57 protein-coding genes and 1 tRNA gene (1 of these 58 cut by a window edge) are annotated in these 97,803 nt (G+C 59.2%); 31 read left to right on the plus strand and 27 right to left on the minus strand.

All coding sequences use genetic code 11. The features are described 5' to 3' along the window. A protein-coding gene (locus N3J91_05360) for an immunoglobulin domain-containing protein (protein MCX8155867.1) crosses the window boundary here: on the minus strand, positions 1–8,504 show its 5' portion. 3,280 nt of this gene lie to the left of the window's left edge; 8,504 of the gene's 11,784 nt are visible here — the first part of the coding sequence; the start codon lies at positions 8,502–8,504; its stop codon lies off the left edge, out of view. A gap of 341 nt (positions 8,505–8,845) precedes the next feature. Here N3J91_05360 and N3J91_05365 point away from each other — a divergent pair, with 341 nt between their 5' ends. Beyond that, positions 8,846–9,244, plus strand: coding sequence for a PaaI family thioesterase (locus tag N3J91_05365; protein ID MCX8155868.1), 399 nt, complete (start codon positions 8,846–8,848; stop codon positions 9,242–9,244). A 25-nt stretch (positions 9,245–9,269) separates the two neighbouring features. Here the strand turns inward: N3J91_05365 and N3J91_05370 are convergent, their stop codons facing one another. Then, a complete protein-coding gene (locus tag N3J91_05370) occupies positions 9,270–10,514 on the minus strand; it encodes a hypothetical protein (GenBank protein MCX8155869.1) in 1,245 nt (414 codons plus the stop codon). A 168-nt stretch (positions 10,515–10,682) separates the two neighbouring features. Between N3J91_05370 and dnaE the strand changes: the two genes are divergently transcribed. The 5 genes from dnaE (at position 10,683) to glnD (ending at position 20,909) form a co-directional block, all read left to right on the plus strand. Continuing rightward, positions 10,683–14,330, plus strand: coding sequence for a DNA polymerase III subunit alpha (gene dnaE, locus N3J91_05375; GenBank protein MCX8155870.1), 3,648 nt, complete (start codon positions 10,683–10,685; stop codon positions 14,328–14,330). 293 nt (positions 14,331–14,623) lie between these two features. Continuing rightward, positions 14,624–15,247, plus strand: coding sequence for a TIGR00730 family Rossman fold protein (locus N3J91_05380; GenBank protein ID MCX8155871.1), 624 nt, complete (start codon positions 14,624–14,626; stop codon positions 15,245–15,247). 7 nt (positions 15,248–15,254) lie between these two features. Continuing rightward, the gene (locus N3J91_05385) at positions 15,255–16,586 is read left to right on the plus strand and encodes an insulinase family protein (protein MCX8155872.1); all 1,332 of its coding nucleotides are present in this window, start codon (positions 15,255–15,257) and stop codon (positions 16,584–16,586) included. Next, positions 16,583–18,037 carry an aminodeoxychorismate synthase component I gene (gene pabB / locus N3J91_05390; GenBank protein ID MCX8155873.1) on the plus strand — a complete coding sequence of 485 codons (1,455 nt, stop codon included), beginning with the start codon at positions 16,583–16,585 and terminating at the stop codon, positions 18,035–18,037. Before N3J91_05385 ends, pabB begins: the two co-directional genes overlap by 4 nt. Positions 18,038–18,143: 106 nt before the next feature. Further along, positions 18,144–20,909, plus strand: a complete 2,766-nt coding sequence (gene glnD, locus N3J91_05395; GenBank protein MCX8155874.1) for a [protein-PII] uridylyltransferase — start codon at positions 18,144–18,146, stop codon at positions 20,907–20,909. Positions 20,910–20,996: 87 nt separating this feature from the next. Here glnD and N3J91_05400 read toward each other — a convergent pair whose 3' ends face one another. Beyond that, positions 20,997–22,145 (minus strand): DUF1080 domain-containing protein, encoded by a 1,149-nt coding sequence (locus N3J91_05400; GenBank protein MCX8155875.1) that lies wholly within the window; start codon positions 22,143–22,145, stop codon positions 20,997–20,999. A 274-nt stretch (positions 22,146–22,419) separates the two neighbouring features. Between N3J91_05400 and N3J91_05405 the strand changes: the two genes are divergently transcribed. Beyond that, positions 22,420–23,919, plus strand: coding sequence for a DUF1080 domain-containing protein (locus N3J91_05405; GenBank protein MCX8155876.1), 1,500 nt, complete (start codon positions 22,420–22,422; stop codon positions 23,917–23,919). Next, positions 23,916–26,549 carry a PEP/pyruvate-binding domain-containing protein gene (locus tag N3J91_05410; GenBank protein MCX8155877.1) on the plus strand — a complete coding sequence of 878 codons (2,634 nt, stop codon included), beginning with the start codon at positions 23,916–23,918 and terminating at the stop codon, positions 26,547–26,549. Before N3J91_05405 ends, N3J91_05410 begins: the two co-directional genes overlap by 4 nt. Positions 26,550–26,559: 10 nt before the next feature. Here the strand turns inward: N3J91_05410 and N3J91_05415 are convergent, their stop codons facing one another. Continuing rightward, positions 26,560–27,834, minus strand: a complete 1,275-nt coding sequence (locus tag N3J91_05415) for an alkaline phosphatase family protein (GenBank protein MCX8155878.1) — start codon at positions 27,832–27,834, stop codon at positions 26,560–26,562. A 213-nt stretch (positions 27,835–28,047) separates the two neighbouring features. On the opposite strand from N3J91_05415, the gene N3J91_05420 reads away from it, so the two are divergent. The 5 genes from N3J91_05420 (at position 28,048) to N3J91_05440 (ending at position 39,835) form a co-directional block, all read left to right on the plus strand. Further along, positions 28,048–30,561 (plus strand): glycoside hydrolase family 127 protein, encoded by a 2,514-nt coding sequence (locus tag N3J91_05420; protein MCX8155879.1) that lies wholly within the window; start codon positions 28,048–28,050, stop codon positions 30,559–30,561. Positions 30,562–30,625: 64 nt separating this feature from the next. Then, positions 30,626–33,064, plus strand: a complete 2,439-nt coding sequence (locus tag N3J91_05425) for a glycoside hydrolase family 127 protein (protein ID MCX8155880.1) — start codon at positions 30,626–30,628, stop codon at positions 33,062–33,064. A 35-nt stretch (positions 33,065–33,099) separates the two neighbouring features. Then, a complete protein-coding gene (locus N3J91_05430; GenBank protein ID MCX8155881.1) occupies positions 33,100–37,464 on the plus strand; it encodes a DUF4965 domain-containing protein in 4,365 nt (1,454 codons plus the stop codon). A 111-nt stretch (positions 37,465–37,575) separates the two neighbouring features. Next, entirely contained in the window at positions 37,576–38,742 is a 1,167-nt protein-coding gene (gene galK, locus N3J91_05435) for a galactokinase (protein MCX8155882.1), read from the plus strand. Positions 38,743–38,785: 43 nt separating this feature from the next. Next, on the plus strand, positions 38,786–39,835 hold the full coding sequence (locus N3J91_05440) for a UDP-glucose--hexose-1-phosphate uridylyltransferase (protein MCX8155883.1): 1,050 nt from the start codon (positions 38,786–38,788) through the stop codon (positions 39,833–39,835). Positions 39,836–39,911: 76 nt separating this feature from the next. On the opposite strand, the gene N3J91_05445 is transcribed toward N3J91_05440, so the two are convergent. From N3J91_05445 to ilvE, 8 genes are all read right to left on the minus strand, one after another. Further along, positions 39,912–40,757, minus strand: coding sequence for a sugar phosphate isomerase/epimerase (locus N3J91_05445; protein ID MCX8155884.1), 846 nt, complete (start codon positions 40,755–40,757; stop codon positions 39,912–39,914). A gap of 105 nt (positions 40,758–40,862) precedes the next feature. Then, on the minus strand, positions 40,863–42,389 hold the full coding sequence (locus tag N3J91_05450) for a YifB family Mg chelatase-like AAA ATPase (protein MCX8155885.1): 1,527 nt from the start codon (positions 42,387–42,389) through the stop codon (positions 40,863–40,865). A 31-nt stretch (positions 42,390–42,420) separates the two neighbouring features. Beyond that, positions 42,421–43,323, minus strand: a complete 903-nt coding sequence (locus N3J91_05455) for a TIGR01777 family oxidoreductase (protein ID MCX8155886.1) — start codon at positions 43,321–43,323, stop codon at positions 42,421–42,423. A 19-nt stretch (positions 43,324–43,342) separates the two neighbouring features. Beyond that, positions 43,343–43,801 carry an SsrA-binding protein SmpB gene (gene smpB, locus N3J91_05460; GenBank protein ID MCX8155887.1) on the minus strand — a complete coding sequence of 153 codons (459 nt, stop codon included), beginning with the start codon at positions 43,799–43,801 and terminating at the stop codon, positions 43,343–43,345. Positions 43,802–43,870: 69 nt separating this feature from the next. Next, on the minus strand, positions 43,871–44,152 hold the full coding sequence (locus N3J91_05465; protein MCX8155888.1) for a DNA-directed RNA polymerase subunit omega: 282 nt from the start codon (positions 44,150–44,152) through the stop codon (positions 43,871–43,873). 111 nt (positions 44,153–44,263) lie between these two features. Then, a complete protein-coding gene (locus N3J91_05470) occupies positions 44,264–45,358 on the minus strand; it encodes a protein arginine kinase (GenBank protein ID MCX8155889.1) in 1,095 nt (364 codons plus the stop codon). Continuing rightward, positions 45,355–45,876: a UvrB/UvrC motif-containing protein gene (locus tag N3J91_05475; GenBank protein ID MCX8155890.1), complete on the minus strand. Its 522-nt coding sequence runs from the start codon at positions 45,874–45,876 to the stop codon at positions 45,355–45,357. Before N3J91_05475 ends, N3J91_05470 begins: the two co-directional genes overlap by 4 nt. 20 nt (positions 45,877–45,896) lie before the next feature. Next, positions 45,897–46,763: a branched-chain-amino-acid transaminase gene (gene ilvE / locus N3J91_05480; protein MCX8155891.1), complete on the minus strand. Its 867-nt coding sequence runs from the start codon at positions 46,761–46,763 to the stop codon at positions 45,897–45,899. 141 nt (positions 46,764–46,904) lie between these two features. Between ilvE and N3J91_05485 the strand changes: the two genes are divergently transcribed. The 3 genes from N3J91_05485 (at position 46,905) to N3J91_05495 (ending at position 49,127) form a co-directional block, all read left to right on the plus strand. After that, positions 46,905–46,989, plus strand: a tRNA-Leu gene (locus tag N3J91_05485). Between the two features lie 89 nt (positions 46,990–47,078). After that, positions 47,079–47,819 (plus strand): carboxypeptidase regulatory-like domain-containing protein, encoded by a 741-nt coding sequence (locus tag N3J91_05490; GenBank protein MCX8155892.1) that lies wholly within the window; start codon positions 47,079–47,081, stop codon positions 47,817–47,819. A gap of 162 nt (positions 47,820–47,981) precedes the next feature. Beyond that, positions 47,982–49,127: a phosphodiester glycosidase family protein gene (locus N3J91_05495; protein MCX8155893.1), complete on the plus strand. Its 1,146-nt coding sequence runs from the start codon at positions 47,982–47,984 to the stop codon at positions 49,125–49,127. Between the two features lie 7 nt (positions 49,128–49,134). On the opposite strand, the gene N3J91_05500 is transcribed toward N3J91_05495, so the two are convergent. Then, positions 49,135–50,499, minus strand: a complete 1,365-nt coding sequence (locus tag N3J91_05500) for a UTP--glucose-1-phosphate uridylyltransferase (GenBank protein ID MCX8155894.1) — start codon at positions 50,497–50,499, stop codon at positions 49,135–49,137. 242 nt (positions 50,500–50,741) lie between these two features. On the opposite strand from N3J91_05500, the gene N3J91_05505 reads away from it, so the two are divergent. The 6 genes from N3J91_05505 to N3J91_05530 all read left to right on the plus strand — a co-directional run bounded on the left by N3J91_05505 (position 50,742) and on the right by N3J91_05530 (position 57,144). Further along, positions 50,742–52,232, plus strand: coding sequence for an O-antigen ligase family protein (locus N3J91_05505; GenBank protein ID MCX8155895.1), 1,491 nt, complete (start codon positions 50,742–50,744; stop codon positions 52,230–52,232). Between the two features lie 197 nt (positions 52,233–52,429). Next, on the plus strand, positions 52,430–53,461 hold the full coding sequence (locus N3J91_05510) for a glycosyltransferase family 2 protein (protein MCX8155896.1): 1,032 nt from the start codon (positions 52,430–52,432) through the stop codon (positions 53,459–53,461). Continuing rightward, positions 53,442–54,533: a hypothetical protein gene (locus tag N3J91_05515; protein ID MCX8155897.1), complete on the plus strand. Its 1,092-nt coding sequence runs from the start codon at positions 53,442–53,444 to the stop codon at positions 54,531–54,533. The genes N3J91_05510 and N3J91_05515 overlap by 20 nt, the downstream gene beginning before the upstream one ends. Beyond that, the gene (locus tag N3J91_05520; GenBank protein ID MCX8155898.1) at positions 54,530–55,693 is read left to right on the plus strand and encodes a glycosyltransferase; all 1,164 of its coding nucleotides are present in this window, start codon (positions 54,530–54,532) and stop codon (positions 55,691–55,693) included. Before N3J91_05515 ends, N3J91_05520 begins: the two co-directional genes overlap by 4 nt. 141 nt (positions 55,694–55,834) lie before the next feature. After that, positions 55,835–56,446, plus strand: a complete 612-nt coding sequence (locus N3J91_05525; GenBank protein MCX8155899.1) for a hypothetical protein — start codon at positions 55,835–55,837, stop codon at positions 56,444–56,446. Further along, a complete protein-coding gene (locus N3J91_05530) occupies positions 56,443–57,144 on the plus strand; it encodes a hypothetical protein (GenBank protein MCX8155900.1) in 702 nt (233 codons plus the stop codon). Before N3J91_05525 ends, N3J91_05530 begins: the two co-directional genes overlap by 4 nt. Before the next feature lie 60 nt (positions 57,145–57,204). Here N3J91_05530 and N3J91_05535 read toward each other — a convergent pair whose 3' ends face one another. The 5 genes from N3J91_05535 to N3J91_05555 form a co-directional block, all read right to left on the minus strand. After that, on the minus strand, positions 57,205–58,689 hold the full coding sequence (locus N3J91_05535) for a glutamate synthase subunit beta (protein ID MCX8155901.1): 1,485 nt from the start codon (positions 58,687–58,689) through the stop codon (positions 57,205–57,207). A gap of 58 nt (positions 58,690–58,747) precedes the next feature. Next, on the minus strand, positions 58,748–63,373 hold the full coding sequence (gene gltB, locus N3J91_05540) for a glutamate synthase large subunit (GenBank protein ID MCX8155902.1): 4,626 nt from the start codon (positions 63,371–63,373) through the stop codon (positions 58,748–58,750). A 309-nt stretch (positions 63,374–63,682) separates the two neighbouring features. Beyond that, positions 63,683–67,036, minus strand: a complete 3,354-nt coding sequence (locus tag N3J91_05545; GenBank protein MCX8155903.1) for an ABC transporter permease — start codon at positions 67,034–67,036, stop codon at positions 63,683–63,685. Continuing rightward, positions 67,033–67,713, minus strand: coding sequence for an ABC transporter ATP-binding protein (locus tag N3J91_05550; GenBank protein ID MCX8155904.1), 681 nt, complete (start codon positions 67,711–67,713; stop codon positions 67,033–67,035). Before N3J91_05550 ends, N3J91_05545 begins: the two co-directional genes overlap by 4 nt. 52 nt (positions 67,714–67,765) lie before the next feature. Then, complete coding sequence (locus N3J91_05555; GenBank protein ID MCX8155905.1) at positions 67,766–69,601, minus strand: prolyl oligopeptidase family serine peptidase; 1,836 nt, start codon at positions 69,599–69,601, stop codon at positions 67,766–67,768. A gap of 157 nt (positions 69,602–69,758) precedes the next feature. On the opposite strand from N3J91_05555, the gene N3J91_05560 reads away from it, so the two are divergent. Genes N3J91_05560 through N3J91_05570 form a run of 3 tightly spaced genes read left to right on the plus strand, consistent with a single transcriptional unit; the run spans position 69,759 to position 73,116 of the window. Next, a complete protein-coding gene (locus tag N3J91_05560; GenBank protein MCX8155906.1) occupies positions 69,759–71,696 on the plus strand; it encodes a sodium:solute symporter family protein in 1,938 nt (645 codons plus the stop codon). Between the two features lie 31 nt (positions 71,697–71,727). Then, the gene (locus N3J91_05565; protein ID MCX8155907.1) at positions 71,728–71,952 is read left to right on the plus strand and encodes a hypothetical protein; all 225 of its coding nucleotides are present in this window, start codon (positions 71,728–71,730) and stop codon (positions 71,950–71,952) included. Between the two features lie 39 nt (positions 71,953–71,991). Beyond that, on the plus strand, positions 71,992–73,116 hold the full coding sequence (locus N3J91_05570; GenBank protein ID MCX8155908.1) for a galactose mutarotase: 1,125 nt from the start codon (positions 71,992–71,994) through the stop codon (positions 73,114–73,116). 52 nt (positions 73,117–73,168) lie between these two features. Here the strand turns inward: N3J91_05570 and N3J91_05575 are convergent, their stop codons facing one another. Both N3J91_05575 and N3J91_05580 read right to left on the minus strand, forming a co-directional pair. Further along, a complete protein-coding gene (locus tag N3J91_05575) occupies positions 73,169–74,029 on the minus strand; it encodes a TIM barrel protein (protein MCX8155909.1) in 861 nt (286 codons plus the stop codon). Positions 74,030–74,198: 169 nt separating this feature from the next. After that, on the minus strand, positions 74,199–75,371 hold the full coding sequence (locus N3J91_05580; GenBank protein MCX8155910.1) for a DUF1080 domain-containing protein: 1,173 nt from the start codon (positions 75,369–75,371) through the stop codon (positions 74,199–74,201). Positions 75,372–75,484: 113 nt separating this feature from the next. Here N3J91_05580 and N3J91_05585 point away from each other — a divergent pair, with 113 nt between their 5' ends. Further along, a complete protein-coding gene (locus N3J91_05585) occupies positions 75,485–75,940 on the plus strand; it encodes a hypothetical protein (protein ID MCX8155911.1) in 456 nt (151 codons plus the stop codon). 76 nt (positions 75,941–76,016) lie between these two features. Here the strand turns inward: N3J91_05585 and N3J91_05590 are convergent, their stop codons facing one another. After that, positions 76,017–76,178, minus strand: coding sequence for a hypothetical protein (locus N3J91_05590; GenBank protein ID MCX8155912.1), 162 nt, complete (start codon positions 76,176–76,178; stop codon positions 76,017–76,019). Positions 76,179–76,421: 243 nt separating this feature from the next. Here N3J91_05590 and N3J91_05595 point away from each other — a divergent pair, with 243 nt between their 5' ends. Further along, positions 76,422–79,217, plus strand: coding sequence for a hypothetical protein (locus N3J91_05595; protein ID MCX8155913.1), 2,796 nt, complete (start codon positions 76,422–76,424; stop codon positions 79,215–79,217). Between the two features lie 20 nt (positions 79,218–79,237). Here N3J91_05595 and N3J91_05600 read toward each other — a convergent pair whose 3' ends face one another. Next, positions 79,238–81,610 carry a glycoside hydrolase family 127 protein gene (locus N3J91_05600; protein ID MCX8155914.1) on the minus strand — a complete coding sequence of 791 codons (2,373 nt, stop codon included), beginning with the start codon at positions 81,608–81,610 and terminating at the stop codon, positions 79,238–79,240. A 93-nt stretch (positions 81,611–81,703) separates the two neighbouring features. Next, the gene (locus tag N3J91_05605) at positions 81,704–81,877 is read right to left on the minus strand and encodes a hypothetical protein (protein MCX8155915.1); all 174 of its coding nucleotides are present in this window, start codon (positions 81,875–81,877) and stop codon (positions 81,704–81,706) included. 192 nt (positions 81,878–82,069) lie between these two features. Between N3J91_05605 and N3J91_05610 the strand changes: the two genes are divergently transcribed. The 4 genes from N3J91_05610 to N3J91_05625 all read left to right on the plus strand — a co-directional run bounded on the left by N3J91_05610 (position 82,070) and on the right by N3J91_05625 (position 90,247). Further along, positions 82,070–85,534: a DUF5107 domain-containing protein gene (locus N3J91_05610; protein ID MCX8155916.1), complete on the plus strand. Its 3,465-nt coding sequence runs from the start codon at positions 82,070–82,072 to the stop codon at positions 85,532–85,534. Between the two features lie 52 nt (positions 85,535–85,586). Continuing rightward, positions 85,587–87,140 (plus strand): methionine--tRNA ligase, encoded by a 1,554-nt coding sequence (gene metG / locus N3J91_05615; GenBank protein MCX8155917.1) that lies wholly within the window; start codon positions 85,587–85,589, stop codon positions 87,138–87,140. Positions 87,141–87,311: 171 nt separating this feature from the next. Continuing rightward, the gene (locus N3J91_05620) at positions 87,312–88,772 is read left to right on the plus strand and encodes a serine protease (protein MCX8155918.1); all 1,461 of its coding nucleotides are present in this window, start codon (positions 87,312–87,314) and stop codon (positions 88,770–88,772) included. Then, positions 88,769–90,247, plus strand: a complete 1,479-nt coding sequence (locus N3J91_05625; protein MCX8155919.1) for a hypothetical protein — start codon at positions 88,769–88,771, stop codon at positions 90,245–90,247. The genes N3J91_05620 and N3J91_05625 overlap by 4 nt, the downstream gene beginning before the upstream one ends. 100 nt (positions 90,248–90,347) lie before the next feature. Here the strand turns inward: N3J91_05625 and N3J91_05630 are convergent, their stop codons facing one another. From N3J91_05630 to N3J91_05645, 4 genes are all read right to left on the minus strand, one after another. After that, the gene (locus N3J91_05630; GenBank protein ID MCX8155920.1) at positions 90,348–93,764 is read right to left on the minus strand and encodes an efflux RND transporter permease subunit; all 3,417 of its coding nucleotides are present in this window, start codon (positions 93,762–93,764) and stop codon (positions 90,348–90,350) included. A 16-nt stretch (positions 93,765–93,780) separates the two neighbouring features. Then, on the minus strand, positions 93,781–95,226 hold the full coding sequence (locus N3J91_05635) for an efflux RND transporter periplasmic adaptor subunit (GenBank protein MCX8155921.1): 1,446 nt from the start codon (positions 95,224–95,226) through the stop codon (positions 93,781–93,783). Continuing rightward, positions 95,223–96,686, minus strand: coding sequence for a TolC family protein (locus N3J91_05640; GenBank protein MCX8155922.1), 1,464 nt, complete (start codon positions 96,684–96,686; stop codon positions 95,223–95,225). Before N3J91_05640 ends, N3J91_05635 begins: the two co-directional genes overlap by 4 nt. Positions 96,687–97,214: 528 nt before the next feature. Further along, entirely contained in the window at positions 97,215–97,505 is a 291-nt protein-coding gene (locus tag N3J91_05645; protein ID MCX8155923.1) for a hypothetical protein, read from the minus strand. Between the last annotated feature and the right edge of the window lie 298 nt (positions 97,506–97,803).

Raw genomic sequence — 97,803 nt, forward strand, 5'->3', positions numbered from 1 at the left:
AAGTTATTGGTGAAGGAGCGGAGGCCATCGGCAAAGGTACCCTGACAGCACGGTTGGTTGATAATTTCCACCGCGTTGGCGGGATTGTCGTCCGGGCTGGCCCGGACAATCACCGCATCATCATGGGCCACATAAATCACGTGGGGCCCGCTGACTTGCGGCGTGAAGAAGCCGCGGATGACCGCGCCGTAATTGTTCCACAGCGCATCGGTCAGGTTGTTACCCAGATTCACGAAATTGGTGAAACCGGTAATGTCAGCCGTACGCGCCTGGTACTTCGCATTGTTCGTCAGATCGGTGATGGCCGATCCGGTAATGTTGGTGTACCGCTCGTAGTACACGAAGTTGGTGGTGAAGGTCCACGCCGTCACCGTAGTCACCAAGGCGCCACTCACATTCGGTGTCGCCGCCCGATCGGCAATATTGGCCGCAACCACGGTATAAGTGGCCCCCTCGGTGGGCAGCGGGCTCAGCGTCAGCAAGACGTCACGGTTGTTGGCCATTAACTGGGCACTGACGACCGTTAAGGCGCCGGCGTCATTGGTCACGAGATAATTGGCGGTATTGCCCGCCGAGGCGGCCGACACCGGCTCGCTGAAGCGCAGCCAGAACTCGCGTGTGCCGCGCCAGCCACCCTGCGCCGCCACCAGCGTGGGCGCTTCGAGATCGCGCACCACATTAATGACGGTGGGACTGCTGGTGATGCTGTTGTAGGTCGTCACGACCACCACATCCACCGCCATGCCATTATGCGCGGCAAACGACAGGGTTGGCGTGGTGTAGGTGCGGTTGGTGGCATTGGCCACCGGCACCCCATTGGTGCGCCACTGGATGCTGACCAGCGGGAAGCCATCAATTTGCGGAGCCAGGGTCACCGTCGCCAGTTCATTCGTCGTGATGCTGGCCGGCAAACCGGTGACGCGCGCAAACGAGTTCGGGGTCAGACCGGACAAATTGTCCGGCCCGATTCGGGAAATAACACCGTTGACCGGATCGATATCACCCGGTGCTTTCCAGTTGATGGCCACATAGTCGCCACCGCTGCCTTCACGATGACGCACTTCAATGTAGTAGGCCTTGCCCGCCTGCAAGAAGATGGGCACCGAGATGTTGGCTTGCATGCCGGTAGCCGGATTAATACCGCGACGGCCACCGGCGTTGCTGGTCCAATCCCGCGAGTTTCCATAGCTCGGTTCGTAGCAGATGAGCCGAATATTGGCCGGATTCTCATCCGTGCTCAGGTACAACTCGCCATTGTCGTCGGAGGCAATGTAGAAGGTGTAGTTTCCGGTCCGCTCTGGGATCAGGTAACCCTGGAAGCGGGTGGCATAGTAGTCAATGTTCAGTGTCGGCTTGTCCGGCACCGTCATCAACTCGATGACGGACGGCTGATCGTTAAGCCACACCGTGGTGTTGGTCAGGGCCGACAGCGAGCCCGGATTATTGCTCGAGGTGAAGTTATACTGTTTGCGGACAATATAACCTTGAGGCACCCAGAACTTGTAACTGGTGTTGGCGGGCACTGGGTTGGCCGGACTCACGGTGTCCGTCACGTTGTTCACGATCACATTGTACGCTGCGCCCGGCATAAGTGCCTGGGCCAGTGTCAGCAACACCGTCGTGCCATCGGCCTGCAGCGCCGCCGAGACCACCGGCACGTCGGCCAGACCATCAGTAATCCGGTAGTTGGCCGTGTTGTTGGCGGTGGCGGGAGCCAGAGCTTTGTTGAACATGACGCGTACCTGCTCGCGCGCCATGACTTTCACGCTGGCCCCGATGATTGCCGGCCCCACGGCATCCGGAGCCGAAAGGATGACCGTGCCGATGGCGCTGGCGAAACCGCTGGGCGTGTAACACATGACGCGGAAGCGGTTGGTAGGTTCGCTCACCGGCGGAGTCACATAAGTGTTGGCCAGGGCGTAGGGGATGTTGGTGAACACGCCGGAGCCATACGCCGTTTCCCGCTGCCAGACATATTGGATGGGCAGCCGCGTGTCGATGCCCGCCGCCATGACGGTCAACGTGGCGGATTGTCCCGGAGCCACGGTCACGGTGCCCGGCGGTTGCAGCACATAGACATCCGTCCGATTCTCCGGCGCCACCGGCATGAGGAAGTAGGCGCCGCTGGTACCCGGCTCGGAGCTGTTGTCGCTGGGGACGTAGTAGTTGTTGGGACCGCGAATGATGGCCGTCACGTAATCCCCACCCGTGCCCTCCTGCATCACGGCCTCCACGTAATAACGCTGGCCTGCCGACAAGGCGGCAACGGAGTAACGCGGATTGCCGTTGACAGTGTTGTTGAAGGCCACGTTGGCAGATTCAACCCTGGCCACCACCTGCTTGCCTTCGGCAGCCGGTCCGGTGGGATTGACAAATAAGATGGAGCCATCATCGCTGCGCACATAGAAGGCGTAGTTGCCGGTTTCCGGCGGGACAAACCAGCCAATGACCCGGGCGCCGTAATATTCCAAATTGGCGGGCGCATAATAAAAGATATTGCGCACATCCACCACGTCCGGCTGTTTGTCCACAAACTTCTGGTTAAGGTAGAGACCGCTGGCCGGCGTGCCCGGGGCCACAAAGTCCCACTTCCCAATCTCATCGTACCGCTCCACACGCACAAAGCCCTGAACCAGGAAGTGCGAGGTGAAGTTCGTGGCGACGGTCAGTGAGGGCCCATTGACGCCCGCAGCCCGGATGTCGGTGAGGGTCAAGGGATAAGTGGTGTATTCACTCTGCGGGCCGGTAGCCACGAAGATGGCCCTGCCATCCGTACGCAAACGCCAGCCGTAAACCGGAAGCCCGCCGCCCACCTGGATGGCGTTCGGAGTATATACCGACGCCGGATCCAGCGGACGGTTGAATTCGATAATCGCCCCGTCCATGGTAGCCTCGGAGCGGATCCGCACAATTTGCAGCGGCGTCGGGTCTTCGGCGAAGGCAATCGTTACGCTCGCCTCCGCCCGGCTGAAGGCGTTGCTGATTACATACGTGTAAACGGTGCCGGCGTCGGCGGGAGTAGCGTTAATTTCCAAAGTGTAACCCCGCCCGGAAGCCCCCGGAATGGGTACGCCATTGCGGTACCATTGCATGATGTAAGGTCCGGCGCCCTGGATACCCCGAGCTTTCAAGACCACGCGGCCCGCATAAGTCAATGGCATTGCAGGCGTAATCTCCTGCACGCGCACCGGACCAAGCGGCGCCTCAAACAGCGAGGCGGGGATGAAGGAATCCGACGCGGGGGTGGTAGTGCTGTTGATGGTGTAGGCGATGCCGAAGCCGTCGCCACCCGTGCCTTCCGCATGGATGAATTCGAAGTAGTAACGCTGGCCCGCCACCATGTTAATGCCGCCCAATTGATAGCGGTTGCCAGTGCCGTAGTTGGTGCCCGATGAACCGCTGCTATAGGCAATCAGCACGGCATCAGCCGGATCCCAACTATTAACGGCATTGGTATTCATGAACATCCGCGAACCGTCGTCCGACTTGATCCAGAAGCGGTACAAACCGGAGCTTTGCGGCACGAAATAGCCGCGGACCCGCGCACCATAGTTGTTCAGGGTCGAATCAATGAAGTTCGGGAAGTTAAATACGGGCGCATTGGTGTAATACAGCACGTCCACCGCGCCTCCCAGAACCCGCGGATGATAAATCAGGTCCTGCAAGCGGCCGCCGTAGTTGGGCACGTTCTGCCACATCTCGAACAGGATGGGATTGCTCGCATAATTGGGAGCGGTCACCGAGCGAGTGACCTCTGCCAAGGGGTTATTGGCAGCGTCAGTCATGTTGATGAAGGTCACGTTGTAGTTGGCGCCCGCAATCAGGGCAGCATTCACAGTGAGCACCACCCGAGTGTTGTTGCCATAAGGCTCGGCTTTCAATACCGTCAGGGGGGTGTTCCCTGCGTCCACAACCAAATAACTTGCGATGTTGGTCAATGCGCTCAGGCTCATGCCCTCGGAGAAGGTGACGAGCAGGCTGTTGGTGGATCCCGGGGCCACCACCACCGAGGAAACGGTGGGTGCCGTGCTATCCGTCATGTTCACCACCAGCTCCCGGGAAATCGCCTGCGCGCCCGGCACTTGAACAATGCAACGGTAGCGGGCTCCATGATCGCTCCAATACCGCAACGTGGGCGTGGTGTAGGAGGCGCTGGTGGAAGCCACTCCCGGAATGGTCACAAACGAGCTGCTGCCGGGCTCTGCACGTTGCCAGATGTAGCGAAGCTCTGAAGCCGGCGCCACCGTCGCGGTGGCGGCCACCGTCAGGGCCAGGGTGTTACTGTCAGCTACACTGGCCGAGGCAGCCAGGTCGGTGGTGATGGTCACCGTGGCTCCAGGATAAGTAAATTCGCCAAAGTCACGGAAGCGGCCCGAGGCCTTGCCCATGTACCAGTTGGCATTGTAGTGTACCGTGCCAAACAGGCCCACCCACATCGTCTCCGGCGAACTCTTGGTATAGGAACCGGTCAGCACCGTCCAAGTGACCCCGTTGGTGCTGGCGTAGGGCGTAAAGGTATCGCCCGCACGGCGCAAGCGAATCCAACAGTTCGGGAACGTCACCACCGGCGTGGTGGCGCTGTGAATGGTGGCAGCCCCCTCGGCCGGAGTGGCCCGCCGGCCGGCTTCAAACCGGTTCAGGCCCTGCCACAACAGAGACGTGGCCGGCGGGAACGGATGCACCGTCACCCACGGTGCGGCAGAATACAAGTCGTCGCGGGCCGTCAGACCAAACTTGGCCAGATCAGAGGAATTTTGGGCCTCCATAATCAGTGTCTCAGGGGCGCGAACGATTTCTTCCACCCGCACCACGATATCAAAGTCGCCCTTGCGCGGAATCAGGAAGAAATACCCCTGGTCACTGTTGCCCCACACATCTGCACCGCCGGCAGAGAAATCAATGGCATTGGGGGCTGGAGCCGCTTCAACATTGCCATAAACCAGCGGATAACCAATGTTGGTTCCGAGGTAGTTCCAGTCCCACCCGGTGCCGGCCACCGTGCCCCCGCCCACGTTGCCACTGGCATCCGCAATGTTGGCCGCAGTCACCGAGAAGGTGGTGGAAGGCAGCGCCGTGAGCAAATCCAGTCGTACGGTCCGGTAATCATCCAACAAAGTGGCCTTGCCCACGCTGGCACCGGTCACTGTGTAGTTGGCCGGGTTTTCGGCCGTGGCTTTGGTCACTGTCTCGCTGAAGACCACCGTGGCCAAATGCCGTCCCGCCGCACCGGCCGAAACCAGGGTTGGCCCGGTGGTGTCAGTGCCCTGGACGGTGAGTCGCGCCACACTGCTGGTCACCGAGCCATAAGGGCTGGAGGCCACCACATAATACAACGTCCCATTCATCGCCGCGTTGGCCGGCGGAGTCGTGTAAATAATGTTCGTCGCCCCCGGAATGGCCACACCATTGGCATACCACTGCAGCGAGGGGCTGGCCAGCAAGCTGCCTTCAAGCCCCACCCGGAAAGTGGCCAGCGTGCCGGGCGTCACAGTTTGCGACAGAGGCGCCGAGGAAATCAACGGCAGCGGCCGATAATCCTCGTAAATGGCGAGGTCGTCCAGGTTGTCAGTGCCCGTATCGTTGTTGCCGCGGAAGGAGACAAACACATCCGGATCCCGCGCGATGACAGTGTTCGGTATCAGCATGGGCGCGAAGTAATGGACCATGCGGCCGGGCACCAGGCCATCGGCACCATAATCCCACACATGACCGGTTACACGGATGTTGTAGTTGTCCACGTTTTCAAACCAAACGACCACCCTGTACCAACGGTTGTTCAGCGGTCGGTTGCGATTGACCACGATGCCGTCCACCACGGTGGTGTCGGTTGACTCCTTGTTTTGGAAGCGGAAGTCAGTTTCCGGGCTGCTGTTGGCCACGGTGTCCCAGCGCAGCGTAATCCATTGTTTGTCCGCATCGGCATTTGGCCGGCTCTGCGGCCCCTGCACCAGGCCCAACTGGAGAATGCGCTGCGGGTTGCCGCTGCCGCCCGCCGTCTTGAATTTGACCATCATGGTCACGCCAATGACTTTGCCGGCGCGTGAGAAGTTGAAGCTGCGGTTGGTCAAGGTGGCCGAACCGTCCGCATTGTTCGGGAGATCGAGCGATGGAGAGTTGCTGACACCGCCGGTGTTTACCCAGTTGAAATTGCCCGCATTGGTGTGATAGGTGCTCTTGAAGCCGGCTTCCGTATTGAAGGGATCAAAGAACGTGGGCGCCGGATAATTAACCTGCAGGGTGGCGGCGGAACTGGTGGTGGCGCCCCGGTCGTTCATGGCCACCACGCTGTAGCGTCCCACGTTTTGCATGTTGGCGTTGTTGATCACCAGCGTCGCCGACGTGGCGCCCGGAATATCAATCCCGTTTAATTGCCATTGGAAACTGGCCGGCGGATCGGCATTGACCGCCACGGTGAAGGTGGCGCTGCCGCCGATGATCGTGGTTTGATTGGCCGGTTGCGTGGTGATGATAGGGGCAAATTTCACATCCAGAAATGCCACCGAACTGGTCTGACTGAAGAAGTTGTTGGCCACCACCACCGAGTAGTTGCCTTCATTGGTGATTTGAATGTTATTGAGCGTAAAGGAAACATTGGTGGCCCCGCTCACCAGTTGGCCGTCCTTGTACCACTGGTATGTCAGCAGGTTCCCCGTGGCCGCCACCGTGAACGTATGGCTGCCGCCCACGCCCACCACCGCTCCCTGCGGGGGTGTGGTGATGCTCACCGGCAGCACCACCGTCACATTGGCCACGGTGCTGGTGGCGGCCCCCAAATCGTTTGTGATGATCGCCCGATACTGCCCGGAATCGGCGGCCGTCCAAGACAACCGCGCGAAGGCGTTGGAAGCAGGCGCCTCAGAGGTCACATTTTGCCACGCTGTATCCACCAGTTTCTGCCAGATAAAGGTCAGCGGCGTCTGCCCACGGGCCTGGATGCTGAATCCGCCGAAGCTCGCCTCGGCGAAGTAGTACTGCGCCTGCGGCTGCTGGGTGATTACCGGCACCAGTAACACTGTCACCGTGGCCACCGAACTGGTCACGCTGCCCGCGGCATTGGCCACCACCACGTCATAGGCCCCTCCGTCGCTAATTGCGGTATTGCTCTTTGAATAACTGGCACTGGTGGCCCCGCCAATGTTGGCACCGTCCTTCCGCCATTGGTAGGTCAGCGTCCCCTGCCCCACCGCCACCACCGAAAGATTGAAGGTGCCGCCCTCGGGCACGCTGACACTTTGCGGCTGCACCACAATGGCTGGAGGCGTCAGCACGCTGCGCTCCGGCGACTGGCTGCTCTCGCCCTCAGGCAAATTGCCCGTGACAACGTAGTAGTAAGTGGCGCCATTGGTGATGGTATTGTCGCTGTAGCTCGTGCCCGACACGCTGCCGCTGAGCAACTGATAGGGTCCACCCGAAACCAGCGAGCGATACACCTTGTAGCTCGTCGCTCCTGTCAAGGCCGGCCAGCTCAAATCAACCTGGCCGTTATTATAGGTCGCCGTCAGGTCCGCCACCGCCGCCAAGGGCAAGCCGCTGACTTCCGCCGAGTAGAACCCTTCACCCAGCGCGGAAGCCGCATTGATGATGTAGTAATAAGTGGTGCCATTGACCAGACCCGTGTCCAAAAGCGCCGTTTGCGTGGTGTTGGTGATCAGCGTGTACGGCCCGCCCGCCGTAGTGGCACGTTGGATGTTATAACTGGAGGCACCGCTTACCGGCGCCCAGGAGAGCCGCAGCGCCCCGTCGCGCCGTTGCACCGTTATCGAAGGCGCGGGCAGTGCCTGGGCAATAACGACCCCATAAGACGCCCGGCCGCCATTGTCCGGCCCAAAGGTTTTCACCAGACCCGCAGGCACCGTTTTGACATAGACCGACATGAAATCGTTAAGCGAGCCGTCGTTGTTGTTGTCGTTGGCCACTTCATCCGGCCAGTCCGCCCGCCCGGCGCGGTTGAGGCCGTTCATTACCGCGACCCAGCCATTAGTAACCAGCCATTGCATGTTGTTGGGACCGAAGACTGGCGGGTCGTTTGCGTTCGGAGTGGCTTCGCCCAGACGGTTGTCCACCAACAGATAGACGCGGGACGGCACCGCCAGGTAGATGTCCAGCACCAAGTTGGTGTTATCACGATTGTCATTGCCAATCATGATATATTCCGCCCCCTGCAAATAAGGCAGGGACACCGGCTGGCCCAATCCATTGGTGAACCATTTCCAAGTGTGCGTGCGGTCCACGTAGGCAGGAACACCGTTGTCAAAGAGGGGCACGGTGTATGGGTCTAGAAATTCGCCGGGCACCCCGTTGGTGAAAGTCACCCCGGTCCATTTGGCCGTAACGGTGTCCGTCGGTTCATTATCGCCCCCCGTTTCCACCACATTGGTGATATTGGGGAAGGCCATCAGGGCCAACGTCATGAACACGTACGCGACCATCACGCCAAGGCGGGCGGGCCAGCGGCGGAAGGTCCGGGCCAGTTGACGATACGTGGAGACAGGCTTGGTTTTCATGGTGCTCACTGCTTTGAGGGTTCTAAATGACACCCCACACGCCCCCTGCCCGATAGGGCGGGCTACCAGGCAACCACATAAAACAGCTTGTGGCTGAGGCACGTTTGGATGTCATTGCTGGGTTATAAAATTAGAGAACCGTCCAAAAAATGCAAGCCTGAATGAGAAAAAAATCTAAAAATTTTTATCCCCAAAATTGGTGACGTCCACAGCAAGCAAAGACCTCATGGTCTTGCGCGAATCGGACCTCAAGCACGTTCAACATGTTGAGTTGCCGCCATTTTTTTCATTGTCACCCCCACCTCCCTGGCGTGAAGATGCGGGGGAAATTTCAGCGCCCTATGGAAAAAATCCGCCGCTTTTTCAAGAACGACCGCTTTGCTGCCCGCGCCAACATTGAGCTGGTGTCGCTGGCCCCCGGCTACGCCAAATGCCGGATGCCCCTGCAGGACTACCACCTCAACGGCTATAACACCGTTCATGGAGGGGCCATTTTTACGCTGGCGGATTTCACCTTTGCCGCCGCCAGCAACTCCCACGGCAACATCGCCGTGGCCATCAATGCCTCCATTTCATTTTTGAAGGCCGGCGTCTCCGGCACCCTCTGGGCGGAGGCCCGCGAGCTGGCCCGCAACCCCAAACTGGCCTCCTACACCGTGGAGGTGCGCGATGATGCCGGTGACCTGGTGGCCATCTTTCAAGGGATGGTCTATCGAAAAAGTGAGGTGATCCCCGAGTGACTGCCCCGATTCCCGGCCCATCCGCTTAGCGCGGCGGTTTGTTGGCCTTGGGGGTGGCCTGCAGGGATTGACGCAGGTTGGGGTCCACCATCGCGGCCAGACGCAGGCGCGTCTCATCCAACACACCGAGCTGCGAAGATGCCTGAATTTGATTCCGCAGATGTTCCAAGAGTTGAAGCCGGGCCTGGGCCAGTTGCACGTCTTGGGGGGTAGGATTTTTGGGATCTTGAAAACCCTTCTTTTCCAGATCCCGAATGAGCCGATCCCTGGTTTTATCGGGCAAATCAGAACTCAACGCGGACTGATACCACATTTGATTGGCCTGCTCATTTCTGCCGACGTACTCTGCAGCCAGCCGGCTTAATTCCTCGCGCAGTTTAGCATCGGCCAGGCGGGGATCCTGAAAGAGCTGCTGGGCGACGGGAAGAAAGTCCTGCTTCAACACACTTTGCAGATAATCCAAGGCATCCTTATTGATGCGCCCATCTGGCTGCACCAGGTTGGCCTGGGCCTGTTGCACGTAGGAGTGATCCCCATACATGGCCAGGATTTCCAAGGAGGGGCCAATGTCCCCCTTGGTGTTGGCCGCGGTGGCCAGTTGCGCATTGGCCGCGGCAATGGCGGCTTGTTGGTATTTGCCAGGGGCCATTTTTTCCAGGGTTTTGGCCAGCCGCAGCATTTCCTGCGGGCTGGCGGCCTGGGTCATGACCTGGGCCAGTAATTGTTCGGCTTGTTCACCGCCAATTTCCTGCACCACTTGCAGCAGCTCCTGCCGCAGCCAGCCAGCTTTGCCCCCCCCTGCCTTCCCCTTGCCTTGGGCGTCCAGCTTCATGTCCTCCCCTGCGGCCAGGAATTCCCTGATGGCCTCCAGCGACTGGGGGCCAGCCAGCACCAGTTCGCTCAACAAACGTTGAATGGCCCGCTGGCTATTGGGACCGCCACTTTGTTGCAACTCCCGAATGCGGGCCAGGATTTCCCGGGGGCTGGAAAGGCCGAGGGCGGGGCTGACTGACGGGACAACGGCCGCGCTATCTGCCGCCGCGACACGGGGAGCCCCTGCGGCTCCAGCGTTGTCCCGTTCTCCGGCCGGCCGCCGCCACTTGGAGCTTGCCATCGCCTCCGCCACCGCCGCCGCGCCTTGTTGCTGCCACTGTTGTTCGAGCCGTTGAATTTCCGCCGCGTAATGCCGGTGCCATCGCTGGCCGGAAATGAAGTAACCCAGGACAAATGCCGCTGCGACTGCTCCCTGAAATAGAAGTGTCTTTTTCATAACCAGACTGAGTGCTTTTCAAGGGTCAACAGGCATTACCACCTCATTTTCCACCTCCGTTCCTTGATTGCAATCCCTAAAACCGCATCAACCGGAGAAAGGCAGCCGGCTGCATTTTGCGGATAACAAACACTGGACATTCCCCGGCCACCCCCCAACATGAAAGGCATGTCGCATGCCGACTTCGTGCATCTGCATTTGCATACGGAATACTCCCTCCTGGACGGGGCCTGCCGCGTGGATAAACTGGCCGGTCTCGCCGCGGAGATGGGGTTTCCGGCCCTGGCCATCACCGACCATGGGGTGATGTACGGGGCCATTGATTTTTATCAGGCTGTGAGCAGTAAAGGGGTGAAACCCATCATCGGCTGCGAGGTTTATGTGGCTCCCGGCCATCGCCGGGAGAAAAAGGGCGGCACTAGCGGACGCGATCCCTACCACCACCTGGTGCTCCTGGCCCGGAACAACACCGGCTACCACAACCTGATCAAGCTGGTAACCCGGGCCCATCTCGAAGGCTATTACTACAAGCCCCGCATTGACAAGGAGCTGTTGGAGCAATTTCACGAGGGTCTGGTGGTGCTCTCCGGGTGCCTGAACAGCGAGGTCCCCCAGCTTATTCGCAAGGGCGAACTGGACAAGGCCCGCGCGGTGATAGACTGGTTCAAGCAGCTCTTTGGGCCGGAGCATTATTTTCTCGAACTGCAAAACCACGGCCTGCCGGAGCAGCAAACCGTCAACCGCTATCTCATCCAGTGGGCGCGAGAATTCGGCCTTTCGCTCGTGGCCACCAATGACGTGCATTACTTGAAGAAGGAGCACTCGGAAGCCCACGACTGCCTGCTGTGCATCGGGCTGCAGACCGTGCGCGAAGACACCCGCCGGCTGCGTTATCAACCGGGGCAGTTTTATCTCCGCTCCGCCCAAGAAATGCACGCCTTGTTCGCGGAAATCCCGGAAGCTGTTACCAACACGCTGGCGGTGGCCGAGCGCTGCGATCTGCAAATCAAGTTTGGGGTGCTGAACTACCCTGTTTTTCAACCGCCCGCCAACATCACCCGCGAAACCTACCTGCGCCAGCAAATCCTCCAGGGACTGCAACGCCGCTACACCCTGCGCGCGGTTCTGGAAGGAGAGGTGATTCGACCGGTCGCCATCGAAGATCCTTTCCGGCTGCCCACCTGGCCCGGGGTGGACGGTTTGTGGGACGATCCGGAGGCCAATCTCCGCCATCCCCTGGTCGCCGAGGCCGTTCGGGTCGTGATGGATCGCCTGGCCCTGGAATTGATGGTGATCGAAAAAACCAATTTCGTCAGTTACTTCCTTATCGTGGGCGATTTTGTGCAGTATGGCCGCAGCCGGGGGGTGTCATGCGTGGCCCGCGGTTCGGCAGCCGGTTCGCTGGTGACCTATCTGCTGGAAATCTCCAACGTGGATCCCATCCGGTATGGGCTGCTGTTCGAGCGGTTTCTCAACCCGGAGCGCGTTAACCCCCCCGATATTGACATAGATTTTGCCGATGACCGGCGCGAACTGGTCATCAACTATGTGCGCGAAAAATACGGCAAGGAATGCGTGGCCCAGATCATCACTTTCGGCACCCTCGGCGCCAAATCCGTCATCCGCGATGTGGGGCGCGTGCTGGGCTGGAGTTATGGCGAATGTGACCGCCTGGCCAAAATGGTGCCCAATGACCCCAAGATGACCCTGGAGAAAGCGCTGAAGGAATCTCCAGACTTCCGCAAGGAATACGAGGAGAACCCCAAAACCCAGGAGCTCCTCAACATTGCCTTTGTGCTGGAGGATTTGACCCGCAACGCCTCCGTGCATGCAGCGGGGGTGGTCATTGGTCCTGAACCGCTGGAAAACCTGCTTCCACTCAAAGAAGACGAACACGGAGCCATTGTCACCCAATATGCCATGGGGCCGGTGGGCGACCTGGGCTTGTTGAAAATGGATTTCCTGGGGCTGAAAACGCTCACTGTCATCCGCAACACCTGCCAGATGGTGGAACAGACAAGAGGCATCAAAATCCAGATTGACCGCCTGCCACTGAACGACCAGCCCACCTACGATCTTCTCAACCGGGGTTTGACGGTGGGCGTATTCCAACTGGAATCAGGGGGGATGCGCGATTTGTGCCGGAAATTCCAAATCAGTTCCATTGAGCACATCACGGCCTTGGTGGCTTTGTACCGCCCCGGCCCCATGACGCTGATCGATGATTTTGTGGAGCGCCGGCATGGCCGCCGGGAGATTGTTTACGAGCACCCCCTCCTGGAGCCGATCACCCGGGAAACCTATGGGGTGTTGATTTATCAGGAGCAGGTCATGCAGGCCGCGCAGGTCCTGGCCGGCTATTCCCTGGGTGGCGCCGATCTGTTGCGCCGGGCCATGGGCAAGAAAAAGCCCGAGGAAATGGCCAAACAACGGGAGGTTTTTGTCAAAGGTTGCTGGGAAAAAAATCAAATCCCGGCAGACAAAGCCAATGCCATTTTCGATTTGCTCGATAAGTTTGCCGGCTATGGATTCAACAAATCCCACGCGGCTGCCTACGCCATCGTCGCCTATCAAACGGCGTATCTGAAGGCCAACTACACCGTGGAGTTCCTGGCCGCCATGATGACCAACGACATGAGCGACACGGATAAAGTCGCCATTCTCATCAATGAGGCCCGGGAATTCGGCATTCAGGTGTTGCCTCCTGACGTCAATCGGAGCCAGATGCATTTCAGCCCCGATCAAAACGGCCAGGCAATTCGCTTCGGCCTGGCCGCCATCAAGGGCATCGGGGAAGTGGCCGTCAGCGCCATCATTGAAGCCCGCCAGGCTGGCGGCCCCTTCCATTCCCTGGCAGACCTGACCGCCCGCGTGGAGAACCGAAGCGTCAACCGCAAAGTGCTCGAGGCGCTCATCAAGGCGGGCGCCTGTGATGGTTTCGGCCAGCCACGCAAGGCCATGTACGAGCAGATTGACGCCGTGCTGGCGCGTGCTGCCAGCATGCACGCCGACCGCCAGGCCGGCCAAGACAACCTCTTTGATGTCTTTCAGGAAACGCCGTCTTCACCCAAAGCCCCCGCTGCGGCGGAAAGACCTGCCGAGGACTGGCCCTTACATGAGCGGCTGCAATACGAGAAGGAGTTGTTGGGGTTCTACGTGACCGGGCATCCTCTGCAGCCTTTTGAACGCACCTTGGTCCGTTACTCCACCCACAACACTCAATCGGCAAAAACCATGGCTAGTGGCTCCATGGTTCGCATGGGGGGATTGGTGACGGCGGCGCAAAAGGGCATCTCCAAGAAAAACAACCGTCCCTACCTCATGGCCACCTTGGAGGACATGGACGGCATAGCGAAAATCCTGCTGACAGGAGAGGCCTTCGAGCAGTTTCAGGCCCTGGTCATTCCCAATGCTCCCTTGCTGGTCACCGGGGAGGTGCGTAACGACGAAGACGTGCCGAAGCTGTTTCCTGCCGAAATCATTCCTCTCGAAGAAGCTCCCCAACGGCTTACCAAGCAGGTGCAGATTCGGATCCCAAGAAGCGCCTTAACAGAAGAAAATTTGCAGCACGTCTTTGACATTGTTCAACGGCACCGTGGCCGCTGTCCCCTCTTTCTGGCGGTGATCCAGGAGGATGGTGCCGTGTTGTTCATCGAGGCGCATGAGACTTTTGCCGTCGCACCCAGTATCCAACTGGAAAGGGAGGTCAACGAGGTTTTGGGCGAAGGTAGCTATTACGCCAAAGTGGATGACACCCTTCCCGCAAAACGCGAACGGCCTTGGAATGGACGCTCGCGCAATGGAAACTACGAATAAACCATTGCCGTTCAGGTATTTATAGTTTTTTTAGGCAGAACGACATCCTACCGGGACCTGCGGGGAAGGGTTTGCATGTACATAAGGGCTTGAATTCTCAAGAATGAGATCTCTGTTTTTGAGGGATACACCAACCTCTATATTTCGTAACATATTGCATAGGAGTATATTATAACATTTTCAAGTTAGCTTTTTGGACACTTGTTTTTTTAGTCGGTGGCTCGTACGTTGTTGCCATGCAACCGGTGCAAAGCGGTTTTGTAAAAGAGGACCCTTGGCGGATTTTCCGCATCATGGCGGAATTTGTGGACTCTTTTGAGACGATGTCGAAGGTCGGACCGGCGGTCACCATCTTTGGCAGTGCCCGCACCAAACCTTCCGACCCGTACTATCGTTCGGCTGAAAAGATTGCGCGTGGTCTGGCCGAAAATGGGTTCGCGGTCATTACGGGCGGCGGGCCCGGCATCATGGAGGCTGCCAACAAGGGCGCTGCCCGGGGGAAGGGGCAGTCGGTGGGCTTGAACATCGAACTGCCGTTTGAGCAAAAGAGCAACCGCTACGTGAACGTGCCGATCGAATTCCATTACTTTTTCTCGCGCAAAGTCTGTTTCGTGAAGTACAGCATGGGCTTCATATACATGCCCGGCGGTTTTGGGACCTGCGATGAGTTTTTTGAGGTGATTACGCTGGTGCAAACCCAGCGGATTCCAAAATTTCCGCTGGTATTGTTCGGAAGTGAATATTGGAGCGGCCTGTTGGCCTGGATGAAAAAAGCCATGGAGGGCCGAAAATACATCAGCCCGGGTGACCTCGACCTCGTCAAGCTCGTGGATCGGGAGGAGGATGCCATTGAAATCATCCTCGACTACCGCCGCCGCACCGGTGTGCCTGAACGTGTGAGTAAAGCTTTTGTGTGAGTGTCCTATGGCAGCTTCCAAGAAAAACGGCTCCCCAATTCCTGTCTATCGCATTTCCCGTCTGCCCAATGGTTTGCGGGTGGCCACCGCCGAAATGCCCCACATGACCAGCGTCAGCCTGGGCATCTGGGCCGGCGCCGGTTCCCGTTACGAGCCGGCCCCGCTGAATGGGGCCTCCCATTTCATTGAGCACATGCTGTTCAAGGGCACCCGCCGGCGCTCCCCCCTGGAAATCTCTCAAGCCGTGGAGGGGATTGGGGGCTATCTCAACGCCTTCACCAGCGAAGAAAGCACCTGCTTTTATTCCAAGGCCCGGCATGAATGCTTCGAGGATTTGCTGGATGTCCTCACGGATATGTACCTCCACAGCCGTTTTGCCCCGGAGGACATTCGGAAGGAGCGCGAAGTCATCAAGGAGGAAGTGGCCCAATATTTTGATGAGCCGCAACAATACGTCCTGGAGCTGCTCAACGCGCTCCAATGGCCGGGCCAGCCGCTGGGCCGGCCCATCACCGGCACCTTTGAGACGCTGGATGCCATGGGCCGGCGGCATCTTACCACCTTTCTGCGTGAACATTACCGCGCGGGCAATACGTTGATTTGTGCTGCCGGCCGCATCACCCATGCCCAGGCTCTGCGGGCCGTGAGGGCCCTGGCCGGCAAGTTTGCCTCCGGCACCCCACCCGCTTTTGCGCCTGCCGCCGGCCGGCCTCAAGGTCCGGTGGTTCATCTGCACTGGCGCAAGACCGAGCAAACCCAGTTTGCCCTGGGACTGCGCACCTGCTCCCGCCATGACCCGGCCCGCTGGGCTTTACGACTGCTGAGCGTGGTGCTGGGCGAGAACATGAGCTCGCGCCTGTTTCAGAAGCTGCGGGAAGACTCCGGCATGGCCTATTCCATCCAGAGTTCGGTTAGTTTTTTTGCCGACACCGGCGACCTGGTCATCGCCGGCGGGTTGGACGCTGAAAAGCTCGGACCGGCGCTGGAATTGATCTGGCGGGAGCTGGAAGACCTGGCCACACATGCGCTGCGCCCGGCGGAGCTGCGGCGCGCCCGCGATTACCTCCTGGGCCAGATAGACCTCAGCCTGGAAAACACTGAAAGCCAGATGATGAATTTGGGGGAACAATGCCTGGGGCTGAATGATTTCCTGCCGCCGGTAGAGGTGAAAGCCGCTTTGAGCCGCGTCACCGCCGCGGAGATGCGTGCTGTGGCCGCCCGCTATTTTCGACCGGAGCGTTGCAGCCTGGCGGTGATCAGCTCCGACAAGTCAGTAGGGCGCATCGCCCTGCGCGAGCTGCCCGGCAACCCGCAGTTGGTGCAAAGCCTCAGCGCGTGAGCGTGCTCGTGTCAGAACTGAATGGCTTTCCCGACGTGGAAAGCCTGACGGCCTGTCTGGCCGGCCAGCCCGGCAGTCTTTTCCTGGAGAGCACCCTCACCGGCCCCAGCGGAGCGCGGTATTCCCTGTTTGCGGCGCGGCCGATGCTGGTTTTGCGTAGCTGGGGCAACCGTTGCCTTATCAGCTCCTGCTCCCACACCACGGAAGTTTTTGGCAATCCCTGGCAGGTGCTCAATGCCTGGTGGGAGCGTTTCGAGCTGGCGGATGAACCTGATTGCCCTTTCCCCCTCGGGGCTGCCATGGGTTTCTGGGGGTACGAACTTAAACACTTTGTTGAGCCCTGCCTCACCCGCATTTCCATGGATGATCTAGGCCTGCCCGAGTGTTGGGTGGGATTTTACCCGAGCCTGCTGGTGGTGGATCATGCCACCCACCGCGCGTGGATTGTGGCCACCGGTCTCCGGCCTGACGGCACCCAGGACGTGGCCGAAGCCCGCCGCCAACAGGAGGCCTGGATGGCCCTGTTGGATAATAGCGTGGGGCAGAAGCCATGCGATAAACCGATAAGCCTCCCGCCCTCCGAAGCGCTTCATTCCACCCTGACTCGTGATCAGTTTCTGCGTGCTGTGGAGCGCGCGCAGTGGTTCATTCGCCACGGCCATATATATCAGGTCAACCTCTCTCACCGCCTGCAGGCGCCCCTGTCCACCTCGCCGTTTGCCTTTTATCAACGCCTCCAGGCCGTCTCCCCTGCCCCCTTCGCCGCCTGGCTCAATGCCGGAGATTTTCAGGTGGCCTCTTCTTCTCCCGAACAATTCCTGCGTCTTACCGGCAGGCACATTACCACCCGCCCCATCAAGGGCACCCGGCCGCGGGGCACGGATGCCACCCGCGACGCCCAATTGGCCTACGAACTTCAAACCAGCCCCAAGGAAATGGCCGAGCTGGTCATGATAACGGACCTCCTGCGCAACGATCTCGGACGAGTCTGCGAATACGGCAGCGTGCAAGTCCCCGACCTGGCACGCTTGGAACGTTTTGCCCACGTCCAACACCTGGTCTCCACCATCGAAGGCGAATTGCGCCCGTCAGTGACCCATGCCGCGGCCTTGGCGGCCTGTTTTCCGGGTGGCAGCATCACCGGCGCCCCAAAAATCCGCGCCATGCAAATCATTGATGAGTTGGAGCCGGTGGTACGGGGGGTTTATACCGGCTGCATGGGGTATCTTGGTTTCAACCGCGAGAGCCAGCTCAGCATCACCATCCGCACCGCCGTGTGCCATGCCGGGCGCGTGTATTTCGCCGTGGGTGCAGGGATCGTTGCCGACTCCGTCCCCGAAGCGGAGTACGCCGAGACCTTGGACAAGGCTGCTGGTTTCCTGGCGGTGTGCAGGGGGTCAACAGCAGAAAAGCCAGCCCAAGTGCCCTTACCACCTTCCGGGCAAGTCTGAATTAATTCTTTTCAAGCCTTGTCCGGCAGGTGCATTCGCTCTTAGGGCAAAGCTAGCCGCTGCTGTGCTTGCCTAAATAACCCCGGAGGGCCTACCTTACGTGCGCATGGCTGGCTGGCTTGAAAAAATGACGGAAGAAGCGGCCCGACTGGTATTGCCACCTGGACGGCACCCGGCACAAGAACTGGCGCGCTATCGTCATTTCCTTAAAATCCAATCACACCGGTTGAAAATCCTCCACCGCAACGGCGGGGGTGGGCAGGAAGTTTGCCGGGCCCGCGCAGCGATGCTGGATTTGGTGGTCAAGAATCTGTTCGCGGCCTTGCAAGCCCTGGCCAAACCCGCGGAGTGGCAACCGCTGGCCCTGATCGCCGTGGGCGGCTATGGGCGGGGTGAATTGAATCCGTGGAGCGACGTGGACCTGCTCTTCCTGCAAGATCGGCCGCCCGGCCGCGGCCCAGCCCATCCAGCCCTGGCCCTGATTGGGGAGGGTATATTAAGTGATTTGGGGCTCAAGGTGGGCCATGCCACCCGCACCATCGAGGAATGCGTGGCCGAGGCCAACAAGGAGATGCAATCCAAAACCGCCTTGATTGAGGCCCGTTTTCTCTGTGGTGACGAAAAACTTTTTCAACGGCTGAAAACCCAGTTGCTTAAACGGTGTGTTAAAGGCCGCGAAGCGGAGTACATCGCTGCCCGCCTGGCCGACCAGGCCGCCCGGCGACAACGATTTGGCAATTCGCCGGTCATGCAGGAACCGCACCTCAAAAATGGTTGTGGCGGGCTGCGGGATTACCAGAACCTGCTCTGGATGACCTACTTCAAGTATGGAGTCGGCCAGTTGGAGGAGCTGGTCAAGGCGAAGATGGTGTATCCGGCCGAGGCGCGGGATCTACAGGCCGCTTATGATTACCTGCTGCGAGTGCGCACCGAGCTGCACTATCAAAGTCCGCGTCCCCAAGACATCCTGACCAAGCATTATCAACCCACAGTCGCCTGGCACCTCGGCTTCAAGGAGCGCTCGGCGTGGGTGCGGATTGAGAACTTCATGCGTGAGTATTACACCCATACCCGCAATATTTACCTCATCACCCGCACCGTCGAGCAGCGTCTCGCGCTTGCCCCCCAGGAAAACCGCCTCCTTAAAAGCCTGCCCCGCCTGTGGCGCAAAAGCAGGCAGCCCGCCGTGGTGGATGGATTCCGCATTCAAGGCGGCCAGATGGGGGCCGCCTCCTCCCGCATCTTTGACGAGGCCCCCCATCGCCTCATGCGGGCTTTTTTACTGGCACAACAGCGCGGCCTCATCTTTGAACCTGAACTGGTGCAGTTGATGCGCAACAAGCTGCCCCTCGTCAACCGTGGTTTTCTCAACAGCTCGCGCGTGCGCGAAACCTTTTTGGAAATCTTGAACCACCGCGGCAGCGTGGGAGCCATCCTGCGTCAGATGCATGAGGTTGGACTGCTGGGCAAATATGTGCCGGAATTCGGCCGGCTCACCAACCTGGTGCAACACGAATTCTATCACCAGTACGCCGCTGATGAACACACGCTGGTGTGCCTGGAAAAACTCGACGTCATTTGGGAGGCCAAGACTGAACCCTTCCTGCGGTACGGGGATTTGTTGCGCGCCGTGGAAAAGCCGTATTTGCTGAATTTGGCGCTGCTATTGCATGACGCGGGCAAAGCCGGTAACACCTCGGACCATGCCGAAGTTGGCGCGCGTCTGGCGCGCAATTTTGCCCAACGGATGGCCCTGGACGGGGCCGCGACGCGGCAGCTCTGCCACTTGATCCAACACCACCTGGACATGGCCCGCATCTCCCAGCGGCGCGACCTCAACGATCCCCAGGTCATCGCTCATTTTGCTCAAATCATTGAAACCGAAGAACAACTTCGCCTGCTGACCCTGCTCACGGTGGCGGACCTCCTGGGTACCAGCGAAAAGCTGTGGAATGGTTTCAAGGATTCACTGCTCTGGCAGCTTTACCAAAAGACGTCCGATTACCTGCGCGGCATCCGGCCGCCCGCCGAGGAGGCTGAGAAACACCGACAACTGCTCGCCCTGGAACTGGCCCGGCAGTTGCCCCGGCATATTGCCGAGGAGGAACTCTACGCCCATTTCCAACATCTTCCCGTGCGTTATTTTCAGCAATGCACCCCGCAGGAAATCCTGCTGGATTTGGAACTGGCCCATCAATTCATGCGCCGCGCGGTGGATGAAGACCTGGACAGTGGCCTGGCCTCGCTGCGTCCCATCCTCCACTGGACGCCCCTGCCGGATCGTGGCTGTACGGAGCTGAAGTTGTGCACCTGGGACCGCCCCCGCCTCTTCAGCCGCATCGCCGGGGCATGCAGCGCCAGCGGTTTGAACATCTTGAGCGCCCAGATCTACAGCCGCGCCGACGGTATTGCGCTGGACACCTTTTACGTCACCGACGCCCGGGCGGGCGGGCCGGTGAGCAAGGAACAACGGGAGCAATGCACCCACCTGCTCAACCGCGTGCTGGAGCGGGGAGATGTGGATTTGTACGCCGCGATTCACCGCCAGAAGCTGGGCGCCAGTCTGTACTGCGCCGTGGGCGGTGAACGCCTGCCCACCCGGATTCAGATTGACAATGACAGCGCCAAAACCGCCACTGTCATTGACATCATCACCGAAGACCGTCTGGGACTGCTCTACGCCATTTCCATGGCTCTGGCTGATGCCGGTCTGGATGTTTCGTGGGCGCGCATTACCACGGAAAAAGGGGCGGCCATAGACACCTTTTATGTGACTCACCGTTATGAGGGCAAGCTCACCTCGCCCCGCACGCAGAGCACAGTGCGCTCCAAAATCCTGGGCGCCATCCTGCAACTTGACAATCAACGCTGATACCTGAGGAAGCCTTTGACGGGCATTAAAAAACCCCCACCGCGCACGGGCGCGGTGGGGGCGGCAACACTGCGTTGGGGACGGCGACTATTTCTTCTGTTTGTCCCACCCCTGCTCCCGGATCAGGTCCTCCAGCGCCACTTTGGGCCCGAACTCATTGGTAATAGCTTTGGCCCGCACCAGATACCGGAAAGCATCACGCAGGCTCCGGGCTTCGTCGCGCTTGCCCTGCAGCTTTTCCGGCGGCAAGGCCTTCAAACTCTTCACATAGGCCGTCGCCATCTGCTCCACCTTTTGCAAGGCGGACGGCTCCACTTCATACACCAGGGACTCCATCCACAACCGCAATTCCGGAACCGGGTCGGCCGGATTGGCGGCCTTGGCCGCGTTGGCGCGGATGCCGGCCGCAATTTCCTTGCGCTTCGCCAGCGTGGCCTCGGGGGTCAGGAAACCATCCGTGCCACCCTGCGATGGCCGCGGCGGCAGCGGGCGATACCAGATATTGCGGAAGCGGGTGGGATTTCCGTGGTCTTGCAGGCGCAGCGGCCCCTTTTCCGGGAAGGGCCGCGCCCGGGAGCGTCCCATGTGGCCGCCCGGGCCTTCCAGGGGGGTATGATCTTGCACCAACACCCCATTGAGAAACACGGTGACATAACCAGGATCCACCACCTTGCCCTCCTTGTACACGGGGCGGCGGAACACAATGTCATAAACCTGCCACTGTCCGGGCGGGCGCACGGCATTAACTAAAGGGGGCATGACCCCATAATACGCGCCAGCCGTGCCGTCGGCGTAAGTGGGGTTGTTGTAATTGTCCAGCACCTGGATTTCCAGGCCGCCCGGCAGAAAGACGCCGCTGTTGCCGCGGCCCTGCCCGGAGCCTTCCACTTTGGTGGGGGCGCACCATTCGATGTGCAGTTGGCAGTCGCCAAATTCTTCGCGGGAACGAATTTCTCCGGAGCCAGGCGTCACCTCCATGTAGCCATCCCGCACCACCCACTTCACTGGATTGCCCTTGTTATCCGAAAACTTGGAAAGATCCGTACCGTCAAACAGGATGATCGCGTCCGACGGCGGCTTGCCCGCCTGCTCCTGCGTGCTAAAGGTGCCGGGCGTCACCACCGGCGGCAGGGGCCGGTTGCGGTCATGCACCGCCCAGGGATGATTTTCATCCGGCGGATCGCCGTAGAAGGGCGGCGCCACATCGCTCGCGCCAAACACTGGCAGCCCACCCAATGTCACCAATATGGCAACACCAGGCCAACAAAGACTAGGAATGCGTAATTTCATACATCAATGCTTGTTGCCGCCAGCATGGCAGCCGGCTGAACCAGGTCAAGGAAATTGCTGCTGGCAGCCCCCAACCCCTGCAGGAAGCATAAAGGCAGGCCTCAGCCAACGGCTGAACAATAACCGTCTCTGCAGCATCTGACGTTTTCGCGGAGTAATCAGGTCAGGCAGTCCACCTCCAACCTTGCCAGCACTGTTTTTTCTGCCCATGATGCGGGCGATGAAAACATTGCACCTCGCCTGCCGGAAGACCGGCCTGATTGTCATGGGATGTCTGTTCCTGGTCTGTGGTCTGTTCGCCGCAGAATCAACCGATTGGCAGTCCTTGTTTGACGGACAAACCTTGAATGGCTGGCGGGCCAGTGAAAACCCGGGTTCTTTCAAAGTTGAAGCTGGCTGCATCGTGGCCGATGGCCCGCGTGCACACCTCTTTTATGTCGGCCCGGATGGGGGGGCATCGTTCAAGAACTTCGAGCTGGAATTCGAGGCCAAGGCCGGAGCCCTGGCCAACAGCGGGGTGTTCTTTCACAGCCGTTTTCAAGAGAAAGGTTTTCCAGGCGCCGGCCTGGAGGTGCAAATCCACAACGCCCGCCACGGCGAGGGCGATTACCGCGAGAATAAACTTACCGGCAGCCTTTACGGTGTGCGCAACGTGTACAAGGCCCTGGTAAAAGATGAAGAATGGTTCAAAATGGCCGTCCGGGTCAGCGGCAAACGCGTCCAAATTCGGGTCAATGGCACGCTGGTGGTGGATTATTTGGAGCCTACCCCCCCCTTCGCCAATCCAGAGCGTCCCGGGCGCCGCCTGGGCGAGGGCACTTTTGCCCTTCAATGCCACGATCCCAAAAGCAAAGTGTGGTTTCGCGGTCTTCGCGTGCGGCGCCTGCCCGATGCCGCACCCCCCGAGGACATCCGCGAATTTGCCATGACCGAGCATGACCGCTCGGTGCTGCGGCTGGGCGCGGCCAACTACCCCGTGGTCAACTATCACATGCATCTCAAGGGCGGCCTCACCCTGCCTGAGGCGCTGGCCGAATCGCGTCGCTCGGGGGTCTTTTACGGGGTGGCCGTCAACTGCGGAGTTGGTTTTGCCATCACCAATGACGCTGGCATTGACCAATTCCTCCAGGAAATGAAGGGGCAGCCCGTTTTCCTGGCCATGCAGGCTGAGGGCCGCGAATGGGTGAACATGTTCTCCCCCGAGGCCGTGGCCAAATTTGACTATGTATTCACCGACTCCATGACCTTCACTGACCGGCAGGGCAAACGCATGCGCTTGTGGATCAAGGAGGAAGTGGGTGAAATCCGTGATAAGCAGGCCTTCATGGATTTGTTGGTGGAGAAAACCGTGGAAATTCTAAATCGTGAAGCGGTGGACATTTACGTCAACCCCACGTTCCTGCCCGAGGTTCTGGCCGCAGAATATGACACGCTGTGGACCGCCGAGCGCATGAAACGCGTCGTGGATGCCGCCGCCGCCAATGGCGTGGCCATAGAGATCAACGCCCGGTACAAGCTGCCCAGTGCCGCCTTCATTAAAATGGCCAAAGCCGCCGGGTGTAAATTCACCTTTGGCACCAACAACGGCGGGCGTGAGGTGGGAGATTTGGATTATTGCTTCCAGATGGTGCGCGACTGCAACCTGCGCTGGCAGGATATCTGGACCCCCAAACCTGACGGGCAGAAACCCGTCCAACGCTACGGCAAACTTTTACGATGACCACCGCTTCGCATCCGGCAGCCGCCGTCCCCCCCGATTCTCACAACCGTGATTTGAGTTTTTTCTCCACCGGCCTGCCCGGTTTGGACCGGACCCTGCAAAACCTTCAAGCCGGTGACAACGTGGTTTGGCAGGTGGAAACGGTGGATGAGTACCGGCCTTTTGTGCTGCCTTTCTGGGAGGAGTGCCTTCGCCAACGGCGGCCCCTGGTTTATTTTCGCTTTGGACGCCATGCCGAACTGATCTCGCCCGGGCAGGGGGGGAAATACCTGCGGCTGCGTCCGGAAGACGGGTTCGAAAAATTTGTCGGGGAAATTCTGGATGTCATCGAGGCTGAGGGGCTGGGCGCCTGCTACGTGTTTGACATGCTGAGCGACCTGGCGGCGGACTGGTACAGCGACCGCATGCTGGGCAATTTCTTCCGCATCACCTGCCCCTTTTTGTATGACTTGAAGACGATCGCGTATTTCGGCCTGCGCAAGGATCATCATTCCTTTCACGCCACCGATCCCATTCACAACACAGCCCAAGTCGTGCTCGAAGTGCACCGCAAGCGCGACCAGCTTTATATCCACCCGCAAAAGGTGTGGCAGCGGCACTCGCCCACCATGTACATGCTACACGCCTGGGAGGGCCAGGAATTCAAGCCGGTCACAAACAGCGCGGTGATCACGGAAATCCTGGCTAGCGTGCCGCAGCCTTGGCTGGATTTCAGTGTGCATCGTCTGGGGGTCTGGGTGCGCACCTTTCGCCAAGCACAAGCCACCCTGAAGGCCGTGCAGCAAGGCCGCAAATCCAACGCCGAAGCCCAGGCCTTTTTCCAGCGCCTGGTGAAAATGGTGCTGACGCGCGAGGAGCGGTTCATTGCGCTGGCCCAACAATACCTGAGCCTGGCCGATCTCATTGAAGTCATGCAGCGCATGATTGGCACAGGGCTGATCGGCGGCAAATCCCTGGGCATGCTGCTCGCCCGCGCCGTATTGCGCCAAAAACGGCCGGACTTGTGGCAGAAACTCGAAGGTCATGATTCGTTCTTCATCGGCTCCGACGTATTTTACACTTATCTGGTGCAGAACGGCTGCTGGTGGCTGCGACGCCGCCAGAAGGATTTTGAAGTGCTCCTGCAGAACGCCGAACTGGCCCGTCAGAAAATCTTGGAGGGCGAATTTCCGGATTTCATTACCGAGCAGTTTGAGGAGATGCTCGAATATTTTGGCCAGTCCCCCATCATTGTCCGCTCCAGCAGCTTGCTGGAGGACAATTACGGCAATGCCTTTTCCGGCAAATATGAGAGTGTCTTCTGCGCCAACCAAGGCTCGCCCGAAGAACGGCTCCAGGCATTCATGCAGGCCGTGCGCACTGTATATGCCAGCACCATGAGCCGGGAGGGCCTGGAATATCGCCGGCATCATGGCCTGCTTGAACGCGATGAACAAATGGCGCTGCTTGTGCAGCGGGTATCCGGCGAGATGTTCGGCACCACGTATTTTCCCCACCTGGCGGGGGTGGGCTTCTCGTTCAACCCGTTTGTCTGGCATGAGGATATTGACCCGCGGGCGGGGGTGTTGCGGCTGGTTTTTGGTCTGGGCACCCGGGCCGTGGACCGCACCGAGGATGACTACACCCGCCTGGTGGCCCTGAATGTGCCGCTCAAACAACCCGATGCCAAAGGCGGCATTGCCCGTCAATTCACGCAACGCCGCGCTGATTTGCTCGACCTGGCCGCCAATCAACTCACTTCCCGCGAATTCCGAGAACTCGCTCCGCAACTGCCGGCCTCACTGCGCGACTGGCTGGCCTCCGAAGGACAAAGTGGGGAGGGCGACTGGGTGCTTAATTTTGATCCACTGCTGGCGCAAACGCCCCTCGCCACGGACTTGCGCGAAATGCTGCGCACCCTGGAGGAGGCGTATGATTATCCGGTGGATGTCGAATTCACCGTGAATTTTCTTCCCAACGGGCAGTATCGCATCAACTTGCTGCAATGCCGGCCCTTCCAGGTGAAAATCCGCGGTGAAGGCAGCCGGGTGCGGATTCCGGGCCACATCCAGCCCCAGGATGTGGTGCTGGAATCCTCGGGCCCCATCATCGGGCACAGTCTGGCGACGGAGGTGGACCAGATTATCTATGTTGTCCCGCGGGTTTATTCACAAATGAGCATGAGCCAGCGCTATTCCGTGGCGCGCACGGTGGGACGGCTCACCCATTTGCATGCGGAACGGCGGCCGACCATCATGATTATCGGCCCGGGCCGCTGGGGCACGTCCATGCCCTCGCTGGGCGTGCCGGTCTCCTTTGCGGAAATCAACACCGTCTCCGTCATTTGCGAGCTGGCCTTGATGCATGAAGGTCTTATTCCCGACATTTCCCTGGGGACTCACTTTTTCAATGATTTAGTGGAGATGGACATGCTGTATCTGGCCGTGACTCCTGGCAAGGAAGGCTATCGTTTTAACGAAGAGCTGCTGCTTGCGCAAACCAACCGGCTGGCCCAATTGCTACCCTCTGCCGGGGCCCTGGCGGAAGCCATCTGGGTGGTGGAGGGCGGCCAGAACCATGCCCAGTTCTTTCTGAATGTGGATTCCATGTCGCAGAAAGCTCTGGCCTACCGCGAGCAGAAGGCTGATTAACCTGAATTCCTCAGGGATCCCACCGCAACCGAAACCACCGCATGGGTGCATCCTCCTGCGGTTGCCAGATCAGAATCTTCTGCCAGTCCACTTCGTCCACCATCACGCCCTCCAAGACTGGCTGCCAAGCGCCCGGATCCCCGAGGCGCGGCGCGCTTTCCAGCCGGTACCCGCCCGCCGGCGCCGGCCAGCGCACCACCAGTTTATCCGGGTGGCGCGTCACGTTTAATTCAAGGCGAGGTTCTCCCCGCCCCATACGAAGTGGCGCCCCCGGCACCGGAGGCAGGCCGAGCATGGCCAGGGCCAGGTTGGCGGCGTCGCCGTTGCGAATGGGTTGCAAGGGGGCCAGGTAATCCACGCGGTAAGTTTCGGGGTCAAAACGGTTGCTGCAAAGCGTGTAAAGGTTGCGCCCCGCCGGCCAGCCCGGACCCCACACCAAAAAGGGAATGGTGTAATTGAGGGCAAATTGGGGATCGGTATGCGAATAATCAGGCACCCCGCCTCCGTGATCTGAAGTGATGATCAGGGCGGTCCGATTGCTCATGGCTGGATGATTCTCCAGGTAGGCCATCAATTGCCCGAGGCAGCCGTCAATTTCAATCAATGCATTGCTCCAGGAAACGCTGCTCCAACCGAAGGTGTGCCCCAGGTAGTCCAAATCTGCAAAATGAATGAACGAAAAATGGGTGGGAACATCGTTCAGGTAATTCGTCACTGCCCTCAAAATCCCCCAGCGGTTGTTGGAGTAGAAACTCCATGGAAAATTCAGGACATAATCCACTTTATTGCGTCCGTTGTCCTCACCCACCTCATCGGGCGCGCCGCGAATCGCGTCATAACTCTCGGCGCAGATGAGCAGCTTGGTCTTGCTCACGATGCAGGCCGTGCGCAGGCCATGGTCATGCACCACATCCCACACGCTCGGCAGATAGATGCCATTGGTGTTGCCATGCTGGTGATAATTTTCGCCGGCCGTCCAACCGTTGTTCCAATACCCGTGCCACGCATCGTCCGGCCACCCCTCCGGCCGATAAAGCGGCCGTCCCAAAAGCATTGAAGTATGATTGGGGACCGTCTCCGAGGCATAGTAGTCGCAGCGCCCGTTTAAGGTCCCGGCCCCCTCGCGCAGGAGCCGCCGGAAATTCGGGAAATTATCCGGGGACGTTTGCAGATACGCCTGCAAATGCGTCCCGCTCAGGCCATCAAAGGAAATCAGCAAAACATAATCCGCCCGCGGAAATTCAGCCGCGCCCGTCTCCAGAGCGATGAGCCATGGGCATAACATGGCCCAAAGCGCCCGCCGTAACTTTGGGTGAGTTTGCAACATGGGCTGCGTTAATGATAGCCCATCGGCTCCACCGCGCAAGCTTGCCCATGGCAGACTTTCTGACGGGGGCAGAGTCTGATATCGCAGGCCAATTCCAAAGTGACCCGATTTCTTAAGTTATTGACCGGCAACCTCATTGTCCCCGGCCCGGGAACATGGCAAATTGAGGCCATGCACGTGCCAACGACAGCCCTCGATGGCCGGCGAATCATGCCGGCGCTTTTGTGGTGTTTGGGGATTTGGGTGGCTGCCATGGGCACTGTGTCCGCCGCCTCGGTGAGCGTTTATTCCCGGGCGCCGGTTGGGGAGCAGAACCCCTGGTACGTGGGCAGCCGCGCCCCGTTGCGACCGGTCCCCTTTATAAAACTGCCCATCGGCAGCATTCAGCCCCGTGGCTGGCTGCGGCATCAACTGGAACTCGACCGCGAAGGCATGGTGGGCCGTCTGGCAGAAATCTCTCCCTGGCTGCGCAAGGAGAATCATGCCTGGCTCGCCCGGGATGGACGCGGACACAGCGCATGGGAGGAATTGCCCTATTGGCTCAAGGGTTTCGGCGATTTGGGTTATGTGTTGCAGGACCAGGAGTTGATCAAGGAGGCCAGAATCTGGATCGAGGCCATGCTTGCCAGTCAGGACGATACGGGATGGTTTGGCCCGCGGGAATTGCAGAAATCCCTGCAGGGCCGCCCCGACCTGTGGCCCCACATGGTCATGCTCAATGTTCTGCAGTCCTACTACGAATACAGTGGCGACACCCGCGTGCTCACCTGCATGACCCGTTATTTCCGCTGGCAAAACCAACTGCCACCAGAAACCTTCGGCGCCGGCTATTGGCCCCGGATGCGTTTTGGCGACAACCTGGAAAGTGTTTACTGGCTTTATCATCGCACGGGCGACGCCTTCCTGCTCGACCTGGCCCGTAAGATTTTCGAGAACATGCAGGACTGGACCACCGGCGTGCACAACTGGCACAACGTGAACATCGCCCAGGGATTCCGAACGCCCGCCATTCACTTTCTACAGAGCGGCAGTTTGCTGCATCGGGAGGCCCCGGAGCGCAATTACCAGCAGGTCATGTCCCTCTATGGGCAGTTTCCCGGGGGCGGTTTTGTGGGCGATGAAAATTGCCGTCCCGGTTATGTTGATCCACGTGGTGGCATCGAGACCTGCGGCATCGTCGAGTTCACCCACAGTTTTCAAATGCTGACCCGCATCACCGGCGATCCAGTTTGGGCGGAACGCTGCGAGGAGATCGCCTTCAACAATTTCCCGGCGGCCCTGACCCCGGACCATCGGGCTTTGCACTACATCACCAGCGCCAATCAGGTGCAACTGGACCGGCACAACAAAGCCCCCGGCATTCAAAACAGCGGGACAATGTTTTCCTACAGCCCTTTTGAGGTGTACCGCTGCTGTCAGCACAACGTCTCGCACGGTTGGCCGTATTATGCCGAAGAACTGTGGCTGGCCACTGCAGACCGCGGTTTGTGTGCCTCTTTATATGCCGATTGCGACGTCAAGGCCAGGGTGGGGAGCAGCGGGCAGGAGGTGACCGTGCAGCAACGCACGGACTATCCGTTCAGCGACACGGTCACCTTCACCCTGCAAACCCCCGGCGCGGTGGCTTTTCCCTTATACCTGCGGCTGCCAGCCTGGTGTGCCCGTCCGACCATCACCCTGAATGGCCGCCCCATTCCTTTCAAAGCTCCACAACGCGGTTATGTGGCATTGAACCGCACCTGGCAAAACGGGGATACTCTCGTATTACGGCTGCCCATGCGCCTGGCTGTCCGCACGTGGAAAGCGCAGAAAAACGCGGTCTCCGTGGACTATGGCCCGTTAAGTTTTTCGCTGCAGATTGGGGAGCGCTGGGAAAAATATGGCCATCGTCACCCCAACTGGCCGGAATGGGAGGTCTTTCCCACCACGGCCTGGAATTACGGCCTGGCCTTGCCTGAGACCAACCCCGCCTCCGTCCTGGAATTGGTGCGGCGCCCCGGACCCTTGGCCAGGCAACCGTGGACCGCCGAGTCTGCGCCGCTTCTGGTACGGGTGCCCGCGCGCAAAATACCGGCGTGGCAGATGGACGTCCGCAACATGGTGAACCCGTTGCAAGCCAGCCCAGCACGTACCGCTGAACCGTTGGAAACTGTGACGCTCATTCCCATGGGCGCCGCCCGCCTGCGCATCGCCTGCTTTCCCACCGTCACCACCACCGGGGGACACGAATGGATCGAGCCACCGAAACCCCGCCCCTCGCCCTTCAAACCGCTGGCCTCCCATGTTAATCCCTCGGACACCCTTGACGCGCTTCACGACGGTTTGGAACCGGTCAATTCCAACGACCATGACATCCCACGCTTCACCTGGTGGGATCACCGGGGCACGCAGGAATGGGTGCAATACAACTTTGATCAACCGCGCCGCGTGGCGGGGGTGGCGGTGTATTGGTTTGATGACACCGGCGTGGGGCAATGCCGGGTGCCGGCTTCCTGGCGCATCCTTTATCGCCAGAATGGACAATGGCAGCCGGTGAAGAATCCCAGCCCCGCCGGCGTCCAACGCGATGCCTGGAATGAAGTACGCTTTGATGCCGTCCTCACGGAGGGACTGCGGTTGGAGGTCCAACTGCAAAACAAGTACTCCGGCGGCATCCTCGAATGGAAAGTGTTGGAAGCGCCGTAGTGCCATCACTTCGGCGTGACATCCTCTCAAGCGGCTGGCAATTTGCAGATCGTTGAAAGCGCACATGAAACATCTAACCATCACCCTGACGGCGTGGGGCATGCTCACCGGGCTTGTTGGCGCTGCCCAGTCCCAGGATTATCCCTATCAACCGGTTCCCTTCACCGCGGTGACCGTGCAGGATTCCTTTTGGTCTCCGCGTTTCGAAACCAACCGTCATGTGACGGTCTGGTATGACTTCAAGAAATGCGAGGAGACCGGCCGCATTGATAATTTTGCCAAGGCGGGCGGCCTCATGCCGGGGTCCTTCCAAGGGATCCCCTTTGATGACTCCGACGTGTACAAGGTCATCGAGGGCGCGGCATACATCCTGGCCATGCAGCCGGATCCCAAATTGGACAAATATCTGGACGAGCTCATCACCAAGATTGCCGCCGCCCAGGAACCGGATGGATACTTGTACACCGCCCGGCGGCTCTTCCCGCCAGACAAAATGCCGGCGATGTCCGGGCCGACCCGATGGAGCAACCTTAAGGACAGTCATGAATTGTATAATGTGGGACATCTTTATGAGGCCGCCGTGGCCCATTTCCAGGCCACAGGCAAACGCTCCCTCCTCAACGTGGCCCTTAAAAACGCGGATTTTCTCTGCGAGACGTTTGGCCCAGGCAAGGTGCAATACCCGCCGGGGCATCAGGAAATTGAAATCGGCCTCGTCAAACTCTATCGCGTGACGGGTGAGAAAAAATACCTCAACCTGGCCAAATACCTGTTGGACATCCGCGGCCGCCCGGAAACGCACAAGCTCTACGGCCCATACAGCCAGGACCATGTGCCGGTCATTGAGCAAAAAGAGGCCGTGGGCCATGCCGTCCGCGCCGGCTATATGTACTCCGGCATGGCGGACGTGGCCGCCATTACCGGGGAGCGGGCTTACATTGATGCGATTGGCCGCATCTGGGAGGACGTGGTCTCCGGCAAGATGCATTTGACGGGCGGCATTGGAGCCCGCCCGGAGGGAGAGGCGTTTGGCAATAAATACGAGCTGCCCAATAAAACGGCCTATTTGGAAACCTGTGCGGCCATCGCCAACGCCCTGTGGAACCATCGCATGTTCCTGCTGCACGGCGACACCAAATACCTCGACGTTTTGGAACGTGTCATCTACAACGGTTTCTTGTCCGGGGTTTCCTTCAGCGGGGATCGCTTCTTTTACCCCAATCCGCTGGAAGCCGATGGGCGCACGAAATTCAACCACGGCTCCAATGAACGGCAGGCCTGGTTTGGCTGCTCCTGCTGTCCGGTGAACGTGGTGCGTTTCATCCCTTCGATCGCCGGTTACATCTACGCCCTGCGCGGCAATAACGCTTACGTGAACCTGTTCATCGGCGGCAGTGGAGAGATGGAAATCAACGGACAAAAAGTGCGTCTGGAACAAACCACCCGCTATCCCTGGGAAGAAACCGTCCGCATCACCGTCAAGCCGCAACGTGCCACCCGCTTTGCCCTGCACGTGCGCATTCCCGGCTGGGCCCGTCAACAACCCGTACCCAGTGATTTGTACCGCTACCTGGACGAGCCGGCCAACAACGCCGCGCCCCGCCTGACCGTCAACCGCCGCTCCCAGCCGCTGCAATTGGACAAGGGATTTGCGGTCATTGACCGCACCTGGCGCAGTGGCGACGTCGTGGAGTTGACCCTGCCCATGCCGCCGCGTCGTGTCGTGGCTCATCCGGCGGTGAAGGATAATGAAGGCCGGGTGGCCATCGAACGCGGCCCCGTGGTGTATTGCGCGGAAGCCTTGGACAACGGAGGCCGCGCCCTCAATCTGGTGTTGGATGATCAGGCCCCGCTGCGCACGGAATGGCGGCCGGGTTTGTTGCATGGGGTGACGGTGGTCAAGGCCCGCGGCCAGGCGGTCACACGTGCCACCGACGGCCGCGTGGTCACTCAACCCACGGAAATTATGTTAGTCCCCTATTACGCCTGGAATCACCGCGGCGTCGGCGAAATGACTGTCTGGCTCCCCCGCACTCCAGATCGCGCCCAGGTGCCCCCGCCCCCCACCTTGGCAGGTATGAGCAAAGTGTCTGCTTCGCACGTCTGGCACCTGGATACGGCCGCCGCCGCCCATGACGGCCTGGAGCCTAAAAATAGTGGGGATCATGATATTCCCCGCCTGACCTTCTGGGATCACCGCGGCACGCAAGAATGGGTCCAGTATGACTTTCCCCAAACCGCCACCGTGGCAGCCACGGAAGTTTATTGGTTTGATGATACCGGCCGGGGCAGTTGTCGTGTCCCCGCTGCCTGGCGTGTGCTTTACCGCGACGGGCAAGCGTGGAAGGCCGTCCAGACTGAAAATGAATACACTGTTCGCAAGGACGCTTACAACAAGGTGACCTTCGCACCGGTGACCACCACCGCCTTGCGGCTCGAAATCCAGCTTCAGCCCGGTTACTCCGCCGGCCTGCTGGAATGGAAAGTTTCTCCCAAGCCTTGAATTCTAGAACCATGCAACAGAAACAACACCACGCTATGCAAGCCAACCTTCGTAACAATGCCATCCTTCTCAAGGTCTTCCTGCTGGCCCTGCTCCTCGGCAGCAGTTCGGCCGCCTTGTCGGCCGCCTGGCAACCTGCCAAGGGCCGCCTGATGACCCGCTGGGCCAAGGACGTGAAGCCCGACAAGGTGCATCCTGAATATCCCCGCCCGCAACTGGTGCGCGAACGATGGCAAAATCTCAACGGCCTTTGGGATTATGCCATTACCGATCGTCAGGCCCCGCGCCCCTCGCAATGGGACGGCCAGATTCTCGTCCCTTTCCCCATTGAATCCGCCCTGTCCGGCGTGATGAAGATGGTCAATGAAAACCAGCGATTGTGGTATCGCCGCTCTTTCCGCATCCCGGCCGCCTGGAAGGGCCAGCGGGTGATGTTGAATTTTGGGGCCGTGGACTGGGAGGCCACCGTTTATGTCAACGGCAGGCAACTGGGCACTCACCGCGGGGGTTATGACGCCTTCAGCTTCGACATTACCGACGCCCTCAATCCCGGCGGTGAGCAGGAAATCGTGGTGGCCGTGTGGGATCCCACCGATGCCGGTTACCAGCCCCGCGGCAAACAAATCCGCAATCCGCACGGGATTTGGTACACCCCCTGCAGCGGCATTTGGCAGACGGTCTGGCTTGAACCTGTCGCCCCCACCCATATTCAAAAACTGGTGATTACGCCTAATGTGGACAGCAGCTCGGTGGACCTCACCGCCCAGCTCGCCGTCTCGGGCGGCAAAGTGGCCATCAAAGCGGTGGTTTATGATGGAAAGAAGGCCATCCGCGAAGCCACCTTGGAAATCAGCGACACGGCGGGCGGCAAAGCCGCACCCCGCCTGACCCTGCCCGTGCCAAATGCCAAGCTGTGGTCGCCGGATTCACCTTTCCTTTATGACCTAAAAATCACAGTTTCACAGAATGGACGGACGGTGGACGCCGTGGATTCCTACTTCGGCATGCGCAAAATTTCGCTGGGGAAGGATGAGCAAGGCATCCTGCGCCTGTGCCTGAACAACAAACCCCTGTTCCAATTTGGCCCGCTGGATCAAGGATTCTGGCCGGATGGCATCTACACGGCTCCCACGGACGAAGCCCTGCGCTATGACATTGAGATGACGCGCAAGCTCGGTTTCAACATGGCACGCAAACACGTCAAAATCGAGCCGGCGCGCTGGTATTACTGGGCTGACAAACTTGGCCTCCTGGTATGGCAGGACATGCCCAGCGGCGATCGCTATATTGGCAGCCGCGATCCCGACATCACCCGCAGCCCTGAATCCGGGGCCAACTTTGAGCGTGAACTCCAGGCTATGGTGGAAGGTTTTTATAATCACCCCTCGATCGTCATTTGGGTGCCTTACAATGAGGGTTGGGGGCAATGGGACACCTGCCGCATTGTGGACCTTATCAAGCGCTGGGACCCCACCCGCCTGGTCATCAATGCCAGTGGTTGGGCCGACCGCCGTTGTGGTGACATTCATGACATCCATAGTTACCCCGGCCCGGACGTGCCGCCTCTGGAGGCCAACCGCGCTGTCGTGCTGGGTGAATTCGGCGGCCTCGGCCTGCCCCTCAAAGGCCACACCTGGCAGGATGAACGCAACTGGGGTTACCGCAGTTACCAGACCAGGGAAGAGCTGACCGACGCCTACGTCACCCTCATCAAACGGATGCACGCCCTGACCGGCGACCGTGGCCTCGCTGCGGCCGTTTACACCCAAACCACAGATGTGGAAATTGAAGTCAACGGCCTCATGACGTACGACCGCGCCCTGGTCAAAATGGATGAAGCGGCCATTACCGCGGTGAATAAATCCGTCTATACGCCCCCTGCCCCACGCCGTGCGCAAGCCAACAAACTAGTGCCGCCCGCCACACCGTTGGTGGCGTGTGATCCCTATTTCAGCATCTGGTCACAAGCCGATAAATTGCATGACACAGACACCACGCATTGGACGGGCCGCCCCCACCGCCTGACCAGCCTGGTGCGGGTGGATGGTAAAGCTTTTCGCCTCATCGGGGCCAGCCCCGCCACCCTGCCCGCCATGGAGCAAAAAGACCTGCTCGTGCTCCCCACCCGGACCGTTTATTTGTTCGAGGGGGCGGGCATTGAGTTGACCTTGACCTTCATGACCCCGGCGTTGCCGGAGGATATTGATATACTCTCCCGCCCCGTCACCTACATTACCTATGATGTCCGATCAACGGATGGCCGGACACATGACGTGAGCGTATATTTTGATGCCCATGCGGAAATTACTGTCAATGAACCCCGCCAACAGGTGACTTTCTCCACCGAGGACACGGCCGCCCTGGCCGTGCTGAAAATGGGCTCACAGGATCAACCCATTCTGGCCAAAAAAGGCGATGACCTTCGCATTGACTGGGGCTACCTATATGTCGCCGCTCCCAAAGACCAGGTCAAGGTGGCGCGGCTATTGCCGGCCCCCCTGGCTCGCGGGGCTTTCGCCAGCGGCGGAGAATGGCCGATGGCCAAGCTGGCTGTCACCGTCGCGGCCAGTGAAGCGCCGCTGATGGCAATGGCATTGGAGGTGGGCCGCGTGGGCACCCTGCCCGTTTCGCGCTGGCTCATGGTGGCTTATGACGACCTGTACTCCATTCAATACATGCGCAAGAACTTGCGCCCTTACTGGCGGCGCAACGGCTGGGAGGCCAAAGATCTGCTGGAGGCTTCAGCGCGGGATTACGCCGCCCTCAAGCAGCGCTGTGCCAATTTCGATGTGGAACTCATGGCCGACCTGACCCGCGTGGGTGGCGCCAATTATGCCCGACTGGCCGCCCTGGCCTACCGCCAATGCTTTGCGGCGGGCAAATTTGTCGCGGATGATAACGGTCAGCCATTGCAGTTTTCCAAGGAAAACCACAGCAACGGCTGCATCGGGACCTCTGACGTGTTCTACCCGATGGCCCCGCAATTTCTGCTTTTCGGCCCTTCGCTGGCCAAATCCTTCCTGGTGCCGTTCATGAACTATGCCGCCAGCGAGCGGTGGAAGTTTCCGTTTGCGCCGCATGACCTGGGCACCTACCCCAAGGCCAACGGCCAGGTTTACGGCGGCGGGGAGCGGTCCGAGCGGGATCAAATGCCGGTGGAGGAATCCGGCAACCTGCTCATCCTGATGGCCGCGGTGGCCCAGATGGAAGGCAATGCCAACTTTGCCAGCCTGTATTGGAAGCAGCTCACCCAATGGGCGGAATACCTCAAAGAAAAAGGTTTTGACCCCGAAAACCAGCTTTGCACCGATGACTTTGCCGGGCACCTGGCGCACAATGTCAATCTCAGCGCCAAAGCCATCATGGGGCTGGCGTCCTATGGCAAACTGTGCGCCCTGCGCGGAGAACAGGCCAAAGCCGACGAATACCTTAAGCTGGCCCGGGAGTTTGCCGCCCGCTGGATCAAGGAAGCTGATGACGGCGAAAAATTCCGCCTGGCTTTTGACCGACCCGGCACCTGGAGCCAGAAGTACAATTTGGTGTGGGATCGCATCCTGGGCTTCAATATTTTCCCGGACAGCGTCCTGAAAAAGGAAATGGCCTTCTACCGCAAGATGCAAAACAAATATGGCCTGCCGCTGGACAACCGCTCCACCTACACCAAGCTGGACTGGATTACATGGACAGCTACGCTCACCCAGAACCGGGCCGACTTTGAGGCGTTGGTTGACCCCATCCTGCTGTTTCTGAATGAGACGCCGGATCGGTCGCCCATGACCGACTGGTATCACACCCACAACGCGCGCAAAGTTGGTTTTACGGCGCGCCCGGTGGTCGGCGGCGTCTTTTTACCCATGCTCTACGACAAAGCGTTGTGGAGCAAATACGCGGCCCGCGATAAAACCAAGGCGGGCAATTTTGCCCCCATGCCCAAACCGCCGGTGATGGTGACCGTTGTGCCCACGGCGCAGGATGAGGCGGTGATCTGGCGTTACACCACCCAGCGTCCCCCGGAGGATTGGATGAAACCGGGGTTTGACGATCGCAACTGGCGGGAAGGTAAAGCAGGCTTTGGGACGGCAGGCACTCCCGGCGCCATCATCGGCACCGTATGGAACACGCCCTCCATCTGGCTGCGACGGGAGTTCACCCTGCCGGCAGTTGATGTTCAAGGCATTGTCCTCAAGGCGCATCACGATGAAGACATGGAAATTTACATCAACGGTGTGCTGGCGGCCTCGGCCTCCGGGTACATCACCGATTATGAGGAATTCCCTATCAGCCCGGCGGCGTTGAAAACCTTGAAGCCCGGCCCCAACGTCATTGCCGTGCGCTGCCGGCAAACCGGCGGCGGCCAATACATTGACGTGGGCTTCTCGCGGATCGCAGAGCAAAAGTAGTTGGCCATAATCCCATAAGGCAGAGACGCAAAAAGGCGACGTGGGGACGATGTCGGGCCTTTGGGTTTGCGTCCTTGCTTTACTTGGGGAATCAAGATAATCAGAACTAATATGTCGCTCACGCAACTGGTTCAGAAAACCAAACAGCAATTCACCAAAAAATTTGGCCAGGCTCCGCAATGGCTCGCCGCCGCCCCCGGGCGGGTTAACGTCATCGGGGAGCACACCGATTACAACGATGGTTTCGTGCTCCCCATGGCGATCGAAAATTGCACGGTGGCCGCCGCCGCTCCCGCTTCAAATGGCGCCCTGCGCCTGCGGTTGGGCAGCGGAGAAAAACCGGAACTGGTGGAAATCCCCCTCCAGGGCCGGGTGTCCAAGGGGGATCCGGCCTGGGCCAACTACGTGCGCGGCGTCATCGCCGGCTTTCAGGATTTGGGCATTAAGCTGCCGTCCCTGGATGTGTTCATTGAAAGCGATGTTCCCCTGGGGGGAGGACTTTCCAGCAGCGCCTCCTTGGAGGTGGCCACGGCCACCCTGCTGGAGGCGGTGACCGGACACAAACTGGACCCCGTGCAAAAGGCGCTGCTCTGTCAAAAAGCCGAGCATGAATATGCCGGCATGCCCTGCGGCATCATGGATCAATTCATCTCGTTGATGGGCAAAGCCGGGCATCTGCTCCTGCTGGACTGCCGGTCGCGGCAGACAGAACTGGTGCCCATGAGCGATCCCACGCTGGCCTTTCTCATCGTCAATACCAACGTGAAACACGAGCTGACCGGCGGCGGTTACGCCAAACGCCGTGAGCAATGTTACGAGGCGGCACGGGTGTTGGGGGTGCCCATGTTGCGTGATGCCACCATGGACCAGTTGGAAGCGGCAAAATCACGCCTGGACCCTGTCGTCTTTCGCCGCGCACGGCACGTGATTGGAGAAATCGAGCGCACTACACGGGCCGCCCGCGAGATTAAGGCCGCCCGCTGGACGGAGGTGGGTCAATTGATGTATGCCAGCCACGATTCCTTGCGCGACGACTACGAGGTGAGCTGCCCTGAACTGGATGCGGTGGTCGAACTGGCCCGGGAAATTGGCCCCGCGGGGGGCGTCATCGGATGCCGGATGACGGGCGGCGGTTTTGGCGGCTGTGCGGTGGCGCTGGTGGAATCCGCCCGCGTGGAGCAGCTTGCCCAAAAAATCGCCGAGGGGTATTGCAAACGTACCGGCATTCAACCGGCGTGTTTTGTCTCGCGTCCGGCGGACGGGGCGCGGATCATTTAATTCCGAGCCAAAGATTTCCGGACTGGCGCATCCCTCCCCAAGCATGACGGCTCCCACCTTTAATCCCGAACATCACCCCCATCGGCGTCTGAATCTGCTCACGGGCGAGTGGGTGCTGGTCTCCCCGCATCGCACTCAGCGCCCCTGGCAAGGGCAACAGGAGGCCGCCCCCCCTGACCAGCGTCCTGCCTATGATCCCAAGTGTTATCTGTGCCCCGGCAACCGGCGCGCCGGAGACGCGGTGAATCCGGCCTACACGCACACCTTTGTTTTTCGCAATGATTTCTCCGCGCTGTTGCCGGATACGCCCCTGCTGGGGGGTGTCACGGATGGATTGCTGCGCTGCGAGCCGGTTCAGGGCGAATGCCGCGTCATCTGCTTTTCACCCCGGCACGATCTGACCCTGCCCGAAATGGAAGTGGCCGACATCCGCCGCGTGGTGGAACTCTGGGCCCAGCAGGCCGGGGAACTCGGGGCCCGTTACTCGTGGGTTCAGATCTTTGAAAACAAGGGTGCCATCATGGGCTGCTCCAATCCCCATCCCCACGGCCAGATTTGGGCCAGCAGTTTTCTGCCGCGCCTGCCTCAACAGGAAGATGTGGCCCAAAAGGACTATGCCCAGCGTATGGGGCGCCCGCTCTTGCTGGACTATTGCGCCCTCGAGCAGCAGGAGGAGCGACGCATCATCGAAGCCAATGCTCATTGGGTGCTGCTGGTCCCTTACTGGGCGGTTTGGCCGTTTGAGCTGCTGCTGCTGCCACGCCGCCATGTGTTGCGCCTGCCCGACTTGACGCCGGACGAACGCGACAGTCTGGCGGAAATCCTCCAACGGGGTCTGTCCCGCTACGATAATTTATTCCAGGTCAGCTTCCCCTACTCCATGGGATGGCATGGCGCCCCTTTTGCCGCGGGGGATTTTTCTCACTGGCAGTTGCACGCGCACTTCTATCCCCCGCTGCTTCGCTCGGCCACCATCAAGAAGTTCATGGTGGGTTATGAAATGCTGGCCGAGCCGCAGCGCGATTTGACACCGGAGCAGGCCGCCACCCGCCTGCGCGAACTTTCGCCGGTACATTACCGACACCGGGCCTGAAAGCGAAGGGGGGACGGCGTCCAAGCCGTCCCCCCGGTCGGTACAATTAAGCGCGGATGTTTCCGCGTGACTGTCCTTATTTGAGCGTCTTCTTGAGGAATTGCAGGCCTTTGATGGCGATTTCCTCACGGCTGGGCTCGATTTTGCGCCAGATGGCCGCCGCCGCGGCAATGATCTTCACATCCTGCGTGAACGATTCAATTACCACCGGCCCATCATATTTCACGGCTTTCAACGCCTTGGCGATGTCCTGCCAGTCAATGTGATCATTGCCCGGCGTGCCCCGGTCGCTGCCGCAGGCATGGAGATGCCCCAACAGGGCGCCTGCCTTACGAATGGCCTGCCCCTGGAACTTTTCCTCGATGTTCATGTGGAAGGTATCGAGGTGCAGCTTTAGCGCCGGGCTGTTCACCGCCTTGACCATTTTGAGTGCCTGGTCCACCGTGTTGATGAAATTGGTCTCAAACCGGTTCAACGGCTCCATGCATATCATCACGCCTTTGCTCTGCGCGTAACGGCACAGCTCTTTCAGGTTTTTCACCACCAACTGCCACTGGGCTTTGTAGTCCGCGGGTTCAAAGGGGCCGGTGCGTCCCACCACCGAGTACACCGGGCCAATCACCCGGTTGGTGCCCACCGCCACCGCCTGATCCACCAGGGCTTTGAGGTAGGTCATCGCGGCTTGTTGCTCCGCTTCGCTGCCGCGAAAATCCCGTCCCGGCCCCATGCAGGCGCACAGAGAGCAGCACTCGATGCCGGCTTTTTCCAGCTCCCGTTTGATGTGGGCGGGATCAATGTTGGCGGGTTCATCCACCGCAATTTCCACGGCGTCGAATCCCCACTGTTTGAACTTCTTGAACAGCTTGGTGCTCTGGTTGGTGAACGGAAACGTGTACAAAAAGGTGTTGATGCCAAATTTCATAAGCTTGTTTGCGTGTTGTTCAATGGCATGTTAAGGCCCCCTCATTGCCAGTCAAAACGATTTTCACCTCTGACGATGAAAAACCGCACCGCTGGAGAGGACGTCTTATCCCCACAACTGGCGGTCCAAGTTGCGATAATTGATCGCCTCCGAAACGTGGTGCCAACCCACCTGCTCGGCTCCCTCCAAATCGGCAATGGTGCGGGACACCTTCAAAATGCGGTCATAAGCCCGCGCGCTCAAGTTCATCTGGGTCATGGCCTGTTTTAGCAACTCAAGGGTGTTTTCATCCAGGGCGCAATACTGCTTCAAATCCCGGGTGCCCATGCGGGCATTGCACGTGATGCCCCGCCCCTTGAAACGCTCCAGTTGACGCCGCCGCGCCGCCACCACCCGCGCGCGAATGGCCGCCGAGGATTCCCCCGGGCGGGCGGACGTCATTTCGCGGAATTTCACCTGCGGCACTTCGATATGCAAATCGATGCGGTCCAATAGCGGGCCGGAAATGCGCCCCAAATAATTCTGGATTTCGCGCGGCGAGCAGCGCGATTCGCCCGGCATCTTGCCATCGGGCGTGGGATTCATGGCGGCCACCAACATGAACTGGGCCGGAAAAGTCATCGTCCCCGCCGCGCGGGAAATCGTCACCTTCCCCTCCTCCATCGGCTGGCGCATCGTTTCCAACACGCTGCGTTTGAACTCCGGCAGTTCATCCAGAAACAACACCCCATTATGGGCCAGGGATATCTCGCCGGGAGTGGGATTGACATTGCCGCCCAACAAACCCGCATCGCTGGCGGTGTGATGCGGGCTGCGAAACGGCCGCACCGTCACCAGCGCCTGGCCGGGGCGCAACAAGCCCACAATGCTGTGAATCTTGGTGGTTTCCAGGGCTTCCTCCAAGGTCAGCGGCGGCAGGATGCCCGGCAACCGCTTGGCGAGCATGGATTTGCCCGTGCCCGGCGGCCCTATCAGCAGGATGTTGTGTCCGCCTGCCGCGGCAATTTCCAGGGCCCGCTTGACGGATTCCTGTCCCTTCACCTCCGCCATGTCCAGCTCGTCCACGGGAGGTTGATCAAAGAGGTGCTCCACATTCACCTGAACCGGCGCAATCGCGGCCTGCCCCTCAATAAAACTGGCGGCTTCCCGCAGGTTTCGCACTGGGATCACCTGCAAACCTTGCACGACCGCTGCCTCGGCCGCGTTCTCCGGCGGCACCAGCAGGGCTGTCTTGCCGGTCTGCCGGGCACAATAGGCGATGGGCAAAACCCCTTTGACCGGCCGCACGGTGCCATCCAGAGCCAGCTCCCCCACCATCAGGAAGGCATCGGGCTTGGAGAGTTGAATCTGGCTGCTGGCGGCCAGCATGCCCACCGCAATGGGCAGGTCGAAACTGGGGCCTTCCTTTTTGACGTCAGCAGGCGCCAGATTCACCGTGACCTTGCCCAACGAAAGCCGGAAACCCGAATTTTCGAGAGCGGTAACGACCCGATCGCGGGATTCTTTGACGGCAGCATCCGGCAGGCCCACGATGACAATGTTCATCATGTCGCCATACCCATCATTGACTTCCACCTCAACCGGATACGCATCAATGCCCTGCACCGCCGCCGAGAAAACCTTGGAAAGCATGCCGGGATAATGCCGACACCCAGGAGCAGGGTCAAGAACGCCGCACGAGCATGGCAGACAAAGCGGCTTCCAATTCCGGCGCTTGAAATGAGTACCCTGCCCGTAGCAGCGCTGCCGGCCTCACGCGGGTGCTGGCCAGCAGTAATTCATCGGCCATTTCGCCGTACAAGGCCCGCAGGAAAAACGCCGGTGCAGGCGCCCATGCGGGCCGCTGCAAAGTTCGGGCCAGCAGGCGGGTAAATTCCGCATTGGTCACGGGCTGTGGACTCACCGCATTAACCGGCCCAGTCAAAGCAGAGTTCTCCAACGCGAATTGAATAATCCGGGCCATCTCTTCCAAGGTCAACCAGCTCCACCACTGGCGGCCGTTGCCCAAACGCCCTCCCAGGCCCCATCGAAACCAGGGCAACATTTGCGCCAGTGCCCCGCCCTGAGGCCCAAGCACCACGCCAATGCGCAAATGCACCACACGAATCCCGGCAGCCCGCGCCGGTTCTGCGGCAGCCTCCCAGGCCTGGCAAACTTCTGCCAAAAATCCTTTACCGGCGGGGGATGTCTCCTCCAACCATTCCTCACCCCGATCCCCGTAATAACCAGTTGCCGAGGCGCACACCAGCACCTGCGGCGGGCGGCCAGCCTGGACCATGCGCTCGGCAATTAGACGCGTGCCCTGGACGCGGCTCTGGCGAATGCGCGCCTTGTGCGCCTCCGTCCAACGGTTTTGACTGGCTGCACTGTGGCCGGCCAGATGGACCACCCCATCCACGCCCGAAAATATTGCCGGGTCCAAAAGGCCCTCCTCCGGCTGCCACGTCGCCTCCCCTTGTCCGGGCGGGCGGCGGACCAGAGCCAGCACTTCATGACCTGCCTCGGTGAGAATTCTTCGCGCTGTGCTGCCGATGAAGCCACTGGCGCCGCTCATGATAATCTTCATGAGCTCAATATAGCACGGCTCAAGGCCGATTCTTCAGCCGGTGCATCACTGCACGCCTCACCTGCAACTCGTCCTCCCGCCGCTTCAAATCCTCCCGCTTGTCATGCTGGACCTTGCCCTTGCCCAGCGCCAGGGTTACCTTGACCCGGTTTTTCTTCCAATGGAAATCCAGGGGGATGAGCGCATGACCTTTTACCGCGGCCTGCTGGGCAAGTTTACGAATTTCGGAGCGATGGAGCAGAAGTTTCCGCCGCGCCTTGGGGTCATGATTATGCCGGTTGCCAAATGAATACTCATCAATGTGGGCGTTGTACAACCATACCTCCCCGTTTTCCACCCGCGCAAAAGCATCACGGATTTGCCCCCGGCCCGCCCGCAAAGACTTCACCTCCGTCCCCCGCAGCACCAGCCCGGCCTCGACGGTTTCGAGGATGTGATAATCCCGTCGGGCAGTGGGGTTGGTCAGGATAGTGGACATAAAAAAAGCCAGAAGGCCGGCCTTCTGGCGGGGGTGCCAGCCAGCGGCTGGCCTTCTCTAGCAAAGGTTTCAGCTCTTGCGCCGCCGGCGTCCCGAGCCGCCCCCCGTGGTCGTCGGTGTTGTTGAGCCCACCAAAACATCGGTGGACAGCGGTAATTCATAAGACAGTTTGTCCTCAATGATTTCACGCAGAGCAATATCCACCGGGCTGAGATTGGCGGTGTCCGACACCAGGGGACGACTGGCCGCTCCGACGGAATTGAGCTGCCGTACCCGCTTGGAAACGACGTTGACCAAAATATTTGGGTTTTTAACTTTCTCCAGCGCCTTTTTGAACAATTCCAAATTCATAAATCATCACATCCAACCAATTAAGTCTTTTACTATGATGAATAATCAGGCAAGAGGCAAAAACTTTTTTTAAATACGTAACCACTTCACCCACAACAGGATACGAAAGTTTTAGGCGGCCGCAGAGGGTGGAGGCGGTTTGCTGAGAGGACGTTTCACCGCCGCCAGGCTTTCCCGGAGCATATCGGCGCGCAGGATGTCCCTTTCGTCGGCACTTAGCTTTTCTGAATGGCGCTGCTGCAAATGCCCCGGTTGCGTAACTAAAAACATTTCGTCCACCAAAGCCCGGTCGGTGCCCGGAAAAAGTCCCAGGTCCATGCCCAGCTTCAACAAGGAAAGCAGGTTCATGGTTTCCTTGGAGCTGATGCTGTGCGCATTGGCCAGGATGCCGTAGGCCCGTCCGATATGATTCAACACCACCTTCGGTTTTTTCTCCATGAGCACCGCCCGGGCATTTTCCTCGTGCATGATGATTTGGGCGATGACCTTTTCCAACCGGGCCAGGATGCGGGCCTCATCTTCGCCAAGGGTCATCTGATTCGAGACTTGAAACACATTGCCCAAGGCCTCAGTGCCTTCCCCGTAAAGGCCACGAACCGCCAATCCCAGTTTGTTCACCGACTGGATGATCTGGCCGATCTGCTCGTTTAACACCAGACCCGGCAGGTGCAGCATGGCGCTCACGCGGATGCCCGTGCCCAGATTGGTGGGACACGCCGTTAAATAACCCAGCTTCCGGTCAAAGGCGTAATCCACAAGCTCTTCCAATTCACTATCAAAGCGGTCAATGACTTCCCAGGCCCGTTGCAGTTGCAGGCCGGGCAGCAGCGCCTGCATGCGGAGATGGTCCTCTTCATTGATCATGACCGCGATGACTTCATCCCGGCTCAACACCAGACCGCTGCCGGCCCCCTTGGAGGCATGCTCGCGACTGATCAGATGCCGCTCCACCAGAATCTGTTTTTCCAGGGGCGTCAGCTCTTCCATGGTTTCGGCAAAGGCGCCGGTCATGGAGGCCAGCGACATCACCGCCGGCTGGATTATTTCCAAGGCGCGGAGGCGATCCGGCTTTTTGCCATGATTGGGAAAGGGGATGTCCCGCAAATTGCGCGCCAGCCGCACACGACTCGAGGAAACGATACGGTCCTGAGGCCCGCGCCGGCGGGCCGATTCGGTGGCCGGGCTTAAAAACTCGTGCAGCTTCATTCCCCGCTCCTCCGGCTGGCGGCTTTGGCCTTCAAGGCCTTGATCTCATCGCGCAACTGGGCGGCCAGTTCAAAATCTTCCTGCGCCACCGCCTGCTCCAGCCGCTGGCTCAACTGGCGGATTTGCTCGGTCACATCCACCTTCGGTGCAGCGGCCTCCTGCAGGCGCCGCGGCACCTTGCCGGTATGCCGCACCCCCCGATGCATGGTGCGCAGCAGGTCTTCCAGTCCCGGCCCAAACACCTGATAGCACATGGCACACCCCATACGCCCGAGCTTCTTGAAGTCCGCCTGGGTAAAACCACATTGCGGACAGACCAGCTCTTCCGGCCCCGGACCGGACACCTCGTCGGCCGCTCCCAGGCCCAACAACATGTCCGCGAGTTTGAAATTACTGGGCGCATCCACCTTGTGCTCCTTGGCGCAGTCTTCGCACAAATCCAGCTTGTGCATCTTGTTGCCCTCAATCTGGGTGATGTGCACGGTCGCCGGCTTTTTCTTGCAAAGGGAGCAAAGCATGGCCGCAGGGTTTTGTTGGGTTAAATTGGCTCGCCGGACACCCGCGTCAACGCGTGATACCGCTGGATCAAGTCCCGCGTCACCGGCCCCGGCCGCCCCTGGCCAATGACTCGTCCGTCTATGCGGGTCACGGGTATGATTTCCGCCCCGGTGCCCGTCAGGAAACACTCGTCGGCGATATAAAGATCATAGCGCGTCAAATTAATCTCGGCGGTGGGGATCCCCCGCTCGCGCGCCAAATCCAACACTGTGTTGCGCGTAATCCCATACAGCGCTCCCGCCGAGAGAGGCGGGGTATATAGCTGCCCCTGTCGCACGATGAAAATATTATCCCCCGTGCACTCCGCCACGAAGCCTTCCTGATTCAACATGATGGCCTCTTCCACGCCGGCATTATTGGCCTCGATCTTGGCCAGAATATTATTGAGGTAATTCAGCGATTTGATCGCTGGATTCACGGCATTGACCAGATTGCGGGTGGTGGGCACCGTCACAATCGCCATCCCCTGCTCATACAGCTCGGGCGGATATAACTGAATTTTGCCGGCGATGATGATCACCGAGGGCCGCTTGCAACGGTTGGGATTCAACCCCAGCGTGCCCACGCCACGAGTCACCACCAGGCGGATGTAGCCATCCCGGCAACGATTCTTACGGCAGGTTTCCAAAACGGCTTCCGTCATCTCTGCTGGCGTCATGGGGATATCCAAGAGGATGGCCTTTGCCGACCAATACAGGCGCTCGATATGTTCTTTGAGTTTGAACACCCGCCCATGATACGCCCGAATGCCCTCAAAAACCCCGTCCCCGTAAAGCAAACCGTGATCAAAGACGCTGACCTTGGCGTCCTTCTCATTATAGTATTTACCATCAATGTAAACTTTCATGCGCAACTGGCCCTGACCCTACGCCAACCCTGCCGCCCACGCAAGCGGGAACACATCGGCGCCCGCTGGGGAGCCGTCCCACGCGCTGAAAAATCCACTTGCAGAATGCGCCGGTACTGAGGATATTTTCTCCTGACGGGTGCGCATATGGCGGAATTGGCAGACGCGCTACTTTGAGGTGGTAGTGGGGTAACCCGTGCAGGTTCAAGTCCTGCTATGCGCACCATCTTTTTAGCATTCAAGGATGTTCCCTAAGCCCAGCTTGGCAACGACATTCAGTTGCACCCCCCAAAAGCTGCCATTATGTTTGTACTCGTGAAGACTCGCATTGTGTCCATGCAATCACTAAAATTAGCGATACTGGCCGGCGGACTGGCGGCGGGCCTCGCCACTCCATGCCCCGCGGCAGATATTGTGGGCAAAGTCACTTTGAAGGGCACTCCCCCCGCGGAAAAGCCGCTGCCCATCAGCAAAAGCGATCCCACCTGCGGCAAAGTGGCCCGTCCGGATGCCACGACACGCTTTTATGTCGTTGGGAAGGATGGGGCTCTCGCCGACGTGGTGGTTTACATCAGCAAGGGCCTGCCACCGGGTAAAACGTACCCCGTGCCGGACACGCCGGTGGTCATTGACCAAAAGGGGTGCGAATTTGTCCCTTACATCACCGCCGCCATGGCCCGGCAAAAAGTGCATATCAAAAACTCGGATCCTTTTCTGCACAATGTCAACCATGCCCCCACCCCGGACGTGCAGAAACGCCCGCAAAATGTGGCTCAACTTGCCAATGGTCCCATCATCGAGAGATCCTTTGAAAAGACCGATGAGCTGCTGGTGCGGTTCAAATGCGATGTCCATCCCTGGATGTTTGCCTACGTGGCCATCTTTGATCATCCCTACTTCGCGGTCACCGGCGAAGACGGCACCTTCAAAATCCGCAATGTGCCTCCGGGCACCTATACCGTGGAAGTCTTTCACCGCAAGGCCGGCAAACTGGCCAAAGAGGTAACCGTCGCAGAACAAGACCAGACGGTTAACTTTGAGCTGACAGCCAAATAAGCCTCGCCCAAGAGTAGATACCACGGATAGTCGGCGGGGGCCTTGTTGCTGGGTAAGAGCCAAAAATACTCCTTTGCGTCAGCGGGCAGCCCGCGAAGGAGAGCATTTTTTAATTTTTTTTGCATAAAAATGCCTCTTAGGTAGTCTAATCCAACGAATACTATGTTGAGCAGGACGTTGGGAAAGCTGCCGGGGGGCCTCCTGGCAGGTGTGGTATTGGCTGCCTGGGTGATCCTGGGTGGGACGGCCAAAGCCGGCGACGAATGGCACGGCCCCGGCATGGCCTTCTATACGGATTTCAATCCGAAAATTCCCATGGCCGTGTATATCGTCAAAGTGGATCGCAAGCATCCAGACTTGCGTCTCTACACCACCTTGGGAGGCGGCCGATACATTGGCATGGCCACTTTGTCTCAACAGGCGGGCTTCATTCCCCCGTCTGTGGGCCAGCCGTTGGCCGGCATCAACGGTGATTATTTCGGCGTGCGCGAGCCTTACGTTGGGGATCCCTTGAATCTCCACATCATGTTGGGCGGCGAGTTGATTAGTGCCCCGGGCGAAGACCGAGCCTTTTTCTTCATTGATGCCAAGGGCAACCCACAAATCACCAACGCCATCAGCGATTTCAAGGTCACCTGGCCCAACGGCAAAGTGACCCCGTTTGGGCTGAACCAAACGCCCATGACCGGGCAGGCCGTGCTTTATACCGCGGCGGCCGGGCCAGATACCCGCATCGAGGGGGTGGATTTGATTTTGGAGCGAAACGGCCAGGATCCATGGCTTCCCTTGCGCATCAACCAGACCTTGAACGCGCGCGTCAAGGCCATCAACAAGAACGGGTACTCCAAATTAAACACCAACATCATGGTGCTGTCCCTCAGCCCGCGCCAGTTGCGCGATCTGCCGGAACTCAAGGAGGGCATGGTGCTGAAGATTAGCACTGATACCATCCCCAACCTGAAAGGGGCACAGGTGGCCATCGGCGGCGGTCCGTCCCTGGTAAAAAACGGCAAACCCCGCGACTTTGATGGCATTCAGGTGCGACATCCCCGCAGCGCCTTTGGGTTCAACGACCGTTATTATTTCTTCGTGCAAGTGGATGGCCGTCAGGCGCGCCATTCTCTGGGCATGACCTACCGCGAGCTGGCCGAGTACTTTGTCAAGCTGGGCTGCACGGATGCCCTGAACCTGGACGGTGGCGGCTCGGCCTCGATGTGGGTCAATGGCCGGATTGTCAACAGCCCCTCTCAAGGCCGGGAACGCCCGGCGGCGAATGCCCTCTTTTTGATTCGCGTGCCCAAGCCCTAGCCTGAGCCTACCGGCGGATGGTTGTATCACGATACCGGCCGGGCGGCACCCGCTGGCGTACGTCGGTTGAATTAGCAAAAACCACCCTGCCCTCGCATACCACCCCAGCAGAAAAGAGCCAGGGGCCAATGACCTCCAAACGCTCGCAATACAGCAGTGAAGGAGGGTCTTCGGCAAACGCCCGGTCAAAATCCTGAATCCATCGGTAATACCGGGGATCCAGCTTGATTTGGGGGGGATGGTCGCCGCGTTCCGGGGCCAAAGTCAGTCGAAAATCGGGGGTGACCACATAAGCATCGGAGCGAACAGCCAATAAATCCTCGGTGGTCTTCACCGGGGCGAAGCGGCTGCGCGGCACCACCAACGCCGCCGCTGCATCAAACAATTCTATGGCCGCCCCCATGGCGGATTCCAATTGCAACACGGCTGGCGAGGCGGGATTTTGCGGATCCACATTTTTGCGATTTTTAATCAAGGGCAGCGGCAGCGCGCCTTGATGCCGCTCCAATAACTCCGCCAACGCCGGCAGGCGTATCCACAGGTTGTTGGTGTTGAAGAAACGGTGCCGGGAGGTATCCTCAAAATATTTCACCTCTTCCGCGGCGCATTGTGAAGCCTCCCGCAAAATGAAACGGCCATTATCCCGCCGCCGGGCCAAATGCCCCCCCTTGGCATCCACAGGCAAACGAGGGGTAACCTCCATGACGAAAGAAAAACGGTTCTGCGCCAGCCAGGCAAGTATCCGGTCATCTACGATCGCCCCCAGGTTGTCGGCATTGGAGACGAAGAGCCACTCCACCCCCTGCCGCTGCAATTGACGCAGCAAAGAAGAACCAGGCAGTGCAGCATACAAATCCCCGTGCCCGGGCGGACACCACTCCAGGCGGGGGTCTGCCGGCCATTCCACCGGAGCCAGGGAAGAGGCCAGCAATTTGGGGACCTGGTGTTGCATAAAATCAAGGCGGTCCTGCCCCTGTTGCAAAGCGGGATAACGTCGCAAACAAGCCAGACTTTCCGCGCGGGTGCTAAAGCTGTTCATCAGATAAAAGTGCGGGCTGGGGCCACCCTGGCGGCAGTGCAACACCTGACGGGCGATGAAATCCAAAAAACAATCGCCCCCTTTAACTGGCAGAAGCGATTTGGGACCTTGCATGCCCATACTGCTGCCCAGGCCACCGTTGAGCTTGATGATGGCCAGTTTTGCCCACGCTTCCCCCGGGGCTTTGTGGGCAGGCAAATCCTCGTAACGAGGCAATTCGGCAACCGGGAGAATCTCCTCTTCACGCCAGTAGCCGTCATCCCCCGCCTGCACCCTTTTTACGGCTTGTAAAAAGGCCGCCACGGCTGCCTCAGACTGGCCAGCAGCCCGCATTTTCCCGGCGATTATTGGCAACACATCCATGGTGAATCTTCAACCAAGCATAATGGGCTGTCCGCGACGCTCTACCTGCTGAGGATTTTGCCACATCTCCCAGCATCCGCAAAGTCTGAAGCAACTAAAAACGCACGCTGCAGAGACCCAATGCAGCGCCTGTCAACCAAGCGGCCGGCGGGACGGCCCGGGCATTTTCTCCTACCGCTGTTCCGGCAGATGGGTTTATTATTGGCCTGCACATGGATTTTGCGGCAATTGTCCTTTATCTAATTATTTACTACGTCCGCCCGCAGGAGTGGTCGGGGTTCTTGTCCTCCCTGCGGCCGGTGACGGCAGTGATGATTTTTGCGATTGCCTCCCTGTTTTTGCGGGAACGCGGAGTCCAATGGCGCTCACTGCTGCGAAGCCCGCAGGACTGGCTGATGCTGCTGTATTTTCTGTACCTGACATTCTTCGTCTATTCCGACAGCGAGAATTACAAACTGGCGCGTAATTTGTTCATCATTTACTTCGTCATCGTGCTCGCCCTCACCGATGTGTGGCGTTTGCGGCGTTTTCTATATTGGTGGGCAGCCTGCATTGGTTTTGTGGTGCTTCTGGCACTGGCCAGCCAGATTGGCATAGACCCCCTGGAAGCCAAGTATTATACCATGTATGCCTGCAAAGGGCGCCTGGCTCTGCCCCTGTCCATTTTTAACAACCCCAATGCGCTGGGGCATAGTGTGGTGCCCCTCTTGGGCATGATTTATTTCTTTTTCATCTGGCGCCGGCCCATTTTCGTAAAGGAAGTGGGCTTCCTGGCCCTGGCCCTGCCATTGGTCTGCCTGTATCTAACCCTGAGCAAAGGAGCCTTCCTGGCGGCCTTTGTTGCGGTGGTAGCCGGCTTGACAGTGGGCCGCCCAAAGGTGGTTCAAATTCTGGTGTTGTTGCTGGCCCTCACGGCCGGCTGGGCAGCCCTGCAAAAACTCCCCCGCATGGAAGAACTGCGTGTGCCTCGGCAGGAGGAGGGCATTCGCGGCCGTCTGCTGGCCTGGCAATTTGGATTGGAGAAATTGCAAAATGAACGTTATGGAGTGGGATTATTTGAGTTTGGCAAGGCTTTCCAGCGCCGGCACGGCTATTTCAAGGCCCCCCACAGCTCTTATGTGGAGGCTGGAGCAGAACAAGGATGGGTGGGATTGGTTTTCTTTGTGGGAGTCTTATACGCCTGTTTTCGCTCCTTGTTGACCTTGCGAGTCAGTGACCCGGAAGATGAGCGCTTGCGCCGGGTTCTCCTGGTCATTCTGGTCAGTTATGCCGCGTCCTCCTGGATGATCGGATGGGCCTATAAAAATGTGTTTTTCGTGACCGTCGCCTGCATCTCAGCCTTTCACCGGCATTTGCGCGAGCGCATCACCCAGGAGCAGGAACTGGCGACAATGCAGGAGGCCGAAGCGAGTGCGGCGATGCCGCTCCTGCCTGCGGCGCCGGCAATGGCGCGTACCACACCCACCCCGGCCGCCGCCCTGGCGTCTGTGTCTGCCGATGCCTCACCGACGTCAACTCTGCGCGTGGCTACCGGATTGGAAGCCCTGGCCATGGCCCCAGCGCCGCCGCCAGCAACGCCTCCCCCAGCTCCCAAGGCCCTGCCGAAGTTCTGGTATCGTCTGGGAATTTTGGACGTAGCGTTGATTTTGTTGAGCACTTACGGGGTGGTCAAGATATGGACATTGGCCCTGCAACGGATGTAATTCCCCGCGCGAAACCCGGCCTGGCTTTATCCGGCCAAAGGTGATTTGCCATGAGCGACAGGCTGCTCATCCTGATTTTCTGGGGAACCGCCAGCCTGTTGATTTTCTCCTTTTTGGGGTATCCGTTGCTGATGGCGGCCTTGAGCCGCCTCCGCCCCACGCCGGCCGCCCCGCCGCCGCCGCCCTCCTGGCCAGACGTGGACATCATCCTGGTGGCCCACAACGAGGCGCAGCGTATTGAAGCACGCGTAAAAAATCTGCTGGCTTCCACCTATCCCCCGGAAAAGCTGCGGCTTATCGTCGTAACAGACGGATGTACGGATGCCACGGCTCATCTGGCCAGAGTGGCGGGAGGCCATCGCGTGAAGGTTTTGGAGCAATTCCCGCGGCAGGGTAAGGCAGCCGGATTAAATGCCGGTGTGGCGGCGGCCACCGCCGAGGTGATTGTGTTTGCTGATGCCCGCCAGCAATTTGCGCCTGATGCCATCGCCTGCCTGGTGCGCCATCTCATGCAGCCCGGAGTGGGTGCTGTTTCGGGAAATTATTCCCTGCATCCACCCGCCGACAATGTCGGAAGTGGCGTGGATGTTTATTGGCGGTTGGAGAAGTTCCTGCGGCAGGCGGAAAGCCGCTGGGACTCAACTATTGGCTGCACCGGGGCTATTTATGCCATCCGCCGGGAATTGTTTGTACCGTTGCCATCAGATACCATCCTGGACGACGTCGTGATCCCCATGCAAATCGTGCAAAGGGGATGGCGCGTTGCCTTTGCCCCCGACGCCCATGCTTGGGAAAGCACCCCGTTATTGGTGGGCCGCGAATTTCAACGCAAGCGCCGGACCCTGGCCGGAAATTTCCAAATGCTTTTTCGATATCCGCAATGGCTGCTACCATGGCGCAATCGTTTGTGGTGGGCCTTGCTTTGCCATAAATATTTGCGGCTGTGGGCGCCGCTGGGCCTTCTGGTGCTGCTGATGGTTAATCTCAGGCTGGCAGGTGCGTCCCCCTTATATTCGGTCGGGCTGTACCTTCAGGCGGCGTTTTATTTGGGTGCCTTTCTCGGTTTGCTCTGGCCGCAACGGAAAAACCGGCTTTTGATGCTGCCGGCGGGATTTGTATTTCTGAATGCCGCCACGGTGGCAGGTTTTTGGTACTACCTGCGCCATGGAGGGCAACGCGGCTGGAGCACACTCTCTCCACCTGAAACCCATGCTCAAAGCGCTGGATAAATGGGGCCTTGCTTATTTACAGCAGCCGCCGCGGCCGACGGTCAACGGGCCGCGGCATTTATTGCTCTGTCTGTGCGATCATTTCGAGTTACGCCATGACACCAATGAAGCCGGCGCGCAAGAGAGGTTGCGAGAATGGGAGGTCAGATTCCCCAAGTCCATTGAAAACTTCGCCGACGCAGATGGCATCCCACCGCGTCATACCTTTTTCTATCCCATTGAACAATACGATGCTTCTCTGGTGGAACGGCTCTCACACCTCTGCCGCCAGACGGGAGCCGAGGTGGAAATCCATCTTCACCACGAAGGAGACACGGCCGCGGGGCTGCGCGAAAAACTGGAACAAGGCAAAGCGCTCCTGCGTCGCCACGGCTGGCTGACACAGGACAGGGATGGGGCCTGCCGCTTTGGCTTCGTGCATGGAGACTGGGCGCTGGACCATTCCCATCCTGAAGGACGCCATTGCGGGGTGATTGATGAACTGGCCGTCCTGCGCGCGTGTGGGTGTTATGCCGATTTTACCATGCCTTCGGCCCCCAGTCCCACCCAAAGCCGCATCATTAACCGCATTTATTACGCTCGCAGCCATGGCCGTCCCCGCGCCTTTGACGAAGGAGAGCCGGTACGCGCAGGCAGCGGTGACCTGGAGCGACCACACCTGGGAGAATTGCTGCTGGTGCAAGGGCCCCTGGGACTTAATTGGCGCTGGCGGAAATGGGGACTTCTGCCAAGGCTGGAAAATGGGGACCTGACCGGGGCCAATCCCCCTCAACCCCATCGCGTGGCCGTCTGGGAGCGGTTGTGGGTGCACGTGCAAGGGCGTCCTGAGTGGGGCATCGTCAAATTGCATACCCATGGCGGGATTCCCCGCAATTACCAAATGTTGTTGGGGGATGCCATGCAATCCTTTCACAACTATCTGCAAACGCGTGCCCGGGAGGGCGCCTGGCAGCTTCATTATGTGACAGCACGCGAACTGGTAAACATCATCCATGCCGCCGAGGCCGGGTGCTCCGGCAGTCCCGGTCAGTATCGCAACTACCGCTACCCACCCCCCCCTGCCCTGGCATGAAAGTGTTGTTTTTTTCCAACTTATACCCCGATCGTACTGAACCAGGACGCGGCCTGCCCAATGCCCGTTTGATACGCCGCCTGCAATCAGTCTGCGAGGTGCGGGTGATTTCGCCGAGGCCCATCTGGCCTTTCCTGACGCGGCCGCACCGTCGGGCACTACCGGAGGATGACGCCGTGCAGCCCATATACCCGCCAGCATGGTATCTACCGAAGGTGGGCAGCCGGTGGAATGCCTGGCTGATGCAATGCCGGGTGCGCCCCTACGTGCAACAGTTGCATCAACGCTGGCCTTTTGACCTGGTGCTGGCGGCCTGGTTGTATCCGGATGCCTGCGCGGTTCAACCGTTGGCGGAAGCCTTGGGGGTGCCGCTTATTCCCATCGCGCAAGGTTCGGATGTACATCAATACCTCCAACACCCGGTGCGACGGCGGCTGATGCAAAGGCATTTAGAGGCCTGTCCCTTCTTAATTGCCCGTAGCCGGCATCTGGCGAAAACATTGGAGGAGGCCGGTTTCAATGCAGCCCGGTTACGCGTCATTTACAACGGCGTGGATGCCCAGGTGTTTCATCCGGGTGACAGCCAACAAGTACGCCAGCGCCTGGCCCTGAGGCGTGACGCCCGCATTCTTTTATGGGTGGGTAATTTTTTGCCGGTGAAGAATCCTCTGATGGCAGTGGAGGCCGCGCGCATCGTGTACCGGCGGCTGGGCGAGCCATTTTATCTCGTCATGGTGGGGGATGGGCCATTGGGGCCCACACTCGCCGAGCGTGCCCGGCATTGGCGGGTCCCGTTGATTTTGGCGGGCCGGCGCTCGGAGGCGGATACGGCCGAGTTCATGCGCGCAGCCGATGGGTTGTGCCTGACGAGTTACGCGGAAGGCACGCCCAACGTGTTGCTGGAGGCACTGTCCTGCGGACTGCCGGTGGTGGCCACCGCAGTAGGCGGGGTGCCGGAAATTATTCAAACGCCCAACGCCGGCAGGCTGGTCCCCTCTGGCGATGCGGCAGCTCTAGCGGAGGCGCTATTGGACCTCTGGGCTGCCGCCCGCCCACGCGAAGCCGTGGCTGAAACGGTGCGGGAATTTACCTGGGAAAAAACCGTGCAGAGGTATATGTCGGTGATGCAGGAGGCGCTGGCATCGGGCACCCGTCCATAACCAGGCCGGCCGCCGGGGCCTGTAGGGCAACCATCCATCGTGCCCGTGTGAGGCAGGGGGCCTGCCCAAACTTTGGCGCCCTCATTCCTCGCAGTTAATTGGGGACTTGAGTTTTGGGGAGTGGGGTTCATCATGCAGGTGATGCAAGCACATGATGATGCTGCACTGGATCAATTGTGGCAGGAGTACGCGCTGGTCTTCCGGGAATTTGATGACTTAACCCTGGCTCGCTGGATGGCGCAGACGCTGGGGCAGCTTACCGGCAAGCTCTGGCGGGCATCCCATCCACTGGTCAGCGCGTATCGGGTGGCAAGCATGGTGGCGCACGAGCGGCAAATCTGGCTCAAGCGCCTGACCAATCGTCCCGCACCGTACACTGAAGCTCCCTGTTGCCGCGCCCCGCTGGTGCCCATGTTCACCCGCGATGTCAAAGAGGTTGGCCTGCTATGTTTGCATTGCGGGGAAACGGCGGTGACGCTGGAAGAACTGCCGGCAGACCTGGCGCAAACCATTACCCAATGGTGGGAGAGTTACGCGCCAGTGCACCAGGTAGCCCATTGGGACGAGGCCCAGCAAAGACGCGTATTGAACTATGATGACGAACTGGACCGGGCTTTTGAAATGGCCAAACTACTGCTGTTGCAAATCCCCGGAGATCTATTGCCGCAGTTATTGACCTTGTATCCGGCCGTGGTCTGGGAAGATCACGATGAGTGCCTGGATGTGCGGCCGGAGGACTTGATGCTGCGATGATACGCTGGCTCACGCGATGGTGTTTCCGGCTGTTGGTTCTGGCCCTGCTGTTGTTATTGGGTGTGTGGCTGATGATGGACTCCTTGTCCAAAGAGATGACCGAGCAACGCCTGGAAAACTGGACCGGGTTGCATGCCAGCATCGGCAAGATGGAGGTGGGCTGGCTGCGGCCCACGCTGCGCATGGAAAATGTGTTGTTGTATAATTCCGCGGCATATGGGGGCACGCCCTGTCTGAGTGTGCCGGAGCTTTGGGTGGAATACGATCGGGCGGCCCTGTGGCAGCGGCAACTGCGTTTCAAGGTTTTGCGCTTAAACATTGCCGAATTGCATGTGGTGGAAGGCCCGGATGGGCGGTTGAATCTGGAAGCGGTCAAACAGCGACTGGCCGGCGCGGCGGCAGGCGGTGGAGGACTGGACGGACGGGCGCAGAAATCGCTCGAATTTGCCGGCATTGAAACGCTGGCATTATCCCTGGGGCGGTTGCGCTACAGCAGCCTGCGACAGGCCGAAACCCGCGGCTACTATCAGTTGCAAGTGGAGGACTGGGTGCAAACGCAGATCACTTCCACCGATGCCCTGTTGCAATCTTTGCACGGATTGGCCAAAGCCAAAGGCTTGGAATGGTTGTGGCAACGCCTTGCCAAACCGGAAAATCCGGTGGGCCGGGCCGGAAACCCAGGCAGCCACCAGCCGTGACCTGCGCCTCCTTGGCGTCTGAGGCGCTAGCGCTAAACCAACGCTCCAGCCGGGCCAGGTTCAGGGCAGAACCGTTTTGCCCATGAGATAGCGATCGCACTCACGGGCCGCGCCGCGGCCTTCGTTGATGGCCCAGACAACAAGGCTCTGTCCCCGGCGCATGTCGCCCGCCACGAAAACCCCGCGCACATTGGTGGCAAATTTGCCGTGCTCGGCTTTGACATTGGAGCGCGCATCCCGATCCAGCCCCAACTGTTGAATCAAGGTATCCTCCGGGCCCACAAAACCCATGGCCAACAAGACCAACTGCGCTGGATAGGTGTGCTCCGTGCCGGGAATGGGCTGAGGCACCATGCGGCCCTGCTCATCCTTCTTCCAGTCCACCAAAACCGTGCGCACCCCGCGCACCGCTCCCTGCTCGTCGCCCAGGAATTTGGTGGCGGTGATGCGGAATTTGCGCGGGTCCTCGCCCGTCAGCGCAGCGGCTTCTTCCTGGCCGTAGTCCACCTTAAACGTTTTGGGCCATTGCGGCCAAGGATTGTCCGGTGGACGCTGATCGAGCGGGCGCGGGAGGATTTCCAGTTGCAGCACACTCTTGCAGCCCTGCCGGATGGCGGTGCCCACGCAGTCGGTGCCGGTGTCGCCGCCACCAATGACCACCACGTCTTTATCGCGCGCGGAAATGAACTGGCCATCCTGATGCTGCGAGTTCAGCAGGCTGCGCGTGTTGGCGGTAAGAAATTCCATGGCAAAATGGACCCCTTTGAGCTGCCGGCCTTCGATGGGCAAATCCCGGGGTTTGGTGGCGCCACAGCAAAGGATGACGGCATCAAACTCGCGCAAGAGTTTCTCGGCCGGGTAATTACGCCCCACCTCCGTATTGGTAACGAAACTAATGCCCTCGCGCGCCATCAGATCCACGCGCCGTTGGACAACGCGCTTGTCGAGCTTCATGTTGGGGATGCCATACATAAGCAGGCCGCCAATGCGATCCGCGCGCTCAAAAACGGTGACGGTGTGACCCGCCTTGTTCAACTGGGCCGCAGCCGCAAGACCGGCCGGGCCGGAGCCAACCACAGCCACTTTCTTACCGGTGCGCTGAGGCGGCGGTTCGGGGGTGATCCACCCCATGTCGAAGCCTTTGTCGGCAATGGCACATTCAATGCTTTTAATGGTGACCGGCGGCTCAATGATGCCCAACACACATGCCCCCTCGCAGGGAGCGGGACAGACGCGGCCGGTGAACTCGGGGAAGTTGTTGGTCTTGTGCAAACGCAGGAGGGCTTCCTTCCAAAGGCCGCGATATACCAAATCATTCCATTCCGGAATGAGGTTGTTGATGGGGCAACCGGACGCCATGCCGGCCAGCATCATGCCGGTATGACAGAACGGCGTACCGCAGTCCATGCAACGCGCGCCCTGCCGGCGCAGTTTCTCCTCCGGGAAAGGCAGGTGAAATTCGTCCCAGTTGCGGATGCGCTCCAGCGGCGCAACTTCTGGAGGAAGCTCGCGTGCGAATTCGAGAAATCCAGTGGGCTTGCCCATAACTTGATCCTATGCGTTGGCGTGAAGTATGGCTGTCAACGTTGGCCGATGATCAGGGTTAACCGCCGCCCACACGGGCCACGTCGCGGATGTTCTCCTCGAAGGCGGCCATGACGGCCTCCTCGCCGGTAAGCCCCGCTTCCTTAACTTTGCGCATGGCTTTGAGCACCCGGGCATAGTCATTGGGCAGCACCTTCACAAACTTGGGCGCAAACTGATCCCATCGTTCGAGAACCTCCTGGCCGCGCGAGCTGCGGGTAAGCTGGACATGCCGCTGAATGAGGCTGCGGACGGTCTCGAGATCTTCCGCTTCCGGAGTGACCAGTGAGACCATCTCACGGTTGCAGGTGCGCTGGAAAGGGCCGCCTTCGTCGAGCACGTAAGCGACGCCGCCCGACATGCCGGCAGCGAAATTACGGCCGGTCTGACCAAGGACCACCACCAATCCGCCGGTCATGTATTCGCAACCGTGATCACCTATGCCCTCCACCACCGCCACCGCGCCGCTGTTGCGCACGGCAAAACGCTCACCGGCCACCCCACAAACGAACAACTCCCCGCTGGTGGCGCCATACAGGGCGACGTTGCCAATGATGATGTTCTCCTCGGGGCGGAAGGCGGAGCCTTTGGGCGGATAAACCACCAGGCGGGCGCCGGACAGGCCCTTGCCCACATAATCGTTGGCATCGCCCTCCAGTTCAAAGGTAATCCCCCTGGGCATGAACGCGCCGAAACTCTGGCCGGCGGAGCCTTTGAAATGCAGGTGAATCGTGTCGTCCGGGAGGCCGTCGGCCCCGTAACGACGGGTCACTTCGCTGCCCAACATGGTGCCCACCGCGCGATTGCTGTTGCGAATGGGCAGCACAGCCCGCACGTTTTCCGCGCGGGCCAGGGCCGGCTCACAGAGGCGCAGCAGCATTTGATAATCCATGCTCTGCTCCAGCCCATGGTTTTGAGAGATCTGGCAGTAGCGCTCGTGATCGGCAGCCACTTTGGACTGGTGAAAGAGCTTGGAGAAGTCCAGGCCCCTGGCTTTCCAGTGGTCCACGGCGCGTTTGACTTCCAGGCGGTCCACCCGGCCCACCATTTCGTCAAAGGTGCGGAAGCCCAACTGGGCCATTAGCTCGCGCACCTCCATGGCCACAAAGCGCATGAAATTGACGACGTACTCCGGCTTGCCGGTGAAGTTCTTGCGCAGGCGCGGGTCCTGGGTGGCCACGCCCACGGGGCAGGTGTTTTTATGGCAAACCCGCATCATAATGCAGCCCATGCTGACCAACGGGGCGGTAGCAAAGCCAAACTCCTCGGCCCCCAGCAGCGCACCAATGACGACATCACGGCCGGTCTTGAGCTGGCCGTCCACCTCCACGGCGATGCGGCTGCGCAGGCCGTTCAGCACGAGCGTTTGATGGGTCTCGGCCAGGCCCAATTCCCACGGGCCGCCGGCGTGTTTAATCGAGGTCAGTGGTGAAGCGCCGGTGCCGCCATCGTGGCCGCTGATCAGCACCACATCGGCGTGCGCCTTGGCCACACCGGCCGCCACCGTGCCCACACCCACCTCGGCCACCAGCTTGACACTGATGCGGGCCTGGTGGTTGGCATTTTTAAGGTCATAAATGAGCTGCGCCAGATCCTCGATGGAGTAAATGTCGTGGTGCGGCGGCGGCGAGATCAATCCCACCCCGGGGGTGGCGTGGCGGGTTTTGGCAATCCAGGGATAAACCTTGTGGCCGGGCAACTGGCCGCCCTCGCCGGGCTTGGCCCCCTGCGCCATCTTGATCTGCAATTCTTTGGCATTAACCAGGTAAAGGCTGGTCACCCCAAACCGGCCGGAGGCCACCTGTTTGATGGCGCTGTTTTTCGAGTCACCGTTGGGCAGCGGCACATAGCGGGCCGGGTCCTCGCCGCCCTCGCCGGTGTTGCTCTTGCCGCCGATGCGATTCATGGCGATGGCGAGCGTTTCATGCGCCTCCTGACTGATGGAGCCGTAGGACATGGCGCCGCTCTTGAAACGCCGCATGATGGATTCGATGGATTCCACCTCTTCCAGGGGCACAATTTGCGGCGCAAACTTGAAGCTGAACAACCCGCGCAGCGTGCACAGGTTCTTGGCCTGTTGATTGACGGCCGCGGAATATTCCTTGAACTGCTCGAAACTGTTGTTGCGAACGGCCTGCTGCAGCTTGTGGACGGTGACCGGATTGAACAGGTGAAATTCGCCGTCGCTGCGCCACTGGTACTGGCCGCCGGGGTCCAGCGTGTAGTCGTTCAGAGGTATGGGCGGGAAGGCGCGTTCGTGCCGCAAACGCACCTCTTCGGCTACCTCGTCCAGACCGATGCCTTCGATGCGGGAAGCGGTCCAGGTAAAATACTTGTCCACAAAGGCCTGGCTCAGACCAATGGCTTCGAAGATCTGCGCGCCACGGTAACTTTGGATGGTGGAAATGCCCATCTTGGAGATGACCTTGAGCACCCCCTTGACGATTGCCTTGATGTAATTCTTGACGGCCTTTTCGTGGTCCACCCCTTCGAGCAGGCCATCGCGGATCATGTCGTCCAGCGTCTCAAACGCCAGGTAAGGATTGATGGCGCTGACGCCATAACCGATCAGCAGTGCAAAATGATGCACCTCCCGCGGCTCGCCCGATTCGAGCACCAGACTGGCCCGGGTACGCAGTCCCTCACGGATGAGGTAATGGTGCAGACCGGAAACAGCCAGCAGGGCCGGGATGGCGGCGTGGTCACGATCAATGCCACGGTCTGAAAGGATGATCACGTTGATACCCTCCCGGATGGCCTGCTCCGCCTGCCGGCAGAGCTGGTCCACCGCACGGGCCAGTCCGGGACCGCCTTCGGCCACAGGATACAGAATGGGCAGCACGGCGGATTTGAATCCGTGACTGTTCAGATTCTTAATTTGGGCCAGCTCATCGTTGTCAATGATGGGTGTGGGCAGCCAAATGAAGTGACAACTGCCCGGCTCGGCGCGCAAAAGATTGCGTTCGGAGCCCAGGGTGGTGTCCGTGGCGGTGACAATGGCCTCGCGCAAATAATCAATGGGCGGGGTGGTCACCTGGGCAAACAATTGTTTGAAATAGTTGTAAAGGAGCTGTGGTTTGTTGCTCAACACGGCCAAGGGCGTATCCGTGCCCATGGAGCCCAAAGGCTCCACCCCATCCTTGGCCATGGGGGCCAGGATGAAGCGCTCATCCTCAAAGGTGTACCCGAAAGCCACCTGCCGTTGCAAAATCGTCTTGTGATCCGGCTCCGGCGGCGGTGGCGCTGCCGGCAGGTCATCCAATTTAACCAGATGCTTGTCGAGCCACTGGCGGTAAGGATAGGCCGTGGCAATCTGCCGTTTGATCTCTTCATCCGCCACCAGCCGGCCCAGTTCCGTGTCCACCAGCAACATGCGGCCCGGCTGCAGACGGCCCTTGTGCACGACCTTTTCCGGGGGAATGTTCAGCACTCCCACTTCCGAAGCCATGATGACCAGGTCATCGGTGGTGACGTAATAGCGCGAAGGCCGCAAACCATTGCGATCCAGAACGGCCCCAATCCGGATCCCATCAGTGAAGGAAATGGACGCAGGACCGTCCCACGGTTCCATCAGGCAGCGGTGATATTCATAGAATGCCCGCTTCTCCGGATCCATGGTTTCGTGGTTCTGCCACGGTTCCGGGATCATCATCATTACTGCATGGGGCAGTGGCCGGCCGGCAAGCACGAGCAGTTCCAGGCAGTTGTCAAACATGGCCGAGTCGCTGCCATCCTGACAAATGATGGGCAACAATTTCTTCAAGTCCTCCCCAAACACCTCCGATTCCATCATGGACTGGCGGGCGTGCATCCAGTTGATGTTGCCGCGCAGGGTGTTGATTTCGCCGTTGTGGCTGATGTACCGATACGGATGCGCGCGATCCCAGCTCGGAAAGGTGTTGGTACTGAAGCGGGAGTGCACCAGCGCCAAGGCCGAGCGCATCGAAGGATCGGCCAGCTCGGGATAATACTCGCCCAGTTGCTCGGACATGAGCATGCCCTTGTAAACAAGGGTCTTGTAAGAGAGACTGCACACGTAAAACGAGCTGCCCCCCGGCGTGCCGTAACGAATGGCGTTTTCCATGCGGCGGCGGATGACATACAGCTTGCGCTCGAAGGCCATGGGGTCTTGCAACTTGCGCGAGCGGCCAATGTAAAGCTGCTCAATAACTGGCTCGCCCGCCTTGGCCGTGGCTCCCAGGTTGCCGTTGTTCACAGGCACCCGCCGCCAGCCCAGGAATTCCTGTCCTTCCTCGCGTATGATCAGCTCGCAACGCTCCTTGGCCCGCCGGCGCTCGGCCGGGTCCACAGGCAGAAAAACATTGCCCGCCGCGTAGTGCCCCGGTGCCGGCAGACTGATGCCGGCTTCGGCACAGGCCTCCGCCAGAAATTCATGGGGCATTTGCATGAGAATGCCGGCGCCATCCCCGGTGTTGTCCTCGCAGCCACAGGCGCCACGGTGGCGCAGATTGATCAAAATTTGCAGGGCCTGCTCAATAATCTCATGGGAGCGACGGCCTTTCACATGCACCACAAACCCCACCCCGCAGGCGTCGTGCTCGTACTGTGGATCATACAGCCCTTGCGGCCCCGGTGGCCGCTGTTGCTGCTGCCCGGTCATTTCCGTTGCAGATTGAATGTTCATTCTCTTCGATGCTCATGCCGATGTAATCCCAGCGGGCCATCGGCGCAAGGTCATTTCCCGGCAAACCAAGTTTGCCGGACCAGCTATTGCCTGTCCCAAGTACGCCGCCTGTGGGGTGAAGCAGGCCTCCGCGTCCACCTGAGGGCGGCAGTATCACCGGCAGCCCTGCCTTTGCGGCAAGTCTCCCCAGAAACACCGCACACCGGTGATTAAATTTGCCTTAACGTCACGCCACGTCAACGGCGAAAAAAAGGAAACCTTAACCTGGAAACATTATCATCTAAACTTATCACCGGTCTGAAGTACAGCTTACTCATTTCGCAATGCCGCCAGCAATGGCCCACGCACCGCCCAGCGCGCGGCAAGCCACGTCCAAAACAAGCCGCTCAAACCTATCGCCAACAATGTTCCACCCAAAGTGCGATAGGGCAAATTGGCCCCGGCGGAGAACAACGCCGGTGCAACCGCCACCAGAGCGGATACCACCCCAAGGCCAAGACCGGACAACAACAGGAAGAGATGTTCGCCCAAAACCCAGCGCGGCAGGCGCGCGGGCGGGAAGCCCACAGCCAGCAGCAGAGCCAGCTCGGCGCGGCGTTCAAGCACATTGCGCAACACCACCACGGCCAGTCCCGCCGTGCCGAGCAGCAGTCCGAGGCCGCCCAAGGCCTGAAAGGTGTTCAGATAAGTATTTTGCACGGCGTTAAATTGGGCCAGCCGCTCCACGGCGGAGGCGGCCTCAAAACCGGTGTTTTGCAGGGCGCGTGTCAGCGTGGCGGCAACCTCCTGGATGCGTTGAGCACGCTCAGCCCCCGGAGTTTTTACGTCCACCAGGAAAAAGCGATGGCCGCTTTCGCCGGGAAAGCGCTCGCGAAACTCGGTCTCGTCAATAATCAAAAGCCCTTGCAGGATAGATCCGGCCAAGCCTCCCACCAGCCGCAATTTGAAAACCTTGCCGTGCTCATCCGTGTATTCCAGAACCCCGCCCACCCGGGATTTCATGGCCCATTGGATGGAAGCGGCATCGCCAATGGCAGGAACTTCATCGGGTTGCAAATCGGGCAGGTATTGCCGGGCCACAGCGCGGCGCAGAAGCAGCCAGGGTTCAGGAGGCTGGGATTTTGCGGCCACCTGGGAAAAAGTGAACCGTCCGCCCAGTGCCTCGGGGTTAACGCCCAACAACCGCGGCCGTTGAGCACGGTTCAGGTTCAGACAACTGGCGTCATCGCCCTCACGCAGGCGAAAGGGGACGAGCTGGACCCCGCGCAAATCTTCGGCCTGCAGGCCGTAGAAATCACGTCCTTCGGGCAGATTGAGATCACGCAACACCGGCAGCGTGGCCTCAGCCACAAGCGCAAAACCGCCCGTGCCGGAGCGTGGATTCTCGGCCTCGCGCAAGGCATCCAGGCGAAAAACACCAATGGCGGCCACCACAAAACTGCCGCAGGCGAGCAGGCTGATGGTGGCCACGCTGCGATTGCGCCGGCGGGCGCAGCCGCGAATCAGGAGCTGGGAAACCTGCACCGGCTTGCCGGCTGCGGGCCGCCGAAGCCACCATAGCAAAGCCCAACGGAGCAGCCCCACCAAACCGGCCAGCAACAAGGTGCCACCAAGGAAGAACAAAGCGGGGTTGGTGGTGCGGCCGGTGAGGAAGGCCCATGCAGCCAGGCCCGCGGCCAGAATCATCATCGCTATGGAGAACCACGGTTTGCTTCCCGATACCGGCAATGCAGTGCCCCACTGAGCGGACAGCAAGGCGGTGGCCGGTTGCCGGCCCAAGCGGCGCAGAACCAGGGCACACGAACCTACCGCGGCAAGGACGCTGGCCACGAGTCCGATGCCCAAGCTGGCCGGCGTGACCTCCAGAACCAAGGTACTCAGGCCGGTGGCATCCCGCCACAAGGTGGTCAGCCCCGTGAGCATGGCGCGGGCGTAAAACACGCCCCCCAACAATCCCAACCCGGCCCCCACCATGGAAAGCCCAAATGCTTCACCCAGAAAAACCCGCAGCATCCGTCTTGGGGGAAAGCCCACAGCCAGGAACACACCGGCCTCGGCAGCTCGCTGCTCGATGCCAAACCGAAACAGCAGGGCTGTTAATATCAAAGCGGCGGTGATTAAAAACAAGCTGAAGCCAATGAACAGGCCGCCAAAATCCTGTGCCCCCCCGGCCGCCGCCAGGGCCTGAGCGCGCACCGGCTCGAAACGCAATCCCAAATTCTCGGGTTGAACCCGCTCCTTGAACGTTTGCACAATGCGAGATGAGTGAGCGGCGGAGGAGGTTGGAGGGGTGACAGGCCAGCGGATGGCGGTCATTTCGCCGTAGCGGTTGCCCCACATTTTTTGGCCCGCTTCCAATCTAATAAATGCCTTGGGGGTACCACGATATTGACGCCAGTATTGATCATCCTTGGGACGAATGCGATGAACCAGGGGAAAGCCTGCATCCCAGTCGCTGGTGCTTTCCGCCTCGGCAATGCCGGGAAATTCCGGCATAAGCGTGCGATCGCAAAGCGGGGAGTCCATGGGCACAACGGCGCGCACTGTAAAGACATTGGTGCGCTCCACCAGCACGGTGCCGGCATCCACCTGGTAATAGCTCAGGGCAACGGTGTCTCCCGGGCCGACGCCCAAGTCCTCCGCCAGCCAGGCATTGATGATCATCTCATTGGACTGCAGAGGTACAGGCAGGCGGCTGGCCGGCAAAGCCGCCACCATGCTGTAAGGGGTGGCCTTTTCCCCCGCCCGCAATAAGTTGGCTACATAGGTAAGGACAGGTTCACCCCCGGGATAATGCTGTAGCAACGCCCGCGCCACCGGCGGATCAATGAAGATGCGGTCTGTCAGCAATTCCACGGCGGAGGCATCCAGCAAGTAACGCACGCGCAACTGCGCATCAGCCAAAGTCCAAAGTTTTTCCCAATGTGACTGGACAAGCTGGGCATCCAAGGCCGGCGCGGACTCCCCTGCTCCACCTCCCACCAGAAGAAGATTGGCGCGGTTGGTTTGTTGCACCAGCTCCTGCAATTGTTGAAAATTAACCCAGGCGTTATACACCGCAGACTGGTTGGCCCGAAGGCTGAACCGCCCCAGTTGGGCATCCTCCACAAAACCCGCGACCGTGACCCGCCACGCCACCTCGGCATCGCTTTTGGTGGCCACGGTGGCTTCCCGCGCCAGGGCGGAAGGTTTTTTGAAGCGCAGCACAACAACTTCTCCCGTGCGACGAATTTGCAGTTGGGAGGCCAGGGCGCGGTTGAGCAACACAGCATCACGCGGGATTTCACGCCAGGGGGGCGGTTGATTTGCCATCTCCCAAAAAGGGGCATCTGCACCTATGACCTGAATGCGGTTGGCGCGCCCGCGCTGATCTTGAGCCGAAGCCATGCCGGGCAACAACAGGGCGGACGCCACGGGCTGTTTGAGCACTGCCGCCAGTTCCCGGGCTGCCTCGGCGCGAATGAGACGGTCCCCGGCGTCCAAGGCCACCTCAACGCGCCCCAGGCGGGCCAGGGCCAGTTCGCGCAGGCTGGCGCGGACGGAATCCCCCACCAAAAGCGCCCCGGTCAGAGCCGCCGTACCCACCATGATGCCCAAGACAACGCCCACGTGGCTGCGCCAGTGGAATATGAGGCTGCGCGTGATGAGGCGAGAGAGCGTCATGGCTTGATTTCCGTCAACTGACCGTCACGCAATTCCAGTACCCATCCCATTTGGCGCGCCAGGTCCAGCGCGTGGGTCACCACCACCAGAGTAACCCGTTCCTCCCGGTTGAGTTCCACCAACAATCGGCCCAGCTCGGCGGCACTGTGGCGATCCAGCGCGCCGGTGGGTTCATCAGCCAGCAGCAGGGCCGGCTGATTGATCAGGGCACGCACCACCGCCACACGCTGACGCTCGCCCCCGCTAAGCTGGCCGGGAAGGTGCGATAAACGTCCCGCCAGCCCCACCCGCTGCAGCAGACGCCGGGCACGCTCTTCGGCCGCCGCCGTGACTTTTCCCTGCGCCAGCACGGGCACCAACACATTTTCCCACACCGTACAATGCGGTAGCAAATGATGGGCCTGAAAAACAAAACCAATGCGGCGGTTACGAACTTCGGCCAGAGCAAGCGGGTCAATTTGCGATAAATCGCGGCCCTCGAGCCATATTTTGCCGGAATCCGGTTGATCGAGGGTGCCCATCAAATTCAGAAGGGTGCTTTTGCCGCAGCCGCTCGGACCAACAATGGCCAGGGTGGCACCGGCCGGCAATTCCAGGTCCACCTCCCGCAACACCATGACTGCCGGGGTGCCCTCCGGCCCTGGATATGCCTTGGAAACGCGTTCCAGTTTTAGCATGGTTTCAAACTAGACGCCAGCCGCGAACGGCACAAGGGAAAATCCCCCACAATCACTCCATCTGGCGATACCGTTGCAGGAAGTCGGCGGGATGCAAACGCGGCAGCGGCGGGGTGTTGGTGGCGGCAGGAGATGCCGCTCCCACCTTGACAAGATCGCCCACAAAGTTCAGCACTCCAGCCATGTCCTGTAACAAGGCTGCGCGATCCAATTCCTTGCGCGAAAGGTTGGCAGAAGGTTGGAACAAGGCGTCCGGCGCAAGTGTATTAGTCTGCCAGCCGCGGACGGTGAAGTGAACGTCAAAACCCATGGCTTCCGCGCTAATCTCGCTCGGGGTCACGCCATCGGTCTGGAATTTGATGCGCAGACGAGCCTCGCGATAACGTGGCTCTTTGGGCGAGATCAGCAACCAACCCTCTTTATCCCACTCCGCATTGACCCAGCGCTGAACCATATCCGGCGCGAGCGCAAGGCTGGCCGCCAACCCCTGTAACAAGGCCAGTTTCAGGCGGTGTTGCGGCTCCACCAAGGCACTCCATGCGGAAGCAGCAGGCACACCAGCAGTGCCTGCCAGGATGATGCCGGAGTTCCCGCGAGGCACCTGCAACCACGGAAATTCACCCAGGCCCGCCTGCCACTCCCCCAATCCCGGAGCTGCCATGTGAAACGCAAACCGTTCGCCATGCCCGATCACCACCCGCCCGCTGCCACTCAAAGAGCGGCCATTAGCGTCCACCCCCGACAGCTCGCCCTCGGCAAAGTGACACCGCCCGGTGGCAGGGGGCACCGTGGCCATGGTGACCAGTTGATTGAGCACGGCCAACAGGCGGTGATAGGCGTTGGTGCTGGGGGCGGAAGGAGTTTTAATCTGGCTTAAAACTTCCGCGGAAAGGTCCTGCGCAAAGAAATCGGCCATCATCCGCAAAGCGCGGGGCAGTTCGGCCAGGGCGGTATAGTGTCCCAATCCCTCAAACCAGACGACTTTGTCTGAAATCCCCAAGGCGTCGGCCAGTTTCTCGGTGCAGGCGCGAGGGATAACTTCGTCCTGTCCGGCGTTCAGCATCAGCACCCGTCCCTCACGGGCACGTTGCCGCAAGGCCGGAGCGTGAGTCAAAGGATCAAACGTGCGCAGCCGTTTTTCGACTTCGGCCCGTTCTTCCGCCGGCAATTTTTGAATCATCAGGCTGAGCTGCCGGGTTTCGCGGGCATGATGAATCATCATCGGCAAATCTCCCCCCGCCAGAATCAACACAGCCCGCTGTAACCGCGGATCCATACCCGCCGCTGTGGCGGACATGATGCCGCCCAGACTGATGCCCGCAATGCCTATCTTGTTGCGGTCCACCTCCGGACGGGCCTGCAAGAGGTCCACCAGCCGGGCTATTTCCTGTCCCGCCTGCTCCAGCGCGCCGAGGAACAAATGCGGATTGGCAGCCAAAGCCCGACGCCCCTCCGCGGGGCCGCGTGTCCCGTAGTAAGGCAGCTTGAAGGTCACGGCCACCATGCCACGCCCCGCGAGCACGTTGCACATCATGGCCGTCAAATCTTCATCGCCATTAAGTATGGGCAAACATATTACCGCCGGCCGGCCCGGCTGGCCGGGCCGCCAGTTGGCAGGAATGTACAAATCTGCGGGGACGGTGTTGTTCTGCGGCAAATCACTCACCACCGGCGAAGGAAATTCCAGCCGATACAACTGAGCATCCACCTGCCCTGTCAGGAGCCGCTGGCGGTAGGCAAAAGACTTCTGCGGCGGAGACAGCGTGACGGTAACATTTTGGATGGCCTTGGTGGCTTCGGAATCCTGACCCATTGCCCCAACAAGGCTCAACCCCAGGGCAAGAAACGGACCGCCCACGCCACGCAGGAAGTTGTTAAACGTCGGCATGGCTCCTAATGTAAAGCGCCCGTGCAAAAAGCAAAGCGCGGGCCGCGGGGTGACGGCCAATAATTTCTGGCAGGTTGGTGCGCATTTTGGTGAAAAAATTATTATAATGATGTTTGACTTTACATCCCACGCCCCGTAGTAACAATGCCCAGATTGTATGCACGACATCAATCTCGGCATCATTGATTACGCCATCCTTCTGGTCTATGTCGCGGCGGTATTGGGCATTGGCTTCGCCCTCCGCCGCTACATGAAAAGCTCGCGAGATTTCCTCATCACCGGCCGCACCATCCCCACGTGGGTCACCGGCCTGGCCTTCATCTCGGCCAACCTGGGGGCGCTGGAACTGGTGGGCATGGCCGCCAGCGGCGCCAAGTATGGCATTGCCACAAGCCACTTTTACTGGGTGGGCGCAATTCCCGCGATGGTGTTTTTGGCGGTGTTCATGATGCCGTTTTATTATGGCTCCAAGGCGCGATCCGTGCCGGAGTACCTTAAGATGCGGTTTGACGAACGCGTCCGCGCCTTGAACTCGATCTCCTTTGCGGTGATGACGTTGCTGGCCTCCGGCATCAGCATGAATGCGCTCGCCAAACTGCTCAATCAACTGCTGGGGTGGAATTACAACGTCAGCCTGTGGATTTGTTCGGTAGTGGTCATGGTGTACGTGCTCAAAGGCGGGCTGACCTCGGCCATCTACACCGAAGTGCTGCAGTTCTTCATGATTGTGCTGGGATTCGCCCCCGTGGTGTATCTGGGGCTAAAAGACGTTGGCGGCTGGGGCAGCATGACCAAATCCCTGGAGCAGGTGGCCACCCATCCCGCCGCCCTGAATCTGGGCACCAACATGAATTACAACGCCAACGCCTGGACCAGCGCCTGGGAACCGCTGCTGGCGGGGCCGGAGAAAAACCCCATGGGCGTGGACTGGTTTGCCATGGTGTTTGGTCTGGGGTTTGTGTTGAGCTTCGGCTATTGGTGCACCAACTTCCTGGTGGTGCAACGCGCCATGGCGGCAAAAAACATGACTGCAGCGCGTAACACGCCGCTGGTGGCCGCAGTGCCCAAAATGCTCTTCCCGGCGCTGGTGATTGTGCCGGGCATGATTGCGGTCGCCTTGATGTCCAATCCACAAAAAGGATACCGCATCCCCCCGCCGCCGTTGGATCAATCTGTCTATGTCAAAGCAGAAGCAGCGGTAAAAGCCGCCGCCTCACTGCCGGAGCCCGCCGCCTTTGAACAGGTGGCCAAGGCCGTGGGCAAAAAAATGGACCAAGCCAAGGTGGCCGCCCTGGTTAAGGATTATGCCGCCCAGCCACTCGCCCTGCCGGCATTCAAACAGCGCGTGGACGAGGCCATCACGGAATACGATTACGACGGCGTGATCATTTCGCTCGTAAAACGATATTGCCCCACCGGCTTGCTGGGGCTGGCGCTGACGGCCCTGCTCGCTTCATTCATGTCGGGCATGGCCGGCAACGTCACGGCGTTCAACACGGTATGGACGTATGATTTGTACCAAGCCTATATCGCCAAGGACAAAAGCGACGATCATTATCTTTGGATGGGCCGCGCGGTAACGGTAGTAGGTGTGTTGCTAAGCATAGGCACGGCCTATTTTGCCCGGATGTACAACAATGCCATGGACGTCATCCAACTGGTGTTTGGTTTTGTCAATGCGCCGTTGTTCGCCACCTTCCTGCATGGCATGTTCTGGGCCAGGGCTACCAGCACTGGCGCGTTTTGGGGGCTGTTGGGCGGCACCGCCACTTCGGCCTTGTTTCATGCTTTGACCCTGGCCAAGGACAACACCCCCGGCTTAAAGGGTGGCTATTTGCACGTGGTCCATGTCTTCCCCAGCGAAATGGCGCAGAATTTCTGGCTCGCCGCCTTTGCCTTTACGGCGTGCTTCCTGTTGACGCTCGTCTTTTCGCTGCTGAGTCGGCGCACCAAGACAGATGAGGAATTGAAGGGATTGGTCTATTCACTGACTCCGAAGATCAAGGATGAGGACCAGCCCTTCTATCTCCGGCCGGCGGTGATCGGGGTGGTGCTGCTGGCGGCCTGCGTCGTGTTGAACATCATTTTCTGGTAATGGTATTAACCCCCAAACCAAGGCATAATTTATGGGTCTGGACATTCGGTGGCCAATTGGCCTGATGTTTTTGGTGGTGGGCCTGCTCATGGTGGTGGCCGGTTTCACCGTGCCGCCCGAGCAGTTTCAGCGCTCGCTGGGCATCAACATTAATTTGTTGTGGGGCCTGGGGCTGCTGGTCTTCGGTGGCTTGATGACCTTTTTTGCCTGGCGCGGTTCCCAGAAAAACGGGCAAAACCCCCAAGGCCAAAAATAACATCATGTTTAACAACCTCTCCCATCGGAAATCCAACCTATGAAAAAAATCCTCGCTCCCCTAATGGCGCTGACGTTGGGCCTGACGGCCGCTGACGCTGGCGCAGCCAACCTGATGAAAGCAACAGTCACCAAAGCAACCTATGGACGCCTGCCGGACGGCACGGTGATTGAGGAGTACACCCTCACCAACACCAAGGGTGCCGTGTGCAAGGTCATCACGTACGGCGCCATTGTCACGGAATTGCACGTGCCGGACCGCAACGGAAAACTTGGCGATGTGGTGCTCGGTTTCGATAATTTGAAGCAATATCTGGACGGCCATCCCTACTTTGGCGCCGCCATCGGCCGCTACGCCAACCGCATCGCCAAAGGCCGATTCAAACTGGAGGGCAAGACCTACCAGTTGGCCACCAACAACGGCCCCAATCATTTGCATGGCGGCCTCAAGGGCTTCGACAAGGTGGTTTGGAAAGCGGAGATTGTGCCGAGTCTGGACGGCGCGGCGGTGAAATTCTCCTATTTAAGCAAGGATGGCGAGGAAGGCTATCCGGGCAACCTGGACGTGACGATGATTTACACGCTCACCGATATGAACGAGTTACGCTTCGAGTACGAGGCCAAAACCGACAAGACCACCATCGTCAACCTTACCAACCACAGTTACTTCAACCTTGCCGAACGGGGCGACATCCTGGGCCATGTGGTGATGATCAATGCGGATCGCTTCACGCCGGTGGACGACACGCTCATTCCGACCGGCAAGCTGGCGCCGGTCAAAAACACGCCCATGGATTTCACCAAACCCATGCCCATCGGTTCACGCATCAATCTGTTGACCAATGATCCGCGCGGTTACGACCATAACTACGTCCTCAACAGCGGCGGCAAGAAACTGGCCCTGGCCGCCACGGTGCATGAACCCAAGACCGGCCGTTTCATGGAGGTTTATACCACCGAGCCGGGGCTGCAATTTTACACGGGCAATTTCCTGGATGGCACGCTGACGGGCAAATACGGGATTGTTTATCACAAACATTACGGATTCTGCATGGAAGCCGATCATTTCCCGGATTCCCCGAATCAGCCCAAATTCCCCTCGGTGGTGCTGAAACCGGGCCAGACCTACCGGCAGACGACCGTGTACAAATTCAGCGTAAAGTAACGCCTGCAGGGCTTGAGCAACCGGCCGATCCCCCTGGATCGGCCGTTTTTTTTTACACATCACACAGGCGCACCGCCTCCCAAAGGCCCTGGTACGGATCACGGGTTGGGATGAATTCCTGGCCGACAAAGCCGGTATAGCCGATTTCAATTAAGGTGTTCATCACCGCCGCGTAATTGATTTCCTGCCGGGCATCCAGCTCGCAGCGGCCAGGGTTGCCAGCGGTGTGGACATGCCCGATGTATTCACGGTAATCCCGCAGACGCCGGATGATGTCGCCATCCATGATTTGCACATGGTACACATCAAACAGCAGCTTCAGCCGGGGTGACCCAACCCGTTTGATGATGTCAATGCAGTAGTCAGTGTGGTCCCCCTGATAGCCGGGATGCCCCTTCATGGGATCGGAGGTGTCGCGGCTGTTCAGAATCTCCAGACATAAGGTGACCCCTTTTTGTTCAGCATATCCCACAATTTTTTTCAGTCCTTCCACGCAATTCCGGGCGCCTTCGTCCGCAGGGATCTTGGGACTGTTGGGGTCATTCGGATTTTTGGCGGCATAGCCGGTAAAACAGATCACGTTGGGAAACTTGTAGGCGGCAGCGGCGTCAATGGCGTCGCGGGTGACCTGCAAAAGCTTGGGCCAGTGATCCGGATTGTTAAACCCTTTCAGGAATGGTGGATCCGGATTCATATTGATCTGGCAGATGGCACACGTCAGACCATGCCGCACGAGCACCGGATAATGCTCCGCAGCCACCAGTTCCACCGAGACACAGCCCAATTGTTTGGCCACCTGGCAGGTCTTTTCGATGTTCCATTTCTCCCCAAACATTTCAAAGCACCAATGGACGATGCTTTGCTTGAGGCGGCCTTTGACCACTGCCGGCTTCCGGGGTGACACGGCGGACATTTTACGGGAACATCCGCTCACGGCAGCAGCCCCCAGAGCTGCGATCGAGGCGGTGTGAAGAAAATTCCTGCGATTGAGAGTTTGGTTTGTTTGCTGCTTCATGCGGCTAAATTAAAATGTGCGCGCTAAAACGCAAATGAAACCGACGGCTCCCCGCCCTTTTTATCCTTCAAGGCAGAGGCCGACAGAAGAAGTTCATGAACTGGGCTGGTGCCCCTCCCTGACTCAACCCCAGATAACAGGGACTGCTTGCAGCAACGGCAAAGGGTAATGATTGACGTTGCTCTTGGTCCCCCACTCGCAGCGTGGCCTCCTTTTCTTTGATTTGCAAAGAAACGCGCTGCCAGGCGCCAGCCTTGAGCCCCACCAGGGGCAGGGACACCATCTCCCCTGCCCTGCTGCGCAGCCCGAGCTGGGTTGGGACGGGCGGGTTCTCAGCCCCTTTGGCGGGCTGGATGTCGAAAATGATCTCAGCAGCCGTAAATGGCATGGCGCACCAAAGCATGGCCGGGGCCTTGTCGGCAGGTGCGGCTTGCAGCCGTTCACCTTGCACAGACCATTGCTGGAGAACAGCGTCATTCGTCTGCCAGCCGCGAAAATCAAGATGGTTGAAAAACGACATCCACCCCAAATCCAGAGGAGCCGTTTGCTCGGCGGTGGCCTGGCCACCGGGCAATTCCCGCAGACGGACGTTGCGAAATTCCACCGGCGCCCCCTCGCTCTCCAGGGCAAGATACCCCTTGCGATAGACGCAATCGCTTCCCCCGGAGACTTCCTTGCCGTTCACCTCCAGACGAATCACACCGTTGCTGCAAGTGATGCGGTAATGATTCCACTCCGGGGAACTTTTACTGCGTTCCTCGCTGGGAAAACTGCGCATGCCGTGATGGCGTCCGAAAGGTTTCATGGTGGCTCCCCAAATGGGGAAAACGTCGCCATGCGTGGTGTACCATTCATTTTTTCCAGCCACATTGAAGCCATTATCCAACACCTGCACCTCGATGCCCTTGAGGAACGGAGCGCCCACGGCAGGCAGGGGGCTGCCCCAGATGAACACCCCTGAATTGCCGCCGGAAGTCAGATGCCGCCATTCCAGTTCGAGAACAAAATTTTCATATTGGCGGGTGGTGCGCAGCGCCCCCGTGGGTTTGCCGGTGCAATAAACTACGCCGTTGGTCATTGTCCAGGTCTCCGGCGCCCCGTTCACATTGGTCCAACCCGTAAAATCGCGGCCGTTGAACAGCGGTTGTAAATCAGGAGCAGCAGCCGGCAAGGACCAGCCACCCAGCCAAGCCCAGAAAAACAAATGCGCTGTAAGGCCAGAAATAAAACGTGCTTGCATGGTCTGATTCTAGCACATCTTGGGTAAGGCACGAGACCAAAAGCGGCACCGCCGGCACATTGGCCAAGGGATTGCCACTTGTGCCGGCGGCAGAGAGAGCTTAACGTTGCACCATGACGCTTGAGCAAGCGATTCCTTTGATTAAAGCGGCCTGCCAGCGGATGAACCAGGAATTTGGCGAGGTGTTGTTTGATGAGTGGGCGGTGGTGCGGGCGATGCGCGGTAAATTATACCTGGAACATTACGAAGGCCCGCGGCGTGAGGAGTTTATCCGACAATTTCACGCGGAAACTGCCGACTTAAAATCTGCCAGCATGGCCTACAATCGAGGACACTACGAGGTGGGCGATTTTGAATTCACGCCGGACGGCGTTGGTTCCAAGGCAGATGCCTTCCTGAAATTGGGACCGGACACCTACCTGGTGTTTGGCAACACCCGTCTGAGCATGGCGGAAATCACGCGCAACAAAAGGTGGTTGAAGGCGCAGGGCCAGTTTGCCAGCTTAAGCGAACGAGTCATCCATGACCCGCTGGCGCTAACGGGGGCTCCGCAAGGACCAGAACTCTGAGCCAGACATGCCCCATAAAACGAACAGCCCCGCCGAAGCGGGGCTGCTTTTAGAATGTGAATGTTTTTCTCTCAGGTCACTGTAATTCCTCCTCCCAATCGCCCAAGTGCAGGTATTCTTTGACCTTCCGGCGCTCGTAACGGTTTTTCTGCGCCTTTTTCGGGCGGCAGTCCGTTTTACGGAAGGGGTGCTTGGGGTTTCTGATGGTGTCGCTGATGGCATCGAGCGTCTTCATCATAGTTAGGGGTTCCTTTGAGGCGATGACACGTCCTGCCTTGAGGGGTGGGAGTAATACGGTTGGGATGGGGTCTCTCACTCCGGGCAGGTTTTGGACTATCCGTGCCATCACTGATTTGACACTCATAATTTAACGCAAGTTCAAAAAAAACGCAAATCTTCCCTTCCTTTGGGCAAGGCCATGCTCCAAGCGGGTCTTGTCTAAGGATGGACTGCCCCCGCCAAATGATGTAGAGGTGGTTCCATGAAGCACCTCCTCGCGCGCCTGAACAGCCCCCCGGGCATGGGGTTTCGAGGCCGATCCCTCGATACCCTTCGCCGCCAGTGGTTACTGATCTTGGGATTGCTCCTCCCCTGCTTGAGCCTTGCACGAGAATCGGAAGGCATGCGCACCAATTCTCTGCTATTAAACGGCCCCTGGGAATTTTTCGTTGGCCAAGGCCACGAAGGCGCAGAACAGCCAGGCAATCAAAGCAAATTCAAATGGCAACCGGTGGTGTTACCTGGCCCCTTCCTGAAGTGGAGCGCCCAGGCAGCCAATGAGACCCGCTACGTATGGGCCAGACGCACTTTCCAACTCTCCCCTGCGCAAGCCTCCCAGATGGCAATCCTGCGCTGGAACCGCATAGCGTCTGGAGCAGAGGCATTTATTAATGGCCAGAAGGTGGGAGCACATGAACCCACCGGCCCTTATCAAGTCGTAGTGCCTCCTGCCACCTTGCTTCCTGGAGAAAACCAAATCGTCCTTAAAATCCGCGGTAAAGCCGCGGTGCGAAAAAGTCGTAGCGGCTATGAACTAATCCCGGCCGGATTTGGTTCCGGCCTGCCGGAAGTTACTGACGATGTGTGGCTGGACTTTGCCCGCGGGGCTTATATGAAATGGGTGCTGGCCCTGCCAGAGGTACAGCAACAGAAGGTAACGTTCCGAGTAACGCCTGTAGGTTTTGAGGTCATGGAGGAGCTACAAATCAAAGTTCAGGTTTCCTCCTGGCCGGATGGAGGGCGGATTGGCGAAGGGATGGGGCCAGCTCGCCTGATCCCCACCACCGATCCCCTGGGTGGCGAACATGCTTACGTTCAGGTGCCGATGCCCGGTTGCCGGCCTTGGACACCCGAAGAGAGACAGCTTTATCAAGCCCGTGTCATCCTCACCCGCCACGGCGAGTTGTTAGACGAGGTTACTTTTCGCTTCGGTATGCGGGAAATCCGGGTGGAGAATGGAAACTTCCGCCTGAATGGGCGGAACCTGTGGCTGCGTGGCTCCAACCTGGTTTTTGAGTGGGACTGGGGCGACACCATAACCGGGCACACGTATGATTACCTCGTGACTGAAGCACGCGAAATGAGCATGAACTCCTTTCGCACCCATACCCGTCCTCCACCCCGGCGGTGGTGTGATATAGGGGATGAATACGGCACGCTGTTTCTCGCAGAATTCCCCGTGTTATTTAATTATCAGGATTTCAAGTTCACGCCTGAGGAATGGGAAATCTGGCACCGCAACTGTTTGCTCGATGCCGCAGGTTGGATGGCCCGGCTTTGGAATCATCCCTCGGTTATCATCTGGGTGTTGTCCAATGAATCACGCGGGGACGAAGAATGGGAGAAAGGCCCTTTTCAAAAGTTTGTGCGCACTCTGGACCCCACCCGCCCGACCATCCGCACCGGCACCAGCGGGACTGATGATAATTTCGATGTGCATGCCTGCGGCAATGTCACCGATACCGAAGAAGGCAATCTGCCGCCGGCCATCCCCGGCTGGATTCGCCAGGCCAGCCAGCGCACCCTGACCTGCACCGAATACATGAATTATTTTGGCCACCCGCGCACTCAATGGACGGGTGTGGACGACCCCGTGGCCAATGCGCTGGCCGTGGCCCAGATCGGGGCGGAGCACACCGAGGCCATGCGCCGCGCACGTTTGGACGGCATCTGGCCTTATATGTATGCCGGCTGGACACGCACGCGCCTGGCCGCACGCGTACGCGAAACCGGTAAAGGCAGCGCTGTCTGGAAAGGAGGCTTTGCAGCTCCAGAATCAGCCGCCTGGCACAGTGCGTTATCGCCAGTGCTGGCTTCGCTGGATTTGTTTAATCCCAACCATTTCACCAGCCAGGTCGTGACCAATGACTTGTATTTGATCAATGATTCCTGGAAGGACGCACGCCTGCAGTTGGATTTTCTTATGACCAGGGAGAATCCAGAGTATATCCCGGAAGCTTCCTGCCTTGAGCATCCCATCCGAACTTGGCGTAAGGAATATTTTCTGCCCGCAGACACCCTGGAAAAAGTGCCGTTTGCATGGCAGCTTCCCGAGGAGGAGGGCAGCTACTGGCTGACTGTGCGCTTGACGGGAGTCCCCGGCCGTCCAGTGCTCAGCCAGCGAATGGTGCGGGCGGTGCGTCCCCCGCTGGTGCCTGAAGCGGCACGCGGGAAAACCTTCTTCCTGCTGGGGGATGATGGCACCGGGCGCAAATACTTGCACGCAAAAGGTCTGCGGGTAATGGAAACGTGGGATAACCTGGCCCCCGCCCGCGACGCGGTGATTATTTGGAATGCCAGCCGGCTGACAGATGTCGAAAAGAACAAGGCTCCGGAGTTGTTGCAGTTTGCCGCCGCCGGAGGCCAGGTTCTGGTTTTGGGCACATCGTCATGGAATTGGCGGGAGCTGTGTGACGTCCAGTTGGGCAAGTTGCAACGGTTTTCCCGGGTTTTTGTCCACCCGGCCGTGCAGGAGCATTCCTTTGCCCAGATCAATCCCGCCTGGCTGATTCGCTGGAACGGCTATCCCGGCACGGTTGGCTTGACCCCTCTGGCAGGGCCAGGCCTGACGAATGCCATCAGGCTTTTATGGGCTCGCGAGCCTAATACCACCTTGGCGGCGGAAGTGCCGACCTCCAGGGGGAATGGCCGCCTCCTGTTTATTCAACTGGATTTGCAGCGAAGGCTCGAGCGGAGCAGTCCATTTTATGATCCCGCGGCTGAACAGATTTTTCTCCACCTTTTAGGCTGGACGACCGCTCGCGCGCAGGTTCCGTAAGCTCGCTGGTTGGCTGTGGTCTATTCGCTGCGGAGCAAACGGCAGCCAAACAGACCGCCGGCGAAATTGCCCGGATGCGCCTGGAACTTGATGGTGACTTTGGATTTGCCACGGGTCAACTCGGCAGGGATGGGATAAATCTGATCAAAAAACTTCCCCGGCTGATTGTTGAGCAGTTTCTGGGTGGCAATTTTGACATCATCCACCAGAATGTCAAAATTACGCTGCCCCATTTCGCTGCCCCAGTAGGTACACAAGAGCTCATGTTTTGTCTGGGGCTCCACTTTCATATCAAAGGCAAACCAACCTCCATCGGTGGCGTGACGCCATTTGCGACCATTAAAATCGCCCACTGCGGTGCGTTCGCCGCGCAGGTTGTGATCCCGCTCGGGTTGCATTTCGCCTACGCGCAAAACATCCACGGTGCGAGCAGCCAATTTTTGCTCACGTTCCTGTTCGGCCCGGATTTCGGCTTCGCGTTTGGCCCAATCGGCGGCTGTAAAAACGTCCAAATACACTGTATAGCGGCGGTCATGCAAACGGTGAAAGGGCGTCAATTCAATGTCTTTGGGGCGCCCCACCTGCACTGTGCGAAATCGTTGCTTAGCCAGGGAAAGCGGTTGGACCCAGTCTTTTACTGACCGCCCTCCCGTGACCAGCACCGGCACATAGAATGGCCGTGAGGCCGCAGGATCGTTAACTGGACCCAAATCAGCCGCCAGCAACACCGGCCCATAAAAAATGGCAATGCGATTGGTATTGTCCGGCATGGATTCCAGGTATAAATCCATGGGAAAGCGGACCTCCACACGATCCCCGCTGCGCCAGCGACGGCGGACTTCGACAAAGGAGGAAGGTGTTTTGCTCTCCGTATGAACCTTACCATTAACCACCACCCGCATCCCCTGCCGCGCCCAATGAGGATGCCGGAGACGAAGGGCAAATTCCTGCGGTTGAACACAGGTGAAAGTAAAGGTGGCGTTGTCACCATCCGGCCAACGGGTTTCCTGCCGCACGGCCACCCCTCGCTTTTTCCACACCAGGTCCGAGGCCAGGTAAAGGTTGACCCACAGCCCCTCCGCATCGTGGAAATAGATGGCCTCCCCATATTTCACGTGGTTCTCCATCCCGGTGCCCATGCAGCAGGTGAACCAGTCATAAAGGCGCTGGTATTCCTTGTGGTGACCGGGCAGGAGGGAAAGGTTGTAGATCACCCGTCCATCCGGATGCTGGGTGGCCCGGATGTGATTCAGCAGAGCGCGCTCGTAATAATCGGCCACTTTGGCCTCCGGCTGCCACCCAAAAACGTGCCGGGTAAGCTTGAGCATGTTATAGACATTGCAAGTTTCCGTGGTGGCCGGGCTGAGACGATCATTCAGCTTGTCCGGCGGCCCAAAGTATTCATGGTCGCAGTGGCCGCCCGTGACGTAGCTATGATGGTAAACCACGCGTTCCCAGAAAAATTGGGCCGCCGCGCGGTCCGTAGAGTCGCCCGTCAGCTCGTAACGCGTGGCCAGTCCAATGAGTTTAGGAATTTGCGTGTTGGCATGTTTGCCGGGCAGAATGTCTTCCCCCCGTGCCAGCGGTTCCAAAATGGCGCGATGATGGAATTTACGTGAAAGGGCCAGGTACCGAGGCTCGCCCGTGTCGGCGTAGAGGTCGGCAAAAGTCTCATTAATGCCGCCGTGCTCCGTGGCGAGCACGCGTTGCATCTGTTCGTCGTTCAGATTCCCATGAATTCGCTCCACATAATCGGCCAGCCCGCGCGCCACCTGTAATGCCTGCGTGTTACCGCAAAGCCGGTAGGCATCGCGCAGCCCGGCCAGTTCTTTATGCAGGGTATAGAGGGGCACCCAGCAGCCATTTAGGTCAAAGCCGGTGGATCGTATGTTGCCGGCGGCCACCTCGGAAAATACCCGCCGACCGTTGGGAATGGCGGCAACGTAGCCGTCGCCATGAGCGCGCTGGCATTCTGCCAGGTCGGCGACGATGTAATTTACCCGCTGGAGAAAACGCTGATCTCCCGTGGCGGCGTAGGCCAGGGCGCAGGCGCTCAGGTAATGCCCCAACGAATGACCGGCAATCCCCATGCGTTCCCAACCAGGATAAGGCTCTCCCCTGGGAACCAGTCCGGCCTCTTTCCGAAAACTGGCCAGAAAAAGGTCAGGCTCCAAACTGAGCAAATAGTTGACCGCAATATCCTGACCGGTTTTGAAAGGTCCGTCCAGCAAACGCACATCATGCAGGCTGAAAGGGGCCGCCTGCGGAGGGCGGGCCGGCCGCACCTTGAGCTGAAGATGGTCATGGACGGTGGTATCGCCCAGGGCACAAACGAGGCATACCGCCAGTTGAATGGCCAGAGAAGCAGGGGAAACAAGGCCGGTTGCGCGCATAATTATGTTATCAAGCAACTGATAAACGGAACGTGTAAACATTTCTTAATCTTATTAAGTAATTCTGTCAACAGGTGAATACAAACTCAATTATCAGGTTGTAAATGGTGGACGTTGCGCCAGTTTGCAAGGCGATCCAGGGATGTCGCGGCGTAACAACTTGCCGAAGGCGGTGCGGGGACAATCGAACAAGCAGTCGGCCTGGATGCCGGGTTCGTCGGCGGTGGTGACGAGCTTTTGATAGAGCCAGTCGCAGTTAGTCTTCATGCGAGAGAGTACAATTAAACACCTCCTCCTTGCGGCGGGAGTTCATCACCACGGGCTGTCCCACAAGGAGATCACCATCCCGCCAGCCTTTGCCATCACCATAATCATAATAATTCAGAGGTCTTTTTTCCCTGCACCCATGCGAAAAAAGCGAAGGCTTGTATGGGCGGGAAATCGGCATATTCTGAGCCTATGCAGCCTCCATCGCGTCGGTTTGTTGCCATCTGCACGTTCCTGATGGGAATGGTGTGGGGGATTGTGCCGTGCCTCGAAGCCGCCACCGGCCCCGTGCGGGTATGGGAAACCAACCAGGTCATTCCCACCTATTTGGCGGCTCCCCCCAGCGTTATTCCCAGGTTTTACAACGGACGTACCTACCAGGGGGCCAAGGCCACCTTTTATCCCTACCCCGTTCAGGACAAGCTCACCGACATCAAAACCAACCAAAACTACCGGCTGGTCTATTTGGAAAACGATTTCCTCCAGATCAGCGTTCTACCCGAACTCGGCGGTCGCATTTTTTCGGCGGTGGATAAAAGCAACGGGTATAACTTTTTTTATCGGCAACACGTCATCAAACCGGCCCTGATCGGGATGTTGGGGGCGTGGATCTCCGGCGGGGTGGAGTGGAACATTCCCCATCATCATCGGGCCACCAGTTTCATGCCGGTGGAACACACGACGACCCGCAACGCCGACGGCAGCATCACCCTGTGGGTGGGCGAAACCGAGATGCGACATCGGCTGCGCTGGCTGGTGGGAATGACGCTGTATCCGGACCGCGGCTATCTGGAATTGAATTGCAAAGTGTTCAACATCACGCCTTTTGCACATTCCATGCTGTTTTGGATCAATCCAGCCGTGCACGCCAACACCAATTATCAGGTGATTTTTCCACCCGCCACCGAATGGGTCACCCAGCACAGCAAGCCGGAGTTTGCGAGCTGGCCCATCGCCCGGCAATGGTATGGGGGCGTGGATTACACCGCCGGTGTGGACATTAGTTGGTGGAAAAACCACCCGTCCCCGGTCTCCTTTTTTGCCTGGAATTATGAAGACGACTGGTTTGGCGGCTACGACCACGGGCTTCAGGCGGGGGTGCTGCACGTGGCAGACCACCATATTGCCCCCGGGAAGAAGTTTTTTGAATGGGGCAACGGCCCGGAGGGTGAACGGTGGAGCCAGGTGCTGACGGACGAAGACGGCCCCTACCTTGAGCTGATGGCGGGGGCGTGGTCAGACAATCAGCCGGATTATAGTTGGATGCAGCCCGGCGAGGTGCGTGAATGGCAACATTGGTGGTATCCCATCCGGCAGATGGGCGGAGTTAAAGCCGCGACGCGCGATGTGGCGCTCAACTGGGACGCCAAGGATGGCCGGGCACGGGTATCCCTCAACACCACACGGGACTTTCTGCGGGCGCAAGTTCGCCTGGTGGGGCAGGCATCGGCGGAAAAGGAGGCCGCCCCCCTGTTTCGCACCAATATTACTCTGAAAGCAGGCCAGTCATGGACCATGAGCCTGCCGCTGGACCGTCAAATACCCCCAGCTCATTCCCTCGGGGTGGAGGTGGTGGAACTCAGCGAATTGGGACAGCCCATGGGCCGGCTGGTGGCCTACCAGGAAACGCCACCCAGGAATTCGCCCATGCCCAAACCGGTGGAGCGGCCGCGAAACCCCCGTGACTATGCCAGCGTGGATGAACTTTACTACACCGGCCAGCGTATCGAGCAACTATACAGCCCCAGTTTTGAGCCGGAGCCTTATTATCAGGAAATCTTGCGCCGGGACCCGGGCGATTACCGGGCCAACACCGCCATGGGCATTCTGATGTGCAAACAGTGGCGCTGGGCGGACGCCGAGAAATACCTGCGGACAGCGCTGGTCCGAGCCACCGCGCATTACATCCGGCCCAAAGATGGGGAGGCCGCCTATTACCTCGGCGTGGCCTTGCGCCACCAGGCCGAGGAAACGCCAGCGGCGGCTTTGCCTCAATTATCCACCACCAAGGCGGCGCTGCTCACGGAGGCCGAATCGGCATTCAGAAAAGCAGCCTGGAGTGAAGGATGGAAAGCGGCCAGTTATCTGCAACTTGCTGAAATAGCCAGTCTTCGGGGCCTCCATGAAGAAGCAGTGCAATGGTTAAACGCCCATCTGGCCCTGAATTCACGGAATGCCGCGGCACTGGCCGCCAAGGCAAGCCTGTTCAACTCGCTGGGCCGATGGCGGGAGGCTGCTACGGCAGCCGCTATGGCACGGGAAATGGACCCTTTGAATTCACATGCGGAACTGGAGGCTTATCTGGCTCAAAATCGCAAGCGCAGCGTCAGCGAGTGTGTCTCGTCCGAGGAGATGGCGAAGGTGAGGGCCATCTTTCAGCAATCCGCAGTGGAAGCGGCGGAAGTGGTGGCTTTTTATCAGCGCCACGGCCTGTCTGGCGGTGCGCTGGCACGGTGTTTAATTCTCGGCGCTCAGTTGGGCGAAGATGCCTTTGTGCCTGTCACCTTTAATTATAGCGCCATGCAGGCCCCAGCCAGTCCGGCCTTGCAGGGGGATGGCTCTGCATCAAACACCAGCCATCGCCTCGCCGGCGCCTTTGTTTATCAACACGAAGCGATTCCCGTGTTGGCCCAGTGGACCGAACAGGCCCCTAAAGATCCCATGCCGCTGTACGCGCTGGGAAACCTGCTTTACGATGCCCAGCCCGCGCGCGCGGCGGCCGCCTGGGAAAATGCCTTGCAGCGGCTGCAGGCCGCCGAGGGGGCAAATGCGAAACTGCAGGCGCTGGTCTTGCGCAATTTGGGCACGGCTTACGCTCAACAGGACAAGGACATGGCCAAAGCAGTGGCCTGCATGGAAAAGGCCGTGCAACTAAATCCACGTGAACCGCGCTTCCTGTTTGAGTTGGATGTTCTCCATGAGGCCGCGGGAATGCCGGTGAAACAACGGCTGCAATGGCTGGAACAGACGCCGGAGGTGGCGGCGCAAAGGGATGATGCACTCACGCGCTTGATCCTCCTGTACCTGGCGGATGGCCAATTTGACCGGGCGCTCCATATTCTAACCACTCACCGCTTTCATAATTGGGAAGGGAGCAGCGAAATCCGCAATATTTATGTGGAAGCCTGCTTGTTGCGGGGACGCCAACACCTGCGCGATGGACGCGCCGCTGAAGCGCTGCAGGATTTCACAAACGCGCTGGAGTTCCCAGCCAACCTGGAAGTCGGCCGGCCCAAACGCGACACCAAAGCCGCCGCGATTTATTATCACGTGGCACTGGCCCATCAAATGGCCGGCCGGGTGGAGGCGGCCCGTGATGCCCGCGGCAAGGCGGCCGGGGCCTATGATGGCGGCCAGGCCTCCGACAGCCGCTTTTATCGCGCCATGGCCATGCAAGAGCTGGGGCGTGAGACTGAAGCCCGGCCGTTATTGGAAAGTCTCGTGAAACACGGCCAGGAGTTGCAGACCCGCGAGCCGGCGGATTATTTCGCCAAATTTGGTGAGCGCCGCCCGGAACGCGTGCGTCTAGCTGATGCGCATTATCTCACCGGCCTGGGTTACCTGGGGTTGGGGCAAACTGCCGCGGCAAAAGCCGCCCTACAAAAGGCCCTCGAATTGCATCCCGCGCATTTGGGGGCCTCCCTGCACCTGCGCTGAAGCTTTCGGTCATTGCCAACGGCGACGCCTTGGGCCAAACTCGGCCCGGCGCATGAGCAAGCGTTTTTACATTACGACGGCCATTGATTATGTGAATGGGCAGCCTCACCTGGGGCATGCCTATGAAAAAATCATCACTGACGTCATTGCCCGCGCGCACCGGGCGCTGGGAGAAGAAGTGTTCTTTCTGACCGGGCTGGACGAGCATGGGCAGAAAGTGCAGCAGGCCGCGGCGGCCATGGGCAAGGAGCCCCAGGCCTATTGCGACGAACTGGCCGAAGACTGGAAACGGTTTGTGGACAAGCTGGGATTGTCCAATGACGAGTTTATCCGCACCACCCAACCGCGCCACAAACAGTGGGTGCAGACCGTGCTCAACCGCCTGCATGCGCAGGGCGATTTTTACCTCAAGGAATACCGCGGCTTCTACAGTGTCAAAGAGGAAACCTTTTTGACCGAAAAAGACCGCCGCCCGGACGGGACCTTCGATCCCGCCTGGGGGGAGGTCATCGAGTTGACGGAGCAAAATTATTATTTCCGCCTGGGCCGACATCAACAGTGGTTGATTGAGCACATCGAGGCCAATCCCGCCTTTGTGGCGCCGGACTATCGCCGCAACGAAGTGCTGGGATTTCTCAAAAACAACGTGCTCGAGGATTTGTGCATCACGCGGCCGGTATCGCGGTTGAACTGGGGCATTCCCCTGCCCTTTGATCCCAACTATGTGACCTACGTGTGGTTTGACGCCCTTTCCAATTACGCAAGTTTGCCAGGCGCGCTGGGGGACCCTCTGGTGGTCAAAACGCTGGGATTGCCTCAGCCGCCCCATGGCCCCGAGTTGTGGCCGGCCGACATCCATGTCATTGGCAAGGACATCATCAAGTTTCACGCGGTGTATTGGCCGATCATGCTCAAAGCAATGGGACTGCCGCTGCCCAAACAGGTTTTGGTGCATGGTTGGTGGCAGAAGGACGGCGCCAAGCTGAGCAAATCCACCGGCAACATTGTGGACCCCGTCGCCGTGATTGATGAATGGGGCCTGGATGCCTTCCGCTATTATCTGGTACGCGAGCTGGCCATCGGGCCGGATGGCAACTGGACAGATGCCGGTTTCAGCAGCCGCTACCATGCGGAGCTGGCCAATGGGTTGGGCAACCTGCTGAATCGCACCTTGAACATGGTTAAAAGATACCGCCAAGGTGAAGTGCCGCAGCCGCATCATGAGCTGGCGCCGGAAGCCACGGCCGTGGTGGAAAAAGTGATTACCATGCTCCGGCAAAATGAATTACAGGAGGGCTTGATCGCCATCTGGTCCCTGGTGAACCGGGCCAACCAATACATTGACCAGACCGCGCCATTCAAGCTGGCCAAGGATCCGGCCCAGGCCGCGCGCCTGGACCAGGTGCTCTATAACTTGCTGGAGTGTTGCCGCGTGCTGGCGATTCTCCTTTCTCCCTACCTGCCCACCACGGCCGCCCGCATCTTTGAGCAACTCAACCTGGGCAAAGTCCCCCCGCTTCTGGCTGAAGCAGCATGGGGCAGGCTGCCGAAAGGCCACAAAGTGGGCGAGCCTTCGCCACTTTTCCCCCGCAAAGACCAGCGTTAGCCCTGGTGCATCGCTGATTGCCGCGGGGCGGCTGAACCAGGGGCAGGGATTAAAAAACACCCCCCGCGGAAATTTATCATCCTGATGCTTGCACTCTTTCCCGGCCATGTTGCCACGGCCACGGTGAGGGTAAGGCTTGACCGGCACAGAGGGGGGAAGCAGTATGCAGTTGTGCGCAGTCCAAAATTGATTTCCTTGGGGCTGGCTCTCTGGATGCTGATCGTTTTGGGGCTTTCAGCAGCGGATCCGGAGAAGTCAGTAGTGCAAATCTTCAACTTCAGCCAGCAACCGGATTGGGGGGCGCCCTGGCGCATGGAGGGATTGCGGCGCGGCACCGGCACCGGTTTTGTGGTGAAGGGCAAGCGCATCATGACCAACGCGCATGTGGTGAGCTGGGCGCGCCAGATTCTGGTGCGGCGCTATCAGGATCCACGGCCGTTTCTGGCCAGGGTGGCGTTCATCGGGCATGACTGCGACCTGGCCTTGCTGGAGGTGGAAGATGAACGCTTTTTTGAAGGGCTGGAGCCGCTGGAACTGGGTGATTTGCCCAAGGTCCGCTCCACCGTGGTGACTTATGGATATCCGGCAGGCGGCGAGCAGATTTCCTACACGCGCGGGGTGGTGTCGCGCATTGAAATCCAGACTTATGTGCACATTGCGAATCGGTCCTTGCTGGCCGTCCAGACTGATGCGGCCATCAATCCCGGCAACAGCGGCGGGCCGGTGATTCAGGATGACAAAGTGGTGGGGGTGGCGTTCATGGGCGCGCCGGGTTTGGAAAACACCGGGTTTTTCATCCCGCCGAACATTATTCGCCATTTTTTGAAGGATATTGAGGATGGGCGTTACGATGGTTTCCCCTCGCCCGGGGTCCGGATTACACCGCTGCACAACGCCGCCTATCGCCGCTTCTTAAAGCTGCCCATGAATGAGTTTGGCGCACGGATTGATGGAATTCAGGCCCAGGATGAAAGTGAGCGGTTGTTGATGGAGGATGATGTGCTGTTGCAGGCGGGGCCTTATATGGTGGGCAGTGATGGCACCATACTCTATGAAGGCAACCGGGTGCACGTCGTGGCGGCTTTCCATGAAATCCAGCACGGAGAGAGCATTCGGCTGAAAATCTGGCGCAAAGGTAGCGAGGTTGAGGTCAATCTGACCTTGAAAGTGCAAAAGCGGGATCTCGCCGCCGGCAATCAATATGATGTGCTGCCGCGGTACTACATCCACGGGGGACTGGTGTTCACGCCGCTGAGTCTGGACTATCTCAAGACGTTTGGGCGTAACTGGTCGGACGAGGTGGGGGCCGAGCTGGCCTACGAGTTGTTTTACCGGCGCCATGAGCTGCCAGGAACGGTGCGCGAAGAGCCAGTGGTGCTGGCCGTGGTGCTCGCGGATCCGGCCAACGCCAGTTTTAATGTGAAAGGAAGGGTACTGGTGGACCGCATCAACGGCATGCGCATAGAAAAACTGGAGGATGTCATGACGGCGTTTGCCAAGGTGAAAACCGGGCAGCATCTGATTGAATTCCTGCCCAAAGGAACCTTTGAATGCCTGGACGCCCAAGCGGCAGCCGAAGCCGGGCCAAGGGTAATGAAAAATTATGGCATAACGGAGGATCGTCGTTTATGAGGCAATTGCGATTGATTGGCGTGCTGGCGTGGCTGGCGTGGCTGGGAGGGACAGGCGGTGGAGCCATAAACGCGGCTCCAGCCTCGCAAACGCGATGGGAGCAGGCCATCATTAATATAGAGTCCACGCGGGTGGTATATGATTCCATGCAGCCGTGGATCAAGCGCCCGCGGACCTTTTTGAAAACCGGAGTGGTCATTGCCCCCCGCGAAATTTTGACCGCAGCCGAGGATTTGCAGGATCGCACCCTGGTGCGCGTCCAAAAAGGAGGGCGTGGCCCGTTTTACAATGCGGAGGTGGCCTGGCTGGATTACCATGCCAACCTGGCCATCCTCACCGTCAAAGAAGAGGCTTTCTGGAAGGGGCTGCGCCCGGTGCCCCTGCTGGAGGGCGCTCCGGCGCGAGATGATTTGCGGGTGGCTCGTTGGTTGAATGCCAATCTCGAAATACGGCGGGTGGAATTCAGCCAGTTTACGGTGGACGATGCCCGGCTGAGTCCCATCCCCGCGTTGTATCTGGAATTTGACTCGGAAATGACCAGCATCGGCGGCTCGGCCCCTGTCATCTCCGGCGGCAAATTGGCGGGCATCACCTGCCAACAGGTGGATAATCATGTGCGGGCTTTGACGGCCACCTTCATTCGCGATGTTCTGGAGGCGCGCAAGAAGGGCCAATATCGCGGTTTGGGATTTTTTCCGTTTTACTGGCAGCCTACGCCCAACACGGCCTCCCACCGGTACTTGAAATTGCCAGGCGAGCCGCGTGGGGTGGCGGTCATTTTTGTGCCCGAGCTGCCGGCGGTGGAGGAGAATCTCAAACCCATGGATATTATTCTGCAGGTGGACGGTTTCGACATTGATCCTCAGGGGCGGTATCAGGATCCCCTTTATGGGCAGCAAATTCTGGAGAATCTGAGCATCCGCGGCAAGTTTGCCGGAGATATCGTGCGTTTCACGGTCTGGCGGGAGGGGGCGATACGCATGGTGAATTACCGTATGCCCAAGTTCGATTACCATCTGCGCATGCTGCCGGATCACGTATTCGACAAGGAGCCTGAGTACCTGATTGTCGGGGGTCTGGTTATGGTGCCGCTCAACAAGCCCTTTTTGCGTTCGTGGGGCGATGATTGGAAACGGCGCGCACCCTTTCGGCTGGTGTATTACGACAATGAATTTCCCACCCCGGAGCGTCCGTCGCTGGTGGTGATGTCCTTTGTCCTGCCCGACGCCTACAACCTGGGTTACCAGGATTTGCGCGCGCTGGCCGTGGAGAAGGTCAACGGACAGATCGTGCGTAACCTGCGGGAAATCAAGGCGGCTCTCCAAACACCCCAACAAGGTTACCACATCATTGAGTTCGTGCGCAGCGATACGGTGCGCCGATTGGTTCTGGACGCCGGCCAGTTGGAAGCCGCCAATACGCGCATCTTGCAACGGTACGGCATCCCCAGGGCGGAAAGCATCTCACCGCCGTGAGATCACCCCCTTTGGGCACGGAGAGCAAAGACTAACGTTAAATGGCAGGTGGTCACGGCCTGCGGCTCAATTCCAAGGATGCGTCCTGGCAGCGAGCATGTCAGGCCCCCGAACCATGCAGCTTGCGTTCCAGCTCGGTGAATTGGGCGCTCAATTCCTGCCAGGATTTGCGCGGAGGCGGAGGGCCTTTGACCCAGGTGACCTGGCGCACGCGCCACAGAGAATAGATCGCGGGCACGATTTCGAGCGTCAGGATGGTGGAGGTGATAAGACCGCCCACCATGGGCGCGGCGATGCGCTGGATGGCCTCGGCTCCGGCGCCGGTGGCCCACAAGGCCGGCACCAGGCCAAGGGTGATCATGGCCACGGTCATCAGCTTGGGACGGACACGCTGCACCGCCCCATAGGTGATGGCCTCAAACAGATCGTGCTGGGTTTGCATGCGCCCGGCCTGTTGGTACAGGTGGAAAGCTTCGTCAAGGTAGATAATCATCACGGTGCCGGTTTGGGCCGCGAGACCGGCTAGGGCAATGATGCCCACCCACACGGCGATACTCAGTTGATATCCCATGAGGTAAAGCATCCAGATGCTGCCCGTCATGGCGAAGGGGATGGAAAGCATGATCATCAAAGTCTGGGGCACACTTTTAAAATTCAAATAGAGGAGGATGAAAATGAGCATCAGGGTGATGGGCACCACAAATTTCAGGCGTTCCTTGACCCGGAGCATGTGCTCGTACTGGCCCGTCCATTCGAGGCGATACCCGGGAGGCAACAGCCCGACCCGCTCCATCTTCTCACGGACGGCCTGGCGGGCGCGAGCCACGTAACCGCCAATATCCCGGTCGGTGATATCCACATACACCCAGCCGGTGAGCGCGCCGTCTTCGTTTTTGATCAAGGGCGGTCCAATCGTGGTCTGGATATCCACCAGCTCGCCCAGCGGGACCTGGACCAGTGGCCGGCTGGCATTGGCCGTGGCTGGAGTCATGGGGCCGGCCATGCCCGCTCCCGGGGCGGCAGCCTCAGGCAGCGCCACGGGGACGAGGACCTGTTTGAGTTTTTCGGGATCATCGCGCAGCTCGCGGCTGTAGCGGAGGTTGATGGAATAACGTTCCCGGCCTTCGATGGTGCGGTCAATGGCCATGCCGCCAATGGCGGTTTCTACGATCATCCAAACGTCCTCGACGTTGAGGCCGTAGCGGGCCATGGCGATGCGGTTGGGAATGAGATCCAAATACAGACCGCCGGCGGTGCGTTCAGCATAGGCGCTGCGGGTGCCCGGAACGTCGCGGATCACCGCTTCCAGTCGCTCACCGATGCGGCTGATCACCTCCAAATCGGGGCCATAGATTTTAATGCCCACCGGCGTGCGAATGCCGGTGGAAAGCATGTCGATGCGGGCCTTGATGGGCATGGTCCAAGCATTGACAAGCCCCGGCAAACACAAGGCCTCGTCCATTTCAGCGATCAATTCATCCCACTTTAGCGGCCGCTCCTCGGGCCATAACTTGCGGAGCGCCAGTTTAAGGCTCTCCGGGGCCCAATTGGAATACCATCTGGTTTGCGGCACTTTGCGCCATTCGCTTTGCGGTTTTAACTGCACCACTGTTTCAAACATTTCCAGCGGCGCGGGGTCGGTGGCCGTTTCAGCCTTGCCCGCCTTGCCATGGACAGTGAGGACTTCGGGGAATTGCTTGAGAATGCGGTCCTGGATTTGCATGAGACGGATGGCTTCAGTCATGGAAATGGTGGGGAGAGTGGTGGGCATGTAAAGAATGGTGCCTTCATTCAAGGGCGGCATGAATTCCGAGCCGAGCCGTTTGAAAATGGGAATACTGGAGGCCACGGCCGCCAGCGCGATGGTGATGGAGAGGAGGCGCCGCCGCATAAGAGCGCTGACCCATGGATAGTAAAGCCGGTGCAAAAGCCGGCTGACCGGGTGCCGGTATTCGGGAATCACCTTGGCGCCGGTCATTAACACGATCAAGGCGGGTCCCACGGTGAGGGAAAGAAAAGCGGCCCAGGCCATCGTGAAGGTTTTCGTGAAGGCCAAAGGCTTGAACAACCGTCCCTCTTGTCCTTCAAGGGTGAACACGGGGAGAAAACTGATAGTGATAATGAGCAGGGCAAAGAAAAGGGGTTTGCCCAGTTGTTTGCAGGCTCCGATGATGATTTCCTGTTTTTGCCTGCGCGTCAGCCCCGGGGGTGCGTGCTCAAGCTTCTTATGCACGTTTTCCACCATGACGACCGCCTCATCACAAATCGCTCCGATGGAAATGGCAATGCCGGCGAGTGACATGATGTTGGCGGTCAGCCCCATGAAATACATGGGAATGAAGGCCAGAGCAACGGCCAGCGGGAGGGTCACAATGGCACGGGCGGCCCCGCCAAAATCCAGCAGGAATACGATGACGATGAGGGAAACAATGAGACTTTCCTCAAGGAGCGTGCGCTGTAGCGTGGCAATGGCGCGACGGATCAGGTCGGAGCGATCATAGGTGATGACGATGTCCGCACCTTCAGGCAAAGACGGCTTGATCTCCTCGATTCGTTGTTTGACGCGCTCGATGACCTGAAGCACGTTTTGACCGTGGCGCACGACAACGATGCCACCCACGGTCTCGCCTTCACCGTTGAGGTCTCCGGCTCCGCGGCGCATCTCGGGACCAAGGGAAATGTTGGCCGCAACGTCACGCAGCAGAATGGGATTGCCACGGGCATCAACGCCGACCACCACCAGCCGCAAATCTTCAAGGTTTTGGATGTATCCCCTGCCCCGCACGAGATAAGTGGTGCCGTGGCGCTCCAATTCACGGCCGCCGACATCATTATTGGCGGCACGAATGGCTGCGACAATCCGGTCCAGCGGGAGATTGTAGGCGAGCAACCGGGCGGGGTCCAACTCGACCTGGTACTGTTTCTCGTAACCGCCGAAAGTGGCCACCTCCGCCACGCCTTCCACGCTTTGCAGCCAGTAGCGGAGATGCCAGTCCTGGAAGCTGCGCAATTCGGCAGCATCGTGTTTGCCGTGGCGATCAACCAGGGCGTATTGAAATCCCCACCCCACGCCTGAAGCATCAGGGCCAAGGGTGGGGGTTACCCCGGGGGGCATATTTCCAGCCAGGCCCTGGAGGTATTCGATGACCCGGGAACGCGCCCAGTAGATATCGGTTCCGTCGTCAAACACCACATAAACAAAGGAATACCCAAAGAAGGAATAACCGCGCACCACTTTGACCCGCGGAGCGCTGATCAGGCGGGTAACGATGGGATAAGTAATCTGGTCTTCCACCAAGTTGGGGCTGCGCCCCTCCCAACTGGTGTAAATAATCACCTGCGTGTCGGATAGATCGGGGATGGCATCCAATGGTGTGTTTTTGACACAATATACGCCTCCGACAAACAAGGCGCCCACCAGCAGAAAAACCATGAATTTGTTGCGCGCGCTCCATTCGATTATGCGCTCTATGAATGAGTCCTTGGGGGGCGCCAGCGGGGATCCCGAGGTGTTCATAGCCGTTGCTCCTGGTTCAATGTGCATGGCCTTTCGCGGTGTTGGTGGCAGGCATAACAGGGGCGGCCTCGGCCATCATGCCGGCTATTGCCGCCTTCAACTGGCTTTCAGAGTCAATCAGAAAGAGGGCGCGGGTGACCACACGTTCACCAGGACGCAGGCCTTCAAGAATTTCCCAATAATCATCGGTGCGCAGGCCCACTTTGACTTCGCGCGGTTCGAGGTGGCCGTCCTCCTGATCCACAAATACGACATGCCGCAGGCCGGTGTCCAGGACGGCGCCCGCCGGAGCAGTCAGGCGTCGCCCCAAGGGGATCACCACCTGCGCCTGCGCCCACATGCCGGGACGCAGCCGGTGCTGGGGATTCTCCATCTCAAGGCGCGCCTCACCGCGACGGGTTTGGGGGTCAATGTGCGGGTAAAGAAAAGTGATGGTGTTGGTGAACACCCTTCCGGGAAAAGCCGGAAAGTTGAGCCGTACCACCAATCCGGTCTGCAACAGTGGCCAGTCCTTTTCCCAGAGGCTCAACCGGAGCCAGACGTGATGCAGGTCGGCAATTTCGTACAAGGTTTCCCCCGCCATGAAGGCCTTGCCTTCCACCGCCGCCTTGCTGAGAACGTGGCCGCTGAAAGGAGCACGAATCAAAGTTTCATCCCCGATGGCGCCACGTTCCTCGATCGCGGCGATTTCTTCCGGCGCAATCTGCCACAATTCCAGGCGTTTGCGGGCGGAGGCAGCCAGACGGGCGGCAGTTTCGCGGGCCACGCTGGCGGTGGCATTGGTCTCGGTCTGGCGCAGGTTTCGCAACGCCAATAAATACTCATTTTCTGCAGCCATGAGTTCCGGGCTGAAAACGCGGAATAACGGCTGCCCCGCCCTGACTTCCTGTCCCGTGAAGTTTACGTAGATTTCCTTGACCCAACCTGCAAATCGTGGCGCCACGCGGGCGTAGCGCGTTTCATCGTGTTCCACGACAGCGGTGGCCCAGACTTCCCGAACCAGCTCCCGTTCTTCCACCACGGAGGTACGCAGGCCGATGGTCTGTCGGCGCTCCGGCGATACCTGCACCACGACCCGCCCCGCCGGCAGAGAGGGCATGGTGGCGGCCGCGGCGAACTCGGCCGCCTTTTTATCGTCGGCCAGGAGCAACTTCATGCCGCATTCAGGACAATCGCCGGGCCGATCGCTGATGGAGCCTTCGCATTTCATGGGACAGTAATACTGTCCGGCTTTGGGCAGATAAGGCTTGGCGGAGTCCCTGGTTTCGGTGGGCGTGCCTTCTTTGATGGGCACCAGTTTCATGTTGCAAATGGGGCAGTCCCCCATGCGTTCGCTGATGTAGGTGGGATGCATGGGGCAATGGTATTTTTCTCCCGAACTGCCCTGGCCATGGCGCTGGCATCCCGTGATAAGCATCAGCAACAAAGCTGCGGCAATGATCGAGTGCATGATCGTCTTCATGGGTTAAGAGATTTTGGGGATTGGGTCTCCGAGGGCCGGCCGGGCGGGCGTTGGGGCATACCTTCAGGCAGGCGACCGGCCAGCAACAAGGAAAGTTCTGCCAGTGCCAGCTCGCGCTCCACCCGGGCATTGACCTCCGCCAGGTGAAATTCGAGCAAGGTGCGTTGGGCATCAGCCAGATTGAAGTAATCAACCAGGCCGGCCCGGTAATTTTCCCGGCCAATTTCCAGAGAGAGACGGGCCTTGGGAATCAGTTGGCCGCGGAATAATTCCATCATGCGGGTGGCCTCGCGCACCGTGAAGAGACGGTCCGCCAGTTCCACAGCCAGTTGAATTTGTTCCCGCGCCAGGCGGGCCCCGGCGGCCTGCCGCCAGGCCTGAGCAGCGGCCAGCTCGGCTGCAATCTTGTCTTTCCAGATTGGCAGAGTAAGGCCGGCCTGAGGGGAGGCCACGAGAGGAGAGGCATAGGCATTGATCTCCAGACCCAGATTAAAATCCGGGATGCGGCCTTTACGTGCGAGAGCAAGCGCAGCCTCTGCCTGGCGGATTTCCGCGGCCAGGGCCAGCAACCGCGGGTGCCGTTGCTCAGCTTCACGCAACAGAGCCTCCACGGATAATTCCACCGGGGTGGTTTGAAAATGCGCGGGCATGGGCGGTGCCGCTTCCTGCTCGCGCAAGCCCAATGCAGCCTTGAATTGAGCCAGCAGAGGCTGCTGGGCATCCTCCAGATTGGCGATTTCCGCCTCCAGGCGGTGCCGCTCAATTTGGGCCCGCAGGACGTCCTGCAGAGTGACCTTGCCCACCTGATGCTGGGCCTGGGCCAGTGTCTCCGCATCCCCCACCCACCGCAACATTTCTCGCATGACGCTGATGCGGGCCTGCAAAAAGTACAACTGATAATATGCCTTGTGCACGGCAAAGGCGGCCATCAGCATCTCAGACTCGAAGGCGTAATAGCGGGCGTCACTCTCAGCGGCCGCCATGGCGGTGGCTGCGCGCAATTTACCCGGGCCGGGAAAGTCCATCATCAAGCCCGGCATCAGCGCCATAAGCGTGTCGGCGACATCACTCTGAAAAGTCAGCCGGGGATCCGGAAGCGAGCGGGCCGTGGTGATTTTTTCCACGGAAGCTTTCCACTCATAATAGGCAGCCGCGACGCTGGGATGATTCAGCACCCCATAAAGGACAAAATCGCTCAAGGGGGAATTCGTGCTTAGATGGGGCAGCGCCGGCCGGGCATCGCCGGGGCGGTACTGTTGCGCCACTGCAGTCACTGCGGCGCGAGCCGTTCGCTCGGCAGGCACGGTGCGACCCAAACAGCCGGTGAGGAACAGGGCAAGCAACAGCGCCCCTCCGTGCACTGCCCAGAGGAAACGCCCGGAGGCATGGAACCGGCCGGAAAGCCGCCTGGTCAATGCCGCCTTTTTTATGTAGTTAAATAGCTTTTCCATGCTGCTCATTCCCAAAAATTAACCACTCACGAGGGTATTGCTCCCGAAATCAAATGCCGGAAAATAAAAGCCGGCCCTGAGGGGAACTCCCTATTAGTAATTACGCATAAAAAAGCGTGCCCTCCGGGCACACCTCATGCGTAAAGAGGTTATTTCAGATGAGGAATGAGCAGTTTCGCGTGAAAATCGCCACGGACTCCAGCCGCGGCGTTGCCGGGCGCGGAGACGTAGCAACTGGAACCGGCGAAAAAAGGCCAATGGCCGCGAAGGTGGCTAAGATGGCCAGCAGGGCGGGGACGTCACGATGGGCAAAGTTGGCAGGCAGGCTGGTGAGGGGCGGTTGTGCCGTTGGGGGTGCCCCCGACTTGAAGCAACATTGACACCCTGCCCCGCATTTACAAGTACTGTCGCAGTCTGATAAATCCGCAGGCGGACAAAATGCCAGTTGGGTAGGTGCCATGGCGGCCCATAAGGCCAGGCACAACACCAGAACCATGCCCAAACGGGCAGGCATTTTGACCCGGTTAAAACGCATTCCTATTTATTTTTCTTTTTTTGTGCATCCTCGAGCTTTTTCAAGAATTTGGCCGGTTCTTTTTTGAAACCCTTTTCGCAGGCCTTACAGCAGAGCTTGATCTCCTGACCTTCGTGAACCAGCACGTAGGGCTTGCCCATGCTGCCCAGTTTCTCATCGCTCACCAGGCATGTGTCCAAGGGGTAAGGCTTGGGTTTCTGTGCCGTCGGCTCCGCGGCGAAGGCAGCGACGCTCGCCATGACAGCCAGGGCCAACAGCAGGGTTATTTTAAGCATATTGAATCCATTCTTCATACAATCTTATGTTAACGATTTAGAATACAATGTACTCTTCTCTCATATAGATACCCTCTCGGGTTGATTTGTTCAAACGATATTTGCCATTTGTTGAACGTCCAACGTCCTTTGCTTGGAAAGCTATTCGCGGGTGGACCGGAGGAGCAAACAAATCTTCAATCCCGGCGGATGAGGTCCACCAGTTCGCGGCGGTGGTTATAGACGCGGGCTTCCAGCGGCAGGTGGCCGGGCAGGCTGTGCGTCGCGCATCCCAGGCACGGATCATACGCCCGAAACGCCATCTCCACCTTGTTCA

The sequence above is a fragment of the Verrucomicrobiia bacterium genome (assembly GCA_026414565.1).
Taxonomy (GTDB): domain Bacteria; phylum Verrucomicrobiota; class Verrucomicrobiia; order Limisphaerales; family Fontisphaeraceae; genus Fontisphaera.

Coding starts and splice junctions, on each gene's coding strand:
- N3J91_05365 (MCX8155868.1), top strand. CDS start 8,846: ATGGAAAAAATCCGCCGCTTTTTCAAGAACGACCGCTTTGCTGCCCGC.
- N3J91_05370 (MCX8155869.1), bottom strand. CDS start 10,514: ATGAAAAAGACACTTCTATTTCAGGGAGCAGTCGCAGCGGCATTTGTC.
- dnaE (MCX8155870.1), top strand. CDS start 10,683: ATGTCGCATGCCGACTTCGTGCATCTGCATTTGCATACGGAATACTCC.
- N3J91_05380 (MCX8155871.1), top strand. CDS start 14,624: ATGGCGGAATTTGTGGACTCTTTTGAGACGATGTCGAAGGTCGGACCG.
- N3J91_05385 (MCX8155872.1), top strand. CDS start 15,255: ATGGCAGCTTCCAAGAAAAACGGCTCCCCAATTCCTGTCTATCGCATT.
- glnD (MCX8155874.1), top strand. CDS start 18,144: ATGGCTGGCTGGCTTGAAAAAATGACGGAAGAAGCGGCCCGACTGGTA.
- N3J91_05405 (MCX8155876.1), top strand. CDS start 22,420: ATGAAAACATTGCACCTCGCCTGCCGGAAGACCGGCCTGATTGTCATG.
- N3J91_05410 (MCX8155877.1), top strand. CDS start 23,916: ATGACCACCGCTTCGCATCCGGCAGCCGCCGTCCCCCCCGATTCTCAC.
- N3J91_05415 (MCX8155878.1), bottom strand. CDS start 27,834: ATGTTATGCCCATGGCTCATCGCTCTGGAGACGGGCGCGGCTGAATTT.
- N3J91_05420 (MCX8155879.1), top strand. CDS start 28,048: ATGCACGTGCCAACGACAGCCCTCGATGGCCGGCGAATCATGCCGGCG.
- N3J91_05425 (MCX8155880.1), top strand. CDS start 30,626: ATGAAACATCTAACCATCACCCTGACGGCGTGGGGCATGCTCACCGGG.
- N3J91_05430 (MCX8155881.1), top strand. CDS start 33,100: ATGCAAGCCAACCTTCGTAACAATGCCATCCTTCTCAAGGTCTTCCTG.
- galK (MCX8155882.1), top strand. CDS start 37,576: ATGTCGCTCACGCAACTGGTTCAGAAAACCAAACAGCAATTCACCAAA.
- N3J91_05440 (MCX8155883.1), top strand. CDS start 38,786: ATGACGGCTCCCACCTTTAATCCCGAACATCACCCCCATCGGCGTCTG.
- N3J91_05445 (MCX8155884.1), bottom strand. CDS start 40,757: ATGAAATTTGGCATCAACACCTTTTTGTACACGTTTCCGTTCACCAAC.
- N3J91_05450 (MCX8155885.1), bottom strand. CDS start 42,389: ATGCTTTCCAAGGTTTTCTCGGCGGCGGTGCAGGGCATTGATGCGTAT.
- N3J91_05455 (MCX8155886.1), bottom strand. CDS start 43,323: ATGAAGATTATCATGAGCGGCGCCAGTGGCTTCATCGGCAGCACAGCG.
- smpB (MCX8155887.1), bottom strand. CDS start 43,801: ATGTCCACTATCCTGACCAACCCCACTGCCCGACGGGATTATCACATC.
- N3J91_05465 (MCX8155888.1), bottom strand. CDS start 44,152: ATGAATTTGGAATTGTTCAAAAAGGCGCTGGAGAAAGTTAAAAACCCA.
- N3J91_05470 (MCX8155889.1), bottom strand. CDS start 45,358: ATGAAGCTGCACGAGTTTTTAAGCCCGGCCACCGAATCGGCCCGCCGG.
- N3J91_05475 (MCX8155890.1), bottom strand. CDS start 45,876: ATGCTTTGCTCCCTTTGCAAGAAAAAGCCGGCGACCGTGCACATCACC.
- ilvE (MCX8155891.1), bottom strand. CDS start 46,763: ATGAAAGTTTACATTGATGGTAAATACTATAATGAGAAGGACGCCAAG.
- N3J91_05495 (MCX8155893.1), top strand. CDS start 47,982: ATGTTGAGCAGGACGTTGGGAAAGCTGCCGGGGGGCCTCCTGGCAGGT.
- N3J91_05500 (MCX8155894.1), bottom strand. CDS start 50,499: ATGCGGGCTGCTGGCCAGTCTGAGGCAGCCGTGGCGGCCTTTTTACAA.
- N3J91_05505 (MCX8155895.1), top strand. CDS start 50,742: ATGGATTTTGCGGCAATTGTCCTTTATCTAATTATTTACTACGTCCGC.
- N3J91_05515 (MCX8155897.1), top strand. CDS start 53,442: ATGCTCAAAGCGCTGGATAAATGGGGCCTTGCTTATTTACAGCAGCCG.
- N3J91_05520 (MCX8155898.1), top strand. CDS start 54,530: ATGAAAGTGTTGTTTTTTTCCAACTTATACCCCGATCGTACTGAACCA.
- N3J91_05525 (MCX8155899.1), top strand. CDS start 55,835: ATGCAAGCACATGATGATGCTGCACTGGATCAATTGTGGCAGGAGTAC.
- N3J91_05530 (MCX8155900.1), top strand. CDS start 56,443: ATGATACGCTGGCTCACGCGATGGTGTTTCCGGCTGTTGGTTCTGGCC.
- N3J91_05535 (MCX8155901.1), bottom strand. CDS start 58,689: ATGGGCAAGCCCACTGGATTTCTCGAATTCGCACGCGAGCTTCCTCCA.
- gltB (MCX8155902.1), bottom strand. CDS start 63,373: ATGAACATTCAATCTGCAACGGAAATGACCGGGCAGCAGCAACAGCGG.
- N3J91_05545 (MCX8155903.1), bottom strand. CDS start 67,036: ATGACGCTCTCTCGCCTCATCACGCGCAGCCTCATATTCCACTGGCGC.
- N3J91_05550 (MCX8155904.1), bottom strand. CDS start 67,713: ATGCTAAAACTGGAACGCGTTTCCAAGGCATATCCAGGGCCGGAGGGC.
- N3J91_05555 (MCX8155905.1), bottom strand. CDS start 69,601: ATGCCGACGTTTAACAACTTCCTGCGTGGCGTGGGCGGTCCGTTTCTT.
- N3J91_05560 (MCX8155906.1), top strand. CDS start 69,759: ATGCACGACATCAATCTCGGCATCATTGATTACGCCATCCTTCTGGTC.
- N3J91_05565 (MCX8155907.1), top strand. CDS start 71,728: ATGGGTCTGGACATTCGGTGGCCAATTGGCCTGATGTTTTTGGTGGTG.
- N3J91_05570 (MCX8155908.1), top strand. CDS start 71,992: ATGAAAAAAATCCTCGCTCCCCTAATGGCGCTGACGTTGGGCCTGACG.
- N3J91_05575 (MCX8155909.1), bottom strand. CDS start 74,029: ATGTCCGCCGTGTCACCCCGGAAGCCGGCAGTGGTCAAAGGCCGCCTC.
- N3J91_05580 (MCX8155910.1), bottom strand. CDS start 75,371: ATGCAAGCACGTTTTATTTCTGGCCTTACAGCGCATTTGTTTTTCTGG.
- N3J91_05585 (MCX8155911.1), top strand. CDS start 75,485: ATGACGCTTGAGCAAGCGATTCCTTTGATTAAAGCGGCCTGCCAGCGG.
- N3J91_05590 (MCX8155912.1), bottom strand. CDS start 76,178: ATGATGAAGACGCTCGATGCCATCAGCGACACCATCAGAAACCCCAAG.
- N3J91_05595 (MCX8155913.1), top strand. CDS start 76,422: ATGAAGCACCTCCTCGCGCGCCTGAACAGCCCCCCGGGCATGGGGTTT.
- N3J91_05600 (MCX8155914.1), bottom strand. CDS start 81,610: ATGCGCGCAACCGGCCTTGTTTCCCCTGCTTCTCTGGCCATTCAACTG.
- N3J91_05605 (MCX8155915.1), bottom strand. CDS start 81,877: ATGAAGACTAACTGCGACTGGCTCTATCAAAAGCTCGTCACCACCGCC.
- N3J91_05610 (MCX8155916.1), top strand. CDS start 82,070: ATGCAGCCTCCATCGCGTCGGTTTGTTGCCATCTGCACGTTCCTGATG.
- metG (MCX8155917.1), top strand. CDS start 85,587: ATGAGCAAGCGTTTTTACATTACGACGGCCATTGATTATGTGAATGGG.
- N3J91_05625 (MCX8155919.1), top strand. CDS start 88,769: ATGAGGCAATTGCGATTGATTGGCGTGCTGGCGTGGCTGGCGTGGCTG.
- N3J91_05630 (MCX8155920.1), bottom strand. CDS start 93,764: ATGAACACCTCGGGATCCCCGCTGGCGCCCCCCAAGGACTCATTCATA.
- N3J91_05635 (MCX8155921.1), bottom strand. CDS start 95,226: ATGAAGACGATCATGCACTCGATCATTGCCGCAGCTTTGTTGCTGATG.
- N3J91_05640 (MCX8155922.1), bottom strand. CDS start 96,686: ATGAGCAGCATGGAAAAGCTATTTAACTACATAAAAAAGGCGGCATTG.
- N3J91_05645 (MCX8155923.1), bottom strand. CDS start 97,505: ATGAAGAATGGATTCAATATGCTTAAAATAACCCTGCTGTTGGCCCTG.